Source organism: Comamonas nitrativorans (assembly GCF_042654765.1).
Classification (GTDB): domain Bacteria; phylum Pseudomonadota; class Gammaproteobacteria; order Burkholderiales; family Burkholderiaceae_C; genus Comamonas; species Comamonas nitrativorans.
In genome coordinates, this window is sequence record NZ_JBHSEW010000003.1 from 1 (window position 1) to 115,343 (window position 115,343).

General features: G+C 65.0%; 90 protein-coding genes, 1 tRNA gene and 3 pseudogenes (1 of these 94 running past the window's edge). 47 read left to right on the forward strand and 47 right to left on the reverse strand.

Annotated features, from left to right (window positions below; genetic code table 11):
- Together ACFO3A_RS04415 and ACFO3A_RS04420 are read left to right on the forward strand one after the other, a co-directional pair.
- On the forward strand, positions 1-362 hold a 362-nt coding region (locus ACFO3A_RS04415; protein ID WP_377724345.1), incomplete at its 5' end, for a porin.
- Positions 363-395: 33 nt separating this feature from the next.
- Positions 396-1,178 (forward strand): 1,6-dihydroxycyclohexa-2,4-diene-1-carboxylate dehydrogenase, encoded by a 783-nt coding sequence (locus ACFO3A_RS04420; protein WP_377724346.1) that lies wholly within the window; start codon positions 396-398, stop codon positions 1,176-1,178.
- 282 nt (positions 1,179-1,460) lie between these two features.
- Here ACFO3A_RS04420 and recQ read toward each other — a convergent pair whose 3' ends face one another.
- Complete coding sequence (gene recQ, locus ACFO3A_RS04425; protein WP_377724347.1) at positions 1,461-3,332, reverse strand: DNA helicase RecQ; 1,872 nt, start codon at positions 3,330-3,332, stop codon at positions 1,461-1,463.
- Between the two features lie 141 nt (positions 3,333-3,473).
- On the opposite strand from recQ, the gene ACFO3A_RS04430 reads away from it, so the two are divergent.
- On the forward strand, positions 3,474-4,028 hold the full coding sequence (locus ACFO3A_RS04430; protein WP_377724348.1) for an acyloxyacyl hydrolase: 555 nt from the start codon (positions 3,474-3,476) through the stop codon (positions 4,026-4,028).
- Positions 4,029-4,198: 170 nt separating this feature from the next.
- On the opposite strand, the gene ACFO3A_RS04435 is transcribed toward ACFO3A_RS04430, so the two are convergent.
- A tRNA-Thr gene (locus ACFO3A_RS04435) sits at positions 4,199-4,273 on the reverse strand.
- Positions 4,274-4,418: 145 nt separating this feature from the next.
- On the opposite strand from ACFO3A_RS04435, the gene serA reads away from it, so the two are divergent.
- From serA to ACFO3A_RS04465, 6 genes are all read left to right on the forward strand, one after another.
- Entirely contained in the window at positions 4,419-5,648 is a 1,230-nt protein-coding gene (gene serA, locus ACFO3A_RS04440) for a phosphoglycerate dehydrogenase (protein WP_377724349.1), read from the forward strand.
- Between the two features lie 20 nt (positions 5,649-5,668).
- Entirely contained in the window at positions 5,669-6,997 is a 1,329-nt protein-coding gene (locus tag ACFO3A_RS04445; protein WP_377724350.1) for a hypothetical protein, read from the forward strand.
- 211 nt (positions 6,998-7,208) lie between these two features.
- Positions 7,209-9,581, forward strand: coding sequence for a TonB-dependent hemoglobin/transferrin/lactoferrin family receptor (locus ACFO3A_RS04450; protein ID WP_377724352.1), 2,373 nt, complete (start codon positions 7,209-7,211; stop codon positions 9,579-9,581).
- A 96-nt stretch (positions 9,582-9,677) separates the two neighbouring features.
- On the forward strand, positions 9,678-13,715 hold the full coding sequence (gene cobN / locus ACFO3A_RS04455; RefSeq protein WP_377724354.1) for a cobaltochelatase subunit CobN: 4,038 nt from the start codon (positions 9,678-9,680) through the stop codon (positions 13,713-13,715).
- 105 nt (positions 13,716-13,820) lie between these two features.
- Positions 13,821-14,390 (forward strand): MotA/TolQ/ExbB proton channel family protein, encoded by a 570-nt coding sequence (locus ACFO3A_RS04460; RefSeq protein ID WP_377724356.1) that lies wholly within the window; start codon positions 13,821-13,823, stop codon positions 14,388-14,390.
- On the forward strand, positions 14,387-14,695 hold the full coding sequence (locus tag ACFO3A_RS04465; RefSeq protein ID WP_377724358.1) for a DUF2149 domain-containing protein: 309 nt from the start codon (positions 14,387-14,389) through the stop codon (positions 14,693-14,695). Before ACFO3A_RS04460 ends, ACFO3A_RS04465 begins: the two co-directional genes overlap by 4 nt.
- Before the next feature lie 53 nt (positions 14,696-14,748).
- Here ACFO3A_RS04465 and ACFO3A_RS04470 read toward each other — a convergent pair whose 3' ends face one another.
- From ACFO3A_RS04470 to ACFO3A_RS04480, 3 genes are read right to left on the reverse strand one after another with little or no spacing between them, the layout of a single operon-like run.
- Positions 14,749-15,462 (reverse strand): ABC transporter ATP-binding protein, encoded by a 714-nt coding sequence (locus tag ACFO3A_RS04470; RefSeq protein ID WP_377724359.1) that lies wholly within the window; start codon positions 15,460-15,462, stop codon positions 14,749-14,751.
- A complete protein-coding gene (locus ACFO3A_RS04475) occupies positions 15,455-16,657 on the reverse strand; it encodes an ABC transporter permease (RefSeq protein WP_377724361.1) in 1,203 nt (400 codons plus the stop codon). Before ACFO3A_RS04475 ends, ACFO3A_RS04470 begins: the two co-directional genes overlap by 8 nt.
- Before the next feature lie 12 nt (positions 16,658-16,669).
- A complete protein-coding gene (locus ACFO3A_RS04480) occupies positions 16,670-17,851 on the reverse strand; it encodes an efflux RND transporter periplasmic adaptor subunit (protein WP_377724362.1) in 1,182 nt (393 codons plus the stop codon).
- Positions 17,852-18,075: 224 nt separating this feature from the next.
- On the opposite strand from ACFO3A_RS04480, the pseudogene ACFO3A_RS04485 reads away from it, so the two are divergent.
- From ACFO3A_RS04485 to ACFO3A_RS04495, 3 genes and pseudogenes are all read left to right on the forward strand, one after another.
- Positions 18,076-18,387: pseudogene (locus tag ACFO3A_RS04485) on the forward strand (DUF4172 domain-containing protein); the annotation flags it as partial.
- A gap of 137 nt (positions 18,388-18,524) precedes the next feature.
- Positions 18,525-18,884, forward strand: a complete 360-nt coding sequence (locus tag ACFO3A_RS04490; protein WP_377724363.1) for a hypothetical protein — start codon at positions 18,525-18,527, stop codon at positions 18,882-18,884.
- Positions 18,885-18,899: 15 nt separating this feature from the next.
- Complete coding sequence (locus tag ACFO3A_RS04495) at positions 18,900-19,586, forward strand: VRR-NUC domain-containing protein (RefSeq protein WP_377724364.1); 687 nt, start codon at positions 18,900-18,902, stop codon at positions 19,584-19,586.
- Positions 19,587-19,751: 165 nt separating this feature from the next.
- On the opposite strand, the gene ACFO3A_RS04500 is transcribed toward ACFO3A_RS04495, so the two are convergent.
- Positions 19,752-20,294 (reverse strand): PadR family transcriptional regulator, encoded by a 543-nt coding sequence (locus ACFO3A_RS04500; RefSeq protein ID WP_377724365.1) that lies wholly within the window; start codon positions 20,292-20,294, stop codon positions 19,752-19,754.
- A 125-nt stretch (positions 20,295-20,419) separates the two neighbouring features.
- Here ACFO3A_RS04500 and ACFO3A_RS04505 point away from each other — a divergent pair.
- Together ACFO3A_RS04505 and ACFO3A_RS04510 are read left to right on the forward strand one after the other, a co-directional pair.
- A pseudogene (locus tag ACFO3A_RS04505) lies at positions 20,420-22,465 on the forward strand (oxidoreductase); the annotation flags it as partial.
- Between the two features lie 114 nt (positions 22,466-22,579).
- Positions 22,580-23,377 (forward strand): annotated as a pseudogene (locus tag ACFO3A_RS04510) (crotonase/enoyl-CoA hydratase family protein); the annotation flags it as partial.
- 198 nt (positions 23,378-23,575) lie between these two features.
- Here ACFO3A_RS04510 and ACFO3A_RS04515 read toward each other — a convergent pair.
- Positions 23,576-25,072 carry a YifB family Mg chelatase-like AAA ATPase gene (locus ACFO3A_RS04515; protein WP_377724366.1) on the reverse strand — a complete coding sequence of 499 codons (1,497 nt, stop codon included), beginning with the start codon at positions 25,070-25,072 and terminating at the stop codon, positions 23,576-23,578.
- Positions 25,073-25,236: 164 nt separating this feature from the next.
- On the opposite strand from ACFO3A_RS04515, the gene glcE reads away from it, so the two are divergent.
- The 3 genes from glcE to ACFO3A_RS04530 all read left to right on the forward strand — a co-directional run bounded on the left by glcE (position 25,237) and on the right by ACFO3A_RS04530 (position 28,482).
- Positions 25,237-26,337 carry a glycolate oxidase subunit GlcE gene (glcE, locus tag ACFO3A_RS04520; protein ID WP_377724367.1) on the forward strand — a complete coding sequence of 367 codons (1,101 nt, stop codon included), beginning with the start codon at positions 25,237-25,239 and terminating at the stop codon, positions 26,335-26,337.
- 24 nt (positions 26,338-26,361) lie between these two features.
- Positions 26,362-27,618, forward strand: coding sequence for a glycolate oxidase subunit GlcF (gene glcF / locus ACFO3A_RS04525; protein WP_377724369.1), 1,257 nt, complete (start codon positions 26,362-26,364; stop codon positions 27,616-27,618).
- A 144-nt stretch (positions 27,619-27,762) separates the two neighbouring features.
- Positions 27,763-28,482, forward strand: a complete 720-nt coding sequence (locus ACFO3A_RS04530; protein WP_377724371.1) for a ferredoxin--NADP reductase — start codon at positions 27,763-27,765, stop codon at positions 28,480-28,482.
- A gap of 94 nt (positions 28,483-28,576) precedes the next feature.
- On the opposite strand, the gene mrdA is transcribed toward ACFO3A_RS04530, so the two are convergent.
- The 4 genes from mrdA to ACFO3A_RS04550 are packed head-to-tail and all read right to left on the reverse strand — an operon-like array spanning position 28,577 to position 33,221.
- The gene (gene mrdA / locus ACFO3A_RS04535) at positions 28,577-30,646 is read right to left on the reverse strand and encodes a penicillin-binding protein 2 (protein WP_377724372.1); all 2,070 of its coding nucleotides are present in this window, start codon (positions 30,644-30,646) and stop codon (positions 28,577-28,579) included.
- Positions 30,647-30,661: 15 nt separating this feature from the next.
- Positions 30,662-31,180, reverse strand: coding sequence for a rod shape-determining protein MreD (gene mreD / locus ACFO3A_RS04540; protein WP_377724374.1), 519 nt, complete (start codon positions 31,178-31,180; stop codon positions 30,662-30,664).
- Complete coding sequence (mreC, locus tag ACFO3A_RS04545) at positions 31,177-32,178, reverse strand: rod shape-determining protein MreC (protein WP_377724375.1); 1,002 nt, start codon at positions 32,176-32,178, stop codon at positions 31,177-31,179. The genes mreD and mreC overlap by 4 nt, the downstream gene beginning before the upstream one ends.
- Positions 32,175-33,221 carry a rod shape-determining protein gene (locus ACFO3A_RS04550; protein ID WP_377724376.1) on the reverse strand — a complete coding sequence of 349 codons (1,047 nt, stop codon included), beginning with the start codon at positions 33,219-33,221 and terminating at the stop codon, positions 32,175-32,177. The genes mreC and ACFO3A_RS04550 overlap by 4 nt, the downstream gene beginning before the upstream one ends.
- 228 nt (positions 33,222-33,449) lie before the next feature.
- Here ACFO3A_RS04550 and gatC point away from each other — a divergent pair, with 228 nt between their 5' ends.
- The 4 genes from gatC to ACFO3A_RS04570 all read left to right on the forward strand — a co-directional run bounded on the left by gatC (position 33,450) and on the right by ACFO3A_RS04570 (position 38,047).
- Positions 33,450-33,749 (forward strand): Asp-tRNA(Asn)/Glu-tRNA(Gln) amidotransferase subunit GatC, encoded by a 300-nt coding sequence (gatC, locus tag ACFO3A_RS04555; protein ID WP_377724378.1) that lies wholly within the window; start codon positions 33,450-33,452, stop codon positions 33,747-33,749.
- Positions 33,750-33,768: 19 nt separating this feature from the next.
- Positions 33,769-35,262, forward strand: a complete 1,494-nt coding sequence (gene gatA / locus ACFO3A_RS04560; RefSeq protein WP_377724379.1) for an Asp-tRNA(Asn)/Glu-tRNA(Gln) amidotransferase subunit GatA — start codon at positions 33,769-33,771, stop codon at positions 35,260-35,262.
- Positions 35,263-35,364: 102 nt separating this feature from the next.
- The gene (gene gatB, locus ACFO3A_RS04565) at positions 35,365-36,813 is read left to right on the forward strand and encodes an Asp-tRNA(Asn)/Glu-tRNA(Gln) amidotransferase subunit GatB (protein ID WP_377724380.1); all 1,449 of its coding nucleotides are present in this window, start codon (positions 35,365-35,367) and stop codon (positions 36,811-36,813) included.
- 88 nt (positions 36,814-36,901) lie between these two features.
- Positions 36,902-38,047 (forward strand): GGDEF domain-containing protein, encoded by a 1,146-nt coding sequence (locus ACFO3A_RS04570; protein ID WP_377724382.1) that lies wholly within the window; start codon positions 36,902-36,904, stop codon positions 38,045-38,047.
- A gap of 33 nt (positions 38,048-38,080) precedes the next feature.
- Here the strand turns inward: ACFO3A_RS04570 and ACFO3A_RS04575 are convergent, their stop codons facing one another.
- On the reverse strand, positions 38,081-41,197 hold the full coding sequence (locus ACFO3A_RS04575; protein WP_377724384.1) for a bifunctional diguanylate cyclase/phosphodiesterase: 3,117 nt from the start codon (positions 41,195-41,197) through the stop codon (positions 38,081-38,083).
- A 195-nt stretch (positions 41,198-41,392) separates the two neighbouring features.
- On the opposite strand from ACFO3A_RS04575, the gene ACFO3A_RS04580 reads away from it, so the two are divergent.
- The 7 genes from ACFO3A_RS04580 (at position 41,393) to ACFO3A_RS04610 (ending at position 53,629) form a co-directional block, all read left to right on the forward strand.
- Positions 41,393-42,079, forward strand: coding sequence for a ProQ/FINO family protein (locus ACFO3A_RS04580; protein ID WP_377724385.1), 687 nt, complete (start codon positions 41,393-41,395; stop codon positions 42,077-42,079).
- Between the two features lie 65 nt (positions 42,080-42,144).
- Positions 42,145-42,855, forward strand: a complete 711-nt coding sequence (locus ACFO3A_RS04585; protein ID WP_377724386.1) for an MOSC domain-containing protein — start codon at positions 42,145-42,147, stop codon at positions 42,853-42,855.
- A gap of 4 nt (positions 42,856-42,859) precedes the next feature.
- Positions 42,860-46,396: an exodeoxyribonuclease V subunit gamma gene (gene recC, locus ACFO3A_RS04590; protein ID WP_377724387.1), complete on the forward strand. Its 3,537-nt coding sequence runs from the start codon at positions 42,860-42,862 to the stop codon at positions 46,394-46,396.
- Positions 46,389-50,093 (forward strand): exodeoxyribonuclease V subunit beta, encoded by a 3,705-nt coding sequence (gene recB / locus ACFO3A_RS04595; RefSeq protein WP_377724388.1) that lies wholly within the window; start codon positions 46,389-46,391, stop codon positions 50,091-50,093. Before recC ends, recB begins: the two co-directional genes overlap by 8 nt.
- Positions 50,090-52,144 carry an exodeoxyribonuclease V subunit alpha gene (gene recD / locus ACFO3A_RS04600; RefSeq protein ID WP_377724390.1) on the forward strand — a complete coding sequence of 685 codons (2,055 nt, stop codon included), beginning with the start codon at positions 50,090-50,092 and terminating at the stop codon, positions 52,142-52,144. Before recB ends, recD begins: the two co-directional genes overlap by 4 nt.
- A gap of 131 nt (positions 52,145-52,275) precedes the next feature.
- On the forward strand, positions 52,276-52,788 hold the full coding sequence (locus ACFO3A_RS04605) for a copper chaperone PCu(A)C (RefSeq protein ID WP_377724391.1): 513 nt from the start codon (positions 52,276-52,278) through the stop codon (positions 52,786-52,788).
- A gap of 40 nt (positions 52,789-52,828) precedes the next feature.
- On the forward strand, positions 52,829-53,629 hold the full coding sequence (locus ACFO3A_RS04610) for a PhaM family polyhydroxyalkanoate granule multifunctional regulatory protein (protein WP_377724393.1): 801 nt from the start codon (positions 52,829-52,831) through the stop codon (positions 53,627-53,629).
- A 77-nt stretch (positions 53,630-53,706) separates the two neighbouring features.
- Here the strand turns inward: ACFO3A_RS04610 and ACFO3A_RS04615 are convergent, their stop codons facing one another.
- From ACFO3A_RS04615 to tgt, 3 genes are read right to left on the reverse strand one after another with little or no spacing between them, the layout of a single operon-like run.
- Positions 53,707-54,135 carry a PAS domain-containing protein gene (locus ACFO3A_RS04615; RefSeq protein WP_377724395.1) on the reverse strand — a complete coding sequence of 143 codons (429 nt, stop codon included), beginning with the start codon at positions 54,133-54,135 and terminating at the stop codon, positions 53,707-53,709.
- A 39-nt stretch (positions 54,136-54,174) separates the two neighbouring features.
- Positions 54,175-55,608: a GGDEF domain-containing protein gene (locus ACFO3A_RS04620; protein ID WP_377724397.1), complete on the reverse strand. Its 1,434-nt coding sequence runs from the start codon at positions 55,606-55,608 to the stop codon at positions 54,175-54,177.
- A 36-nt stretch (positions 55,609-55,644) separates the two neighbouring features.
- Positions 55,645-56,817: a tRNA guanosine(34) transglycosylase Tgt gene (gene tgt / locus ACFO3A_RS04625; RefSeq protein WP_377724399.1), complete on the reverse strand. Its 1,173-nt coding sequence runs from the start codon at positions 56,815-56,817 to the stop codon at positions 55,645-55,647.
- A gap of 26 nt (positions 56,818-56,843) precedes the next feature.
- Here tgt and ACFO3A_RS04630 point away from each other — a divergent pair, with 26 nt between their 5' ends.
- Positions 56,844-57,383, forward strand: a complete 540-nt coding sequence (locus tag ACFO3A_RS04630) for a universal stress protein (RefSeq protein WP_377724400.1) — start codon at positions 56,844-56,846, stop codon at positions 57,381-57,383.
- Positions 57,384-57,507: 124 nt separating this feature from the next.
- Here the strand turns inward: ACFO3A_RS04630 and ACFO3A_RS04635 are convergent, their stop codons facing one another.
- On the reverse strand, positions 57,508-58,812 hold the full coding sequence (locus tag ACFO3A_RS04635) for a sensor histidine kinase (RefSeq protein WP_377724401.1): 1,305 nt from the start codon (positions 58,810-58,812) through the stop codon (positions 57,508-57,510).
- Positions 58,796-59,500: a response regulator transcription factor gene (locus ACFO3A_RS04640; RefSeq protein ID WP_377724402.1), complete on the reverse strand. Its 705-nt coding sequence runs from the start codon at positions 59,498-59,500 to the stop codon at positions 58,796-58,798. Before ACFO3A_RS04640 ends, ACFO3A_RS04635 begins: the two co-directional genes overlap by 17 nt.
- Positions 59,501-59,617: 117 nt before the next feature.
- Between ACFO3A_RS04640 and ACFO3A_RS04645 the strand changes: the two genes are divergently transcribed.
- From ACFO3A_RS04645 to ACFO3A_RS04660, 4 genes are all read left to right on the forward strand, one after another.
- Positions 59,618-59,959: a DUF3649 domain-containing protein gene (locus tag ACFO3A_RS04645; RefSeq protein ID WP_377724403.1), complete on the forward strand. Its 342-nt coding sequence runs from the start codon at positions 59,618-59,620 to the stop codon at positions 59,957-59,959.
- Entirely contained in the window at positions 59,956-61,650 is a 1,695-nt protein-coding gene (locus ACFO3A_RS04650; RefSeq protein ID WP_377724404.1) for a PepSY-associated TM helix domain-containing protein, read from the forward strand. The genes ACFO3A_RS04645 and ACFO3A_RS04650 overlap by 4 nt, the downstream gene beginning before the upstream one ends.
- On the forward strand, positions 61,647-61,982 hold the full coding sequence (locus ACFO3A_RS04655) for a DUF3325 family protein (protein ID WP_377724406.1): 336 nt from the start codon (positions 61,647-61,649) through the stop codon (positions 61,980-61,982). Before ACFO3A_RS04650 ends, ACFO3A_RS04655 begins: the two co-directional genes overlap by 4 nt.
- Positions 61,983-62,095: 113 nt before the next feature.
- A complete protein-coding gene (locus ACFO3A_RS04660) occupies positions 62,096-64,093 on the forward strand; it encodes a TonB-dependent receptor domain-containing protein (protein ID WP_377724408.1) in 1,998 nt (665 codons plus the stop codon).
- A 161-nt stretch (positions 64,094-64,254) separates the two neighbouring features.
- On the opposite strand, the gene ACFO3A_RS04665 is transcribed toward ACFO3A_RS04660, so the two are convergent.
- The gene (locus ACFO3A_RS04665; protein WP_377724409.1) at positions 64,255-65,259 is read right to left on the reverse strand and encodes a porin; all 1,005 of its coding nucleotides are present in this window, start codon (positions 65,257-65,259) and stop codon (positions 64,255-64,257) included.
- A gap of 467 nt (positions 65,260-65,726) precedes the next feature.
- On the opposite strand from ACFO3A_RS04665, the gene ACFO3A_RS04670 reads away from it, so the two are divergent.
- On the forward strand, positions 65,727-66,035 hold the full coding sequence (locus ACFO3A_RS04670) for a DUF485 domain-containing protein (RefSeq protein ID WP_377724410.1): 309 nt from the start codon (positions 65,727-65,729) through the stop codon (positions 66,033-66,035).
- 8 nt (positions 66,036-66,043) lie between these two features.
- Positions 66,044-67,771: a cation acetate symporter gene (locus tag ACFO3A_RS04675; protein ID WP_377724412.1), complete on the forward strand. Its 1,728-nt coding sequence runs from the start codon at positions 66,044-66,046 to the stop codon at positions 67,769-67,771.
- Between the two features lie 125 nt (positions 67,772-67,896).
- Here the strand turns inward: ACFO3A_RS04675 and ACFO3A_RS04680 are convergent, their stop codons facing one another.
- The 8 genes from ACFO3A_RS04680 to ACFO3A_RS04715 form a co-directional block, all read right to left on the reverse strand.
- Complete coding sequence (locus ACFO3A_RS04680; RefSeq protein WP_377724414.1) at positions 67,897-68,721, reverse strand: alpha/beta hydrolase; 825 nt, start codon at positions 68,719-68,721, stop codon at positions 67,897-67,899.
- Positions 68,722-69,329: 608 nt separating this feature from the next.
- Complete coding sequence (locus ACFO3A_RS04685; RefSeq protein WP_377724416.1) at positions 69,330-69,983, reverse strand: 3'-5' exonuclease; 654 nt, start codon at positions 69,981-69,983, stop codon at positions 69,330-69,332.
- Positions 69,980-71,803, reverse strand: coding sequence for a putative nucleotidyltransferase substrate binding domain-containing protein (locus ACFO3A_RS04690; protein ID WP_377724681.1), 1,824 nt, complete (start codon positions 71,801-71,803; stop codon positions 69,980-69,982). The genes ACFO3A_RS04685 and ACFO3A_RS04690 overlap by 4 nt, the downstream gene beginning before the upstream one ends.
- A 76-nt stretch (positions 71,804-71,879) precedes the next feature.
- A complete protein-coding gene (locus tag ACFO3A_RS04695) occupies positions 71,880-73,898 on the reverse strand; it encodes a methyl-accepting chemotaxis protein (RefSeq protein ID WP_377724417.1) in 2,019 nt (672 codons plus the stop codon).
- Between the two features lie 107 nt (positions 73,899-74,005).
- The gene (locus ACFO3A_RS04700) at positions 74,006-74,914 is read right to left on the reverse strand and encodes a hydroxymethylglutaryl-CoA lyase (RefSeq protein WP_377724419.1); all 909 of its coding nucleotides are present in this window, start codon (positions 74,912-74,914) and stop codon (positions 74,006-74,008) included.
- Between the two features lie 32 nt (positions 74,915-74,946).
- Positions 74,947-76,956, reverse strand: coding sequence for an acetyl/propionyl/methylcrotonyl-CoA carboxylase subunit alpha (locus tag ACFO3A_RS04705; RefSeq protein WP_377724420.1), 2,010 nt, complete (start codon positions 76,954-76,956; stop codon positions 74,947-74,949).
- Between the two features lie 76 nt (positions 76,957-77,032).
- On the reverse strand, positions 77,033-77,815 hold the full coding sequence (locus ACFO3A_RS04710; RefSeq protein WP_377724421.1) for an enoyl-CoA hydratase/isomerase family protein: 783 nt from the start codon (positions 77,813-77,815) through the stop codon (positions 77,033-77,035).
- Positions 77,816-77,845: 30 nt separating this feature from the next.
- A complete protein-coding gene (locus ACFO3A_RS04715) occupies positions 77,846-79,447 on the reverse strand; it encodes a carboxyl transferase domain-containing protein (RefSeq protein WP_377724423.1) in 1,602 nt (533 codons plus the stop codon).
- 89 nt (positions 79,448-79,536) lie between these two features.
- Here ACFO3A_RS04715 and ACFO3A_RS04720 point away from each other — a divergent pair, with 89 nt between their 5' ends.
- Positions 79,537-81,264: a Na+/H+ antiporter gene (locus ACFO3A_RS04720; RefSeq protein ID WP_377724424.1), complete on the forward strand. Its 1,728-nt coding sequence runs from the start codon at positions 79,537-79,539 to the stop codon at positions 81,262-81,264.
- 38 nt (positions 81,265-81,302) lie between these two features.
- Here ACFO3A_RS04720 and ACFO3A_RS04725 read toward each other — a convergent pair whose 3' ends face one another.
- Entirely contained in the window at positions 81,303-83,021 is a 1,719-nt protein-coding gene (locus ACFO3A_RS04725; RefSeq protein ID WP_377724426.1) for an AMP-binding protein, read from the reverse strand.
- Between the two features lie 126 nt (positions 83,022-83,147).
- Here ACFO3A_RS04725 and ACFO3A_RS04730 point away from each other — a divergent pair, with 126 nt between their 5' ends.
- Positions 83,148-84,233, forward strand: a complete 1,086-nt coding sequence (locus ACFO3A_RS04730; protein WP_377724428.1) for an AraC family transcriptional regulator — start codon at positions 83,148-83,150, stop codon at positions 84,231-84,233.
- A gap of 12 nt (positions 84,234-84,245) precedes the next feature.
- Here the strand turns inward: ACFO3A_RS04730 and ACFO3A_RS04735 are convergent, their stop codons facing one another.
- From ACFO3A_RS04735 to ubiM, 7 genes are all read right to left on the reverse strand, one after another.
- Positions 84,246-85,487 (reverse strand): ATP-binding protein, encoded by a 1,242-nt coding sequence (locus tag ACFO3A_RS04735; protein WP_377724429.1) that lies wholly within the window; start codon positions 85,485-85,487, stop codon positions 84,246-84,248.
- Between the two features lie 12 nt (positions 85,488-85,499).
- A complete protein-coding gene (locus tag ACFO3A_RS04740) occupies positions 85,500-86,219 on the reverse strand; it encodes a response regulator (RefSeq protein WP_377724430.1) in 720 nt (239 codons plus the stop codon).
- A 118-nt stretch (positions 86,220-86,337) separates the two neighbouring features.
- Positions 86,338-87,114, reverse strand: coding sequence for a type 1 glutamine amidotransferase (locus ACFO3A_RS04745; protein ID WP_377724432.1), 777 nt, complete (start codon positions 87,112-87,114; stop codon positions 86,338-86,340).
- Positions 87,080-87,892, reverse strand: a complete 813-nt coding sequence (locus ACFO3A_RS04750; protein WP_377724434.1) for a formate/nitrite transporter family protein — start codon at positions 87,890-87,892, stop codon at positions 87,080-87,082. The genes ACFO3A_RS04745 and ACFO3A_RS04750 overlap by 35 nt, the downstream gene beginning before the upstream one ends.
- A gap of 52 nt (positions 87,893-87,944) precedes the next feature.
- Positions 87,945-88,343: a nitrite reductase small subunit NirD gene (nirD, locus tag ACFO3A_RS04755; protein WP_377724437.1), complete on the reverse strand. Its 399-nt coding sequence runs from the start codon at positions 88,341-88,343 to the stop codon at positions 87,945-87,947.
- A 64-nt stretch (positions 88,344-88,407) separates the two neighbouring features.
- Complete coding sequence (nirB, locus tag ACFO3A_RS04760; protein WP_377724439.1) at positions 88,408-90,879, reverse strand: nitrite reductase large subunit NirB; 2,472 nt, start codon at positions 90,877-90,879, stop codon at positions 88,408-88,410.
- A 539-nt stretch (positions 90,880-91,418) separates the two neighbouring features.
- Complete coding sequence (ubiM, locus tag ACFO3A_RS04765; protein WP_377724441.1) at positions 91,419-92,687, reverse strand: 5-demethoxyubiquinol-8 5-hydroxylase UbiM; 1,269 nt, start codon at positions 92,685-92,687, stop codon at positions 91,419-91,421.
- 355 nt (positions 92,688-93,042) lie between these two features.
- Between ubiM and minC the strand changes: the two genes are divergently transcribed.
- From minC to minE, 3 genes are read left to right on the forward strand one after another with little or no spacing between them, the layout of a single operon-like run.
- Positions 93,043-93,807: a septum site-determining protein MinC gene (gene minC, locus ACFO3A_RS04770; protein WP_377724443.1), complete on the forward strand. Its 765-nt coding sequence runs from the start codon at positions 93,043-93,045 to the stop codon at positions 93,805-93,807.
- A gap of 37 nt (positions 93,808-93,844) precedes the next feature.
- Positions 93,845-94,657: a septum site-determining protein MinD gene (gene minD, locus ACFO3A_RS04775; RefSeq protein WP_377724445.1), complete on the forward strand. Its 813-nt coding sequence runs from the start codon at positions 93,845-93,847 to the stop codon at positions 94,655-94,657.
- Positions 94,658-94,663: 6 nt separating this feature from the next.
- Positions 94,664-94,933 carry a cell division topological specificity factor MinE gene (gene minE / locus ACFO3A_RS04780; protein WP_377724447.1) on the forward strand — a complete coding sequence of 90 codons (270 nt, stop codon included), beginning with the start codon at positions 94,664-94,666 and terminating at the stop codon, positions 94,931-94,933.
- Here the strand turns inward: minE and ACFO3A_RS04785 are convergent.
- Entirely contained in the window at positions 94,930-95,451 is a 522-nt protein-coding gene (locus ACFO3A_RS04785) for a flavin reductase family protein (RefSeq protein ID WP_377724449.1), read from the reverse strand. The two genes, minE and ACFO3A_RS04785, sit on opposite strands and share 4 nt — an antisense overlap.
- Positions 95,452-95,654: 203 nt before the next feature.
- Here ACFO3A_RS04785 and azu point away from each other — a divergent pair, with 203 nt between their 5' ends.
- Complete coding sequence (gene azu / locus ACFO3A_RS04790; RefSeq protein WP_377724451.1) at positions 95,655-96,110, forward strand: azurin; 456 nt, start codon at positions 95,655-95,657, stop codon at positions 96,108-96,110.
- Between the two features lie 106 nt (positions 96,111-96,216).
- Positions 96,217-96,855 carry an MBL fold metallo-hydrolase gene (locus ACFO3A_RS04795; protein WP_377724452.1) on the forward strand — a complete coding sequence of 213 codons (639 nt, stop codon included), beginning with the start codon at positions 96,217-96,219 and terminating at the stop codon, positions 96,853-96,855.
- Between the two features lie 5 nt (positions 96,856-96,860).
- Here the strand turns inward: ACFO3A_RS04795 and ACFO3A_RS04800 are convergent, their stop codons facing one another.
- The 9 genes from ACFO3A_RS04800 to mnmG form a co-directional block, all read right to left on the reverse strand.
- On the reverse strand, positions 96,861-98,489 hold the full coding sequence (locus ACFO3A_RS04800; protein WP_377724454.1) for a peptide chain release factor 3: 1,629 nt from the start codon (positions 98,487-98,489) through the stop codon (positions 96,861-96,863).
- A 90-nt stretch (positions 98,490-98,579) separates the two neighbouring features.
- Positions 98,580-99,821, reverse strand: coding sequence for an MFS transporter (locus tag ACFO3A_RS04805; protein ID WP_377724456.1), 1,242 nt, complete (start codon positions 99,819-99,821; stop codon positions 98,580-98,582).
- A 46-nt stretch (positions 99,822-99,867) separates the two neighbouring features.
- The gene (locus ACFO3A_RS04810; RefSeq protein WP_377724457.1) at positions 99,868-100,725 is read right to left on the reverse strand and encodes a class I SAM-dependent methyltransferase; all 858 of its coding nucleotides are present in this window, start codon (positions 100,723-100,725) and stop codon (positions 99,868-99,870) included.
- A gap of 4 nt (positions 100,726-100,729) precedes the next feature.
- On the reverse strand, positions 100,730-101,653 hold the full coding sequence (locus tag ACFO3A_RS04815; RefSeq protein ID WP_377724459.1) for a ParB/RepB/Spo0J family partition protein: 924 nt from the start codon (positions 101,651-101,653) through the stop codon (positions 100,730-100,732).
- On the reverse strand, positions 101,634-102,206 hold the full coding sequence (locus tag ACFO3A_RS04820; protein WP_377724461.1) for an RBBP9/YdeN family alpha/beta hydrolase: 573 nt from the start codon (positions 102,204-102,206) through the stop codon (positions 101,634-101,636). The genes ACFO3A_RS04815 and ACFO3A_RS04820 overlap by 20 nt, the downstream gene beginning before the upstream one ends.
- Before the next feature lie 89 nt (positions 102,207-102,295).
- Positions 102,296-103,066, reverse strand: a complete 771-nt coding sequence (locus ACFO3A_RS04825; RefSeq protein WP_377724463.1) for a ParA family protein — start codon at positions 103,064-103,066, stop codon at positions 102,296-102,298.
- Between the two features lie 13 nt (positions 103,067-103,079).
- Positions 103,080-103,691 carry a LysE family translocator gene (locus tag ACFO3A_RS04830; protein ID WP_377724466.1) on the reverse strand — a complete coding sequence of 204 codons (612 nt, stop codon included), beginning with the start codon at positions 103,689-103,691 and terminating at the stop codon, positions 103,080-103,082.
- Between the two features lie 98 nt (positions 103,692-103,789).
- The gene (rsmG, locus tag ACFO3A_RS04835) at positions 103,790-104,452 is read right to left on the reverse strand and encodes a 16S rRNA (guanine(527)-N(7))-methyltransferase RsmG (RefSeq protein ID WP_377724468.1); all 663 of its coding nucleotides are present in this window, start codon (positions 104,450-104,452) and stop codon (positions 103,790-103,792) included.
- The gene (gene mnmG / locus ACFO3A_RS04840; protein ID WP_377724470.1) at positions 104,449-106,410 is read right to left on the reverse strand and encodes a tRNA uridine-5-carboxymethylaminomethyl(34) synthesis enzyme MnmG; all 1,962 of its coding nucleotides are present in this window, start codon (positions 106,408-106,410) and stop codon (positions 104,449-104,451) included. Before mnmG ends, rsmG begins: the two co-directional genes overlap by 4 nt.
- A gap of 233 nt (positions 106,411-106,643) precedes the next feature.
- Between mnmG and gstA the strand changes: the two genes are divergently transcribed.
- The gene (gene gstA, locus ACFO3A_RS04845; RefSeq protein ID WP_377724472.1) at positions 106,644-107,249 is read left to right on the forward strand and encodes a glutathione transferase GstA; all 606 of its coding nucleotides are present in this window, start codon (positions 106,644-106,646) and stop codon (positions 107,247-107,249) included.
- Between the two features lie 55 nt (positions 107,250-107,304).
- Here gstA and ACFO3A_RS04850 read toward each other — a convergent pair whose 3' ends face one another.
- Positions 107,305-108,918: a methyl-accepting chemotaxis protein gene (locus tag ACFO3A_RS04850; protein WP_377724474.1), complete on the reverse strand. Its 1,614-nt coding sequence runs from the start codon at positions 108,916-108,918 to the stop codon at positions 107,305-107,307.
- Positions 108,919-109,094: 176 nt separating this feature from the next.
- Here ACFO3A_RS04850 and ACFO3A_RS04855 point away from each other — a divergent pair, with 176 nt between their 5' ends.
- Together ACFO3A_RS04855 and cueR are read left to right on the forward strand one after the other, a co-directional pair.
- A complete protein-coding gene (locus ACFO3A_RS04855) occupies positions 109,095-109,292 on the forward strand; it encodes a heavy-metal-associated domain-containing protein (protein WP_377724476.1) in 198 nt (65 codons plus the stop codon).
- Positions 109,285-109,704, forward strand: coding sequence for a Cu(I)-responsive transcriptional regulator (gene cueR / locus ACFO3A_RS04860; protein ID WP_377724478.1), 420 nt, complete (start codon positions 109,285-109,287; stop codon positions 109,702-109,704). The genes ACFO3A_RS04855 and cueR overlap by 8 nt, the downstream gene beginning before the upstream one ends.
- A 135-nt stretch (positions 109,705-109,839) precedes the next feature.
- On the opposite strand, the gene ACFO3A_RS04865 is transcribed toward cueR, so the two are convergent.
- Positions 109,840-110,844 carry a recombination-associated protein RdgC gene (locus ACFO3A_RS04865; RefSeq protein WP_377724480.1) on the reverse strand — a complete coding sequence of 335 codons (1,005 nt, stop codon included), beginning with the start codon at positions 110,842-110,844 and terminating at the stop codon, positions 109,840-109,842.
- A 226-nt stretch (positions 110,845-111,070) separates the two neighbouring features.
- On the opposite strand from ACFO3A_RS04865, the gene ACFO3A_RS04870 reads away from it, so the two are divergent.
- Complete coding sequence (locus ACFO3A_RS04870) at positions 111,071-111,571, forward strand: Spy/CpxP family protein refolding chaperone (protein WP_377724482.1); 501 nt, start codon at positions 111,071-111,073, stop codon at positions 111,569-111,571.
- A gap of 817 nt (positions 111,572-112,388) precedes the next feature.
- Here ACFO3A_RS04870 and dinG read toward each other — a convergent pair.
- Positions 112,389-114,557, reverse strand: coding sequence for an ATP-dependent DNA helicase DinG (dinG, locus tag ACFO3A_RS04875; protein WP_377724484.1), 2,169 nt, complete (start codon positions 114,555-114,557; stop codon positions 112,389-112,391).
- A gap of 521 nt (positions 114,558-115,078) precedes the next feature.
- Here dinG and ACFO3A_RS04880 point away from each other — a divergent pair.
- Positions 115,079-115,343 carry the 5' portion of an undecaprenyl-diphosphate phosphatase gene (locus ACFO3A_RS04880; RefSeq protein WP_377724486.1) on the forward strand. The gene runs 572 nt beyond the window's last position, so only the first 265 of its 837 coding nucleotides appear in the window; it begins with the start codon at positions 115,079-115,081; its stop codon lies beyond the right edge, outside the window.

Consider the following 115,343-nt stretch of genomic DNA (forward strand, 5'->3'; position numbering starts at 1 on the left):
TGGGCAAGACCAAGCTGGCCGCCAACTACATGCAGCGCAGGAACGAAGCCGCCGTCCAGGCCCAACGCAAAAGCACCCTGTGGTCGCTGGGCGTGTCCCACCCCCTGACCACCGCCGTGACGCTGGAGGCCCAGTACTACGACTTCGATTACAAAAACAGCGCCGACGGTGCCCAGATGCTGGTACTGCGCGGCACCTATGCCTTCTCCAGGCGCACGGCCGCCTACACCACGGTGGGCTTCATGCGCAACGATGGCAAGGCCCGGTTCTCGCCCTCGGTGGGTGCCAGCAACACGGCCCTGGCGCCCCTGGCCGGACGCAATCAAACCGGCCTGATGGTCGGTTTGCGCCACGCGTTTTGAGAACCTGTTCAGACCCTTTCTTCCGGAGCAACCATGAGCAACCGTTTCAAGAAAAAAGTAGCCGTCATCACCGGTGCCGCCCAAGGCATCGGCAAGCGCGTGGCCGAAAAAATGGCCAAGGAAAAAGGCACCCTGGTGCTGGTGGACCGTTCGGAACTGGTTCACGACGTGGCCAAGGAAATCACCAGCACCACCAAGATGGAGGTGCTCAGCCTGACTGCCGATCTGGAAAAGTTTGCCGAATGCCAGCGCGTCATGGATGCCGCCGTGGAAAAGTTGGGGCGCATCGACATCCTCATCAACAACGTGGGCGGCACCATCTGGACCAAGCCCTTCGAGCACTACGCCGAGGCCGAGATCGAGGCCGAAGTGCGCCGCTCACTCTTTCCCACGCTGTGGTGCTGCCGCGCCGCCATCACGCATATGCTGGCCAACGGCAAGGGCAGCATCGTCAATGTCTCGTCGATCGCCACGCGCGGCGTCAACCGCGTGCCCTACGGCGCGGCCAAAGGGGGTGTCAATGCCCTGACCGCCTGCCTGGCCTTTGAAAACGGCGAGCGTGGCATCCGCGTCAACGCCACCGCCCCCGGTGCCACCGAAGCACCCCCACGCCTGATCCCGCGCAACACCGCCCAGCCCAGCGAGCAGGAAAAAACCTGGTACCAGCAGATCTACACCCAGTCGGTCGATAGCAGCCTGATGAAGCGCTACGGCACGCTGGACGAACAGGCCGACCCCATCCTGTTCCTGGCCTCGGACGATGCCGCCTACATCACCGGCACCGTGCTGCCGGTGGGCGGTGGCGACCAGGGCTAAGAACCTGTTCACGATCTCCACGCGGGTGTGCCGTCGCGACCTCGGGCGCTCTGCGTCGTTGCAAATCCTCGCCATAGCACCGCTATGGCTGCGGTCTGCGCCTAGCAGATCATCCCGATCCGCTTCCCGCACCCCTTCGCGCCGAGATCGTGAACAGGTTCTAAGTAGCGCAGCAGCAGATCGTCGTCGCTCTTAATAAGAGAGCTTTTTACGCTCATTGAAAAAGGGTTTCATGCACTTTAGTACCTGAAACCCTTTTTGCATGATCGGGTACAGCTATCTTTATAGCTTGATACCGGACTGGATCACACGCAGCACTTCCGCCCCATAGGCTTCGAGCTTTTTCGCGCCGATGCCGCTGATGCCTTGCAAGGCTTGCAGCGATGGCGGGTTCTGCTCGGCAATGGCCGCCAGCGTGGCGTCGTGGAAGATGACGTAGGCGGGCAGGTCGTGCGCCTTGGCCACTTCGCTGCGCCAGGCTTTGAGGTTGATGAAGCGGGCCTGCGCATCCGGCCCCAGGTCTTGCGCGGCGACGTTGGCCGGCGTGCCCTTGGGGCGGCGCGTGCGGGCGGCGGCCACGCTTTCGCGCAGCAGCACCTGCATCTGGCCTTGCAGCACGGCGCGGGAGGCGTCGGTCAGCACCAGCGTGTCGAACACATGGCCGCTGTTGTCGCTGGTGACTTTGTGCAGGCCCAGCGCCCCGGTAGCCAGCAACTGGCGCATCACGGCCCGCAGTTGCGCCTCGGAGTACTGCGCCCCGACGCCGAAGGTGGACAGCCCATCGTGCCCGTACTGGCGCACCTTGTCCGAATCCTTGCCGCGCAGCACGTCCATGATGTGGCCCGCGCCAAAGGTCAAGGCGCTTTTCTGATGCACACGGTAGATGGTGGAGAGCAGTTTGCGGGCCGCATCCGTGCCGTCCCACACCGCCGGAGGCTGCAGGCAGTTGTCGCAATTGCCGCAGGGGCCGCTGGCCTCGCCGAAGTAGGCCAGCAGGCGCTGGCGGCGGCAGTCGGTGGCTTCGGCCAGGGTGAGCAGGGCGTCCAGCTTGCCGCGCAGCACGATCTTGAAGGCTTCCTCGGCCTCGCCCTCGTCGATCATGCGGCGCTGGTTCACCACGTCGGACAGGCCGTAGGCCATCCACGCCTGCGCAGGCAGGCCGTCGCGCCCGGCACGGCCCGTTTCCTGGTAGTAGCTTTCGATGTTTTTCGGCATGTCGACGTGGGCGACGAAGCGCACGTCCGGCTTGTCGATGCCCATGCCGAAGGCGATGGTGGCCACCATGACCACGCCTTCTTCGCGCAGAAAGCGGTGCTGGTTGCCAGCCCGCACGTCCGGCGGCAATCCGGCGTGGTACGGCAGGGCGTGGATGCCTTCGCGTTGCAGCTTCTCGGCCAGCTCCTCCACGCGGCGGCGCGACTGGGCGTAGACCACCCCGGCATCGCCCGCGTGTTCGTGCTGGATGAAGCGCAGCAGTTGCGCAAAGGCGTCCTTCTTCTCGACGATGCGGTAGCGGATGTTGGGCCGGTCAAAGCTGCTGATGAACTGCTGGGCGTTCTGCAGGTGCAGGCCCTGCACCATGTCGGCGCGGGTCAGGTCGTCGGCGGTGGCGGTCAGCGCCAGGCGCGGCACGCCCGCGTAGCGCTCGTGCAGCAGGGCCAGCTGGCGGTATTCGGGGCGGAAGTCGTGGCCCCACTGGCTGACGCAGTGCGCCTCGTCGATGGCAAACAGCGCCAGTTGCCCCTGGGCGTACAAGGCGTCCAGCAGGCCCAGAAAGCGCGGCGTGACCAGCCGCTCCGGCGCGACGTAGAGCAGGGTGATCTGCCCGCTTTGCAAGCGCCATTCCACCTCCTGCGCCTGCTCGTAACCCAGGGACGAGTTGAGGAAGGCCGCCTCCACCCCCGCCTCGTGCAGCGCCCCCACCTGGTCGTGCATCAGCGCGATCAGCGGCGAGACGACGATGGTGCAGCCGTGCCCCTGTTGCTGACGCACGATGGCCGGAATCTGGTAGCACAGGCTTTTGCCCCCGCCCGTGGGCATCAGCACCAGCGCATCGCCCCCGGCAGTGACGTGTTCGACGATGGCCTGCTGCGGCCCGCGAAAACTGTCGTAGCCAAAAACTTCTTGTAGAACGGAGCGAGGGGTGGGGGACAAAAGACATCCTTTGCGGGAGACGGTCCGCGTTTATCTTGGGCGTGAGGGGGAGCGTAGGGGGTATATTTTCCCCCTGGATGAAGTTCTCCGGCGCCAGTCAGCCGTCCGGTCAAAACAAGAAAGCAAGAAAGGAAAACAGCCATGCACAAAAAACACTATTTATTGGCGCTTGCTCTATGCACGGCATGCCCGTGGAGTTTCGCGCAAAACCCGCCGGATCGGGACAGCCGCAGCCTCTATCTGCAAGCCGGGGTGGCCAACCACAGCGCCCACAGCACCACCGTCGGGGTGACCCTGCCGTGGAACGGGTCGTATGCCCTGGGCAGCGGGGCCGTTACCGGGCAGTGGGACGTGTCGCTGGGTTATGTCTCCGCACGTCCGCAGAACCAGGGCCGGCGCGGCCTGACGGCCCTGGGCGGCGGCATCAACCTGCGCTGGCGGGCCCGCCAGGGCGCATCGCCCTGGTTCGTCGAAGCGGGCACCGGCGTGGTGCTGCACAGCCGCCATTACGCCAGCGACGACAAGTATTTCAGCACCCGCTACAACTTCTCCTCGCACCTGGGCATCGGGCGCAATTTCGGCCCCCAGGGCCGCCACGCGCTGGCGCTGCGCGTGCAGCACGTTTCCAACGCCGGGCTGAAAAAACCCAATCCGGGGGACAACTTCCTGCTGGTACGGTATTCGGTGGGGTTCTGAAAAGAGAGCTGTTTTCGCTTATTCTTATTGGATTTCAGATAGTTTCTCACCTGAAATCCTTTATATACCAGCGGTAACAGCTACCATAATTAACTATTTAGATTGCTGGAACCGGAACGCACAACAAAAAACCCGCTGGCCTGAAAAGGCAGCGGGTTTTTAACGGTGTGTGGTGCCCATGGGCAGGATCGAACTGCCGACCTCTCCCTTACCAAGGGAGTGCTCTACCACTGAGCCACATGGGCGAAACCCGCGATTCTATACCAGATTGGCGCACTGGTGTTAGTACTTGGCCTAGGCCATACTTGCCACCCCGATCTGGCGCATGGCGGCGGTGGCGGCGGCAGGAATCCGCTGTAATAGTAAAAGCTAACTTCTGGACGTATCTTTATGGCAAAAACCTCGCTGGACAAATCGAAAATCAAGATTCTGCTGTTCGAAGGCATTCACGAATCGGCAGTGCAGACCTTCAAGAATGCAGGCTACAGCAACGTGGAGCTGCTGGCGCACGCGCTGGAAGGCGATGAACTGAAACAGAAAATCGCCGACGTGCATTTTGTCGGCGTGCGCTCGCGCACCCGGCTCACGCGCGAAGTGCTGGACGCGGCAAACAAGCTGGTCGGCATCGGGTGCTTCTGCATCGGCACCAACCAGGTCGATCTGGTGGCGGCGCAGGAAAAAGGCATCGTCGTCTTCAACGCACCGTATTCCAACACCCGTTCGGTGGCCGAGCTGGTGCTGGCCGAAGCCATCCTGCTGCTGCGCGGCATTCCGCAGAAGAACGCCGTCGCCCACCGGGGCGGGTGGCTCAAATCCGCCGACAACGCCTTTGAAATCCGCGGCAAGACGCTGGGCATCGTCGGCTACGGCTCGATCGGCACCCAGCTGTCGGTGCTGGCCGAAGGGCTGGGGATGCACGTCATTTTTCACGACGTGGTGGCCAAGCTGCCCCTGGGCAATGCCCACCAGGCAGCATCGCTGGAAGACCTGCTTTCGCGCAGCGACATCGTCACCCTGCATGTGCCGGAGCTGCCCTCCACCCAATGGATGATGGGGGAAAAGGAATTTGCCGCGATGAAGCCCGGCAGCATCTTCATCAATGCCGCCCGGGGCACCGTGGTGGTGATCGACGAGCTGGTGAAAACGCTGAAAAGCGGCAAGCTGCTCGGCGCGGCGGTGGATGTGTTTCCGGTCGAACCCAAGGGCAACAAGGATGAATTCATCTCCCCCCTGCGCGGGCTGGACAACGTCATCCTGACGCCGCACATCGGCGGCTCGACCATGGAGGCGCAGGCCAACATCGGCCTGGAAGTGGCCGACAAGCTGGTGCGCTACAGCGACAACGGCACCACCATTTCGGCGGTGAATTTCCCCGAAGTGGCGCTGCCCGAACACCCCGGCCAGAACCGCATCCTGCACGTCCACCACAACGTGCCGGGCGTGCTGTCGGCCATCAACCAGGTGTTTGCCGAGAACGGCATCAACGTGGCGGGCCAGTACCTGCGCACCCACGAAAAACTCGGTTACGTCGTGATCGACCTGGAACCCGGCTCTTCCGCCCTGGCGCTGGAGAAGCTGGCGCAAATCCCGGGCACGGTACGCTGCCGGGTGCTGTTCTGAACAAGGTGTGACGCATTGCTGTGAGCGACATTCTTCCGCCCAGCAATCCAGCGGCCACGGGGGCGCAGCCCGTGGCCGCTGCCGTTTCCGGCCCCGGCCCGGCCAATGCCGGGGCTGGCAGTGCATCGGCAACCACGGCTGGCTCCGCCGCCACCACGGGCGCAAACGCCAGTTTTTCTGCACAAGCCCAGGCCCAGGGGGCCGTCCGTCCGGAGTCCGCACCGCCCGCCAATGCCGCAGCAGCAGTAGCCCCAGCTGCGCCCGCCAGCCAGGTGGCCCAAGCCGCCCAGGTGGCCGTGGCCGCTGCCCAGGCGGCGCTGGCCAGTTCGGTCAATCTTTCGCCCCAGGCCCAGCAGGCCGTGCGGGTCGAGGCTTTCACCCAACTGGTCGCGCAACTGGTGCAGCAGATCGGGGGCACCCAGCTTGCCGCGACGGCCTGGCCCGCCAATGGCGTGCCGCCGGCGGTGCTGGCGCTGCTCTCCGGTCTGGTGCAGCAGGGCACTGCCGGGCAGGCGCTGCCGCAGCAATTGGTCAGCGCCCAAGCCTGGCCACAGAATCTGCTCCAGGCCGTGCTGCAACAGGCGGGCCAGACCGCCAGTCCATCCGCCCTGGCCGCATCGGGCAACGCGCCTGCGGGGGCGACAAGGCCGGCGGCCATCCCGATTCCCGCGTTGCAGAACTGGTTGGTATTGCAGGGCAGCATCCAGGCCCAGGACGGCACCCGGGGCATGAGTCTGACGTTGAAAGTCCCCGCTGCCTGGGCACAGGCCCAGGCAGCCCTGGGGGCTGCGCTGCCGGGTGCAGGGGACAGGGCCGCTGCCGGTGCAGGCTCTGCCATGGCGCTGGGCTTTGCGGCAACCCCGAGCGGCACGGGAATCGGCGGGGCGCTGCCGGGGCTGCAACTGGCCTTTGCGGGCAGTGTCCAGCAGCTCGCCAGCACCGCCTTCGGACTGGTGTTGCAGCCGCAGGCGCTGCCCGGAACGCCCCAGTCCATGCAGGCCCAACTGCAAATGCTGCGCACCAGCGCCATCCTGCAACTGGAATTGCAGCCCCTGCCCACCCAGGCGGCACAACAAGCCGTGCAGGCCGTTGCCGCCTACACCCCGGCCCAGCTGCTGCCGCAGGAATGGCAAGCCTGGCTGCAAGGCCGTGCCACCGACCCCTGGGTGCAGATGGCCCAGTTGCACGCCAGCGGCCAGCAGCCGCGCCAGCACCAACATGCCGGAGAACAGGCCGGCCTGTGCGTGGTGGAAGGCTGCCAGTACCTGGGCCGTGCCGTCTGCGCCCAACCGTTTTGCGCAGAGATGAACTACCTGTGGTCGGTCGCCAGGGCGCAGAGCCGCATCTAGACCCCATCCATTGATCGCTGGTATGGCACCCCGTTAGGCGCAGCGCGTCTGTGCACCCGGAAAGTTCTACGAAAACAAGTAAAGTTGAGTAAAGATAAGAATATAAATGAAAACAATACTCATTTATATTGCTAATATTTGTTCCGGCCTTCTTTCGAACCTGCGCAATGGCGGTTGCTGCTGTTGTGCGTCACCTTTTCCCAGATAAAGTATGGACAGACACCAAAGCACCGCGGGCAAGTTGCTGCCGCGCACCGTGGATGGCTCCCCCTTGATGATGACGGCCGTGGCATTGCTTGCCGCGACCGCGTTTGCAGCACCGGCACTGGCACAAACCGTTGACCAGCCAGCAGAATCACAGCAGCAGGTCATCACCTTGCCCCAGGTGGAAGTGCGTGATACGGCAGAAAAAAAGGAAGCGGGCACCACCATCGTCATCAGCGGCCCCGAACTGGAGCAGGCTGGCTCCATTGCCGACATCGTGCGCTACCAGCCGCTGGTGTCCGCACCGGGTACGGCCTCGGGCGCTACGCGGGGGCGCAGCAATTTCGAGCGGGGCGGCACCACGGGCTACAACATCCGGGGTATCGAGGGCAACCGCGTAGGCATGGATGTCGATGGTGTGGAAATGCCCGATGCCACCACGCGCCCCTATGCCAGCCGTGCGGGCACGAATACCTTTGGCGTGGGCCGGGACTTCATGGACCCCGAGATGTATGCCCTGGTGGGCATCGACTCGGGGACGACCACGGCCAAACGGGCGGCAGGCGGGATTGGCGGGGCGGTGAGCTTTCGCACCAAGTCCGCATCGGACTTTTTGCGCAACGGCAAAACTTCGTACTTCGACGGCAAGCTCGGCTACGACGGCACCGATCGCTCCTGGCACAAGGCCGTCACTGCCGCCGGGCGCAGCGGTGATTGGGATGGGCTGATCACGTATTCCCGCCGCGACGGCCATGAAGGCCGCAATAACAGCGACACCGTGGACAGCGCCCCGGAAAAATGGCATTCCAATGCCCTGCTGCTCAAAGGCGGGCTGCGGGTCAATGCAGAAAATTACCTGCAACTGGCCGTGGATATTTATAGCCGCCGCAATGAAAATGCATTCTTTGGCTGGGATGCGAACGACGTGAATATCACGGAAAGCTCCGAGCAAGCCAACAAGACCGACCGCCGCACCGTGCAACTCAGTCACCTGTGGACCCCGGGCTGGGTGGATTCGCTGGATACGCGCGTGTATTTTCAGGAAACCGATACGCGTGACGATACCGACACCACGACCCTGGCCACCGGGGCGGTCAAGCACAATATGTCGCAAAACAAAACGCGGACTGTCGGCTTTTCCTCCGCAGGCTCCAAGCATATTGACCGCCATTTGCTGAGTTTCGGGGTGAATTTTTCCCAGCAGCGGGTGGAAAGGCCGTGGAGCGTCATCGATGGCGGTGCCAAGATCATGAAACCGCAGCCTGACAGCACTACTGCCAAGTACGGTGCGTTCTTCCAGGACGATATCGGCTTTGAAGTGGCGGGCCGCGCCTTGACGGTGACACCGGGACTGCGGGTGGATACCTCGCGCAGCAAACCGCGTGATATGGAAGGCTTTGTCAGCGGGCGTTTGTCGTCATCCCAGGCCGAGGAAGTTTATGCAGGCACGATGAGCAATACCATCGTCAGCCCCAGCCTGAGTGTGGCCTATGCCCTGCGCCCGCAGTTCTTTGCCTATGCCCAATACAAACGCAGTGGCCGCGCTCCCGGGCCGGGTGAGGTGTATGGCTCGTGGAATATGGATGGCGGGGTGGATGGCAGCCCTGCCGGGCCGGCCTTGCTGGGCAACAAGGATTTGAAACCCGAGAAAAGCGATGCGCTGGAGCTGGGCCTGAAAGGGTCGCCGACCCCAGGGGTGACGCTGAATACCTCGATGTTCTACACCCGCTACCAGGACTTCATCGGCTTTACCCGTTACACCCGGGCCTTGCATCCGGATATGTTTGTGGGCATTCCCTCGCACCGCAGCCAGATTTACCGTGCCGAAAACCGCGACGAAGCCACCATTTACGGTTTTGAACTGTTCTCGCGCCTGGAGCATGGCACCTGGACACCTGCCCTGAAAGGGCTGTATTCCACCTGGGGCGTGGGTATCAGCCGGGGCCACTCCATTTCCAACTACGCGGGGGACAAAAAGACACCGCTGGAAACCGTGCTGCCGCGCAAGGCGGTGATCGGTGTCGGGTATGACGCCCCGCAGAAGCAATGGGGCTTTAACCTGGTTGGGACTTTTGTCGCGGGTAAACAGGCCAAGGAAACCAATCGTGAAAGCTATACCAATGCAGGGACAGCCCTGACCGAATCTGCGGTAGAGCGCTTCCGCGTGCCAGGGTATGGAATTTTTGATCTGTCCACCTACTGGCGCATCAATAAAAATATTCGCCTGAATGCCGGTGTTTACAACCTCACCGATAAGCGCTACTGGGATTATTCAAGCGCCAGACGACTGCAACCCTCCGTGCCGCGTGATCAGCGGGACATGGAGCTGTTGACCAGTGCCGGGCGTACCGCCTTTGTCAGTATGCACATTGCTTTTTAATGATTGAAAAATCAAAAAAGCCCTGCTAGCCATGCAGGGCTTTCTTGGCAACGTAAGAGTTATATGCTTTTCTCTATCAAAAGACTGCTGGCTTTCATGCTGGCATTATTTCTGGGTTCTGTCAGCGCCCTGGCCTATGCAGAGCCGCTGTTGTTCTTGACCAATAGCACCAGTTCATCACGCGGTAAATTCGTCGCCTTGGATAAGATTGCCCAATCCCACGGGGTAGATACCGAGGTCATGTACTTCAACGATCTGCCCAAAGAACTGGACGCAGCGCTGTTTAAAAAATACAGCGTCATTTGGGTCGATAGCTTTATTCCCGGCCCTGGCCGCAAACAGCTCGACCAGGCGTTTGAAAAAGCCGGCGTACCCGTTGGTTTTGTGTCCACCGAAGGGAAACCACGCGGCATCCACATGCCGGAAGATATTTTGCAACGCCTGAATTTGTATTACGCCAACGGGGGGCAGGAAAACTTCAATGGTTTCTTTGCCACCGTGGCCGCCTGGCGTGCAGGTAAGCCGTGGAACAAAATTGCTGCGCCCAAAGTATTCCCAAAATCAGGTTTTTACCATCCGGACGCACCGAATAAATTCTTTGCCAATGCGGCAGATTATTCGCGCTGGCAAAAGTCTGCGGATAAAAAGAAGAAAACCGCTGTAGATAAAAAACGTCCCACCCGGATTGGTATTGCTTTTTATGACCAGAACGTCGGCTCCATGCAAGCGGGGCTGCTCGATGGTCTGATTCGCGGCGTGGAACAGGCTGGCGGCGTGCCCATGGCGTTCTATTACCCCTTCATGAATGGCGATGAAGATGTGCTGTCTTCATTGCTGACGGATAAAGACGGCAAGCCGGTGGTGGATGTGATCATCAGCACCCGCGTCATGCCCCAGCCCGATGGCGCGAAAAAATCGTTTGAGAAATTGGGGATTCCCGTCACCCAGGCCATTCCCTATACGGGCGGCGGGGACGAAAAAGCCTGGCGGGAAGACCAGCAGGGCATTCCCATGACCAACATCCCCTTCTATCTGGCCCTGCCGGAATTTGCCGGGGTGACGGATATTCAAGTCGCTGCTGCCGTGGATGCCGAAACCGGCAACCTCACGCCGATCAAGCCGCAGCTCAACTCCGTGGTGGCCAAGGCCATGAATCTGGCAAAGCTGCAACAGCTGAAAAACGCCGACAAGCATGTGACGGTGTTTTTCTGGAACTACCCCGGCGGCGAGAAAAGCCTGGGCGCATCCTTCCTGAACGTGCCCGAAAGCCTGGTGTCCATGATGGCTGCCATGCAAAAAGCAGGCTATGACGTGCAAGTGCCCGAGCAGGATGCCATGCTGGCCCAGGTACAGGCCCTGTTGGCCCCCTACTACCGCGACGGCAAGCTGCAGGGTCTGCTGGACGATGGTCTGGCCGAGAAATTCCCCGTCAAGACCTACAAGGACTGGCTGCAAACCCTGCCGGAGCCGGTGCAGAAGAAAATCAACGACCAGTGGGGCGATCCGGAAAAATCCTCCATGGTCGTCCATGCCGATGGTCAGGCCTGGTTTGTCATGCCGCGCGTGCTGCTGGGCAAGGTCGCCATCCTGCCGCAAGCGCCGCGTGGCGAAAAAATCGACGGGCAGGAAGCCGCGCGTTACCACTCGGTGGATGCTGCGCCCTCGCACTTCTACCTGGCCGAATACCTGTGGGCACGCACCCAGCACCCCTCCGACGCCATCATCCACCTGGGCACGCACGGCACCCAGGAATGGCTGCCGGGCAAGGAGCGCGGCCTGGCCGTCGATCAGGACTACCCCTTCCTGCTGCTGGGCGACGTGCCCATCATCTACCCCTACATCATCGACAACATTGGCGAAGCCGTGCATGCCCGCCGCCGGGGCCGCGCCGTCATCATCAGCCACCAGACGCCGCCCTTCCGCCCGGCGGGTTTGCACACCAAAGTCACTGAAACCCACAACCTGCTGCACGACTGGTTCGGGCAGATGGAAGGGCGCGTCAAGGAGCAGATCGAAAAAGACCTGATTGCCACGGTCACTGCCGAGAACATTGAAAAAGACATGGGCTGGCGCAAGGAGGACATTGCACCCAACTTCGCCAAGTTTGCCGATGAACTGCATGTCCACCTGCACGACCTCGCCACGATGGCGCAGCCCCTGGGCCTGCACGCCATGGGCCGGGCGCCCAAGGAGTTCCACCGCGTCTCCACCGTGCTGATGATGCTGGGCGAAGAGTTCTGGCATGCCGCCGGTGGCCTGCAGGAAGATTTGCAGCACGATCACGACCATGCACATGACCATGCGAAGGGTGACGATGACCACCCCGGCAAAGTCAATGACATCCTGCTGATCGACTACGAAAAGCTGGAAGACTCCGCCCCCTACAGGCTGCTGCGCGATGCCTTGGTGGAAGGCAAAACGCCGAAAAAAGCCAGCCCTGCGCTGCAGGAGCAATTGGCCCAGGCCCGCCAGTGGTACGAAAACATCGGGGCGCAGTTCGAGCTGCCCAACCTGCTGGCTGCGCTGGATGGCCGCTACATCGAAACGTCCTATGGCGGCGACCCCATCCGCAACCCGGATGGCTACCCCACGGGCCGCAATATGTATGGCTTTGACCCCACCCGCATCCCGACGGAACAGGCGTGGAAGGCGGGCAAGCAGGCCGCCGACGAGCTGCTGGCCGAACACCAGTCGCAAGCCGGCAAATTCCCGCAGAAACTGGCGTTTTCGCTGTGGTCCACGGAAACCATGCGCCAGCAAGGCGTGCTGGAAGCGCAGGCACTGTGGCTGATGGGCGTGGAACCGGTCTGGGGCCAGGGCGGGCGCATTGTCGATGTGCGCCTGATCGACCGCAAAACCCTGGGCCGCCCGCGTGTGGACGTGGTGCTGTCTGTCACCGGCCTGTACCGCGATCACTTCCCCAACACCATGAAGCATCTGGCCCGCGCCGTGCAACTGGCCAGCGGTGCTGTCGATGAAAAAGACAACGCCGTGGCCGCGAACACGCAACGCATCCAGGCGCAGTTCAAGCGGGACGGCGTGGAGGACAAGGCCGCCCAGGATGCTGCGCAAACGCGCATCTTCACCTCGGCCTCGGGCACCTACGGCACGGGCCTGACGGGCGCGGCCATGGCCACCGATAGCTGGGACAGCATCGAGGAAGGCGACCAGAAGCTGGCCGACCTGTACCTGGGCACCATGCAGTACGCCTACGGCCCTGATGAATCCACCTGGGGACAGCCGGGCGTGGCCGGGGCCAAGGACGTCAATCTGTATGCCCAGCACCTGAGCGGGACGGAAGGCGCCGTGCTGGCCCGATCCTCCAACCTGTACGGCGTGCTGACGACCGACCACCCGTTTGAATTCCTGGGCGGCATCGGACTGGCGGTGCGCAGACTCGACGGCAAGATGCCGGAGCTGTACATCTCCGACCTGCGCAAAGGCGGCGCAGGCCGTATCGAGGGTACAGCCAAATTCCTGTCCAAAGAGCTGGCAACGCGCCAGTTCCACCCTGGCTACATCAAGGCCATCATGGCCGAGGGCTACTCCGGTACCCTGGAAGTGGTCAACGTCACCAACAACCTGTGGGGCTGGAATGCCGTGGCGCGGGAAATGGTGCGTGACGACCAATGGGAGACGATGGTCGATGTCTACGTGCGCGACAAATTCGACCTGGGCTTGCAGGAGTGGTTTGAGAAAGAAAACCCCCATGCCCTGGCCCAAGCGATGGAACGCATGCTGGAAGCCGCCCGCAAAGGCTATTGGGATGCCAAGCCCGAGACGGTGGAGCTGCTGAAAGAGCGTTACCGCGAAATGGCCACCCAATTCGACGTGCGCAGCGACAACAAACGCTTCCTGCAATACGTGGCCGATGGCCTGCCTGCCGAGGCCGAGTTTGCCCAGCATGTGGCCGAGCAACTCCAGCCCCCCGAAGCCGCACCGCCCGCCGAGCAAGCCCCCAGCGAGCCTGCCCAGGACGTGGAAGGCATGAAGCTGGAGAAGCAGGAAAACGAAGTGGGCCAGGTGCTGGTCGACTACAGCCCGTGGATCATTTTTGCAGCCCTGCTGCTGGTGCTGGGCGTGGGGGCCGCACGCCAGGCCAAACGCCAGCGCATGCCCTTGTTCCGGCGGTAAGCATGTTCCGGGAAAGTCCTGCCGTGCTGATGGCAAGACTTCCCCGGCCCCGCGACTGCCCCCTCTTCCCCCTCTTTTTCTATTGCAACCTGACGGAGTATTTCCATGAGTTCCACCCTTGAAAGCCTGATGTACCAGATCGGGCAGATTTTTCTGATCCCCACCCTGGTCATCATTGCCGCCCTGTTCCTGTATTCCCTGTACGCCCTGGGCGTGTTCGCCATCGCGTGGTTCCAGCGGCGCAAATGCAATCTGGACAAAGGCATTGCCGACCTGCGTTGCTGCGACGTGCTGCGCTGGGCCGCAGCCCACCCGGATGCGGATGCCGATGCCCGCGATGTCGCCGCCCACCGGATGCTGGAAGCGCCGCGTATCGTGGCCCGCATCTCGCCCATGATGGGGCTGGTAGCCACCATGATCCCGATGGGCCCGGCCCTGCGTGGCCTGTCGGACGGCAATTTGATGGCGATGTCGGGCAGCCTGTCGGTCGCGTTCTCTGCCGTGATCGTGGCCCTGATTACCGCTTCCATCATGTTCTGGGTGGCATCGGTGCGCCAGCGCTGGCTGGCCGAAGAAATTGCGTGGCTGCAAGCCGGTGGACAGACCGCCGCAGCCGAGGCCCAGCAGGTGGTGCAGCAGGCTGCCAAACAGCCTGTGGCGGAGCTGGCAGCATGAAGTTTCTGCAATCCCAGGGGGTGGAAGACCCTATCCTGTCGGTCGTGAACCTGATCGACATCTTCCTCGTCATCATCGCCGCTCTGCTGCTGGGCATGGCCAGCAATCCCTTGATCCAGGCCATGATGCGCAACGACGTCACGGTGGTGGTCGATGCTGGGCAGCCGTCGATGGAGATGATCGTCAAAAAGGGCGACGAGATCGAGCGCTTCAAATCCAGCGGCCAGACCGGGCAGGGCGAAGGCGTGAAGGCCGGCGTGGCCTACCGCCTGCAGGATGGCAGCGTGATTTACGTGCCGGAATAAAACTTGCCGCCTGGCCTCTCAAGCAGCCCCGCACTCTCCTGCGGGGCTGTTTTTTATGGCAATGAGGGGGCGCCGCCATCCGCTATGCGCCCATCCACCAGATGGATGGTGCGCTCGCACTGCTGGGCGATGCGTTCGTCGTGCGTCACCATCAAGACGGCACAGCCCAGTTCCTGCTGAAAGCGGCGGAACAGGGCAAACACCTCGGCGGCGGAATGGCTGTCCAGGTTGCCGGTGGGTTCGTCCGCCAGCACCAGGGCGGGCTGCGTGACCAGGGCGCGGGCCACGGCCACGCGCTGCTGCTGGCCGCCGGAAAGCTGGTCGGGCCGGTGTCCGGCAAACCGCTCCAGCCCCACCTGGGCCAGCAGGTGCCGGGCAAATTCGGTTTGCTCCCGCGCGGGTTTGCCACCGGCCAGCATCAACGGCATCAGCACGTTTTCCAGCGCGGTAAAGGCGGTGATCAGGTGGTGGAACTGGAACACGAAGCCAATGCTGTGCCCGCGCAATGCCGTGCGCTGGGCATCGTCCATGCGGTGGGTGGGCTGGCCCAGCACGTACAGCGCCCCGGCAGTGGGTGTGTCCAGCAGGCCGATCAAATTCAGCAGCGTACTTTTGCCGGAGCCGGAGCTGCCCACCAGTGCAGCAAAATCCTGGCGCTGCAGGCACAGATGCAGGTCGTGCAGCACCTGCACTTCGGTAGGTTTGCCCCGGTTGTAGTGTTTGCACAGGCCTTCCAGGCGCAAGACTTCCTGGCCGCGCTCAGACATAGCGAATGGCCTCCACCGGGTTGAGCGCAGCGGCGCGGCGGGCGGGGATGGCGGCGGATAGCACCCCGGTCAAGGTCGCCAGCAGTGTGGCCATCAAGGGCAGCCACAAGTCCACGGGAATAGAGAACAAATTGGCCGCAAAGGTGTTGAAAATGGCCACCAGCCCGTAGCTGCTCAGGCTCCCCAGCAAAGCACCCAGCAGGCCCAGGATAGCCCCTTGCAGCAAAAACACCCGCCGCATCTGCTGCCTGCTGGCCCCCATGGCCCGCAGGATGCCGATTTCGCGCGTGCGCTGCACCACGCTGACGGCCAGCACGCTGGCAATGCCCAGCGACACGCTCAAGGCCACGAACAGCCCCACCATGCGGGTGGACAGGCGCTGCGATTGCAGGGCGTTCATCAACTGGGTGTTGGTTTCTATCCAGCTTTGCACTTTCAGGCCCGTCAGGCGGTGGATGCGGGTGGCAATGGTTTGGGCTTCGAACAGGTCGTGCAGTCGAATCTCCAAGCTGCTGGCCGCGCCCGATAGCTGCAACAGTGACTGCACCTGCTGCATGTTCAGATACACGTAGCGGGCATCCAGCTCGCGCACGCCCATTTGGAAAATTCCGACGATGCTGACCACCCGCTCACTGCCCTGGCCCGCATCCAGGCGCAGCTTGTCGCCCACGCGCAGGCCCAGGTCGGCGGCCAGTTGGTTGCCGATCAAGGCATCGTCCGCGTGCAGCCGAACCTGCCCGTGCAGAAGGGCGCTTTCCAAGTCCACCATGCGCCGGTAGCGCAGCAGGTCAATCCCCAGCAGCGTGACGGAGACCGATGCCTGCCCCCTGCGGGCAAAGGCCGGCCCGGCAATCAGCGGCGAGACGATATCCAGCTCGGGCATGGCCTCCAGCATGTCCTGCACCTGCTGCCAGTTGTTGATGGAGCGCAGGCGCTGGGCGCGTTGATCCTCCAGCAGCAATTGCACGCTGCCTGCGGGCGGCGGCAGGACGATGTTGCGCTCCTGCGGTGGCTCCACCCTGATGTGCGCCTGCATGCCCAGGGTGCGCTGGATGATGTTGTTCTGCAAGCCATTGACCAGGGCCGTAAGGAACACCAGCACCGCCACACCCACGGCGATGCCGACCAGGATCAGCAGACTTTGCGTCTTGCCTTCGCGCAAGAACCGGGTGGCAATCTGCCATTCAGTCCACATGGCAGCCCCGCGCTATGGTGCCCAGGGCAGTTTTTGCGCCTGCACCTGCACGCGCTGGCCCGGTGTCAGTGCAGCCTGCCCATCGGCCAACACCCAGTCGCCCGGCTGCACGCCTTGCAGCACCTGGGTTTGTGCCAGCCCGCGCAGGCCCAGGTGCAACGTGCGGCGCTGGATGCGGCCATCCTCCACCACCCACGCCTGGGGCGTGCCCTGCCCCAGCCCGGCGATGGCATCGTTGGGAATGGCGATGGCCTGCTCCTGCTGCCCGGTCTGGATATTCACGGAAATCGTCATGTCCTGGCGCAGAAATTCGGGCACGGGCGCAACCGTCAGGCGCACGTCCACCGTGCCGCGCTGGGGGTCGATGCGCGGGGCAATAAAGCTGACCTGCGCGGTAAAGGGCTGGTGCGGGTAGGCATCGGCAATGCAGGTGGCAGGCTGCCCCAGGGCCAAGGTTTCCAGGTTTTTCTCGTCCAGGGCGACCAGCACCTCGGTATCTTCTGCGCGGGCCATGTCAAACAGCACCTGACCGGCTTGCACCACATCGCCCGGTTCGGCGTTGCGCGTCAATATGGTGCCGGCCATTTCGGCGCGGATGATGGTTTTGTCCAGCGCCGCCTGGGCGCTGGCCACGCGGGCCAGGGCCAGGGCTTCCTGGGGCTGGCCGGATTGCAGGCTGCGGGCCTGGAGCTGCGCCTGTTCCATGGCAATGCGGGCCTGGTTTTCGGCCTGGGCGGCTTGCTCCAACTCCTCATGGGCAATGGCCTGCTGGGCCACCAGGGCGGTGCGGCGCTGTAATTCGCGTTGGGCCTGCTGCCACTGGGTTCGGGCCTGTTGCCAGGCCTTGTGCGCCTGGGGGCGGGTGGAGTGTTGCAGCTCTGCCAGGGCGGCGCGGGCCTGGCGCAGCTCGGCCTCTTGCACATCGGATTGCAGCACGGCCAGCACGTCACCAGGGCGCACCTGATCGCCTTCGCGCACGCGCCGCTCGCGCACGATGCCGGTGATGCTGCTCCCCACCTGCGCCCGCGATACGGCACTGACCCGGCCCGTAGCCACCACGGTTTGCACCAGGGGTTGCACGGCCACTTCGTAAGCAGGCAGCACCGGCCCGCGCATTTTTTGCACCACCGCGTCAGCGAACAGCACGGCGGCTGCGCCCACGGCCAGCGTTATCACAACAGTGCGGCGGCGCATTACGGGGCGCTCCAGGGAGAAAAGCACATGGCCGGAAAGAGGGAGGGAGGAAGGAAAGAAATGTGGTTGAGTATCGTTCTCAACAACCAAGCGCCGAAGTATAGGGGGCTTTGCAGCAGCGCCCAGAGCAACAGGGGCGCGATGCGGCGAATGGCGACGGCAATCACCGCAATATATGCGGAGATTAGAGGGTGGATGCGGTGATTGCACCTCGGCGTGAGATCACCCTGCACCGCGCCGTCGATCAGGCACAGCACCAGTTGGACGCGGTACTGACCAAAGCACGCTTGTGGCAACACTGGGCAGCGCTGCCGCTCAATGCGCGGCAGGTGAAATTGCTGAACAAACTGCTCGATGGCTTTGACGGCAAGCTCACCAGCAGCAAATGGACGGTCATTGCCAAATGTTCGCCCGATACCGCCCTATGCGACATCAACGACCTGCTGGCACGGGGCGTGCTGGTAAAGGCAGAGGGTGGTGGGCGCAGTACCAGCTATGTTTTGAGGGATGTTGCGTACCACCGTGGATTTATTTAGGAATTCTTAGTTTGGGCCAGACGAAAAGTATCGTGGTGCTTTTCTGTGCGTCGTGTAACATGTTGCTGTTTTTCCGACGGCAGCGAAAATAAGTAGCTGTCATCTAATTTGAGCTATTTATAAACTTGGAGAATTGAATGTCACAAAAACAATTTGAATGGGATGCGTTTTTTTCCAAATGCAGCTTTAGCGAAATTAACAGATTATCTCCTGAGTTTAGTTCTCGTCGCCGCCCTTCAATTTACAGTCCAGATGGGAAGTTATTTTATATTTCATCTCAGGATAATGATGTTGAAACGGACAACGAAAAACAGTTACGTGCAATGCTTATTGATGTACGTGCTTCATATATTTCAGCCAGTCACCCCGATAAAGGCAATAAAAATAAAGCCTATATCGCACGCATAGATTTTTTGGAGATTTGCCGTCTACTAGCTTCTCTTACTGATGATCCAACTGAATTTTCAGATCCCGATAATCTTCTTGAAGTAATTTAGGCCGGAGGTTTTTTTGTGAAAAAAAGCTCATTACGACACACTGCCGAAAAATTCGAAATTCCATACATCGATATCTCGTTGAGTAGAGAAGCTAAAATAAATAGCTGGATCAGCCCTATAGATTGCCGAGCAGTGCGTGTTGAAGATGCTGTATTAGACAGTTTTAAGCTTAATGGCTGGCGTGGTTATAGTGGAGAAGGCGGGCTTATTTTGAATCTCATTAAAGCCATGTCATTTGAACAAATAGCCCCTAGAAATCGATCAACTTGCATTGAAGCTCTCTATGCTCAGAATGTGGCGTTTGATGAAGATAGGTTCTCTCCCGAAGAATTGTTAAATAATGTCGCAAAAGCAGATGCAAGGACAATAGAGAGAAATTTTGATTTAATGGCCTCTAGAGAAAATATATCATATAAGCTTGACTATTTTCCTGGACTAGAGCGCTGGATGTTCATTGAATTATTCAAGGTGACTGGTAATGAATTAATTTACAATATTGCAAGCAAATTTATTCAAGCACCATATGAATATCGACGCGGCTGGCCCGATTTAACGATATGGAGAGATAATGAGCTTAAATTTGTGGAAGTAAAGGCACCGAGAGATAAATTACAAAACAGCCAAAAGGTGATTATTAAAAATTTTGCGAAGCCATTTGGTTTAAATTTTGTTTTGGCAGGTGTAATAGAAACTAATGCCTAACGATTACATCCACTCAAGCAACAAAAGCGCCACTCGTTTCTTATTTTGCTTTTTGCTACTGCTGATATGAAACGCTAGAAATTAAAAGAATAGCTTGTACCGCTGCATTTACCTTGTTTTCATATGAAAAAGCATATGAAATTCAATGAATACATGCGCTACCAGCTACGTATTCTGATCTCCCAGTAGCACCAACATCTCCCGCCCCCAGGCAATTTGCGCCTGCTCGTACAACATGCCCCGTTTCAAGATCAGGTGCTGGATGGCCTGGGCGCGGGGCAGGGGCTGGCCGGGGGGGAAGTCCTGCGCCTCGATGCGCTGGTAGTGCGCCAGTTGGGCCTGGTGCAAGGCCAGGTGGCGCTCCAGTTCGGGCACCAGGTCGATTTCGTCCAGCACGGCATCGGCGCGTAGTTTGACGGTGAAGGCATCGCGCAGGTCCATGGGGGCGGTGGGTTCCAGTGCCCAGCGGGCCAGTTCCTGGCGGCCTGCAGGTAGTACGCGGTAGTGTTTTTTGCGGGTTTTGCCGGCATCGGGCGGCACGAAGGCGGCAATCCAGCCTGCGGCTTCCATGCGGGCCAGTTCGCGGTAAATCTGCTGGTGGGTGGCGTGCCAGAAGTAGCCGATGGATTTGTCGAAGCGCCGCGCCAGGTCGTAGCCGGAGGTGGCTTTTTCAAGCAGGGAGGTCAGCACGGCGTGGGGCAGGGACATGGCGGGCAAGTCTAGCCAGGGGCGCATGACTATGCAACCCGTTGCATAGTTAAAAGAACGCCCGTACACTTTTATGCAACCGGTTGCATAGATAGCCGGGCTTGCTGTCCAAGGAGCTTTCCCCCATGACCACCCTCCCCCCAAATTCCCCCGCCACCCCCTACCCCCACCTGCTGGCCCCGCTCGACCTGGGCTTTACCACGTTGAAAAACCGCGTTCTCATGGGTTCCATGCACGTCGGGCTGGAAGAAGCGCCCAACGGCTTCGAACGCATGGCCGCGTTTTACGCCGAACGCGCACGCGGCGGGGTGGGGCTGATCGTCACCGGCGGCATTGCGCCCAACGCGGCCGGGCGGCCCATGCCCGGCGGCGCGGCCATGACCACGCAGGCCGAGGCGGACAAGCACAAGATCGTCACCCAGGCGGTCCACGACGCGGGCGGCAAGATTTGTATGCAGATCCTGCACTTTGGCCGCTACGCCTACCACCCGGAACTGGTGGCGCCCAGCAGTTTGAAAGCGCCGATCAGCCCCTTCAGCCCCCAGGCACTGACCGATGAACAGGTGCGCCAGACCATCAAGGACTACGCCAACGCCGCCGCCCTGGCGCAAAGCGCGGGCTACGACGGGGTGGAGATCATGGGTTCCGAGGGCTACCTGATCAACGAATTCATCGCCGCGCAAACCAACCAGCGCGACGACGCCTGGGGCGGCAGCTACGCAAACCGCATCCGCTTCCCGCTGGAAATTGTGCGGCGCACGCGCGAGCGGGTGGGGGCCCACTTCATCCTCATCTTCCGCCTGTCGATGCTCGATCTGGTGGCGGGCGGTTCGACGCAGGAGGAAGTGGTGCAACTGGCCCAGGCGCTGGAGGCGGCGGGCGTGACCATCCTCAACACCGGCATCGGCTGGCACGAGGCCCGCATCCCCACCATCGCCACCAAGGTGCCGCGTGCGGCATTTGCCTGGGTGACGGAGCAGTTGAAGGGCAAGGTCGGTATTCCGCTGGTCGCCACCAACCGCATCAACACGCCGGAGGTGGCCGAGAACGTGCTGGCCAGCGGCCAGGCCGACATGGTCAGCATGGCCCGCCCCTTCCTGGCCGACCCGGAGTTTGTGAACAAGGCCGCGCAGGGCCGGGCGCAGGACATCAACACCTGCATCGCCTGCAACCAGGCGTGCCTGGACCATACCTTCGGCGGCAAGATCACCTCGTGTCTGGTGAACCCCCGCGCCTGCCACGAAACCATTCTGGTGCCCCAGCCGTTGCCGAAAAAAGAGCGCGTGGCCGTGGTCGGCGCCGGCCCGGCGGGTCTGGCCTTTGCCACCGAGGCGGCAGCCCGCGGGCTGGACGTAACGCTGTTCGATGCGGCCTGTGCCATCGGCGGCCAGTTCAACGTCGCCAAGCAGATTCCCGGCAAAGAGGAGTTTCATGAAACCCTGCGCTACTTTGGCGAGCGGCTGAAGCAGACGGGCGTAACGGTGCAACTGGGTCGGCGCGTCAGCGCCGACGACTTGGTGCAGGCCGGTTTCCAGCAGGTGGTGCTGGCTACCGGCATTGCCCCGCGTCTGCCGGAGATCGACGGCATCACCCACCCCAAGGTGCTGGGCTACCTGGACGTGCTGCGCGACAAAAAGCCCGTGGGCGAGAAAGTGGCCGTCATCGGCGCGGGCGGCATCGGTTTCGACGTGTCGGAATACCTGCTGCACGAAGGTGAAAGCGCCAGCCTGAACCCCGCCCGGTTCTTTGCCGAATGGGGCGTGGACACCACCGGCAGCGCACGCGGCGGGGTGCTGCCCGGCCACATCGGGCCGGTGCCGCGCCACATCTGGCTGCTGCAACGCAAGACCAGCAAGGTGGGCGACGGCCTGGGCAAGACCACCGGCTGGATTCACCGCACCGGCCTGAAAAACCGGGGCGTGCGCATGGTGGCCGGGGTGCAGTACCGCAAGATCGACGATGCGGGCCTGCACATCACCGTCGAGGGCCAGGAACAGACCCTGCCGGTCGATAACGTCATCATCTGCGCAGGGCAAGACCCGAACCGCGAACTGCAAGCAGCGCTCCAGGCGCAGGGCGTGACCGTCCACCTGATCGGCGGTGCGGACAAGGCGACCGAGCTGGATGCCAAACGCGCCATCCGCCAGGGCACCGAGCTGGGCCTGCGCCTGGGCGGGGCGGTGGATAGCACAAAAACAGAAGCTGCTGGTGCTCAGCAAATCAGCGTTTCAGCATCAAAAGTATCTAAAAACCAATCAACATCAGCGCTACCAGATATGAAAACTGTAAGCATCACCCTGCAAGACCACATTGCCACCATCGCCCTGAACCGCCCGGACAAGGCCAACGCCATGAATCTGGACATGTGGCAGGAAATCCGCCAGGCGTTCGAGTGGGTGGACGCCACCCCCGAAGCCCGCGTGGCCGTGTTGCAGGGCGAGGGCAAATACTTCACCGCCGGGATCGATCTGCAAATGATGCTGGGCCTGCAATCGCACATTGCCGACGATTGCGAAGGCCGGATGCGCGAGAAGCTGCGCCGCCTCATCCTCGATCTGCAAGACACCCTGACCAGCCTGGAGCGCTGCCGCAAACCCGTGCTGGCCGCGATTCACGGCGGCTGCATCGGCGGCGGCATCGACCTGATTGCCTGCGCCGACATGCGCTACGCCAGCAGCGACGCCAGCTTCACGATCAAGGAAATCGACATCGGCATGGTGGCCGACGTGGGCACGCTGCAACGCCTGCCCAAGCTGATCGGCCAGGGCATCACGCGCGAACTGGCCTACACGGGCCGCGTGTTCGGGGCGCAGGAGGCGCAGCAGATCGGCCTGGTGAACCGCGTGTTCGACACGCGCGAGCAACTCTGCGCCGGGGTGCGCGAGATCGCCGCCAGCATTGCGGCCAAGTCACCGCTGTCGATTCGCGGCAGCAAGGAAATGCTGAACTACGCCCGCGACCACAGCGTGGCCGACGGCCTGAACTACGTCGCCACCTGGAACGCTGCCATGCTGCAAAGCGACGACCTGATGGCCGCGATGATGGCGAGCATGGCCAAGCAGACGCCGGAGTTCAAGGACTGAAGCCGATCGGCTGTTGAACGGCCCTGTTAGAACGTATTTACGATCTCGGCGCGAAGGGGTGCGGGAAGCGGATCGGGATGATCTGCCAGGCGCAAACCGCAGCCATAGCGGTGCTATGGCGAGGATTTGCAACGACGCAGAACGCCCGAGGCCGCGACTGCACACCCGCGCGGAGATCGTAAACACGTTCTTAGAAGCCTATTGCGCCAGCACGCGCCGGTACTGCATGGCCTCGGCCACGTGGGCGCTGGCGATGGCGGCGCTGCCGTCCAGGTCGGCAATGGTGCGGGCCACGCGCAGGGCGCGGTGCGTGGCGCGGGCCGACCAGCCCAGGCGTTCGGCGGCCTTGTGCAGCAGGGTCTGCGCGGCGGGGTCGAAATCCAGCGCGTCCAACTGGCTGCTGCGCAGGTGCTGGTTGGGCGTGCCCTGGCGTTGCAGGGCGCGGTCGCGGGCCTGCACCACGCGCTGGCGGATGGCGGCGCTGGCCTCGCCGGGCGGGGTGTGCAGCAGCTCCTGCACCGGCAGGGCGGGAACGTGGACGTGCAGGTCGATGCGGTCGAGCAGCGGGCCGCTCAACTTGCCCTGGTAGCGGGCGATTTGCTGCGGGGTGCAGCGGCAGGGCCGCTGGGCGCTGCCGTGAAAGCCGCAGGGGCAGGGGTTCATCGCCGCCAGCAACTGGAAGCGGGCCGGGAACTGGCTGCTCAGGGCCGCGCGGGCAATGGTGATGTGGCCGTTTTCCAGGGGCTCGCGCAGGGCTTCGAGGGCGCTGCGGGCAAATTCGGGAAATTCGTCCAGAAACAGCACGCCGTGGTGCGCCAGCGAAATCGCCCCGGGCCGGGGCGGCGAGCCGCCGCCGACCAGGGCGACGGCGCTGGCCGTATGGTGCGGGGCGCTGGTGGGGCGCCGGCCCCAGTGCAGGGGGTCGAAGCGCCCGGCCAGGCTGGCGACGGCGGCGCTTTCCAGCGCTTCCTGCTCGGTCATGGCGGGCAACAGGCTGGCAAAGCGCTGCGCCAGCATGGATTTGCCCGCGCCCGGCGGGCCGACCAGCAGCACGCCGTGCCCGCCCGCTGCGGCAATCTCCAGCGCCCGCTTGGCCTGCACCTGGCCCTTTACCTCGGCCAGATCGGGGCCGCTGGCCGATGCCGCCAGCGGCTGGGGCAGGATGCGCTGCCAGCCCTCGGCGGCGGGCTGGCCCAGCAGATGCGCCACCACGTCGAGCAAATGCGCCGCGCCGAACACCTGCGCCGTGGGGGCCAGGGCGGCCTCGCGGGCGCTGTCCAGCGGCAGCACCAGGCGGCTGTCACCGGTATGCAGGCTGCTGACCAGCCCGCCGCGCACCGGGCGCAGGGCGCCGGACAGGGACAGCTCCCCGGCAAACTCCCAGCCGTGCAGCGCCTGGGCCGGAATCTGGCCGCTGGCCGCCAGAATGCCCAGGGCGATGGGCAGGTCGAAGCGGCCCGAGTCCTTGGGCAAGTCCGCCGGGGCCAGATTGACGGTGATGCGCTTGTTGGTCGGAAACTCCAGCCCGCTGTTGCCGATGGCGCAGCGCACGCGCTCGCGGGCCTCTTTCACCTCGACATCGGCCAGCCCGACCAGGGTCAGGCTGGGCAGGCCGTTGGCCAGATGCACTTCGACGGTGACAGCCGGGGCTTGCAGGCCCAGCAGGGCGCGGCTTTGAACGCAGGCAAGGGTCATAAACGCCTTTGAAAACGGGGGAAAGCCGCCAATCTAGGCCGCCTCCCCGGGCCTGCCAAGGGGATTGGCCCGGATAACGCGGCATGGCCGGGGCGTGCCCCTTCATGGCAGGCATTCAAAAAATTCAAGCCGGTGCCCAGGCCCGACGGCTACCATCCTTCGCCATGGATACCGCTTTGCAACACCTTCTGGAGCGCGTACGCGCCGCTGCTGCCGATGCCACCCCCTTGCGCCTGTGCGGCGGGGGCAGCAAGGATTTTCATGGTCTGGCCCCCGAGGGCACGCCGCTGGAGCTGCGCCCGCTGCGCGGCATCATCAGCTACGAGCCGACGGAGCTGGTCGTCACCGCCCGCGCCGGCACGCCGCTGCTGGAGCTGGAAGCCGCCCTGGCCGAAGCCGGGCAGGCCCTGGCCTTCGAGCCGCCGCACTTTGCGCAGGCGGGCCGCCAGGCCACCGTCGGCGGCATGGTGGCGGCGGGCTGGTCGGGCCCGGCGCGGGCCAGCGTCGGCGCGGTGCGCGACTTTGTGCTGGGCGTGGAAATCATCAACGGCCAGGGCGAGCTGCTGCGCTACGGCGGGCAGGTGATGAAAAACGTGGCCGGTTACGACGTCTCGCGCCTGATGGCGGGCAGCTGGGGCACGCTGGGCGTGATCACCGAAGTGAGCCTGAAAGTGCTGCCCCAGGCCCCGGCGCAGGCCACCCTGGTCTTTGACCTGGACGAGCAGCAGGCGCTGGACGCCCTGAACCGCTGGGGCGGCCAGCCCCTGCCGCTGAACGCCAGTTGCTGGACGCAGGGCCAGCTGTGGCTGCGCCTGCGCGGCGCCCAGGCGGCGGTGCAGGCCGCGTGCCAGAAGCTGGGCGGCGAGCGCCTGCCCGACGACCAGGCCGACGCCCTGTGGCACAGCCTGCGCGAGCAGCAGCACCCCTGGTTTGCCGGGCGCGGCGATGCCGATGCGCTCTGGCGCCTGTCCGTGCCGCAAACGGCGGCCCCGCTGCCCCTGCCCGCCGGGGTGGCGGCGCCGCTGACCGAATGGCACGGTGCCCAGCGCTGGGTGCAGGCACCCCGGGCCATGGCCAAGGCGATTGCCGCAGCAGCGCAGGCCGCAGGCGGCAGCGCCACCATTTTCAGAGCTGCTGGCGCTGGTGAAATAAGCAATTGGCCTATCTTTGATCCGCAAAGTGCCAGTCTGCAAGCGGTACACGCTCAATTAAAAAGAGCATTCGACCCGCACGGCATCTTCAACCCGGGCCGCACCGGCCTTTGACATTCAGGAAAGGAACGGCACCCCATGCAAACCCATCTGGCCCCTGAATTTCAAGGCACCCCCGACGGCATCGAGGCCGAAGCCATTCTGCGCAAATGCGTGCATTGCGGCTTCTGCACCGCCACCTGCCCCACCTACCAGACCCTGGGCGACGAGCTGGACGGCCCGCGCGGGCGCATCTACCTGATCAAGCAGGTCATGGAAGGCACCGCGCCGACCCGCGCCACGCAACTGCACCTGGACCGCTGCCTGACCTGCCTGAACTGCGAATCCACCTGCCCCAGCGGCGTGCAGTATGGCCGCCTGATCGACATCGGCCGCAAGGTGGTCGATGCCAAGGTGCAGCGCCCCCTGGGCGAACGCCTGCAGCGCTGGGCGCTGAAGGAGGGCATCACCTCCCCCCTGTTCGCCCCGGCCATGAAGCTGGGCCAGGCCGTGCGCAGCCTGCTGCCCGCCAGCATCCGCGCCAAGGTGCCGGCCAAGAGCGAACACGGCACCTGGCCGGCCCGCGAACATGGGCGCAAGGTGCTGCTGCTGGCCGGCTGCGTGCAGCCGGCCATGCTGCCCAACATCAACTACGCCACCGCCCGGGTGCTGGACGCCGTGGGCATCCAGACCGTGGTGATCGACCAGGCCGTGTGCTGCGGCGCGGTGAAATTCCACCTGAACGACCAGGAAGGCGGCAAGGACCAGATGCGGGCCAACATCGACGCCTGGTGGCCTGCGGTGGAAGCGGGCGAGGTCGAAGCCATCGTCAGCAACGCCAGCGGCTGCGGCGTGATGATCAAGGACTACGGCCACGCCCTGCGCCTGGACGCGCAGTACGCCGAAAAAGCCGCCCGCATCAGCGCCCTGGCCCGCGATCTGGCGCAACTGCTGCCCGACATGCTGCCGGAGCTGATCGAAAAACTCGCCGGCCAGGCCCGGCTGCCCCGGGCCGCCATGGCCTACCACCCGCCCTGCACCCTGCAGCACGGGCAAAAGCTCAAGGGCGTGGTCGAAAGCCAGCTTGCCCAGCTGGGCTTCACGCTGAAAACCTCGCGCACCGAAGCGCACCTGTGCTGCGGCTCGGCCGGGACGTACTCCATCCTGCAGGCCGACCTTTCCAAGCAACTGCGCAGCCGCAAGCTCGGCGCCCTGGGCGAAGCGTTTACCGACGACAGCCCGCCAGCGGCCATCCTGTCGGCCAACATCGGCTGCATCACCCACCTGCAGGCGGGCACCAGCATCCCGGTGCGGCACTGGGTCGAGGTGCTGGACGAGGCGCTGCAGACGACCTGACCCGGCTTCGCCCTGGCCCGCGCCACCAGCGGCCAGGGCGGACAACCTTACTGGCGACGGCGTTTAACCGCGCCCCCTGGGGGCGGGCACGGCAATCTCGGGCAGGATGGTTGCGCTTCATTCGCAACCCGGCAAAGGAGACTTATGACCATCCCCGTCCAATTGCTGCGCTCCGTCCCTGTCGCCCAGGGCACCACCGCTTTTCATTTCAGCAAACCCGCAGGCTTCGGCTTCAAGCCCGGCCAGGCGTGCGACCTGATCCTGCCGGGGCAGGCACAAAACAACGGCGCCGATACCCGCCATGCCTTTTCCATCGTCAGCGCCCCGCATGAGGACGAACTGGTCTTTGCCACCCGGATGCGCGACAGCCCCTTCAAACGCGCCCTGGCCCAACTCCAGCCCGGCACGACGATGGAGCTGGACGGCCCCTTCGGTTCGCTGACGCTGCACAAAAAGGCCGAACGCGCCGCCGTCTTCATCGCCGGGGGCATCGGCATCACCCCCTTCATGAGCATGGTGCGCCACGCCGCCCACAGCCACAGCACCCAGCCCCTGGTGCTGCTGTATTCCAACCGCCGGCCCGAGGATGCGGCCTTCCTGACCGAGCTGCAGGCGCTGGCCGCCGCCCATGCGCCCTTGCGGCTGATCGCCACCATGACCGACATGGCGCATGCCACCCAGCCCTGGGACGGGGCCACCGGCGCGATCGACAGCGCCTTGCTGCAAAAAATCGCCAACGGGTTGGACGCCCCGATCTTCTACGTCTCCGGCCCGCCGCCCATGGTCGCTGCCCTGCGCGACACCCTGGAAGCCACGGGCATCGACGAGGACGATGTGCGCAGCGAGGAGTTCTACGGTTACTGACACCCTCCACGGCGGGAACCGCCTGAACGTGGCCTTCCGCACCCTGGTGGGCGACGGCAGGCGAGGCTGACGCAGCGCCCGTCTTGGGCCTGCCTCAGTCCTCTTCCTCGCCCTCGGGTTCGGAGGACGGCTCCACGGTCGGCTCGGGCTGGCCGGTCTGGGGCGGCACCCACGGCAGCTCGCGCGGCGTCAGGTCGGGGATGGCGATGCGTTCGTAATCGCCCTGCAGGTCGGCAGCACGGCGCGGCGTGCCGATGGGGGCGCCGGCCTTGCCCTGGCGGACGGCGGCCAGGTCCTGCTCGCTGGGGTAGCGGCCCAGCAGCCAGTAATCGAACACGCGCCGGGCAATCGGCGTGGCGGCCGCGGCGCCGAAACCGGCGTTTTCCACGATCACCGCCAGGGCGATTTCCGGGTTCTCCGCCGGCGCGTAGGCCATGTAGAGCGAATGGTCGCGCTGGCGCTCGGCCAGTTTCGCGGCGTTGTAGCGTTCCTTCTGGCCGATGGTGACGGCCTGGGCCGTGCCGGTCTTGCCCGCCGAGGTATAGGCCGCTCCGGCAAACACGCCGCGCGAGGTGCCCTCGGTGGTCACGGCCTGGACGGCCTCGCGCACGGCCTGGACGTTGGCGGGCTTGTAGCCCAGGGACACCCCCGGCGGCTGCGGCAAGCTCTGGTAGTGCCGCGTGACGGCATCGACCATGCCCAGGCCCAGGTGCGGCCGGTGCTGGATGCCGCTATTGGCCAGCATGGCCGTGGCATAGGCGATCTGCAGCATGGTGAAGTGGTTGTAGCCCTGGCCGATGCCCAGCGAAATGGTTTCGCCCGCATACCAGCGCTTCTGCTCCGGGCGCTTGTACGTGTCGCGCTTCCACTGCATGCTGGGCAGCACGCCCTGCGCCTCGCCTTCCAGGTCGATGCCCGTGCGCCGGCCAAAGCCCATGGGCAAGAGGTAGTCGTGAATCATGTCCACACCCATGTCGTTGGCCAGCATGTAGTAGTAGACGTTGGACGATTTGACGATCGAGCGGCGCAGATTGGTCGGCCCGTTGGGGTGGCCGGAGCGGAAGGTGTGGCCGCCAAACGTCCAGCTGCCGTTGTCCTGGATGATGGTGTCGACCTTGCGCTTGCCCGACTCCAGCCCGGCCAGCCCCATGAAGGGCTTGTAGGTCGAACCCGGCGGGTAGGTGCCGCGCAGCGCCCGGTTCAGCAAGGGCCGGTCGATCGAGGTGTTCAGCAGGTCCCAGTTCTCCTGGTCGATGCCGCCGATGAACAGGTTGATGTCGTAGCCCGGCTTGCTGACCATGGCCAGCACCTCGCCATTGCGCGGATCAATGGCGACCAGGGCGCCCCGGCGCTCGCCGAACAGGTCTTCCGTCAGTTTCTGCAGACCGATGTCCAGGCTCAGCACCAGGGTGTTGCCGGGCGTGGCGGCGCGGCTGCTCAGGCGGCGCACGGCAAAGCCGCCTGCCGTGGTTTCCAGCTGCTCCCAGCCGGTCTGGCCGTGCAGCTCGCGCTCGTAATACTGCTCGATGCCCAGCTTGCCGATGACTTCGGTGCCCCGGTAGTTGGCGGCGTCGTCCGAGTCGTCGATCGCCTCCTGCTCCTTGGCATTGATGCGGCCGATGTAGCCGATCACGTGCCCGGCCACTTCGCCCAGGGGGTAGGAACGAAACAGCCGCGCCTTCACGTCCACACCGGGAAAGCGCCAGCGCTGCGCAGTGAAGCGGGCCACCTCCTCGTCGCTCAGGCGGATGCGCAGGGGGATGGATTCAAAGCTCTTGCTGTCGGCCATCAGGCGCTTGAACTGGCGCCGGTCGCGGGCGCTAATCGGGATCAGCTCGGCCACGGCGTCGATGGTCGCTTCCAGGTCTTCCACCTTGGAGCGGGTGATCTCCAGCGTGTACGCCGAGTAGTTGGTGGCCAGCAAAACGCCGTTGCGATCGACGATGCGCCCCCGGTTGGGCACGATGGGCACGACGGCGGTGCGGTTGCTCTCGGCCCGCTGGGCAAACGCCTCGTGGCGCTGCACCTGCAGCACGTACAGGCGGTAGGCCAACAGGCCGAACAGCAGCAGCACGACCAGCGCCAGGACGCCCACCCGCAGGCGGAACCCCTGCTCCTGCGCCTGGGTGTAGAGGCTGCGAAAGCTCAACCGGCCATGCGTCACGCTGCAGCTTCCATCCTAGAGGGGCCGTTCGTCGTCATGGACGAGCGCCCGGCGCTGCGGGGCCAGCAGCACGGCAATGGCCAGCGGCCACAGCAGCCCTTCAAGCAACGGCGCCAAAGCCAGCCAGAAGCCCGGAAAGATGCCGCCGGCCGCCATGCGGATGAGCATTTGCAGGGCGTGCGCCAGGAAGAACACCGGCAGCATCTGCAATCCCTGCGCCCAGCCGGAGAACCACAGCAGGCGCCGGCTGTTAGTCTGGGTGATGAACATCACCAGCACGTAGACCAGCGCGTGCTGGCCCAGCAGCGCCGTATGCTGCACGTCCATCAGCAGCCCCAGGACAAAGGCCCAGCCCATGCCCATGCGCTGCGGCTGATGCACGCCCCAGAAGGCCAGCACCAGCAGCAGGATGTCGGGCATCCAGATCCAGTTGCTGGTGGGCAGCAGATTCACCACCAGGGCCAGGAACAGCGTCAGCCCGATGAACCAGGGGTTGGCCGGCAGCAGCAGTTGTTCGCCACGCGGCATGATCATGGCGCACCCTCCGATACCGGGGCCATCGGCGCCGGGCGGCGCCGGGCGGATTTGTCTTCCCGCGCCTTTTTCTGCGCTGCGGCGTTGGCCGTGGTCAGCACCGTCAGCTCCTGCGGGGCCGGCAGTTCGGCGGCCAGCACTTCGTTGCGTGGCGTCAGCACCAGAACATGGCGGGCACCTTCCATCCGGGCCAGAGGCTGGCTGTCGATGCGCAGGAAGGCGGTGGCGCCCTGGCGCTCGACCACCGTGATCGTGGCCACCGGCAGGTCTGGCGGATAGATGCCATCCAGGCCGCTGGTCACCAGCGTGTCGCCAGGCTGGATGTCGCTGTCGCTGGGCATGTAGCGCAGCTCCAGCATGTCCGGGGCCAGATTCGAGGACAGGCCGTACATCACGCCGCGCACTCCGGTGCGGGTCACCTGCACGGGGATGGCCTGGTCACGATCGACCAGCAGGCGCACCTCGCTGGTAAAAGGCTGCACCCGCACCACCTGCCCGAGCACGCCCTGGGCGTCCATCACCGGGCTGCCCGGCAGGATGCCCGCGACCTGGCCCTTGTCCAGAATCACCCGGCGCGAATAGCTGTCCGGCGATTCGTACACCACCTGCGCCGCCTGGGCCGGCAGGGGCAGGCGCTCGCGCAGGCCCAGCAGGGCCCGCAATTCCCGGTTTTCCTGCCCCAGCAGCTCTGCCTGATGGGCCTGCAGGCTCATGGCGGTGATTTGCTCTTCGGCCCGATGGGCGGCGCTTTGGGCGGTTTCCAGCTTTTCCAGGTAATCGGCCGCATCGCTGAGCAGGCGCAGCGGCTGCAACAGCGCCTGCTGCACCGGATAAAGCACCGTGGCCAGGGCCTGGCGCAGCGGGGCGATCAGGTGCAGCCGCGCATCGGCCAGCATCAGCACCAGGGACAGAATGCAAAAAACCGCCAGTTGCGCTGGAGCGGGAAGGCGGTTTTTGAACAGCGAAGGTGCATCCCTCTCCAGGGTGCGCAGGCTCATGGCTCGCTGGTGAAGATGCTGCCTTGGCGGTCGAGGTGGTCCAGCGCCATGCCGCAGCCGCGCACCACGCACGACAGGGGGTCTTCGGCCACCAGCACCGGCAGGCCGGTTTCTTCGGACAGCAGGCGATCCAGATCGCGCAGCAGGGCGCCGCCGCCGGTCAGCATCATGCCGCGCTCGGCAATGTCGGCGCCCAGCTCGGGCGGGGTCTGCTCCAGCGCGTTCTTCACGGCGCTGACGATCTGGTTGAGCGGCTCGTTCAGGGCTTCCAGCACTTCGTTGCTGGAGATGGTGAAGCTGCGCGGCACGCCTTCGGAGAGGTTGCGCCCGCGCACCTCGATCTCCTTGACCTCGTTGCCGGGGAAGGCGCTGCCGATTTCCTTCTTGATGAGTTCGGCGGTGGGCTCGCCGATCAACATGCCGTAGTTGCGGCGGATGTAGCTGATGATGCTTTCGTCGAACTTGTCGCCGCCCACGCGCACGCTGCCCTTGTAGACCATGCCGCCCAGGGAGATGACGCCCACTTCGGTGGTGCCGCCGCCGATGTCCACGACCATCGAGCCGGAGGCTTCCGACACCGGCAGGCCCGCGCCGATGCCGGCCGCCATGGGCTCCTCGATCAGGTAGACGCCGGCGGCGCCGGCCGCCTCGGCGGCGTCCTTGATGGCGCGGCGCTCGACCTGGGTGGAGCCGCAGGGCACGCAGATGATGATGCGCGGGCTGGGCGCCATCACGTTGCGCGGATGCACCATCTTGATGAACTGCTTGATCATCTGCTCGGTGATGACGAAGTCGGCGATCACGCCGTCCTTCATGGGGCGGATGGCCTCGATGTTGCCGGGCACCTTGCCCAGCATGGCCTTGGCTTCGCGGCCCACGGCCTGGATGACCTTCTTGCCGTGCGGGCCGCCTTCGTGGCGGATGGCCACGACCGAAGGCTCATTCAGAACCACGCCCTTGTCGCGGGCAAAAATCAGGGTGTTGGCGGTGCCAAGATCGATCGCCAGATCGGTCGAGAAGTACCGGCGGAAAGCTCCGAACATTCAAAAATCCTTTGCGGCACGGCACGCGCTTCGGCTTGCCATCGCCGGGGTCTAACGGGGAAAAAAGAGGGGGATGGGGTGTTTTTTGCGCTTTTGCGCACACCGAGAAGGGGCTTTTCGCGCAAAGGAAAGATAATACCGCATTGCCTGTGAATAACCCCAGGTTCCTGGCATTGGCCTTCACACTTTTACGTCCGGTTGCTGGCCGGTTTTCTCTCGGATTGCACGATGGCACTTACTTCCCAAGACATTGACCGCATTGCCAATCTGGCACGGCTGGAACTTTCCCCCGAAAAAAGCGAGCGGATGCGCACCCAGTTGAACGATTTTTTCGGCATGGTGGCGCAGATGCAGGCCGTCGACACCAGCGGCATCGAGCCCCTGACCCACCCGGTGGCCGTGCTGCAGGACGTGCAGTTGCGCCTGCAGGACGACGTGGTCACAGAAACCAACCAGCGCGAGGCCTACCTGCGCAACGCCCCGGCAGCCGAGCAGGGGCTGTTCCTGGTTCCCAAAGTCATTGAATAACTGTCTGCCGGTTCGTTTTATGAGTACCCAAGATTTGCATCACCTCAGCATCGCGGCCCTGGCCGCGCAGATCCGCAACCGCCAGACCAGCGCCACCGAAGTGGCCCAGCACTTCCTGGCGCGAACCAGGGCCCAACAGGCGCTGGGCGCGTTTCTGGCCGTCGATGAAGACGTCACCCTGGCCCAGGCCCGGGCGCAGGACGCGGCCATTGCCGACGGCAGCGCAGGCCCGCTGGCGGGCGTGCCCATCGGGCACAAGGACGTGTTCGTCACGCGCGACTTTCCCACCACCGCCTCCAGCCGGATGCTGGCGGGCTACCGCTCGCCGTTCGACGCCACCGTCGTCACCCGGCTGGCCGATGCGGGCTGCGTCACCCTGGGAAAACTGAGCTGCGACGAGTTTGCGATGGGCAACGGCAACGAAAGCGCCGCCATCGCCCCCGTGGGCATGGACGCCCCGGCCCCGGTGCGCAACCCCTGGGACACGGGCCGCGTGCCCGGCGGCTCCTCGGGCGGCAGCGCCGCCGCCGTGGCCGCCCGCATGGTGGCTGCGGCCACGGGGACGGACACGGGCGGCTCGATCCGCCAGCCCGCCAGCTTCTGCGGCATTACCGGCATCAAGCCCACCTATGGCCGCGCCAGCCGTTACGGGATGATTGCCTACGCCTCCAGCCTGGACCAGGCCGGGCCGATGGCCCACAGCGCCGAGGACTGCGCCCTGCTGCTGTCGGTGATGTGCGGGCCGGACGTGCAGCGCGATTCGACCAGCCTGGACGTGCCTGCCGAAAACTTCACCCGCCAGCTGGGCGACAGCATCGAGGGGCTGCGCATCGGCGTGCCCGCCGAGTTCTTTGCCGACGGGCTGGCCGACGACGTGCGCAGCGCCGTGGATGCCGCGCTGAAGGAATACGAAAAACTCGGCGCCCGACTGGTGCCGGTGCAGTTGCCGCGCACGCAACTGTCGGTGCCTGCCTACTACATCATCAGCCCGGCCGAGGCCAGCTCCAACCTGTCGCGCTTCGACGGCGTGCGCTACGGCCACCGGACGGCCCAGCCCGCCGATTTGCAGGATTTGTACAAAAAGTCCCGCGCCGAAGGCTTTGGCGACGAGGTGCAGCGGCGCATCATGATCGGCGCCTACGTGCTGTCGGAAGGCTATTACGACGCCTATTACCTGCAGGCGCAGAAAATCCGCCGCCTGATCGCCAACGATTTCCAGGCCGCCTTCCAGCAGTGCGACGTGATCGCCGGGCCGGTGGCCCCCAGCGTGGCGTGGCAGCTGGGCGACAAGGCCGACCCGCTGGCCAGCTATCTGGCCGACGTGTTCACCCTGCCCGCCTCGCTGGCCGGGCTGCCGGCCATGAGCCTGCCGGCCGGTACCGGCGCGGGCGGCCTGCCGGTGGGCCTGCAACTGATCGGCAACTATTTGCAGGAGGGGCGGCTGCTGAACGTGGCGCACCGCTTGCAGCAGGTGACGGACTTCCACCGCGCCAGCCCGGCCAACATTGAATAATTCAGTAGCTACTTCCGCTGGAATTCAAACGATTTCAGATATGAAACCATCTGAAATCTCTGCATAGCAAGCGGAAACAGCTCTCTTTTTAAAGTAGAACCCATGACTGCCCCCCTGATTCACGGTTACGAAGTCGTCATCGGCTTTGAAACCCACGCCCAGTTGGCCACGGCCAGCAAGATTTTCAGCCGCACCAGCACCGCCTTCGGCGCGGAGCCGAACACCCAGGCCAGCGCCGTCTGCCTGGCCCTGCCCGGCACGCTGCCGGTGATGAACAAGAAGGCGGTGGAATGCGCCATCCAACTCGGGCTGGCGCTGGGTTCGCACATCGCACCGCGCAGCATTTTTGCCCGCAAGAATTACTTCTACCCCGACCTGCCCAAGGGCTACCAGATCAGCCAGTTCGAGATTCCCGTGGTGCAGGGCGGCGAGGTCAGCTTCTACCTGGGCGACGAGAAGAAAACCGTGCGCCTGGTACGTGCCCACCTGGAAGAAGACGCGGGCAAATCGGTGCATGACCTGTTCCCCGCCGAATCGGGCATCGACCTGAACCGCGCGGGCACGCCGCTGCTGGAGATCGTGACCGAGCCGGACATCCGCTCCAGCGCGGAGGCCGTGGCCTACGCCAAGGAGCTGCACAAGATCGTCACCTGGATCGGCATCTGCGACGGCAACATGCAGGAAGGGTCGTTCCGCTGCGACGCCAACGTCTCGGTGCGGAGGCCCGGCCAGCCGCTGGGCACGCGCCGCGAGATCAAGAACCTGAACTCGTTTCGCAACATGCAGCAGGCCATCGACTACGAAATCCGCTGGCAGATCGAACAGATCGAGGACGGCCACACCATTCAGCAGGCCACCGTGCTGTTCAACCCCGACACGGGCGAAACCCGCGCCATGCGCACCAAGGAAGACGCGGCCGACTACCGCTACTTCCCCGACCCCGACCTGCCGCCGCTGGTCATCGCCCCCGAATGGGTGGAACAGGTCAAGGCCGCCATGCCCGAACTGCCGCGTGCCCAGGCCGAGCGCTTCGTGCAGCAATACGGCCTGCCCGAGTACGACGCCACCACGCTGACGCAATCGCAGGCCATGGCCGCCTACTTCGAAGACACGGCCCAAGCCTGCGGCCAGCCCAAGCTGGCCAGCAACTGGGTGATGGGCGAAATCTCGCGCCGCCTGAACGCCGAGGAAATCGGCATGGACGCGGTGAAGGTCGGCAGCGCCCAGCTGGGGCAGTTGATCGCCCGCATCCAGGACAACACCATCAGCAACAACGCCGCCAAACAGGTATTCGAGGCCCTGTGGGCCGGCGAAGGCCAGGACGTGGATGCCGTCATCGAGGCCAAGGGCCTGAAACAGATGAACGACACCGGCGCCCTGGAGGCCATCATCGACGCGGTGATCGCCGCCAACCCGGCCAACGTCGAGCAGTACCGCGCAGGCAAGGACAAGGCCTTCAACGCCCTGGTCGGCCAGGTGATGAAGGCCAGCAAGGGCAAGGCCAACCCGGGGCAGGTAAACACGCTGCTCAAGACAAAACTGGGCGGCTAAACTGGCTCGCCCAGCCTGAACAACGCGGCCCCTTGCCGGGATTCCGAGGCCCACGCGGCAGGAATCCGGGGGCGCAGGAATTTTGCAGATGGACGCTGTTGCAAGCCTTTATTTCTCTCTGATCGTCCCTGTCTGTCTGTGGTTGCTGGCGCTGGTTTGCGCCGGTGTCTGGTGGGGCATGGGCCGCCCGGCGTATCTGCCGTGGTACGCCTGCGCTTCGTTTTTCGGCGGTATCGGGCTGGCGGCGCAGACCGTCATACCAGCTGCGGACTACGCGCCGATGGCCCCTTTTCTGTCCCCGTCCTACACCCTGGCGATCATCGGACTGACCTGGGCCCTGGCCCTGCGCCTGAAGATCGTCATGAGCTGGCGCTGGACGCTGGTGGTCGGCCTGCTCATCGAATTGCTGATCGTCTATTTCTCCTGGGGACGCGAAAGCCTGTCCGCCCGCCTGGTCGTGATGGCCCTGGGGCTGTCCGCACTGCTGCTGCAACTGCTGCCCGGGCTGCTGCGGCTGCGCTGGCGGGCGCTGTCCTTCGTGGATCGGGGGCTGGTCTGCGGTTATGGCGTGTATACCCTGTTCGTCATCGTGCGGCCCGTGCTGCTGTTCAGCGACCCGGAGAGTTTCGGCCAGCCATTTGCCCTGGGGGTGTCGCTGATCTGGCTGATCACGCTGTACGGCTCGATCATCATGGGCATCGGCTTCACCGGCTTTTTCCTGGCTGCCGCCGGGCTGGATTCGGTGCAGCAGCTGCGCAACGAGCGTGACCAGGACCCGCTCACCGGCCTGCTCAACCGCCGCGCCCTGCTGGCGCCGTGGCCCGAGCTGGCCACCTCGGGCGCAGTGATCGCCCTGTGCGATCTGGATCACTTCAAGCGCATCAACGATACCTGGGGCCATCCCACGGGCGATGCCGTGCTGCAAACCCTGGCAGCCCTGCTCACCGCCAACGTGCGCCCCAGCGACCGGGTGGGCCGCTACGGCGGGGAGGAGTTTGTCCTGGTACTGCACGGCGTGACGCTGACGGCGGCCATCTCCCGCCTGGAGTTCGTGCGCACCCAGATGGAACACACCACGTGGCCGACCTTGCCGCCCGGCACCTCGGTCACGTTGAGCCTGGGCGCCGTGGAACTGCGCCCGCAGGAGACGCTGGAAGAGGCCATCGCCCGCGCCGACGTGCAGCTGTACGCCGCCAAGCAGGGCGGGCGCAACCGCCTGTGCTGGCAGGAGTGAGCCGCCCCATGCGCCGCCCCATGAATCACCCCGTCACGCAGCCGCGTTGAACTGCACCACCCAGTCGGCAAGCTCTGCCGCCGGCAACGGCCGGCTGAAGAAATACCCCTGCCAGGTATTGCAGCCGTAGCCTTGCAGAAAGTCGCGCTGGGCGGCAGTCTCCACCCCTTCGGCGATCACGCTCAGGCCCAGGCTGGTGCCCAGGGCCACCACGGTGCGGGCAATGGCCGCATCGTTGGCATCGGTCAGCACGTCGCGCACGAAGCCCTGGTCGATCTTGAGCTGGTCCAGCGGCAGGCGCTTCAGGTAGGCCAGCGAGGAATAGCCGGTACCGAAATCGTCCAGCGAGAAGGCGATGCCGTGGCGCTTGAGCTGGAGCATCTTGTCGATGGTGTCCTCCACGTCCTGGAGCAGCAGGCTTTCGGTCAGCTCCAGCTCCAGGTAGCGCGGGTCGGCCCCGGTCTGGGCGACGGCACCGAGTACCCGCTGCACGAAATCGGGCTGGTGGAACTGCCGGGGACTGACGTTGATGGCAATGCTCAAGCCCGCCAGCAGCGGCACCTTGCTCCAGGCCGCCAGCTGGGCGCAGGCGGTGTGCAGCACCCAGTTGCCCAGGGCCAGAATCTGCCCGCTGTCCTCGGCCAGCGGGATGAACAGCGCGGGAGACACCAGGCCGCGCTCGGGGTGGCGCCAGCGCAGCAGGGCTTCGCAGCCGATGACCTTGCGGGCATGCACCTGGGGCTGGTAGAACAGTTCGAAGTGGCCTTGCTCCAGGCTGGTGCGCATCTGCGCTTCCAGTTGCACGCGCTCCTGCATGGCGGTGTGCATGTTGGGCGAATAGAACTGCAAAGTGTCGCGCCCGGCGGTCTTGGCCTGGTACATGGCCAGATCGGCACGCTTGAGCAGTTCCTCGGCGGTCAGCTCCTGGCCCAGGAACAAGGCGATGCCGATGCTGGCCGTGGTGTGGTGCGGTTCGCCGTGCAGCAGGAAGGGGGCGCGGAACACTTCCAGGATGCGCTGGCCGGTCTGCTCGACCAGGGAGACGGCCTCGCCGGGGTGGCGGGACAGGTTTTCCAGCAGGACGACGAATTCATCATCGCCGTGGCGGGCCACGGTGTGGCGCTCGTGGGTGCTGCTGCGCAGGCGTTCGGCCACCTGCTGGAGCAGGGCGTCCCCGCTCTCATGGCCCTTGACTTCGTTGACGGTCTTGAAGTGGTCGATGTCCAGCATCAGCACCGCGCCATAGATGCGCTGCTCGGCGCTGCGGGCCAGCGTGTGCTGCAGGGTGATGAGCAGCTGGCGGCGGTTGGGCAGGCGGGTCAGGGCGTCGTAGTACTCCAGGTAGGTGATTTTTTCTTCGGCGGCCCGGCGCTGGGTCAGATCCTGGAGCACCACCAGCTGCCCGTTGCCCAGCTGCACGCCGGAGATTTCCAGGATGCGTTCCTTGCCCTCCCCGTCAGTGATGCGGTATTCCCCGGGCGGGATCAGTCCATCGCCGGCGCGGGCCTGCGCGGCCAGGCGCTCCCAGTCCTGGCGCACCTGTTCGCGCACGGCCGGGTCGGGGTAGGCTTTTTCCCACCAGGTGGCCAGGTCGGGCATCGTTGCCGCGTCGTAGCCGGTGACGATGGTGTAGTACGGGTTCAGGTAGCTGATGGTGCCGTCTTCCTGCGTCCAGCTCACGCCGACGGGCAGATGGCGCAGGATGTTGCGCTGCTGTTCTTCGCGGTCGCGCAGGGCTTCCTGCATCTGCCGCCGCTCGGTAATGTCCTGGATGACGGCCAGGTGGTAGGTGGGCGCCTGCCCGAGGGTCCACATGGGGGAGATGTTCACCTCGACCCAGACGGGGCGGCCGTTTTTGTGCAGCATCCGCTGCTCCAGGTGGTACTCCCGGATTTCGCCGACCAGCAGCCGCTGGTGCTGCTGGAGCGCAACGGACAGGTCTTCCGGCTCCAGCAGCTCCTGGAAGGTTTTGTCGTGCAGTTGCGCCTCGGAATAGCCCAGGATATGGGCGTAACGCTGGTTGATGCGCAGCAGGTGCCCGGACCGGGCATCGGTCAGGGCCATGCCCACGGTGGCCTGGTTGAAGACGGCCAGGAAGTTCGCTTCGCTGACGGCCAGGGCCACCGTATGACGGGACAGCGTCCAGCCGACCAGGACGCCCACCAGCACGGCGGCCAATGCGCCGCCCACGGCAATCCACCAGGGCAGCAACTGCTCGGCATAGGAGAGCATGGCGCGGCTGGGCACGAATTCCAGCCGCCAATACCGGTCATGCACCTGCACGATGCGCACCTGGGGTGCCAGGTGCCGCGCCTGCTGGGCCGAGGCAAAGTTGCTCGACTGGCCGACCAGCAGGGCGGGGGTCTGCGGGGGCGCAACCTGCGTGCCGATGTCGCGGATCTGCACGGCCACACCCCGGAAAAAGCCCAGTTGCTCCAGGCTCTCCAGCATCGCCGATACGTCCACCGAGGTACCGACCGACCCCAGAAACTCCCGCTCATCGGGATGGCTCCAGGGCTGTTCCGTTTCCAGGAACACCGGCAGGCGCAGCAGGAAGCCCTCCGTTCCCTGTTTGAGAGTGAAAGGGGCGGACATCGTTGCCTGGCCGCTGGTCCGCCCGGCCAGCAGGGCCGTCAGATTGTTGGGCTGGGTGGCCAGGTCCAGGCCCCAGACGCTTTCGTTCCGGTCCAGCGGCCACAGGTACTCCAGCAGGAAGTATTCGTCGCGCACGGTGGTGGGCATGTCCGGCAGCACCAGCCCGGTGCGCACGGCCTGCTCCTGCATCCGCTGGACATAGTCGGGCAACGCCTGCCGGGGCACCCGGCGGACAAAGGACAGGGAGCGGATCTCTGCGTAGTTTTGCGAGACGTTGTGTACCGCCGCCACCTGGTGGAACTGGTCGAAGCGCAGGTAGGGGTTGATGAGGAACAGGTCGCGCAATCCGGCAGTGACTTCGGTGTAGGCCGTGATGCGGTGGGACAGCGCGTCGGTGGAGGAGCGCACCTCTTCGGTAAAGCGCACTTCGGCCAGGGCAGCGTCGGCAGAGCGTTGCTGCTCCACCAGGCCATAGGTCAGCCCCCACCCTGCCAGCACGACGACCGCGCCGATAAACCAATGACCATGTTTGCGCCAAAAAGCGGTAGGCTTCATCAGGAGTGTCCTTTCCAAACGCGCCGCCAAGGACTGCGGATACACAGGCTAGCGACTTTCGTCATCGGAAGGGAAGGGGCAAAACCCGTGCGCAGCCGCCCTGGTTCACACTGATTTGGATTTGGCTGCATCCCCGGCCCAATGCTGGCATCATCGCGGGTTTGGTTTTTTCCTCGCAGCCCTGGCTGCCCGCCCATGACTGATACCACTGCTGCGGCCCCCGCCCCCGATTCCGCTCCCACCACTGATTCCACGCCCCAGCCCTCGCGCCGTGCCCCCCACCCGGTGCTGGTGCAGCTCGGACAGCTTTACCCGGCACTGTTCGGCGCCACGGTGCAACCGCTCAAGCGCGGGATTTTTCAAGACCTGCTGACCGCACACGGCGAGGTGCTGGACAAGGCGCAGCTCAAAGTTGCCATGGCCATCCACACCCGTTCCACCCGCTACCTGCAGGCCGTGGCCAGCGGTGCCGCACGGCATGACCTGCAAGGCAACGCCGTGGAGGCGATGGCCCCCGAGCACGTGCTGCACGCCGTGCTGGAAGTGTTCAAGCGCCGCAAGCCGCGCCCCGGCGAAACCGTCGAGCAGCAGCAACAGCGCCTGCAACGGCGCATTGCGCAAATCTTCACCGACAGCGGCCTGACCCGCGAAGCCCTGCTGGAACGCGCCAACATCAAGGAGCCGACGGCCCTGGCCACGCTGACCGCCGCCCTGGACTACGCCGCCGAGCAGGACGCCCGCGCCGAAGCCGTGCAACGCGCCTTTGCCGCCAGCGGCGCGGCCAGCCCCGCCGCCTTTGCCCAGATGTACGGGATGCACCCCAAGGCCGTCGAGCGCCAGCTGGCCCGCGCTGCACAGCTGCAAGCCTTGCGCAGCGCCTGACGGTCGGCGGCGGCACCCAGGCGGTGTATGGTTCGGGGCTCTGTGCGCTTTACCGACCCTGCCTTATGTCCCCCACCGTTCTCGGCACCCTGCATACCGTTTTACGTGGCCGTGCCCAACCCTATGCCCGGCTGGATGGCCGCCCCGGCGGCCCCAGCGCCATCGACAAGCAACCCGTGCCCGGCCCGGTGCCCGTGGCCGAACTGGGGCTGGAGGGCGACGAGCAGGGCGACCGCAAAGTCCACGGCGGGCCGGACAAGGCCATCCACCACTACCCTTGGGAACATTACGCCGCCTGGCGCGGCGAGCTGGGCGACCTGCCCGTGCTGCGCCAGCCCGGGGCGTTCGGCGAGAATTTTTCCACCACCGGCATCACCGAGGCCACGCTGTGCTGGGGCGATCGGGTGCGCGTCGGCACCTGCCTGCTGGAGCTGGCGCAAACCCGCCAGCCGTGCTGGAAGCTGAACACCCGCTTCGGCCAGGCCACCATGGCGCGGCAGGTGCAGACCACCGGACGCACCGGCTGGTACTGGCGCGTGCTGGAGCCGGGCAGCGTGCAGGCGGGCGATGCCATTGCCCTGGTTGACCGCCCCCACCCCGACTGGCCACTGACCCGCGTGTTGCAGGTGCTGTACCACCAGTGCCTGGACGGCGCGGCGCTGCGCGAACTGGCCGAACTGGCGCTGCCGCCCTCCTGGCAGCGCCTGGTGCAGACGCGGCTGGAGCGCCACCAGGTCGAGGACTGGGCCAGGCGTTTGGACGGGGCGCAGGACTAGCCCCATGTCATCGCCCCTCACCCCCGGCCTGCTGGCCCTGCACAGCAACTGCGCCGAAACCCTGGCGCAGGCGCTGATCGACTGGGGCCGCGCCCACCCCCTGGGGCCGCTGGAGCAGGAAGTGGTGCTGGTGCAAAGCAACGGCACTGCCGAGTGGTTCAAGATGCTGCAAGCGCAGCGCCAGGGCATCTGCGCCGCCACGCGGGTGGAGCTGCCCGCACGGTTCCTGTGGCGCAGCTGGCGGCAGATTCTGGGGCCGCAGCGCGTGCCCAGCGTCTCGCCGCTGGACGAACTGCCCATGACCTGGCGGCTGATGCGCCTGCTGCCCACCTGCCTGGAACTGCCCGCCTTTGCCCCGATTGCCCGCTTTCTGCGCGACGACCAGCCCCAGCGCCTGCTGCAACTGGCCGGCCGGCTGGCCGACCTGTTCGACCAGTATCAGGTTTACCGCAGCGACTGGCTGCTGGCCTGGGAGGCCGGGCATGACCACCTGCCGGGCCTGCCCGGCCAGACTGACCGCCCCCTGCCCGAAGGCCAGGAATGGCAGCCGCAGCTGTGGCGGGCCGTGCTGGCCGACCTGACGGCACAGGAGCGCGGCGTCACCCGCCCGGCCCTGCGCCAGCAGGTGCTGGACACCTTGCGCAGCGCCGAAGCAGGCAGCCTGCCGATTGCCCGGCGCGTACTGCTGCTGGGGCTGACCCAGGTGCCGCTGGAGATGCTGGAGTTCCTCGCCGCCCTGTCGCGCCACAGCCAGGTGATCCTGGCCGTGCCCAACCCCTGCCGCTATCACTGGGCCGATGCCATCGACGGGCGCGAACTGCTGCGCCAGCAGCGCCGCCGCCATCCCGACCGGCAGCACGATCTGGCCGCCATCCCGCTGGAAGCCATGCACGCCCACGCGCACCCGCTGCTCATGGCCTGGGGGCGGCAAAGCCGCGACTATGTGCGCCTGCTGGATGAATTTGAGAGCGCTTCCCGATTGAAGGAAGCCATTTTCAAGGTGGATTTATATGATGAATCCCCTGCTGACCAGGGGAGCCTGCTAGAACAAGTGCAGCGCAGCATCCGCGACCTGCTGCCGCTGGCCGAACACCCGCGCAATACCCGGCCAGGGCACTGCATCCCCGTGGCCGACCAGTCCATCGTGCTGCACAGCGCCCACAGCCTGGTGCGCGAGCTGGAAGTGCTGCACGACCACCTGCTGACCCTGTTCGCCGCACCGGCATCGCCGGGCCGCGCCGCGCTGCAACCGCGCAACGTTATCGTCATGCTGCCGGACATTGCCGCGGCGGCCCCGGCCATCCGCGCCGTGTTCGGCCAGCACCGCCCGGGCGACCCGCGCCGCATCCCGTTTGCCATTGCCGATCTGGCCGCCCAGGCGCACAGCCCCCTGGTGGCCGCGCTGCACTGGCTGCTGCGCCTGCCGCAGGAGCGCTGCCGCCTGAGCGATCTGGCCAGCCTGCTGGACGTGCCCGCCCTGGCCGCCCGCTTCGGCCTGGCGGCGCACGACGCCCCGCAGCTGCGCCAGTGGATGGCGCAGGCCGGCATCCGCTGGGGGCTGGATGCCCGGCACCGCAACGCCCTGCACCTGGGCGCTTGCGGCGACACGAACAGCGCCTGGTTCGGCCTGCAGCGCATGTTGCTCGGCTACGCCAGCGGCGCCAGCCCCATTGCCCAGGACGGCCTGCCCGCCAGCGCCGACTGGCACGGCATCGCCCCCCTGGCCGACGTCGCCGGGCTGGATGCCGAACTGGCCGGCGTGCTGGCCGCCCTGCTCTCGCGCCTGCTGGACTGGTGGCAGGCGGCGCTGGAACCGGCCCCCCCCGAAGTCTGGGCGCAGCGCCTGCGCAGCCTGCTGGCCGACTGTTTTGCCGCGCAGGATGCGCTCGACCAGGCCGTGCTGCAAGGGCTGGAGCAAAGCCTGCAGGACTGGCTGCAAGCCTGCGAACACGCCCGCTTTGCCGCCCCCCTGCCGCTGCAGGCCGTGCAGACCGCCTGGCTGGAGGCCCTGCAAACGCCCGCCCTGGCCGAGCGCTTTCATGCCGGGGGCGTCACCTTCTGCACCCTGCAGCCCATGCGGGCGATTCCGTTCGAGGTGGTCTGCCTGCTCGGCATGAACGATGGCGACTACCCGCGCCGCGCCAGCAAGAACGGCTTCGACCTGATGCAGCAGCCCGGCCAGTACCGCCCCGGCGACCGCGCCCGGCGCGACCACGACCGCCAGCTGATGCTGGACGCCCTGCTCTCGGCGCGGCGCCAGCTTTACCTGAGCTGGGCCGGGCACAGCGTGCGTGACAACAGCCCGCAGCCGCCCTCGGTGCTGGTGGCGCAATTGCGCGACTACCTGTCTGCCGGCTGGCACGGCGAAATGGACGGCGACAGCAACGGCGACGTCGTCGCCCAGCGCAGCCATGCGCACCCGCTGCAACCCTTCAGCCGCCGCTATTTCGAGGCGGACAGCCCTCTCACCACCTACGCCCGCGAATGGCAGGCAGCCCACCAGACCCCGGCAGCCCCGGCGGACGCACCGCACCCGCCCGTGGCCCGGGAAGGCCAGCCCCTGACCCTGGCCGCACTGGCCCGCTTCATGCGCCACCCGGCCCGCAGCTTTTTGCGCCAGCAATGGCAGGTGGCCTTCGACCTGGGCGAAGACGCCGCGCCGGACGACGAATGCTTCACCCTGGCCGGGCTGGACGCCTATGCCCTGGTGGCGCAACTGCAGGACAGCATCGCCCCGCAGGCACAGACCGGCCCGTCTGCCGTGGAAAGCTTGCTCACGCGCCAGCTCACCCATCTGCAACACGCCGGGCAACTGCCCCTGGCGGGCCTGGGCGAACAGGAAAAAGCCGCCCTGCACGCCAGCACCCTGCGCAGCCTGCAGGCCTGGGGGCAACTGCAAAACCACTACGTCCACAGCGCCCCGCACCAGGCACTGCACTTTGCGCACCAGGGCGTGGTGCTGGACGACTGGCTCGACAACCTGCGCCGCAGCAGCACCGAATCCCCCCCCGTCGCCCTGCTGCTGGCCCCCGGCAAGCTGCTGCAAGGCGAGGGCGAAAAAGCCGCCGTGCGCCTGCACTCCCTGCTGCCCGTCTACCTGCGCAGCATGGCCGCAGCCGCCTGCGGCACGGCGCTGGCGCTGTGGGTCGTCGGGCGCGATACCTGTTTGCGCATCGCTCCCCAGGAGCAACCCAGCGCCACCGCCGCCCTGCAAGCCTGGCTGGCCGCGTGGCAGAACGGCCAAAGCCAGCCATTGCCGCTGCCGGTAAAAACCGCCCTGGCGCAGGTCACGGGGGCCAAACCCTCGCCCCGGGAAACCTACGAAGGCGGCTTTCACCACACGGGCGAAGCCGCCGAGCTGGAATGGGCCCGCTTCTTTCCCGACTTTGCCGCCCTCACCGACGATGGCCGCTTTGCCGCCTGGGCCGACACCCTGTACGCCCCGCTGGCCGCGTGGGGGGCGCAGTCGGTGGACATCGTGGCCTGGGAGCAACTGGACGCGGCCCTGCTCGCCGCCCCCACGGAGGCGCCCCATGCCTGAACCCCTGCAAAAACTGGAACCCGCCCGCTTCCCCCTGCACGGCAGCCGCCTGATCGAAGCCAGCGCGGGCACCGGCAAGACCTGGACGATTGCCGCGCTGTACGTGCGCCTGGTGCTGGGGCATGGCGCTGACGGCGGCGAAAGCGCAGCAAGCGCCTTCGCCCCGCAGGGCCGACCCCAGCCGTTGCAACCGGCCGAGATTCTGGTGATGACCTTCACCCGCGCCGCCACGCGCGAACTGAGCGAGCGCATCCGCGACCGGCTGGTCGAGGCGGTGGCGTGCTTTCGCGGGCAGGCGGCAGGCGACGATTTCCTGCAAACATTGCTGCTGGACTACCCCGACGCCCGCCAGCGCGAACAGGCCGCGTGGCGGCTGGAGCTGGCCGCGCAGGGCATGGACGATGCGGCCATCTTCACCATCGACGCCTGGTGCCAACGCGTGCTGCGCGAACACGCCCTGGACAGCGGCAGCCTGCTGGACGAAACCCTGGAAGCCGACGAGGCCCAGCGCCGCCACGAAGCCCTGCAGGACTACTGGCGGCAGCAGTGCTACCCGCTGGATGCCGACGGCCTGGCCCTGCTGCAAACGCAGTGGAAGGACTTTCCCGCCTTCGCCCAGGACATTCGTGCCCTGCCGCTGGAGGACATCGACCCGGCCCTGGGCGCAGGCGACCTGGGCACCCTGCTGCCGCAATGGCAGGCCGAGCAGGGCGCAGCCCTGGCCGCGCTGGCCCAGGGCTGGGCGCAGCAGGCCGATGACTACGAAATCTGGCTGGAAGGGCAGTGGGCCAACAACAAGAACGCCTGGGATGGCCGTCGGCTCCAGCGCGGCCATTGCCTGAAATGGCTGCAAACCTTGAAAGACTGGGCCGCCGTCCCCTTCCCCGATCTGGCCGGGGCCATGGCAACCGGGACCACCCGCCTGACACCCGCCGGACTGGACGAGGCCCGCAAGGGCGACGTGGCGGTCGATTACCCCCCCCAAGCCGCCGCCCTGGAGCAATTGCTGGCCGATTTGGCCGCCCTGCCCGCCACCGGCACCCGCCTGCGCCAGCACGCCGCCGCGCGGGTGCAGCAGCGCCTGCAATGGCTCAAAAGCCAGGCGGGCAGCTTCGGCTTTGCCGACATGCTCCAGCGCCTGGACGCGGCCCTGACCGGCCCCCAGGGCCCGGTGCTGCGCCAGCGCCTGCTGCAACAGTACCCGGTGGCGCTGCTGGACGAGTTTCAGGACACCTCGCCGCTGCAATACCGCCTGTTTGCCGGCATCTACCAGCCCGAACGCAACGCGGCGGACAGCGCCCTGCTGCTGATCGGCGACCCCAAGCAGTCGATCTACGGCTTTCGCGGGGCCGACATCTACAGCTATCTGCAAGCCCGCACGGCCACTGCGGGGCGGCACTACGTGCTGGACACCAACTACCGCTCCAGCACCGCCCTGGTCGCCGCCGTGAATCAGTGGTTCGCCCAGGCCGAACAGCGCCCCGGGCCGGGGGCGTTCCGCTTCCGGGAAGGCACGGCGGCCAACCCCCTGCCCTTCATCGCCGTGGCCGCCCAGGGCCGCAAGGAACGCTTGCAGGCCCACGGCCAGGACATGCCCGCCCTGCACCTGAACTGGCACGCCGCGCCCGAACCGGTCAGCGGCCACGATCTGCAAACCCTGTTCGCCCAGGCCTGCGCCGAGCAACTGGCCCAGTGGCTGAACGACCCGGCCCTGGGCTTTGTCCAACCTGGCCGCGACCCGCAGCGCCTGCGCCCCGGCGACGTGGCCATCCTGGTGCGCAACCGCAAGGAGGCCGCCGCCGTGCGCCGCCAGCTGGCGCGACGCCGGATTGCCTCGGTCTACCTGTCCGACCGCGAATCGGTCTTTGCCAGCGCCGAGGCGCAAGACCTGCTGTTCTGGCTCCAGGCCGTGGCCGAGCCGCTGAACACCCGGGCGCTGCGGGCCGCCTTTGCCACACGCCTGCTCGACCTGCCCCTGGCCGCCCTGCAGCAACTGGCGCAGGACGACACCCTGCTGGACGAACGCACCGAGCAGCTGCGCACCCTGCACCATATCTGGCAGCGCCAGGGCGTGCTGGCCATGCTGCGCTCCAGCCTGCACCTGCTGGACCTGCCCGCGCGGTGGCTGGCCCAGACGGGCGGCGAACGGCGCCTGACCAATGTGCTGCACCTGGGCGAACTGCTGCAACAGGCCAGCGCCGAGCTGGAAGGCGAGCAGGCGCTGATCCGCTGGCTGATGGCCGAAATCGCCCAGCCCGGCGGCGACGCCGAAGCGCAGACCGTGCGCCTGGAAAGCGATGCCGATCTGGTGCAGGTCATCACCATCCACAAAAGCAAGGGGCTGGAGTACCCGCTGGTCATGCTGCCCTTTGCCAGTGACTTCACGGCCAAGGAAAAACGCAACACCGCCTGGGTGCGCCGCCGCGACGGCAGCATTGCCCTGGAGGTGAGCGCCGACGATCTGGCCCAGGCCGAGGAAGAGCGCCTGCGCGAAGACCTGCGCCTGTTCTACGTCGCCGCCACCCGCGCCCGCCACCTGCTCTGGCTGGGCCTGGGGCCGTTGAAAAAAGGCAACGGCAAAGCCTGCCAAAACGAGCGCAGCGCCAGCGGCTACCTGCTGGCGGGCGATGCCGCACACACTCCCGCGCAGTGGCAAAACGCCTTGCAGGCATTCCAGGAATCTTGCCAAAACAGCCAGCTAACGCTTATCCAGCAAACGCCAGCAGCTACGCTTTTCGAGAGCCATGCCGCCGCCCCCGTGCTGCGCGAAGCGCCCCTCTACACCGGCCACTTCGACCGCAGCTGGGGCATTGCCAGTTTCTCCGCCCTGGTGCGCGACCTGGGGCAGGACACCACCGCGCAGGAGCCGCCTTCGCCGGACGAAGCCCTGCTGGCCCTGCGCCCCGCCGATGACGAACAGGCCGCCACCGCAGCCGGTACGCCGCTGCCGCCGCCCGCCGCCCGCGCCACGCCCGAAGCCGTCTGGCACCGCTTTCCCAAGGGGCCGCTGGTCGGCAACTTCCTGCACGACCAGTTGCAGTGGTGGGCAGACAACGGCTTTGCCCCCCTGACCGGCCCGCTGCACCAGGCGCTGCTGCGCCGCTGCGCCCGCGCCGGGTACCACCAGGGGCAGGCCGACGACGTGGCGCAATGGCTCGCCGCCCTGGCGCAGTACCCGCTGCCGGGGGCCGACGCCAGCCTGCCGCACCTCGCCACGGTGCTGACCGAAATGGAGTTCTGGCTACCGCTGGCCCCGCTTTCCAGCGCCGATGTGGACGCCCTGTGCCGCCAGCACCTGCTGCCCGGCCAGGAGCGCCCCGCGCTGGTGCCGCGCCAGCTGCACGGCATGGCCATGGGCTTTGCCGACCTGGTGTTTGCCCACGGCGGGCGCTACTGGGTGCTGGACTACAAGACCAACACCCTCGGCCCGGACGGCAGCGCCTACACCGCGCCGGCGCTGGCCGCCGCCATGCTGCACCACCGTTACGACGTGCAGGCCGCCCTCTACACCCTGGCCCTGCACCGCCTGCTGCGCGAGCGCCTGGGCGCGGCCTACGACCCGGCGCAGCACCTGGGCGGGGCGCTGTATTTCTTCGTGCGCGGGCTGGACGGCCAGGCCGTGCAGCACCTGCCCATCCCGCCCGCCCTGCTCGACGGGCTGGACGCCCTGATCACCGACGCCAAGGCCAGCGCATGAAGCACCACGATTCCCACACCCTCGACCTGTTTGCGCCGCAGGACGCCGCCCTGCCTCTGGCCGCGCAACTGCACGCCTGGCAGCAGGCGGGGCTGCTGCGCCAACTGGACGTGGCGTGGATGCAGTTCGTCCGCCAGCACGATGCCCACGCGCCGGACTGCGTGCTGCTGGCCAGCGCCCTGCTGGCACACATGGAAGGGCGCGGCCACAGCTGCCTGCCGCTGCCCGAACTGGTGCAGGCCCCGCACGCCCTGCTGGCCTGGGACAGCAGCACGCACGACGCGCTGACCGCCCAATGGCGGCAACTGCCCGCCCGGCTGGACGGCTGGCTGCACGCCCTGCAACGCAGCCCCCTGGTGCGCGTGGCCGGGCGCGACGCCGACCTGGGCCAGCCCATGGTGCTGACCGGCACTGCCGAGGCCAGCCCCGAGGCCAACGCCCACGCCGCACCCAGGCTGTATCTGCGCCGCTACTGGCATTACGAGCAGGCCGTGGCCCGGCACATCCTGCAACGCTGCGCGGTGGCGCAAACGCCCGATGCCGAAGGCATCCGCACCTGGCTGGAGCGCCTGTTCCCCACTTCACCCACTTCGCCCGCTCTGCCCGCCAGCGCTGGCGATACCGGCCACACCAGCGAACCCTGCGACTGGCAGAAGCTGGCCTGCGCCCTGGCCCTGCGCGGACGGCTGACGCTGATCACCGGCGGCCCCGGCACCGGCAAGACCTATACCGCCGCCCGCCTGCTGGCGCTGCTGTTTGCCACCGCCGCCCAGCCCGAGCAGTTGCGCGTGGCCCTGGCCGCGCCCACGGGCAAGGCCGCCGCCCGCCTGAAGCAGGCCATCGACCAGGCGCTGCTGGGCCTGCAGGGCAGCGTCGGCCAGGCGCTGGACATCGCCGCCCTGGTCGAACGCACCGGCGCGGCCCGCACGCTGCACAGCCTGCTCGGCCTGCAACCCGGCCAGGCCGGACAGCCCAAGCCGCTGGAGGTGGACGTGCTGATCGTCGACGAAGCCTCGATGGTGCATCTGGCCATGATGGCCACGCTGCTGCAGGCGCTGCCCGCCCAGGCCCGCCTGATCGTCCTGGGCGACAAAGACCAGCTCGCCTCCGTCGAAGCCGGGGCCGTGCTGGGCGACCTGTGCCGCGATGCCGAAGGCGGCCACTACCGCCCGGACACCGTGGCCTTCGCCCAGGCTGCCGCCGGACAGACCATCCCCGCCGCCCTGCACGACGGCGCGGGCAGCCGCCTGGCGCAATGCACCGTCATGCTGCGCCACAGCCGCCGCTTCGGCGGGCCGATCGGGCAGCTGGCCCAGGCCGTCAATCGCGGCGATGCGGCGGCGGCCCAGCAGGTGCTGCAAAGCTGCACCGACGGCAGCCTGGCCTACCACGGCGGCTGCCGCATCGAAGCCGTCTGGCGCATCGCCCTGGCCGCGCACCAGCCCAGCTACCGGGACTACCTGCACGCCTTGCAGCAGGGGCCGGGGGACGATCACACCGCCTGGGTGAAAAAAGTTTTGCAGACATTCGAGCGCTTTCGCCTGCTGTGCGCCGTGCGCGAGGGCGAATGGGGCGTGGCCGGCCTGAACACCGCCATCGAGCGCGAACTCGTCGCCCGCAAGGTGCTGAAAAAAGACGGCCCCTGGTATGCGGGCCGCCCCGTCATGGTCACGCGCAACGACGCCGCGCTGGGCGTGTTCAACGGCGACATCGGCATCGCCCTGCCCAGCCCCGAGGGCGCCTTGCGCGTCTATTTCCTCGACGGCGAACAACTGCGCAGCGTCGGCGTCGCGCGGCTGGCGCAGGTGGAAACGGCCTTCGCCATGACGGTGCATAAAAGCCAGGGCTCCGAATTTGCCCACGCCGCCCTGGTGCTGCCCGCCCGCAGCGGCGTCCTCCTCGGGCGCGAGCTGGTCTACACCGGCATCACCCGCGCCAAGGCCCAGTGCACGGTGGTGACCCAGCACCCCGCCGTACTGGCCCAGGCGCTGGCCCGGCCCACGCAGCGGCACAGCGGCTTGCTCGAATTTCTTGAAAAAGAGAGCTTGTAACGCTGGTATTTATTGATTTTCAGATAGTTTTATCTTTGAAATTCAATAAATACCAGCGGTAAAAGCTCCTGAAAAATAGCAGCCTACCTCTCTACAATGCGGGTTTTCCCCTCACGCAAAGGACTTCGCCCATGACCACGCTCCGCCCCTTGTTTGCCGCCGCAACCCTGCTGGCCGCCAGCTTCACCGCCTGGGCCGAGGCCCCCGTGCAGATCGACGCGCCCTGGGCGCGGGCCACCGTGGCCGGGCAGCAGGCCAGCGGCGCCTTCATGCGCCTGACCGCACACGAGCCGCTGCAACTGGTCGGCGTCACCACCCCCGTCGCCGCCGTGGCCGAAGTGCATGAAATGAAGATGGACGGCGACATGATGAAAATGCGGGCCATCCCCAGCCTGGCGCTGCCCGCCGGCCAGACCGTCGAACTCCAACCCGGCGGCTACCACCTGATGTTCATGCAGCTCAAGGCGCCGCTGGAAGCGGGCAGCACCATCCCCGTCACCCTGCAATTCAAGAACGCCCAGGGCCAGACCCTGGAGCAGCCCCTGCAAGTGCCCGTCAAGCCGCTGGCCCAGCCCGCCGGCGGCCACGCCATGCCGCAGCACGGCGCCCCGATGCAGCACAAAGCCGGTGGTATGCAGCATTGACTTGCATTAAGCTGCACGGATTGATCAGCAGGAGGCAGTTATGAGCGACGCAAAGGCTTTTGGCTTCGGCCAATTCATCCCCGGGTACGACTTTTTGCAGCAATTGAACAAGGCAGGCCAGGGCGCCGCGCTGCCGCCGTTCTCCAGCTGGGTCGCCCCCACCGTGAGCGTCGAGGAAATCGACAAGCGCATCGAAGAACTCAAGGCCGTGCAGTTCTGGCTGGAGCAAAACGGCAAGGCCCTGGCCGCCACCGTGCAGGCGCTGCAGGTGCAGAAAATGACGCTCTCCACCTTGAAGGGCATGAACGTCAACCTGCAGGACTTCGCCCAGGCCTTCGGCGCCGCCGCCCCTGCCGGCAACCTGTCCAACTGGCCCATGGGCGCAACGCAAAAAAGCGCCCCCGGCCAGGCCGAAGCGCCGAAGCCCCAGCCCGCCGCCGAAGCAGAAAAAGCGCCCGCCGCTGCCCCCCACCCCATGGCCGAACAGGCCCAGCAGTGGTGGGGAGCGCTGACCCAGCAGTTCCAGCAAATCGCCCACCAGGTACTGCAGGATCCGGCGCAGAAAAACGCCATGGCCCAGGCCGCCAGCATGGCCAGCGACTTCACCAAGGCCGCTGCGCAAACCGCCAGCGAAATGATGCGCCAGGCCGTCGATCAGGCCACCAGCGCCGCCACTGCCGCAAAGAAACCTGCGGCCAAAAAACCGGCCGCCCAACCCAAGGCCGCCGAAAAGCCTGTCGCAAAAACGGCGGCCAAAGCAACCACAACCCGCCGCGCCACGGCCCAGCCGACCGCCAAGGCGGCGGCGCCAAAAACAACCCGCAGCGCCAAAAAAGCCTAGAAGGCGTTCAACCCGTTACTCCCGCGAAGGCGGGAGCGGCGCGGCAATGACAGCGCAAAGATCGCCAGCACGTTCTTTCAGGACGTGCTGGCGTCGCCTTTCTGCGCCCCGGCCTGCCGCGCGGCCCGCTCGGCCAGATAGCGGGCGGTGGCATCCCGGGCCATGGCCACCGACCCCAGCACCTGGCCGCGCTCGTCTTTCACCACGGAAAAGCCCATGTCCACATACAGCTTGCGCCCGTCGGCGTGCAGGCTGCGCGTGGTGCGCACGGCGCCGGGGTGGCTGCAACGGCCCGTCTGCATGGCGCGGGCAAAACCCCGGTCATGGCCGTCACGCAGGTGCATGGGGATGATGAGGTGGACGTTCTGCCCCAGCGCCTGCGCGGCAGTAAAGCCGAACAAGGCCTCTGCCGCCGGATTCCAGGCACGGATCGTGCCGGCAGTGTCGATAAAAATCAGCGCATCGCCCACGTCGCGCACGATGTGCTCCCAAACAGTGACAGACATCACAGGCCCTTCCCTTCCCGACAAAAAGATGCCCCGGCACTAAGCATCTCCCACATACACCTGGACTTGATCCCGCCCGGCCGCCTTGGCCTGGTACAGCGCCTGATCGGCCCAGCCCAGATGCTTCTCCAGGGCGTTGGCACTGTCCCAGGCCGTAATGGCGGCAACGCCGATGCTGCACGAGACGCGAATGCACGCGCCCAGCTCCAGCTCCATCGGCTGCCGGACCAGTTGCGTGCACAGGCGCCGGGCCACCTGCCGGGCCTGCTCGGCGCCGGTGCGCGGCAGCAGTACGGCAAACTCTTCCCCGCCCATGCGCCCCAGCATGTCTTCAGGGCGCAGCAGGCGCTGGGCCAGCTGCACGAACTGCTGCAGCACCCGGTCGCCGTTGGCATGGCCGTACTGGTCGTTGATGCTTTTGAAGTGGTCCAGGTCCAGCATCAGCACCGCCATGGGCTGGCCTTCGTCGCGCATCCGGGCCAGGAGTTTCGTACCCCGCTCCAGCAGGGTACGGCGGCTCCAGGCGCCGGTGAGCATGTCGTGATCGACCCATTGGCGCAACTGCTGCAGCGCCTGCTGGCGCAGGGCATAGGTACAGGCCACGGTCAGCGGGGCCAGCGACAGCAGGGCAATGCCCAGGCGCAGGGAGGTGATCTCGGCAACATGGCCCAGGCCAAAGCCGAACGCTCCCAGGGAAATGCTGACCGTCTTCCACAGGCACACCACCAGGTTCAGCAGCACCGTGGGCCGCACCCCGTAAGCCATGGCGCACCAGACCATGGCGGGCACGGAAAAACCCAGCGAGCCAGGGCCGCCTACGGTCAGGGCAATGGTTTCGCTCAGAACCAGGGAAAGTATCGGCAGGACGTGGTAGGCGTCCATGGCTTTCCCCGGCAGCCACAGGCGCCAGCGCCAGGCATAGGGACGTGGCGCCGCCAGGAAGACGGGAATGAGCAGGATGAAGGCAGCAAACTCCGTCACCATCCAGGAGATGTAGGCCTGCGCCCAGGACAGGCCGAAAAAGTAATGGCCCAGCGGCCCGCCGAGCAGGGTGCTGACCCCGCCCGCCAGGCCGCAACCGATCAGAATGTCCAGAATGGCCCGCGACTGGCGCAGCTCCAGCACCGCCCGGGGACGGCGCACCAGGAACCACCAGCCGCCGAACACGCCCACTTCATTGGCCAGGGCGAACCCCAGCGACCACAGGGGGGAAGCCCCCGTCACCACGTCCGCCAGCACATAGGCCAGATACGCCAGCACCCAGGTGGAAGGCCGCCGCCCCCAGCGCGGATAGCGCACCAGCAGGCCCAGCAACACGGCATTGGCCGGCCAGAACGAAGCCAGATACCCCGCCGGGCGGGAGTAAATGCCCACCAGGGACAGCACCAGCACGCAGCCCACCACGAGCAACTGCCCCCGCCACAGCGGCTGCTGGTGCGGGGCCAGGATGGAGGCAGAAGCTGGAACGGGCATGATGCAAAAGCAGGGGTTTAGAACGTGTTTACGTTCTTACACCCCGCGTGCCCGATCGGTCTTGAACTGGGCGCGGAACGCGGCAAAGCGGCCCGCCTCCAGCGCATCGCGCACTTCCTGCATCAGGTTCAGGTAGTAGTGCAGGTTGTGGATGGTGGTCAGCATCGGCCCCAGCATTTCGCCGCAGCGGTCCAGATGGTGCAGGTAGGCACGGCTGAAGCCGCCGCGCCCGCCGTCCTGCCAGCTTATGCCTTCGACGCCTGCGCAGGCGTGGCAGGTGCAGGTCGGGTCCAGCGGCTGGTGGTCGGTTTTATGGCGGGCGTTGCGCAGCTTCAAATCGCCAAAGCGGGTGAACACCGTGCCGTTGCGGGCATTGCGCGTGGGCATGACGCAATCGAACATGTCCACGCCGCAGGCCACGCCTTCGACCAGGTCTTCCGGCGTGCCCACGCCCATCAGATAGCGCGGCTTGTGCGCAGGCAGGCGGTGCGGCGTGTGCGCCATGATTTGCAGCATCTCGTCCTTGGGCTCGCCCACGCTGACGCCGCCGATGGCGTAGCCGGGGAAGTCCATGGCCACCAGGGCATCCAGCGATTCCTGGCGCAGGTGCGGAAACATGCCGCCCTGCACGATGCCGAACAGGGCGTTGGGGTTGCCCAGGCGGTGAAATTCTTCCTGGCTGCGCCTGGCCCAGCGCAGGCTCATTTCCATGCTCTTGCGGGCCTCGGCCTCGGTGGTCAGGTGGCCGTTGGTTTCATACGGCGTGCATTCGTCCAGCTGCATGACGATGTCCGAATTCAGCACGGTCTGGATCTGCATGCTCACTTCGGGCGACATGAACAGCTTGTCGCCATTGACCGGGCTTTGGAAATGCACCCCCTGCTCGGTGATCTTGCGCATCGCCCCCAGGCTCCAGACCTGGAAACCGCCCGAGTCGGTCAGGATGGGCTTGTGCCACTGCTCGAACCCGTGCAGGCCGCCAAAGCTTTGCATGATGTCCAGCCCGGGTCGCATCCACAGGTGGAAGGTGTTGCCCAGAATGATCTGCGCCCCCATGTCGTGCAGGCTGCGCGGCAGCACGCCCTTGACGGTGCCGTAGGTGCCCACGGGCATGAAGATGGGGGTTTGCACGACGCCGTGGTTCAGCGTCAAGCGGCCACGGCGGGCGTGGCTGGCGGGGTCGGTGGTCAACAGGTCGAATTGCAGCATAGGGGCGCCATTCTCCCAGAAGCGCTGTGCCCAGTGCCGAACCGGCTGCCACGCTGGTCTATAGTCAGGCCAACAATTTTCATGAAAGGCACCCGATGGAAGACAACACCCTCACTCTGGCCATCGCCGTCGATGGCTCCGAAACCGCACTGCAAGCCGTGCGCCAGGGTATCGCCCTGGTGCAGGCAGGGTTGAACGCCGAAATCGTCCTGCTGCACGTGCAGGAACCGGCCTCGCTGCTGGAGCTGGCCACGCAGGATTCCGACCTGATCGCCGGGGCCGTCATCGACGCCGGGGAAGACCTCATGGCCACCGCCGCCGCGCTGCTGCAGGCGGCGCAACTGCCCTACCGCACCGAAATCGCCCTGGGCGAACCGGCGACGGTGCTGCTCGATCTGGCAGAAAACCTCAACGCCTGCATGATCATCCTGGGCGCACGGGGCGTGGGCACGCTGCGCCGGGCGCTGATGGGGTCGGTGTCGCAGGCCGTGCTCAACCGTGCCAGCCTGCCGGTGCTGATCGTCAAGCCGGAAGAAGAAAAAGAAGCTGATTCCGCCGATGAATAAACGGTTTCAGGCATTTTCATGTCTGAAATCCAATGCTTGACATCGCAAACAGCTCTTGTTTTTATAAACAAAAGGCCAAGGCGAAATCCCGATGCTGTTGCATCGGGATTTTTTTGCCTGGAGATCATGCCGCCCGCAAGCACAGCTCCACCGCGCATCCGGCGCTTGGCACAAAGCGGGCGTCCCCCCCGGCATTGCGCAAAATCTTTCTCGTGATGGCCAGCCCCAGGCCGGCGCCCTGGCTGCTTTGGCTGCCTTTTTGAAAGCGCGTGAACATCGACTCCTGCAACGCGCCCGGAATCCCCGGCCCCTGGTCTTCGATGCACAGGCAAACCCTGTCCGCCGATACGGACAGGAGAATCGAAACCGTCCCCTGGCCGTGGTACAGCGCGTTCTCCAGCACATTCCCTATCGCGGTGCGCAACAGGCTGGGTTCACCCTGGCAGCACACCGCGTCCACGATTTGCACTTGCAGCGCCCGGCCCCGGGCTTCGAACAAAGGCAGCATGGATGCCGCAATCTCGCGCACGGTGCGTGACAGCGGCGTCCTGGCCGAGGTGCCCTCACCCGCCCCGGTACTCCGGTCTTGCCGTGCCAGGAGCAGCAACTGCCCGGTTATCCGGCGCAGGCTGGCCATGTCGGCGTCGATGGCCTGCCAGTCGGGCGCAGCTTCTGCACGCGCTTTTTGCAAGCGCAGGTCCAGCACGGTCAGCGGCGTACGCAGTTCATGGGCCGCGTCGGCCACCAGACGCTTTTCGTTGGCCAGCGCCTGCGCCAGATTTTCCACGGCCATGTTCACGGCATCGGCCAGCGCCAGCATTTCGCGCGGCAGCCCGGCGGTGGGAATCGGCTGCACGTTCTGCGGCGATATGCCTTGTGCGAACCGCGCCGCCGCCTGAACGGGCCGCAGCGTCCAGCGCATCATCCCGTACATCAGCGCAAAGGCCAGCAACCCGATCGGAACCAGCATGGCCAGGCTTTGCATGAGCTTGGCCTGCAGCAACGCGCCGATGGCCTGGCGCTCCAGGCGATCGCGCTTGGCCACCATCAGGGTGGCACCATCCGCAAGATGCGCCGGCACGTTGATCACTTCGCCGCTGTAGGAGGGCCAGCGAAAGGGCCGCACCGGCATCTGGTCGGGGTGCGCCCGCAGGCGCCGCGGGCGTTTCAGGTCGTCCGAGAACCAAAGCACCTCCCCTGCGGGCGAATAGAGGGTGTAGGAGATTTCCCCGCCGAGGTACGTCCTGGGCAGGCCTGCCGGATCGCTCTGCATGGTGAAGCCTGCGGCAATTTCCCGGGCCTGGATGGCGACCACGGTGCGGCGCAAATAATCCGTCGTGTCGTACAGCGACAGCGCAAGTGCGCCCATGCCGGCGGCAAATGCCAGCGTCAGGCCGATCAGCGTGCGGCGCTCAAGACTGGTGTTCATCGTCGCGCCGGGCCTCCTCGGCAAGCACCAGCCGGTAGCCCAGCCCGCGCACGGTATCGATCAGCACGTTGGCACCGCCGTCACGCAGTTTGCGCCGCAGGCGTGAAATGAGGGCTTCGATTGCATTCAAGGTCACGCTTTCGCGCGTGGCGTAGAGATGCTCTTCCAGGCGTTCCTTGATCACGATGCGCGGCCATACGCGCAGCATTTCTTCGAGCAGCATCGCCTCGCGCCGTAGCAGGTCGATGGGATGCCCCTGCACGGTGGTCAGGCGCGAGGCGCTCTCGAACGCCACATTGCCCAGTTCGAGCCGGTTTTCGCGCATCCCGTGGGTGCGGCGCAGCACCGCACGCAGCCGCGCCTCGAACTCCGCCATGTCAAAGGGCTTGAGGACATAGTCGTCCGCGCCGCCGTTCAGCCCGGCGATACGGCAGTCCAGCGCGTCCCGTGCCGTCAGCACGATGCAGGGCATCTTGCGCGGCAGCTTCTGGCAAGCCGCCAGCACTGCCATGCCGTCCATGTCCGGCAGGCCAAGATCGAGTACCAGCGCATCGAAACCGGCCACCGCCATCGCGTCAAGCGCAGCCTGGCCGCTGGCAACGGCATCCACGGCAAAACCGGCCCGCTCCAAATGCGTACTCAGAAGCCCGCGCAGTTCCCGATGGTCTTCCACTACAAGCAGCTTCATCCGTCAGACACCGATCAGGAACTTGAATTAAAAAGAGAAGGATTCGTATTCTAATACTTGCCGTATGCGTGAAATCGTCGTTAAGAACGGCGCGGAAAAGATCCAAGGGAGGGAACCGTGAGTGGTAGTGAATTTGTATCGATAGGCCAGCCGTCCGCCCATCCGGGGCTGGCGCGTTATCGCGTTCAGGTGGCGTTGCGGGCCGTGGCTGCCGTGGGCGGCGGCTATGGGCTGGCGGCGGCAAGCGCGGCAGCTGGCGCCCTGGGATTTCAATCCCTTGGACTGGCGCGGCCAGATGCCACGCTGGCTGCAACCATGCTCTCGTTCATCGTCTATGCCATTGCCGCCATGTGGGCCTTCGGCTGCGCCAGTGCCGTGCGTGCCTGGGTGGGCATCGGACTGCCGGCACTGGCGCTGGCCCTGCTGGCAGGGCTGCTGACGTACGGAGGCCAGGCATGAGGGCCGATGGCAAGCCGGAAGGGCTGCGGCAATCCATGTCGTGGCTGCACACCTGGAGCAGCCTGCTGCTGGGATGGCTGCTGTATGTCGTGTTCTTCACGGGAACGCTGAGCTTTTTCCGTGACGAGATCGACGACTGGATGCGCCCCGAACTGCACCGCTCGGTCAGCAGTGCCGAAACCGCGCAGCGGGGCCTGGACGCCATGCAGAAAATCGCGCCGGATGCGACCACATGGACCCTGTCGCTGCCCAGTGCAAGGCAAACCGCCATCGAGGCATCGTGGCGCGATCCCGGCGCCGCCGCAGGCCGTGCCGGCACCCAGCGGGCCACGCTCGACGCAGGCACCGGAGAGCAGATCGAACACCGCGAAACACGCGGCGGCAGCTTTCTCTACCGCCTGCATTTCGAGCTGTACGCCATGCCACGCATCTGGGGCCGCTGGATCGTGGGCATTGCCACCATGCTGATGTTTGTCGCCATCCTCAGCGGCGTCATCACGCACAAGAAAATCTTCACGGATTTCTTCACCTTCCGCCCGCGCAAGGGGCAGCGCTCCTGGCTCGATGCGCATAACGCCACCGCCGTGCTGGCCCTGCCCTTTCATATCCTGATCACCTTCAGCGGCCTGCTGCTGTTGATGAACATGCTCATGCCCTGGGGCATCCAGGCCGCCTACAACGGCGATACCAGCGCATATTTCGCCGAAATGCGCGGCAACCGGCAACCGGGCGGTACCGGAACCCCGGACGGCAACGGCAGAAGGCCCGCAGAGCCCGGCGGGAATGCTTCGCTGGTAGCCATTGCGCCCCTGATGGCACAGGCACAGCAGCAATGGCCGCACCATGGTGTCGGCAGCATCACGGTGACCGCGCCCGGCACGCCGCAAGCGATGATCGAATTGCGCGAAGGCGGCGGCACCAGCCTGGTCCAGCGCGGCGCAGCTGCCACGCTGCGCTTCGATGGGGTCAGCGGTGCGCCGCGCCGTACCCCCGAAAACCAGGCGGTGTCCTGGCCACGCGCCACCAGCAACGTGTTCACCAGCCTGCACCTGGGCCGCTTTGCCGACCCTGCGATGCGCTGGCTGCTGTTCCTGAGCGGCGTCGTGGGAACGCTCATGGCCGCCACGGGCATGGTGCTGTGGGTTGTCAAACGCCTGCCCGAGCGCCGCAAGCTGGGCTACACCCCCAAAGGGCATCGCCTGGTGGAGGTGCTGAACATCGGCGCCATCGGGGGCCTTTCCGTGGCCACGGCGGCCTATTTCTGGTGCAACCGGCTGATTCCGGCAGAACTCGTCGGCCGTGGCGACTGGGAGATTCGGGGCTTCTTTGCGGTGTGGCTGCTGTGCCTGGTGCATCCGCTCCTGCGGGCGCCACGCACTGCCTGGCGCGAACAAATGACCGTGGCCGCCATCCTGTTTGCCCTGCTGCCGGTACTCAACCCCCTGACCGGTGGCGCGTCCATCGTGCAAAGCATGGCCCATGCGCAGTGGAGCATTGCCGGGTTCGACCTGATGATGCTGGCCCTGGCCATCGTCCACGGCACCATCGCCTGGTGGCTGACGAGGCAGCAGCCCGCCGTACAGCCCGGCGCGGCAAGAAGCCCCCGACAGAAGAAGGCCGGGGCACTTGCTGCGCAAGAGACGGCCCCCGGCATGACCGCCGCATCGATCGCCGTGGAGCAGACGACATGACCCTCTGGCCTGCACTGTTCGTCGCCTTCGCCGGGTTCGCCGCCCTTGCCGCCTGCATGGAGCGGCACCGCGATCCGTTCGGCACGCAAACGCTCACCTCCGGCCAGCTCCGGCTGTACCGGGCCGCCGGGCTCGTTCTGCTGGGCAGCTCGCTGCAGATGTGCCTAGCGCACGGCAGCACCTCCGTCGCCCTCTCTGCCTGGGTGGGCCTGCTGGCGTTTGCCGCACTGGCACTGGGCCTGCTCCTCACCTACGCCCCGCACAAAGCCCGGCCCGTGGCCTATGGCGCGGCGGCGCTGGGCTGGGGCTTCTGGGGATTCATCGCCCGCTGATCCGACCTGTTCACACAAACACGGGGCCGCAAGGCACCTCGGGCGCAGCCATGCCCGTTGCTTTGGCGGCATCACGCAAATACCCCTTTTTTTCAACTCGACAGGAGATTCCTATGGCTGCTCACACCAGAGCTGCAACCCGCCCATCGTCGCCGGGTACGCTGGTTCAATCCACGGTTCTTGCCCTTGCAGGCTGCGCCTCCATGCTGGCGCACGCGCAACAAAACAGTGCCCCCATCGCCACCACCCAGTTGCCGGACGTGGTCATCACCGCAACGGGGTTCGAGCAGTCGGTTGCCGAGGCACCCGCCTCCATCACCGTCATCCCCAAAGAGCAGCTGGAAGGCCGCCGCTACCGTGACGTGACCGATGCGCTGCAGGACATTCCCGGGCTGACCATCGAAGGCGGGGCGGGCGGCAAGATCGAATCCACGCAAATCTACATCCGGGGCCTGGGCGAGGATTACACCCTGTTCCTGGTGGACGGCAAGCCGCTGGGCACCTCCTCCCAGGCCTACTACAACGGTTTTGGCGGGGCGCAACAAACCGGGTGGCTGCCGCCGGTATCGGCCATCGAACGCATCGAAGTCATCCGTGGCCCGATGTCGTCGCTGTACGGCTCCAGCGCCCTGGGCGGCGTGATCAACATCATCACCAAGAAAGTGGCGTCCACCTGGAGCGGCAGCGTGACCATCGACGGCACCGTGCAGGAAAACTCCGAGGCCGGCAGCGAAAACCAGCAGCGCTTCTACCTGAGCGGCCCGATCGTCTCCGACCGGCTGGGCCTGACCGTCTACGGCTCGCGCTTCAAGCGCCACGAAGACCGCTTCACGGGCGGATATGCCGCCAAGGAAATGAACGACCTGACCGCCAAGCTGGCGTGGAAACTCTCCGACCACCAGACGCTGGGCCTGGAAGCCACGCACGGCGAGGGCGACAACCAGCGCACGGCCCGCACCGGCGCTGCCGGAGAGGTGCAGAACACGCGCGACTACCTGGCCCTGTCGCACGACCTGACCTGGGGCAACCGCTTTCGCACCACGTCCTTCCTGACACACGAGAAGGTCGAGATCGAGAACGGCAGCAACTACTCCGAATACCAGGCCAGCTTCTTCAACACCAAGACGGTGCTGCCCCTGGGCAACCACATGGTGACCGTGGGCGGCGAATACAAATCCGAAAAGACGAACCACGATGCCAGCCGCTTTCCCGGCTCGCGCAACGTCAATCTCTCGCGCTGGCAGATGGCGGCTTTTGTCGAGGACGAATACTTTCTGACGGAACGCCTGTCCGTCGTCGGCGGGCTGCGCTACGACCGCAACGAACACTACGGCAGCGAATTCATTCCCCGCCTGTACGGGGTCTACAGGCTGAACCCGGCCATCACGCTCAAAGGCGGCGTGAGCGGGGGCTACAAGGCCCCCACGCTCAAGCAGGCGGACGACAACATCGTCGAAATCGCCGCCCGTGGCGCGGCATGGGACATGGGCAACAAAGACCTCAAGCCGGAAAAAAGCACCAACTACGAACTGGGGGTGAACTGGGCCCCGGACCCCGGAACGAACGCCGGCATCACCGTCTACAAGACCGATTTCCGCAACAAGATCGGCAAGCAGACCATCTGCGAAAGCCCCACCACGGCGCCTGCCTGTGTCTATAACGGTGAAACCCGCGCACGCATCAACCAGTACGTGAACGTCAGCTCGGCCACCATCAACGGCCTGGAGGCTTCGTTCAGCAAGCGCATGGGTGCCTGGAAACTGAACACCTCGTACACCTTCACCGACAGCGAGATCAACACCGGCGCCGACCAGGGCAAACCCCTGAACAACCTGCCCAAGCACATGCTCACCCTGGGCGCAGACTGGTCGGCGAACAGCCAACTCAAGTTCTGGGGCAAGACCCGCTACAAGAGCAAAAGCATCGACAGCGGCACGGCACAGATCCCGGCCTACACCCTGGTGGACATTGGCGTGAACTACCAGGTGAACAAAAACGTGAGCCTGTTCGGCGGGCTGTACAACCTGCTGGACAAGTCCGTGAACACCGCAGACTACGGCAAGACGCTGGATGGTCGCCGCCTGTATGTGGGTGTGACGGCGGGGTTCTAATAAAAAACGGAGCTTCCACCGCTGATAAACAAAGGATTCGATAGGCTTATTGCCTTGAAATCCAATATAAATCAGCGCTGGAAGCTCTTATTTTTACAAATAAAAGACAAAAAAATCCCGATGCAGAAACATCGGGATTTTTCGTTGGGAGTCAGACCACTTTAGAAGTTGTGGCGGATACCCAGGGCGAAGGAGGAGAAGTCGTCGCCAGCAACGCCAGTACCGTATTCGGCAGCCTTTTTGTTGTTGATCTTGGTGTAGTAGGTGTAGACCTTGGTGCGCTTGCTCAGGTTGTAGTTGTAACCCAGCGTCCATTGCGTAGCAGCAGAGTCTTTACGCTTGCTCCAAGAATCGACATGACCGACGTTCACGTGGAATTCCGAAGCGTTCAGCACATACATGCCGGACAGACGGAAGTTGTTGCGATTCCCCAGCGTGAATTCATCGTTGTACTGGTAGTAAGCGCCGACCACGAACTGACCGAAGTTGTACAGCCCGCGCAATGCTGCCTGACGTGCCCCGGCGATCTGGCTATAGCCTGCGCCCAAGGCCAAGGGGCCGTTGTTGTAGTTGGCAGCCAGGTCGTAGCCGGTCTTGTTGCCAGCAGGAGTAGCGCTGGCCTTTTCGTGGAAGCTCACGGAAGCTTCGGCCCAGAAGTTGTTGAAGGTAGGCGTGCGGTAAGCAAGCTTGTTACCGGTGCCCAGGCCATAGTTGCCACCTTGAACAGCTTTACCGCGGCCCATCCAGACAGGGTCGATGTAAAACGCATCGGCCGAAGAACCGGTTTCGTGGTTGTGCATGCCGATGTAATCGGAAGTGGCGTAGTAGGACTCGGGGAAGAAGTTACCCAGGCGCACCATACCGAAGTTGCCCGACAGGTTCACTTCGCTTTGACGCCCGAAAGTCAGGGGGCCCGAACCGTCGTCCGAGTTGAAACCAGCTTCCAGCTGGAAACCGGCCTTCAGGCCGTTGCCCAGATCTTCCACGCCCTTGAAGCCGATGCGCGAGCTGTTGTTGAACATGCCGGTCTTGGATTCTTTACCGGCTTTCTGGTGTTCGATGGTGGTATTGACGCGGCCATAAATGGTCACGCTGCTTTGGGCCATGACAGCCGAAGTACCGCAAACGGCCACAGCGGCCAGCATCAGGCGGGAGAGTTTCGTCATATCCAGATCCTTGTGGGAAAAATAAAAAAGTTGCGCTCTGGCTTGTCTCCAGAGGAACGCAGTAGCGCAGGTAGGAAGATTTTAGGAGTGCGCCTGCGCAATCCGCCTTTTTTACGCAGGAAGTAGCCCTTTGTGTACCGAAAAACAACAGATTCACCAGGATGGCTTGTATGAAAGTGTGTAGAAAAACCGTCCCGAGCGACTTTTCCCCGATTTCGGCCACTTTTTCCTGCCCTGATTCGGCCCGTTGCGGGCCTGGAAAACAGGCAGCGGTCACGAAGATACGGTCAGCCTCGGGACAACCCTAGGCATTTGTTTTTCCATATGAAATTTCTAGTGAAAACCCTGGTGATTTTCTGGAAATTCAGTAAGCAAGCGGTCAGACCCGGTTTTCAGAATACATCCGTCCGCAGAGTCTCCAGACTTACGAAAAAGCTGACACCCACCACAACATAAGGAGGCAAACAATGAGTGACCCCATTGTTCAAAAAATCCAAAACCACCCAAAGTACCAGGAGCTGCGTGCCAAACGCGACCCCCTGGGGGTGACGCTCACCATCCTGATGCTGATCGTGTATTTCGGTTACATCGGTTTGATCGCATTTGACAAAGAACTGCTGGCAACGCCCATCGGCGCCGGCGTCACCACGCTGGGCATCCCGCTGGGCCTGGCGGTGATTCTGTTCACCATCGGCATCACGGTGTACTACGTGAACGTGGCGAACAAGAAGTTCGATGTCCTGACCGAAGAACTGCTCAAGGATGTGACCAAATGAAGCGTGCAATGAAAACTTTCGCCAGCCCCGTGCTGGCATTGGCTGCCCTGGCGGCCAGCCCGCTGGCCCTGGCCGCCGGCGGCGACGTGGGCCAGGCGGCCAAGCAACAGACGAACTGGATCGCCATCATCATGTTCGCCGTGTTCGTGGCGGCCACCCTGTACATCACCAAATGGGCAGCGGGCCGTACCAAATCCGCTGCCGACTTCTATACCGCCGGTGGCGGCATCACGGGCTTCCAGAACGGTCTGGCCATTGCGGGCGACTACATGTCCGCGGCCTCCTTCCTGGGGATTTCGGCTGCCGTGATGGTCAATGGCTACGACGGCCTGATCTACTCCATCGGCTTCCTGGTGGGCTGGCCCATCATCACCTTCCTGATGGCCGACCGCCTGCGCAACCTGGGCAAGTTCACCTTTGCCGACGTGGCCGGCTACCGCTTCCGCAACGGCCCCATCCGCGCCTTCGCTGCCTCGGGCACGCTGGTGGTGGTGGCCTTCTACCTGATTGCCCAGATGGTGGGCGCAGGCCAGCTGATCAAGCTGCTGTTCGGCCTGGAGTACTGGATGGCCGTGGTGCTGGTGGGCGTGCTGATGATGATCTACGTGGTGTTCGGCGGCATGACGGCCACGACCTGGGTGCAGATCATCAAGGCCGTGCTGCTGCTGTCGGGCGTGACCTTCATGGCCTTCATGGTGCTGTCCAAGTACGGCTTCAGCCCTGAAGCGCTGTTTGCCGACGGCGTGCGCGTGCGCACCGAGATCGCCGCCAACTCCGGCAAGACGCCCGAGGAAGCAGCCAAGGCCGGCCTGTCCATCATGGGCCCCGGCGGCTTCATCAAGGACCCCATCTCTGCCATCTCCTTCGGTATGGCGCTGATGTTCGGTACCGCTGGTCTGCCCCACATCCTGATGCGCTTCTTCACCGTGCCGAACGCGAAGGAAGCCCGTAAATCGGTGGGCTGGGCTTCGGTGTGGATCGGCTACTTCTACATCCTGATCTTCATCATCGGCTTCGGCGCGATCACCCTGGTGCTGACCAACCCCGAAATGGCCGATACCGCCAAGGGCGTGATTCTGGGCGGCGCAGGCACGGCCAACATGGCGGCGGTGCTGGTGGCCAAGAGCGTGGGCGGCGACGTGTTCTACGGCTTCATCTCGGCCGTGGCCTTCGCCACCATCCTGGCCGTGGTGGCCGGCCTGACCCTGTCGGGTGCATCGGCCGTGTCGCACGACCTGTACGCCACCGTACTGAAGGACGGCAAGGCCGACAGCGCCTCGGAACTGAAAGTCTCGCGTATCACCACCCTGACCCTGGGTGTGGTTGCCGTGATTCTGGGCATTGCCTTCGAGCGTCAGAACGTGGCCTTCATGGTGTCGCTGGCCTTCGCCATTGCCGCTTCGGCCAACTTCCCGGCACTGATCATGTCCATCCTGTGGAAGAACTGCACCACCCGCGGTGCGGTGATCGGCGGCTTCCTGGGCCTGATCTCCTCGGTGGGCCTGACCATCGTGTCGCCCTCGGTGTGGGAAGCGACCCTGGGCAACCCGGCCGGTTCGGCACTGTTCCCCTACTCCTCGCCCGCGCTGTTCTCCATGACGATCGGCTTCATCGGTGTGTGGTTCTTCTCCATCACCGACAACAGCGAACGCGCCAAGGTCGACCGCGCCGGCTTCCCGGCACAGCAAATCCGTTCGGAAACGGGTCTGGGCGCTTCGGGGGCTTCGGGCCACTAAGCAGCCGTTTTCCAAGGCAACCCCTTCCGGCCAGGCCCTGCGCCTGGGCTGGAAGGGCAAAACAAAACCGGGCTTTTGGCCCGGTTTTTTTATGCGCGATTCATGCCTTGGCCAACCTCAAACCGTCACGCCAGCCCGTCCAGCCACTGCCGCAGGCGGGCAAAGACGGGGGCGGCCAGTTCGGCGCTTTCGTTGAAAAGCTCGTGGTACAGCGCATCGAAACACTGTGCCTGGACGCAGGCAGGCGCAGCGGCTGCAAAGGCGCGGCTGCCTGTCGGGCTGACGAGGCGGTCATCCCCGGCCCACAACAGCAGGGTGGGCACCGTCCAATCCGCCGCCCGGGCCACGGTGGCCGGCCCGCCGGTGGCAATGAAGCGGGCCAGCCGGGCGCTGATGCGGTCATGGCACAGCGGGTCGGCCCGGTAGGCGCGGGGCACGGCGCTGTCGTGCGAAAGGTAACGCGCGTCCAGCCCGTTGCCCACGCGCAGGTTGGGCGCAATATGCGGCAGCGTGGCAACAAGGCACTGCTGTACGGCATTCAGACCCGCATCCAGCGCGGGGGAGGACAGCACCAGCGCCTCCACCGCCCGCAGGCGCAGCGCGACGAAACGGGCCGCCACCAAGCCGCCCATGCTGTGCCCCAGCAGAATCAGCGGCTGGCCCGCAGGCTGCCGGGCGCGGGTGGCATCGACCAGCGCGGCCAGATCGTCCAGCAGGCGCATCTCGGAAGTAAGTGCGCCGCGCGGCCCGTCGGACTGGCCGTGTCCATAGTGGTCGTAGCCGCGCACGGCGTAGCCCCAGGCGTTCAGCCGCTGGGCCAGCGCAGCGTGGCGGCCGGCGTGTTCGCCCAGCCCGTGGACGATCAGCACCGTGGCGCGTGCGGCCTGCGCCAACGGCCAGTCACGCACGGCCAGCTTGCTGCCATCGCTGGCGGTAAAAATGCTTTGCACTGCGCAGGATGTATCTGCGTCTTGCTGGTTCCTGTTCATCTGCCTGCCCCCATGCGATGCGAAAGATGCGGGCGGGAGGATAGCAGTCACCTTTGCGCAGGCGTGAATACGCTATGAATTAAGTTGCTGTTTCCGCTGACAACCAAAGGAATTTAAATATAAATGATATTGAAATCATTTATATATATGCGGCAACAGCTACTATTTTTTATTTATTGATGGTTTTCGGTGCTGCTGGCCGGGTCTCGCCCCGGCGGGCGACTCCCTTTCTTGCACGCGCAAGAAAGGAAGCAAAGAAAGCGCGTGGCGCGGCCTGTGCCGTGAAACTCGCTTCGCGCCGCTCTGCGGCGCTGCGCTCAGAACCTGTTCACGATCTCAGCGCGAAGGCGTGCGGGATGTGGATCGGGATGGGCTGCTAGGCGCAAACCGCAGCCATAGCGGTGCTATGGCGAGGATTTGCAACGACGCAGAGCGCCCGAGGCCACGACTGCACGCCCGCGTGGAGATCGTGAACAGGTTCTCAGACAGCCACGGCAGGCATGGATTGGTGAGGGTTTGCCTGACCGGGAGCTGCGCTTTCTCCTTTTGCTTTTTGTCTTTGCTTTTGGTTAAACCGCATCCGGCACCAGGTGCCGCAGCTTGACGAAGGCCATGGCAGCCATGACGGCGTCGTTCAGGGCGTCGTGCGCCTCGCGCTGGGGCAGGCCCAGATCGGCCAGCAGGGTGGTGAAGCGCAGGTCGATGTCCACATTGCCCTGCTGGTGGTGCGGCGGCAACTGGTGGAATTTGTAGTCGTGGTAGAGGGCCGAGACTTCGATGCGCCGCTGCGGCAGCCCCATGCCGAGGATGGGGGCGACGGCTCGGTTGAGCATGGCGACGTCAAATTCGAGGTAATAGCCGACCAGGGGGCGGCTGCCGATGAAGTGCAGCAACTGGCGCATGGCGGCGTCCAGCGGCAGGCCGTCCTGCAAGTCCTGCTGGCGCAGGCGGTGTACGCGCACACTGTCGGCGCTGACGGTTTTATCGGGACGGATGAGCAGCTCCAGCCGCTGGCTGGTGAGGATGCGGTCGCCGACGATGCGTACCGCGCCGACGGAGATGATCTGGTCGCTGCGGGTGTTCAGCCCGGTGGTTTCGCAGTCCAGCGCCACCCATTCGCCGGGCGGCGGCGGCTCCAGCAGGAAGGCGAAGTCCGGCGCTGCCAGCCGGCGCCGCAGCCACTGGCGGCGCCACTGCGCCCAACGGGTCTGCCCCCAGCTCATACCAGGTCCAGCCGCAGGCGCTGGTGCAGCACGGCCTTGAAGCGCTTGACCACGGCCAGGGTGTCCTTGAGCAGGTCGCGCTCCAGGCTGCTGAGTTTCATGGGATCGACCTTGCCGGTGATGGGGCGGTTGAGCGTCCATTCGTCCAGCCCGGCCTGCAGGCGCAGGCGCATGAGGAAGTGCAGGCTCTCCAGCAGCTCCTGGCCGAGTTTGGCGTCCAGCACCTGCTGGGCCACCAGGGCGTCCAGGCGCTCGGCGGTGCTGGCGGCGGCAATGCCCTGGGCCAGCGCCAGACTGCGCACGCCGTGGACGATGGGAAACAGCCCGGCCTTTTTCAGGTTGATCTGCTGCGCATCGTCGCGCCCGATCAGGCGGCCCCACCAGCTTGCCGGGGTGCCGAAGGCGTCCACCGCAGCGGCAAAGCGGGCCACCTGCACGTCGCTTTCCACCGTCATTTCACGCAGGCTGTCGCGCACCCTGGTCAGCAGGCTGGCGTCGCCGGCCACGGCCAGAGCATCGAGGAAGATGCCCAGATTCATCAGGTCGTCGCCCTCGGGCATGAGCAGCCAGCGCCGCACCCGTTGGGAGAACTCGGCCACCGTGCCGCGCCAGGCCGGGTTGTTCAGCATGATGCGGCCCGGGCATTCGGGGTAGCCGAAAGCGGCCAGCGCATCGGAAAACTGCTGGCAGATGCCGGCCAGATCGTCCGGCGGCGTGTAACCGTCGCGCAACAGCAGGCCGTTGTCCTGGTCGGTTTTCAAAAGCTGCTCGCCCCGGCCTTCGCTGCCCATGACGAACAGGCAGCTGTTGGCCAGCAGGTCGGCGGGAGCGATCATCTCCCAGGCACGCTCGAACAGGCGGGTGTTGAGCTGCTGCACCAGCCGCGTCATCAGGCCGATGCGCATCCCGCCCCGGTGCAGGGCGGCGATGAGCTGGGTAATCAGGGCGGCGGCGTGTTGCAGGTCGTCCAGGCTGTGCGCCTGCTCGATCTGCACGCCCACCAGGTGCGACTGGTTGGCGACAAAGCTGAACAGATCCAGCGCCCGCAGCAGCCCCTGCACCCGGCCCGCCTCGTCCACCACCACCAGGCGATGCACCCGCGAACGCAGCAGCACGGCCATGGCGTCGCCGATGGTGTCGCTGGCCTGCACCGTGACCACCGGGTAGGTGGCCAGCGCCCCGACGGGCAGCACATCCAGCGGGCGGCCATCCAGAATGGCGTGCTGCAGCGAGGTGGCGGTGAAGATACCCAGGGCGTCGGCGCCGCGTGCGGCATCTTCCACCAGCACGCTGGTGGTGCGCTGCGCCTTGAACACCTGCGCCACCTGCACGATGCTGGCGCTGGCCGGGACGGTGTGCGCCGGGCGCAGAAACGCCTGATCGACCCGCGCCAGCAGCAGCGACTGGGTTTCATGCTCCTCGGCCCGCTGGGCCAGGGCGCTCAATTTGTGCCCCAGGTCGGAAAACAGCAGGGCGCCGAAGGTGGCGTTGCGGGCAATCAGTTCCTGCACCGTGGCACGGGCCAGCTGGTAAACCAGCACTTCCTCCGCAGCGATGAAACGGCTGCTGGCCCGCCCGGCGATCAGACTGCGGCCATCGAAGCAGTCGTCCGGGCCGTAGGTGGCCTGCACTTCGTCGCCCTCCATCTGGGTGACGTAGCCCTTGATGATGACGAACAGATGCGTCGGCGCCGCCCCCATGTCCAGCACCACGGCATCGGGCTGGAAGTAGGCAATATCGACATTGCTGCGCACCAGGGACTGCTCGTCGGTGGACAGGCAGTCAAATGGCGAGGCGTTGAAATTGAAGGCATTGGGCATGGTGCGCATGATTCAACCGGGTCAGCCTTGCGCCACGCTTGCAGACCGTGGCGCCCGGGCTGGGGGGTTCCTGGATTCAGTGAAGCAATCCGGCAGCAGGGCGTGTGTCGCCCTCGGCCAGTTGGAAGACGGCCACCGTCTGCACCAGTCCGTCGGCCTGCTGGCGCAGGCCGGAGGCGGCGGCGGCCATCTCCTCGACCAGCGCGGCGTTCTGCTGGGTGGCATGGTCCATCTGCGCCACCGCTTCCCCGACCTGGGCAATGCCGCTGCTTTGCTCCTGGCTGGCATTGCTGATTTCGCGCACCAGTCCATTGGCCCGCTCGATTGCCTGCACCACCTGCTCGATGGTCGCCTTGGCGGTATCGACCTGGCTGACGCCCTGGGCCACCTGCGCCACGCTCGTCCCGATCAGGCCGCGGATTTCCTTGGCGGCTTCGGCGCTGCGCCCGGCCAGACTGCGCACTTCGCTGGCCACCACGGCAAAGCCCCGGCCCTGCTCGCCCGCACGGGCGGCCTCCACGGCAGCGTTCAGCGCCAGGATGTTGGTCTGAAAGGCAATGCCGTCGATCACGGCAATGATGTCGGCAATGCGGCCGCTGCTGGCGCGGATGTCGTGCATCGCCGCGACCACCTGGGCCACGGCGGCACCGCCCTGACCAGCCACGTTGGCGGCTTCCTGGGCCAGGCTGCTGGCCTGGCGGGCGTTGTCGGCGTTGTGCTGCACGGTGCTGCCGACTTCTTCCATGGACGCGGCGGTCTGCTCCAGGGCGCTGGCCTGCGATTCCGTGCGGCCCGACAAGTCCTGGTTGCCCAGGGCGATTTCCGCGCTGGCCGTGGCCACGCCGTGCGCCCCTTCGCGCACCTGCCGGACGACGCGCTGCAAGCCTTCCTGCATGTGCTGCAGGTGGTACATCAGGCTGAAGCTGTCGCCCGCCCGCACGGCAATGGCCTGGCTCAAGTCCCCTGCCGCCACCCGCTGGGCCAGCGCCACCGCCTCCCTGGGCTCCCCGCCCAGGGGGCGCAGCACCAGACGCTCCAGCCCCCAGGCCAGCACCACGCAGGTGACGGCGATGCTGACCAGGGCCAGGCCCAGCGCCAGCCATTGCAGGGAGCGCAAATCCTTCAGCACTTCCTGCGTCGGCACCACGGCAGCCAGGGCCCAGGTGGTATCGAGGCCCTCGAACCGGATGGGCACCTGCACGTACATGGCGGCCATGCCCAGCCGGGGGTCTTCGATCTGGGCCACGTAGGGCGTGCCGTCCCTGAGCGCCTGCTGCTGGGCGGCAAACTCTGCCGCATCCATGCCCAGGGCCGCGGCATCGGGCTTCTTGCCGACCCGGTCGGCATCGCGGTCGCCCACATAGGTGCCGGTCTGCGAGAAGAAGCTGGCATACCCACTGTCGTACAGCCGGATGGCCTGCACCTGCTGCTGCAAGTCGGCCAGACTGAGGTCGGTTCCCGCCACGCCCAGGAACTGCCCGCCCTGCACGATGGGGACGGCCAGCGAGGTCATCATCAGCTGCCGGCCCTGGAATTCGTAGACGTACGGCTCGACCAAGGTACTGGCCCGGCTGCTGCGGGCCTTGAGGTAATAGTCGCCCGTGCCGGCCTGCTCGTAATCCTCCAGCACATCCTGAACGGTGCTGCCGTTGGCGCCATTGCGGGAGAAGTAGGGCACGAACCGCCCGGTGCCATCGTGGTGGGCCGTGTCGGCAAAAGCCGCATCGTCATGGTCGAAGGCATCCGGCTCCCAGCCCGTCCATGTGCCATTGAGCTGCGGGTTCTGCGCCAGCACCGCACCCAGAATCGCCATCCCCAGGCTGCGCTTGTCGGCGCCCTCCATGTTTGTCTGCTGCAGCGAGTGCAGGGCCGAAGCCAGGGTCTGCGCCGTCGTGAATGCCTGGCGCAGCCCCTGGGCCGCAGCATCGCCGTTGCGCTCGGCCAGCGTCTGGGCGTAACGCAGCGCCGCTGTTTCTTCCAGCTGGGCCGTCTGCTGCATCAGAACGGCCAGGGTCAGCCCCAGGCCGGCCACCACGACACCCACCAGCATCCACAGCATCTGGGCACGCAGTGATAAGGAGCGGAAAGCCTGCATCGATGTTCTCCCTGGCTTCTATCTGTTACATACGCGACAATTATTGTTCTACGTTAAGCGTAACTGTCTCCGCTCAAAAAGAATATCCAACCGGCCCGGTACGGCGTTCACCCCGTTCGTTTGGCCAGCACTGCCCGCGCCACGCGCGAGCCGTTGGGGCGGCCCAGGTGTTCGCTGATGAACTGACCGGCGTCGATGAGCTTGTCCAGCGCAATCCCGGTATCGATGCCCATGCCGTTGAGCATGAACACCACGTCCTCGGTGGCGACATTGCCCGTCGCCCCCTTGGCATACGGGCAGCCCCCCAGGCCGGACACCGACGACTGGAAGTTCCACACCCCCATGGACACCGCCGCCAGGGTGTTGGACAGCGCCTGCCCGTAGGTATCGTGGAAGTGGCCGCTGACGTGGTCGATGTCGTAGTGCGTGAGCGCCGCCTCGATGGCGCGGCGCACCGCCAGCGGGGTGCCCACGCCGATGGTGTCGGCCACGTCCACGCGCTGCACGCCGATGCCCTTCATCAGCCCGGCCAGGTAGGCCACCTGCTGGGGGGCGATGTCGCCCTCGTACGGACAGCCCACGGTGCAGCTCATGGCCCCGCGCACGGCAATGCCGGCAGCCAGGGCCGCTTCCACCACGGGGGCAAAGCGCTCGATGCTCTCGGCGATGCTGCAGTTGATGTTTTTCTGGCTGAAGGCTTCGCTGGCCGCGCCGAACACCACGATTTCATCGGGGCGGGTGGCAACGGCGGCCTCGAAGCCTTTCAGGTTGGGCGTCAGCACCGAATAGCGCACATCGGCGCGGCGCTCGATGCCGGCCATGACCTCGGCGTTGTCGGCCATCTGCGGCACCCACTTGGGGCTGACGAAGCTGGTGACTTCGATCTCTTTCAGGCCAGCATCCTGCAGGCGCTGCACCAGCTCCACCTTGACGGCGGCGGGCACGGGCTGCTTTTCGTTTTGCAGCCCGTCACGCGGGCCGACGTCGATGATGCGCACTTGGCTGGGGTAGTTCATGGGGTGTCCTTTCGTCGCTTTTGCACCGGGGATCAGGCCGTCTTCAAACTCAGCAATTCGTCGCCCTCGGTCACCTGGTCGCCGGGGGCAAAGAGCAGCTCCAGCACCTCGCCATCGGCGGGGGCGGCCACGGTGTGTTCCATCTTCATGGCTTCCATCACGGCCAGGGGCTGGCCCTTGGTCACCTTGTCGCCTGCCTTGACGGCGAAGGACACCACCTTGCCGGGCATGGGGGCGGTCAGGCGCCCGCCTTCGCTGCCGCCCTGGCCGGCATGGGCCAGCACGTTCAGCTCGGTGATCTGGGTGGCGCCCCGGCGGGTGAACAGGTACTCGGTTTCGCCCAGGGCGTAGTCGAAAACGCGCTCGCGCAGGCTGCCGTAGCGCAGGTCCATGCTGCCGTCGCCGTTGAGCGTGGCCGCCAGGGGCTGGAAAGCACCTGTGCCCACTTGCAGTTGCAGGCCGTCGCGTGCGTAACGCAGGGTGGCGACCACCGGCTCGCCCTGGTATTGCAGGTCGATGCGGCGGGTGGCTGCGCCGTGGGAGTGAAACCCGTCGGTGCGGCTGAACGGGTCGGCATTCTGCTGGCCCTGCTCGGCCAGGACGGTCTGCGCCACGGCAGCGGCCACGGCCAGTTCCAGGCCGATCTTGTCCTGCTGGAACAGCACGTCGCGTTCGCGCTCGATCAGGGCGGTGTCCAGTTGCGCCCGGGCAAAGGCGTTGCTGGCCAGCACATGGCGCAGGAACTGCACGTTGGTGGCGAGGCCCACGATGTGCGTCTGCGCCAGCGCGGCGTCCAGCCGGGCCAGGGCCTGTTCGCGGTCATCGCCGTGGACGATGAGCTTGGCGATCATGCTGTCGTAGAAGGGGCTGATGGCATCGCCCTCGCGCACGCCGTCGTCAAAGCGGATGTCGCTGCGGGCAAAGGCGCTGTGCGCGGGCTTGCGGTAGGTGTGCAGGGTGCCGGTGGCGGGCAGGAACTGGTTGTCCGGGTTCTCGGCGCAGATGCGGGCCTCGATGGCGTGGCCGATGATTTTCAGCTCGTCCTGGCGCTTGGGCAGGGGCTGGCCGGCAGCCACGCGCAACTGCCACTCCACCAGGTCTTCGCCGGTAATGGCTTCGGTGACGGGGTGCTCCACTTGCAGGCGGGTATTCATTTCCATGAAGTAGAACTTCATCTGCTCGGGATGCTCGTAGCCGCCGGGCTGCTCGACGATGAACTCCACCGTGCCCGCGCCGACGTAGCCCACGGCCTGGGCGGCGGCCACGGCGGCCTCGCCCATCTGGCGGCGCAGGGCTTCGGTCATGCCGGGGGCCGGGGCTTCTTCCAGCACCTTCTGGTGGCGGCGCTGCACCGAGCAGTCGCGCTCGAACAGGTAGACGCAGTTGCCGTGGCTGTCGCCGAACACCTGGATTTCGATGTGGCGCGGGCGCAGCACGTATTTTTCGACCAGCACGGCGTCGTTGCCGAAGCTGTTGATGGCTTCGCGCTGGCACGAGGCCAGGGCGGCAGCGAAGTCCTCGCTCTTTTCCACCAGCCGCATCCCCTTGCCGCCGCCGCCTGCGCTGGCCTTGATCAGCACGGGGTAGCCGATGGCGTCGGCCTCGCGTTGCAGCAGGGCGGGGTCCTGGTCTTCGCCCTGGTAGCCGGGCACCAGGGGCACGCCGGCGGTGGCCATCAGGCGCTTGGATTCGGCTTTCAGGCCCATGGCCAGAATGGCGCTGGCCGGCGGGCCGATGAACACCAGACCCGCAGCAGCGCAGGCGTTGGCAAAGTCTTCGTTCTCCGACAGAAAGCCGTAGCCGGGGTGGATGGCCTGCGCCCCCGTGGCCTGGGCGGCGTCGATGATGCGCTGCCATTGCAGGTAGCTGTCCTTGGGGGCGCTGCCGCCGATGTGGATGGCCTCGTCGCAGGCGGCGACGTGCTTGGCGTTGGCATCGGCGTCGGAATACACCGCCACGGTCTGCACGCCCAGGCGGCGGGCGGTGGCGGCAACGCGGCAGGCGATTTCACCGCGATTAGCGATCAGGATTTTTTTAAACATACACGACTCAAAACTTTCAGTGTTTTCGGCCTTTAGCCCTTATGTGGCAAGCGCTAGCAGCTATTTATTTAAAGAATCAACCCAGCCAGTTCGGCTTGCGCTTGTTCAAAAAGGCTTGCACGCCTTCCTTGCCTTCGGCGCTGGCGCGGATGTCGGCAATCGATTCGACGGTGCGGGCCACCAGCTCGGCGTTGATGTCGCGCCCGGCCACGTCGTCCACCAGCCGCTTGCAGGCCCGCACGGCGGCGGGGCCGGCCGAGAGCAGGTGCTTGAGCAGGCCATCGACGGCGCTGTCCAGATCGTCGGAGGCCACCGCCTGATGCACGAAGCCGATGCGCAGCGCCTCGGCCGCGTCGAAGCGCTCGCCCGTCAGAAAGTAGCGCTGCCCGGCGCGGGTGCCCATGGCCCGCAGCACGTAGGGGGCGATGGTGGCGGGGATCAGGCCGATCTTCACTTCCGACAGGCAGAAGTACGCCGTATCGACGGCCACCGCCATGTCGCAGGCAGCCACCAGCCCCATGCCCCCGGCATACACGTCGCCCTGCACGCGGGCGATGGTGGGGTGCGGGCAGGTGGCGATGGTGTGCAGCATGGCGGCCAGCTTGCCCGCGTCGGCCAGGTTTTCCTCGCGGGTGTAGTCGGCCATGGCCCGCATCCAGTTGAGGTTGGCCCCGGCGCAGAAGGCCGGGCCTTCGGCGGCCAGCACCACGGCGCGGACATCTTCGCGCTGGCCGACTTCGGCAAACGCGGCGGTGATTTCGGCAATCACCACGTCGCTGAAAGCGTTGCGGATTTCCGGCTGGCTCAGGGTCAGGGTGGCAACACCGGCATTCACGGAAACGATGATGGAACGGGTCATGGTTCTGCTCCTTTTCTTCAACGTGGACGGTTACATACGGAAGACGCCGAACTTGGTGTCCCCGATGGGCGCATTGCGCGTGGCCGACAGGCCCAGCGCCAGCACGCGGCGCGTGTCGGCGGGGTCGATCACGCCATCGTCCCACAGGCGGGCGCTGGCGTAATAGGGGTGGCCCTGTTCTTCGTACTGCTGGCGGATGGGGGCCTTGAAGGCTTCTTCTTCCTCGGCGCTCCAGGCGCCGCCCTTGCCTTCGATGCCGTCGCGCTTGACGGTGGCCAGCACGCTGGCGGCCTGCTCGCCGCCCATGACGGAAATCCGCGCGTTGGGCCACATCCACAAAAAGCGCGGGCTGTAGGCGCGGCCGCACATGCCGTAGTTGCCCGCGCCAAAGCTGCCACCGATGATGATGGTGAACTTCGGCACGCTGGCCGTGGCCACCGCCGTCACCAGCTTGGCGCCGTGGCGGGCGATGCCTTCGTTCTCGTACTTGCGGCCCACCATGAAGCCGGTGATGTTCTGCAGGAACACCAGCGGAATCTTGCGCTGGCAGCACAGCTCGATGAAGTGCGCCCCCTTCTGCGCCGATTCGCTGAACAAAATGCCGTTGTTGGCGATGATGCCCACCTGCATCCCCTCGACACGGGCAAAGCCGCAGACCAGGGTGGCGCCGAAGCGGGCCTTGAACTCGTCGAACCGGCTGCCGTCGACCAGGCGGATGATGATCTCGCGCACGTCAAACGGCTTGCGCGTATCGGTGGGAATCACGCCGTACAGCTCTTTTGCTTCATAAAGAGGAGCTTCCGGCGCTGAATCACCGGGGTTTTCAGCCTTGTTCTTATTCAGATTGCCCACAGACTGGCGGGCAAGCGCTATAGCATGCAGATCGTTCTCGGCCAGATGGTCGGCCACGCCGGACAGGCGGGTATGCACGTCGCCGCCGCCCAGGTCTTCCGCCGTGACGACCTCGCCCGTAGCAGCCTTGACCAGCGGCGGGCCGCCCAGAAAGATGGTGCCCTGGTTTTTCACGATGATGGATTCGTCGCTCATCGCCGGGACATACGCGCCGCCCGCCGTGCAGCTGCCCATGACCACGGCGATCTGCGCAATGCCCTGGGCGCTCATGTTCGCCTGGTTGAAGAAGATGCGGCCAAAGTGGTCGCGGTCGGGGAACACGTCGTCCTGGTTGGGCAGGTTGGCCCCGCCGGAATCGACCAGGTAGATGCACGGCAGCTGGTTTTGCTGGGCGATTTCCTGCGCTCGCAAATGTTTTTTCACCGTCATGGGGTAGTAGGTGCCGCCCTTCACCGTGGCGTCGTTGCAGACGACCATGCAGTCCACCCCGGCCACGCGGCCGATCCCGGCGATCAACCCCGCGCCGGGTGCTGCGTTGTTGTACATGTTCAGCGCCGCCAGCGGGGCGATTTCCAGAAACGGCGTGCCCGGGTCGAGCAATTGCTGCACCCGGTCGCGGGGCAGCAGCTTGCCCCGGCCCAGATGCTTGGCGCGGGCCGCTTCGCCGCCGCCCTGGGCGATTTTTTCGCACTGCGTGCGCAGGTCATCGACCAGCGCCTGCATCGCGGCGGCGTTGGCCTGAAAATCCGCCGAGCGCGGGTTGAGCTTGCTGGTCGTCATACGGAACCTCCTTGGGAAGAAAATAATTTTTCGCAAATTTGCGCTGCGCCAGCGGAAAAACCGCCTTGCGCAGCGCTAACAATTAAGCCATGCACACTGTCGAAACCGTCTTGTTGGTACTGATGCTGGGGGCCCTGACCGGCATTGCCGCCCGTTACGTAAGGGCCATTCCCCTGCCCCTGATTCAAATCGCCCTGGGGGCGCTGATTGCCTGGCCGCAGGACGGGCTGCACATCGCCTTCGACCCGGAGCTGTTCCTGCTGCTGTTCATCCCGCCGCTGCTGTTTGCCGACGGCTGGCGCATCCCCAAGCGCGAATTTTTTGCCCTGGCCAAACCGATTCTGCTGCTGGCCTTCGGCCTGGTGTTCTTTACGGTACTGGGCCTGGGCTATCTGATCCACTGGATGATTCCCAGCATTCCCCTGACCGTGGCCTTCGCCCTGGCCGCCGTGGTATCGCCCACCGATGCGGTGGCCGTGTCGGCCATTTCGCGCAACCTGGGCATGCCCAGCAAGACCATGCACCTGCTGGAGGGCGAATCGCTGCTGAACGATGCCTCGGGCCTGGTGGCGCTGAAATTTGCCGTGGCAGCCACGCTGACCGCCGGTTCGTTTTCGTGGGAAAGCGCCGCCAAGGACTTCACCTGGATGGCCGTAGGCGGCCTGGGCCTGGGCACGCTGATGGGCTGGGGCTTCAGCCGGGCACGCGACATGGTCACGCGCCGCGTGGGCGACGTGGCCGCCACGCAGATGGTGCTGCTGCTGATCCTGCTGCCCTTTGCCGCCTACATCGGCGGGGAATACATCGGCGTCTCGGGCATCCTGTCGGCGGTGGCCGCCGGGATCGCCACCAATTTTGCCGATCTGGACCGCAGCAACTTCATCTCCGAACGTCTGCAGACCGAGGGCACCTGGAGCATGGTGGAAGCGGCCTTCAACGGCGCCATCTTCCTGCTGCTGGGGTTGCAACTGCCCTCCATCATCGGCGAGACGCTGCGCGGCGCGGCGCACCGCGATGCCTGGCTGCTGCTGGGCTACGTGGCCGCCATCTCCTGCGCCCTGCTGGCGCTGCGCTGGATCTGGCTGATGCTGGGCGTGCGCGGCTCGCTGCACAAGGCGCACCGCCAGGGGCGCATGGAAGAACGCCCCAGCCCGCTGCTGACCCTGGCGACCACGGTGGCCGGCATTCGCGGCGCCGTGACGCTGGCCGCCGCCCTGTCGATTCCCACCCACCTGGCCAACGGCCGCGCATTCCCCGAGCGCAATCTGCTCATCTTCCTGGCCACGGGCACGATCTTGTTCACCCTGGTGCTGGGCAGCGTGCTGCTGCCGCTGCTGCTGCGCCGGATGCCCCCCGTGGAAGACGCCCAGGCCCAGCACGAGGAGCGCCAGGCCCGCACCGCCGCCTGCCAGGCAGCCATTGCCAGCCTGGCCCTGACCGAAGACGAGGCCCAGCAGCACAACGCCCAGTGGCTGGCCCAGCACCAGGAGGTGGCCGGGCGCATCACCCAGGAGTACCGCAACCGCATCCAGATGCTGGACGAGAGCGGCATTGCCAGCACCCCCGAAGCGCAAAGCGACGCCCCCGAAGTGGTGCATGAGCGGCGCCTGCGCTACCTGCGCGAGGTCGAGCTGCGCCTGCGCTGCATCCAGATCGAACGCAATGCCCTGTACGCCGAGCGCCAGGCGCACCGCATCAACGACGAGCTGCTGCGCTCCATGGTCAGCGAGCTGGACATGGCCGAAGTCTCGCTGCGCAAGCGCCTGACGGTGGCGCGGCGGGCCGCCGGCCTGCCGTCCCTGAACGACGGGCACTGAGCATCGGTTCACGCCGGGCAGCGCGGCAGCGGGCATGGTCATGCGGTCTGCTGCGGCTGCAGGTGCAGCTGCTCCATCATGGTTTCGCGGATCTTGAATTTCTGGATCTTGCCCGTGACCGTCATCGGGAAGGCCTCGACAAAGCAGATGTAGCGCGGCACCTTGTAGTGGGCGATCTGGCCCTTGCAGAAGGCGCGGATGTCGTCCTCGGTCACGCTCTGGCCGGGCTTGGCGATGATCCAGGCGCACAGCTCCTCGCCGTAGCGGCTGTCGGGCACGCCCACCACCTGCACGTCCTGCACCTGGGGGTGGCGGTACAGAAATTCCTCGATCTCGCGCGGGTAGAGGTTCTCGCCGCCACGGATCACCATGTCCTTGATGCGCCCGACGATGTTCACATAGCCTTCGCTGTCCATCACGGCCAGATCGCCGGTGTGCATGAAGCCTTCGTCGTCGATCGCTTCGCGCGTTTTTTCCGCATCGCCCCAATAGCCGTGCATCACGGAATAGCCCTTGGTGCATAGCTCCCCGGTCACGCCGGGGGGCACGATGGCCCCGGTTTCGGGGTCGACGATCTTCACCTCCAGGTGCGGCTGCACCAGACCGACGGTGGAGACGCGCTTGTCCAGCGGCGTATCGGTGGAGCTTTGGCAGCTCACGGGGCTGGTTTCGGTCATGCCGTAGGCGATGGTCACTTCGGTCATGTGCATGTCGGCCTGCACGCGCTTCATCACCTCGATCGGGCAGGGGCTGCCGGCCATGATGCCGGTGCGCAGGGTGGACAGGTCGAACTCGGCAAAGCGCGGGTGGTCCAGCTCGGCAATGAACATGGTCGGCACGCCGTGCAGGCCGGTGCATTTTTCGGCCTGCACCGTCTCCAGCACGGCGAGCGGGTCGAAGCCGTCGTTGGGATAAACGATGGTGCTGCCGTGGGTGAAGCAGGCCAGATTGCCCAGCACCATGCCGAAGCAGTGGTACAGCGGCACGGGGATGCACAGGCGGTCGGCGGCGGTGAGTTTCATGCACTCGCCGATGAAAAAGCCGTTGTTCAGAATGTTGCGGTGCGTCAGCGTCGCACCCTTCGGGAAGCCCGTGGTGCCGCTGGTGAACTGGATGTTGATCGGGTCGGTGTTCTTCAGCGTCGCCGCCACGGCATCGACCTGCGGGTCGTCGGCCTGGCCCCTGGCCATCCAGTCGGAAAAGCGCAGCATCCCGGGCTGGTTCTCCCCTTCCCCGGCCACGTCGATCCACACCACGGTGCGCAGGCTGGGCAGGCGCTTGGCGGCCAGCATGCCGGGCATGCAGCGGCCCAGTTCCGGGGCCAGTTCGCGCAACATGCCCAGGTAGTCGCTGGTCTTGAACTGCGCCATGGTCACCAGCGCCTTGCAGCCGACCTTGTTCAGGGCGTATTCCACCTCGGCGGTGCGGTAAGCCGGGTTGATGTTCACCAGCACGATGCCGACCTGCGCCGTGGCCAGCTGCATCAGCACCCATTCGGCATTGTTGTGCGACCAGATGCCCACCCGGTCGCCCTTTTCCAGACCCGATTGCAACAAGGCGCTGGCCAGCTGGCGCACCGCCTTGTGCAGACCGGCATAGGTGTAGCGCAAGCCCTGGTGGCGGCTGATCAGGGCCTCGCGCTCGCCCTGGCGGCGGGCCATGTCGGCGAAAAAATCGCCGATCGTCGCTTCGATCAGCGGGGTATCGGTCGCGCCACGGGCATGGCTGGCGGTCAAGGGGGCAAACGGGGCAGGCACGGCAGTTCTCCTGGTTTTCTGCGGCGGACGGCACGGCAGCCCGGTGCCTTCCGCATGGTGTGATGGCCCAGAATACGGGTAAGCCCCGCGCAGATGGGGCCAGCAAGGTTGCAATAATTGCCACCTATGGAAGTCCCTTACGCGCCCCCTGCACGGCCCACCGCCCCGGTTCCTGCGGCCCACGTCGTCCCTGCCGGGCTGGGCGCCCCCCACCCTGCACTGACACCGATGGCCTTTGTCCAGGCCGTGGTGCAGGCCTACCAGCAGCGCGGGCTATCGCCTGCCAGCGCCCTGGCAGCGGCACAAATTGCGCCAACTGCGGTGCAGCACCGCCATGCCCGCATCACCGCGCTGCAAATGGAGCTGCTGTGCGCCCACGCCATGCGCGAGCTGGACGACGAGGCCCTGGGCTGGTTCTCCCGCCGCCTGCCTTGGGGCAGCTATGGCATGCTGGCCCGTGCCAGCATCAGCAGCCCCAACCTGGGGCTGGCCATGGCCCGCTGGTGCCGCCACCACAACCTGCTGACCGAGGACATCGAGCTGCACCTGCGCCACGACGCCCAGGTGGCCCGCATCGAGCTGCACACGCTGCGCCCGCTGGGGCCGATGCAGGAGTTCTGCCTGCTGTCGGTGCTGCGCAATCTGCACGGACTGGCCTGCTGGTGGGTCGATCACCCGATTCCCTTGCTGCAGGCCAGCTTCCCCTTTCCCGCACCGGCCCATGCGGCGGTGTACGAAGTGCTGTTTCAGGCACCGGTGGTGTTTGCCGCGCCCGTGGCCAGCCTGAGCTTTGCCGCCGCCTGGCTGACCACCCCGCTGGTGCGCGACGAGGCGGCCCTGACCACCATGCTGCAGCGGGCGCTGCCCATCCAGGTGCGGCCCTACCGCCCCAGCCAAAGCCTGGTGCAGCGCGTGCGCCAGGCGCTGGCCGCGCACCCCTATTGCGGGCATACGGCAGAAAGCCTGGCCGAGTTGCTGCACCTGGCCCCGCGCAGCCTGCACCGGCAATTGCAGCAGGCCGGCACGTCGCTCCAGCAATTAAAAGATGAAGTGCGCCGGCAAAAGGCCTGCGCCCTGCTGCTGCGCACGGACATGCCGCTCAAGCGCATTGCCCAGGCCTGCGGCTTTGCCAGCGAAAAAAGCTTTGGCCGCGCCTTTGTCCACTGGCTGGGGATGCCGCCACAGCAGTTCCGCGCGGCGCAACGGCCCTAGCCGCCAGCGACCTTAATCCCGCTTGTCCAGCGGCAAACGCAGCTCGAAGCAGGCACCGGGCGCCCCGTCGCTGCGACCCAGGCAACGCACGCTGCCGCCGTGGCGCTGGGCAATGGAGCGCACCAGCGCCAGCCCCAGGCCGACGCCGCCGCTGCGCTCGCTGGCGCCGGGCAGGCGGTAGAACTTTTCAAAGATGCGTTCGCGCTGTTCGGGCGGCACGCCGGGGCCGTGGTCCTGCACGCGCACGATGGCCTGCTGGCCTTCCCGGGCCAGCTCCAGAGCGATGCTGCCGTGGCTGTAGCGCTTGGCGTTTTCCAGCAGGTTGCGCACGGCGCGGCGCAGCAGCTTGGCGATGCCGGGCACTTCCAGCGCGGTGGCGTGCAGCAGCAGTTCGGCATCGACGCGGGCGCATTCCTCGGCGGCCAGGCCGATCAGGTCGACGGCCTCGCTGCTGCCCACGTCCACGTCCGGCTGCTCCAGGCGACTGGCCAGCAGGATTTCATCGACCAGTTGGTCCAGTTCGGCAATGTTGCGCCGGATTTCCTGCTGGGCGCTGCGCTGTTCGGGCGCATCGCCCATCAGCTCCAGCCCCATGCGGATGCGGGCCAGCGGGGAGCGCAGTTCGTGCGAGGCGTTGGCCAGCAGGCTCTGGTGCGATTGCACCAGGGTCTGGATGCGCTCGGCGGCGGCGTTGAACTGGCGGGCCAGATCGGCCACTTCGTCCTGGCCCTGGGTGGGCACGCGCACGGCCAGATTGCCTTCGCCGAACTGCTGCACGCTGCGTTGCAGGTTTTCCAGCCGCTTGAGCAGGCGCCGGATGATGGGGAACACGGCCAGCGCCACGGCCAGCCCGACCAGCCCCAGCAGCCACAGGAAGCCGAACGGCGGACGCAGCCAGTAGCTGATGTCCAGGGGGCTGGGCGGCGGCGGCGGGCGGCCCCGGTGGGGGGACATCTCCAGCAGGTAGCTGCGCCCGTCGTCCCCGGCAATGGCAAAGCGCAGGCTGTCGCCGTTTTCCGGCCCCCGGCGGCGCTGGCGTTCAAAGCCGCCTTGCAGCACGACAGTTCCGGCAGCATCCGTCACGGTCAGTTCACGGGCCAGGGTGCCCTGGACGGTGTTGCGGGCTTCATGCTCCTGCGCCATTTTCCAGGCCAGGCCGACCAGCAGGGTCAGCACGGCGACGCCGCCGACCACGGCCAGCCAGATGCGCAGGTACAAACGCCGGGCGAAGGGCCGGGCAAAGGCTTGGAACATGGCGCGGCCCCCTCAGTCCTGCTGCTTGGCGAACACGTAGCCGACACCGCGCACGGTGAGGATGCGCTTGGGGTTCTTCGGGTCGGCCTCGATCGCAGCGCGGATGCGGCCCATGTGCACGTCGATGCTGCGGTCGAAGGCCTCCAGCTCGCGCCCGCGCACCACTTCCATGATCTGGTCGCGCGTCAGCACCCGCCCGGCCCGCTCGGCCAGGGCGACGAGCAGGTCGAACTGGTAGCTGGTCATCTCCGCCGGCTGCCCGTCCACCGTCACCGTCCGGGCGTCGCGGTCGATTTCCAGGCTGCCGAAGCGCAACACCTGGTGCGCGGCTTGCGCCACCACGGCCCCGCGCCCGTGGCGGCGCAGGATGGCGCGGATGCGGGCCAGCAGCTCGCGCGGCTCGAAGGGTTTGGGCAGGTAGTCGTCGGCGCCCATTTCCAGGCCGACGACGCGGTCCATCGGGTCGCCCTTGGCAGTCAACATCAGCACCGGCACCTGGGCAGCCGCGCCGGGCAAAGCCCGCAGGCGGCGGCACACTTCCAGCCCGTCCAGGTCGGGCAGCATCAAGTCCAGAATCACCAGGTCGGGCAGCGGGGCGTGTTGCAGTTGTTGCAGGCCGCTGGCCGCGTCCGGGCAGTGCGCCACCTGCAGGCCGTTGTTGCCCAGGTAGGTGACGACCATGTCGGCCAGACGGTGGTCGTCCTCGATCATTAACAGTTGCTGCGTACTCATGCCGGGCAGTGTAGGGGGCGCAGTTGTCTGTTGTGTAAAGCGGCGGGGTTGCTACTGATAAAGGTGCTGTTTCCGCTTTTCAACAAACGATTTCAGATATGAAAGATGCTGAAATCGTTTATTTACCAGTGGAAAAAGCTTCTGTTTTTGATGTGCTGCGCGTCAGGTAGCGCAGCAGTTGATCCATCAGGGCATACAGCTCTTCGTAGCGGCCCGGGGGACGGGCCTGCAATGCCTGCGCGGTCTGGATGAAGGGCGATGGCACCAGTTCGCCGTGGCAGTGGGCGAGCATGGCGGCCACGCTGTCGGGCGTGGTTTCCAGGTGGAATTGCAGGCCGATGGCCCGCTGGCCGATCTGGAAGGCCTGGTGCGGGCAGGCCGCGCTGCGGGCCAGGTGGATGGCCCCGTCCGGCAGGTCGAAGGTTTCGCCATGCCAGTGAAAGACCTCTGCCGTGGCCGGAAAGGCAAAGCCGCTGCCCTGCGGCGCACAGCCCTGGATGGGGAACCAGCCGATCTCCTTGTGCTGCGCCGGGTAGACCCGGGCGCCCAGGGCCGCCGCCATGAGCTGCGCCCCCAGGCAGATGCCCAGCACGGCCTTGCCGCTGCGGATGGCCTTGCGCAGCAGGCGCTTTTCCGGGCGCAGCCAGGGCAGCGCGGCCTCGTCGTTGGCGCTCATGGGGCCGCCCAGGACGATCAGCACGTCGAAGGCGCTGACCGGCGGCAGGACGGCCCCGGCCTCGAACAGCCGGGTTGTCGTCACTACCTCCTGCCGGGCGGTCAGCCAGGCGGCGATGCTGCCCGGCCCTTCAAACGGCACATGCTGCAAAACGTGTACGCGCATGGGATGCAGCCCCCGCATCTCAGCCAATGGCCCGCTGCGGCGCGGTGCGGGCATGGGTGGTGTAGAGCGTCAGGCCGGTGAATGCCAGCCCGCCGACGATGTTGCCCAGCACCACGGGGATTTCGTTCCAGAGGAAGTAATCCATGATGGAGAAGTTGCCGCCCAGCATCAGCCCCGAGGGAAACAGGAACATGTTCACCACCGAATGCTCGAAGCCCATGGCAAAGAACAGCATGATCGGCATCCACATGGCGATGACCTTGCCGCTGACGGTGGTGGAGATCATTGCGCCGACCACGCCGGTGGACACCATCCAGTTGCACAGCACGCCGCGCAGGAAGATGGTGGCCCAGCCCATCAGCCCGTATTCGGCATAGCCCAGGGTGCGGGCCTCGCCGATGTGGCCGATCTTCTGCCCGATCTCGCCTGGCGGCACGGAAAAGCCGTAGGTGAAGATGAAGGCCATCATCCCCGCCACGGTCAGCGCCCCCAGAAAGTTGCCGACGAACACCAGAGCCCAGTTGCGCAGAATGCCGCGCACGGTGACGCCGGGGCGCTTGTCCAGCAGCGCCAGCGGGGTGAGCATGAACACGCCGGTGAGCAGGTCGAAGCCCAGCAGGTAGAGCATGCACACCCCCACGGGAAAGAGCAGCGCCCCGATCAGCGCCGAGCCGCTCATCACGCTGGCGCTGACGGCAAACACCGCCGCCAGCGCCAGGATGGCCCCGGCCATGAAGGCGCGGATCAGGGTGTCGCGGGTGGACATGTGAATCTTGGCTTCGCCGGTATCGACCATCTTGGTGACAAATTCGGCGGGAGAGAGGTAGGCCATGGGAATGCTCCTGCAAGGGTGGGAAATCAGGGGAAAGCGAAGAAAGAGGCCATCAATGCGTGGCAGGCGCCGTCCGCTGCGTCGGGCCGGCCAGCGGGCGGGTCTGCGTCAGCGCGTGCGCGGTCAGTTCGGCGGCATCCAGGTAGACGGCGCCGTCCTGCACCTGCACACGGAAGGTCGGGGTGCTGCCCTCATCCGGGGCCTGGGCCTGGCCGTCGGCCAGGCCGATCGTCCAGTTGTGCAGCGGGCAGGCGACCTTGTCGCCAAACACCATGCCTTGCGACAGCGGGCCGCCCTTGTAGGGGCTGTAGTCCAGCAGGGCGTAGACGGCATCCGCAGCGGTGCGGAACAGCGCCACCTCCAGCCCCTGGGGCCGGGCCACGCGGCGGGCGCCCTGGCGCGGAATGTCGTCCACCTGGCAGATGTAGTGCCAATGCGTTGGGGATGTCATGGGTATGCCTTTCATAGCTGCCAGCGCCGATCTGCACTGCGCTGGCGGGTGTTTTTGCAGTGAATCAAACGGCAGGCGCCGTGGCCGGTTCGGCGGGGACGATGGGGATGAACTGCCGCGCATCGACCCGCGCCTTGTCGCCCTCGAACCAAGGGTCGGGCTCGCCCTCCAGCGCCGCTTGCAGCCGTGCCCACAGTGCCTGGCGGTTGGCGGCGTCTTCCAGCACTTTCTGTTTGACGTGTTCCAGCCCGACGCGGGCCACGTAGTGCGTGGTGCGCTCCAGGTACCAGCCTTCCTCGCGGTAGAGCTGGAGGAAGGCGCCGCTGATCTCCAGCACCTCCTCGGCGGTTTTCACCTTGGTGAAGAACTGCGCCACCTCGGTCTTGATGCCGCCGTTGCCGGCGATGTGGATTTCCCAGCCGGAATCGACGCCGATGATGCCCACGTCCTTGATGCCGCTTTCCGCGCAGTTGCGCGGGCAGCCGCTGACCGCCAGCTTGACCTTGTGCGGCGCGTACATGCGCCACAGCGCCCGCTCCAGATCGCGCCCCAACTGGCTGCTGTCCTGCGTGCCGAAGCGGCACCACTCGCTGCCCACGCACGTCTTGACGGTGCGCAGGCTCTTGCCGTAGGCGTGGCCGCACGGCATGCCGATGTCGCGCCACACGCCGGGCAGGTCTTCCTTCTTCACGCCCAGCAGGTCGATGCGCTGGCCGCCCGTCACCTTCACGCCGGGGATCTGGTATTTGTCCACCACGTCGGCAATGCGGCGCAGCTCGTCGGCATTCGTCTCGCCGCCCCACATGCGCGGCACCACGCTGTAGGTCCCGTCCTTCTGGATGTTGGCGTGGCTGCGCTCGTTGATGGCGCGGCTTTGCGGGTCGTCCAGCGCTTCCTTGGGCCACGTGCTGATCAGGTAGTAGTTGATCGCCGGGCGGCAACCGGGGCAACCGTCGGGCGTCTGCCACTCCATGAAGGCAAAGACTTCTTCCTTGCTGATGAGGCGGTGGGTGCGGATGGCATCGCGCACCGCCTGGTGGCCGTGTTCGGTGCAGGCGCACACCGGCTTGGCCGTGGTGTTGGCCGCATACGCGCCGCCGACGGTGGCCATCAAAAGCTGCTCCACCAGCCCGGTACACGAGCCGCAACTGGCGCTGGCCTTGGTGTGCTTGCGCACCTCGTCGATGGTGAACAGGCCCTTTTCCTTGATGGCCTTGCAGATGGTGCCCTTGGTCACGCCGTTGCAGCCGCAGACCTCGGCATCGTCGGGCATGGCGGCGGCCTGGTTCTGTCCGGCGTGGCCGCCTTCGCCGATGTTGCTTTGGCCCAGCAGGAGGGCGCTGCGCAGCTCGGCCACGCTGCGGCCCTCGCGCAGCAACTGGAAGTACCAACTGCCATCGACGGTGTTGCCGTACAGGCAGGCACCGACCAGCTTGTCGTCCTTCAGCACCAGCTTCTTGTACTGCCCCGCGCCGGGGTCGCTCATGACGATTTCCTCGGTGCCCGCGCCGCCCATGAAGTCGCCCGCCGAGAACAGGTCGATGCCCGTCACCTTCAGCTTGGTCGAGGTCTGCGACCCCAGGTAGCGGCCAATGCCGAACTCCGCCAGGTGGTTGGCCGCCACCCGCCCCTGCTCGAACAGCGGGGCCACCAGCCCGTAGGCAATGCCCCGGTGCGCGGCGCACTCGCCCACGGCGTAGATACGCGGGTCGGTCGTGGTCTGCATGGTGTCGCCCACGACGATGCCCCGATTGACGTGCAGGCGCATGGCTTCGGCCAGGGCGGTGTTGGGGCGGATGCCCACGGTCATCACCACCAGATCGGCCGGGATTTCGCTGCCGTCCTTGAAGCGCACCGACTGCACCCGACCATCGTCGCCGCCCAGCAGTTCCTGGGTTTGCGCGGCCATCAGAAAGTCCATCCCGCGCTCCTGCAAAGCCTTTTGCAGCATCTGCCCGGCCACGGGGTCAAGCTGGCGCTCCATCAGCCATTCATTGGCATGCACCACGCTGACCTGCATGCCGCGTTTCATCAGGCCGTTGGCCGCCTCCAGCCCCAGCAGGCCGCCGCCGATGACCACGGCGTGCCGGTAGTGCGCGGCGGCGTCGATCATGGCCTGCGTGTCGGCAATGTCGCGGTAGGCCAGCACGCCGTCCAGCTCCCTGCCCGGAATCGGCAGCATGAAGGGGTTGGAGCCGGTGGCCAGAATCAGCCGGTCGTAAGGCACGCTGACCGCCTCGCCCGTGCTGCGCACCGCATGCACGGTGCGCCGGGCGCGGTTCACCTCGGTCACGGTGCAGCCCGCGTGCAGGGTGATGCCATGCTCGGCATACCATGCCCAGTCGTTCAGGACGATCTGTTCCAGCGTCTGCTCCCCCGCCAGCACGGGCGAAAGCAGGATGCGGTTGTAGTTGGGATGCGGCTCCGCGCCGAAGATGGTGATCTCGTACAGATCGGGGGCAATCTTCAGCAGCTCTTCGAGCGTGCGCACCCCCGCCATGCCATTGCCCACCATCACCAGTTGCATTTTGTTCATAGCGCCCTCTTGCAGTGTTCATCAACGGCCCAACAGGCCACGAACACAACAAAGCAACAACCATGCCAATGCAAAAACCGGCGTGCCGCCCCCTGTCAAAGCAAGGGGCGGTACCAAGATTCACGCCATCTTTTAGTGCGAACCATGCTGCAACGCACCAAAACAGCCAGGCTTTCAACGCTTGCGCAGCAAGCAAGAAAGCCCAGGGCGCGAAGTCGCGCCCTTCAAGGCACAGCGCATCCGTCAAGGCGCGGCCCCAATAACCGGCAAGCCGCATCCCGTCTGACTCGCCGTGGCTGTCCGAGCGGAGCGCCCAAAGGGCGCGAAGCGAGTTCCACGGCGGGTATTCAAGCTGCGCAGCACGCCTTCTTTGCCTCCTTTCTTGCGCGTGCAAGAAAGGAGGTCGCCCGCCGGGGCGAGACCCGGCCAGCAGAACCAAAAAAATAGCTACTCCCGCAAATAAACAAACGATTTCAAAAACAAAACACCAATAAATCGTTCACCCACCAGCGGAAACAGCTATCAATTAAATAAAAACATCACCCAAAAAACGGTGGCCGAGGCAATTGCTCCCGCAAAATCCCCCACGGACTGCGCCCACTCAACTGCGCCACGATGGCCGCCTTCAACGGCGGCAAATGCTGCGCCCCCTGCAACACGATCTGGCGCAACAGCCGGGGCGCCGGGCGCGGATCGGTAAACAGCTTGACCACGGTGTTCGTCCCCTGGAACAGCGGCCAGGCGTGCCGGTGCTGGCTGCGGCCATAGGCGGCCAGCACGCCCTCGTGCCCCCAGTCCTGCCCGGCGTGGTAGGCATGGGCAATGGCGCTGCTCAAGCGCTCCACCCCGGACAGGCCCAGGTTGAAGCCGTGCGCCGTCACCGGGTGCATCCCCACCGCCGCATCGCCCAGCAAGGCAAAGCGCGGCCCGCTGAACTGGCGGGCATAGGTCGCCACCAGCGGGTAATGGTGGCGCTGGCCGACCAGCTCCATCTCGCCCAGGCGGTTCTGGAAATGCGCCTGCACCTGGGCGGCGAAATCGGCCTCGTCCAGCTGCATCAGGCGGGCAATGTCCGGGCTGTCGCTGGTCACCACCGCCGAACACAGCAAATCGCCCGTGGCCGGGTCGGGCTGCAACGGCAGGATGGCCAGGGTGCGGTCGTAGCCGAAGCACTCGTGCGCCACGTCGTCATGCGCAACGGTGTGGCGCATCCGGCAGACGATGACGCTGCGGCCAAAGTCGGTCATCTGCGCCCCCACGCCCAACATGCGGCGCACGGCGGAAAAGCGGCTGTCCGCCGCCACCACCAGCGGCGCGGCCAGCGGCGGCGCATCCACGCGCACGCCGTTGTCCTGCACCTGGTAATGCACCTGGGCACGATCGCCCAGGCGCTGCACCTGCGTCACGGTGGCCCCGGTAATCAGGTGGATGGCGGCGTGGCCCTGCGCCTCCTCCCACGCCGTGCGGCGCAGGGCGCAATTGGGCACGATGCGCCCGAGCGCCTCCATGTCCTGGCCCACCGTATCGATGTCCAGTGTCGGGCGGACGCCCACCGGCCCGTCATGCACCACCGCCTGGCGGATGAAGCCCTGCTCATGCGGCAGCAGGCGCTGCCAGGTGCCCAGGCGCTGCAAAGTCTGCACGCTGGGATGGGTCAGGGCGATTTCCCGGCCATCCGGGGCCGGATGGGCCAAAACCGCCTGCGGCTGCTGCTCCAGCACCGTGGCATGCAAACCGGCCTGGGCCAAAGCCAGCGCCAGCGACAAACCCGCAGGCCCGGCGCCCACGATCAAAACATCGGTATCCATAGAAGAAGGCGTAATCAAAAGTAAAAGTCGGACAGTCAACGCAGGCCATTGTCCCCGCTTCTGCCACGCACACGGGCGCAACGCCGCAAACCACCCTGCTGCCCTTGCAGCAGTTACGGACATGCAAGGGATGCTCTGCACGCATCACGCAGCCCAGTGGGCACTGCGGATCGGGATGGGCTGCAAGGCGCCAACCGCAGCCATGGCGGTGCTATGGCGAGGATGTGCAACGCCGCAGACCGCCCGAGGCCGCAGAGGCCCACGGCGCGATGATGCGTGCAGAGCATCCCAAGGTACACTCGCCGCTGGTGTGCCTTTCTCCTCCCTTGCCTTTTCCCTGCCTTTTCATTGAGCTATGGCCGTTGATTCCAAGAGCGCTGTCCGCGCCAGCTTTGACCTGAAAAGCGCCGAATTGCCGGTACTGGCAGTAGCGTTGCGCAGCACCGATGTGGCAACCGTGGTTGCCGACCTGGCCCGGCGCCTGGCCGACGACCCGGATTTCTTCGACAACGACCCGGTTCTCATCGACCTGCAGCATGTGCAGGACAGCCCCGAGGCCATCGACTTCCCCTGCCTGCTGGCCGCCCTGCGCAGCCACCGCACCCGTCCGGTGGCCGTGCGCGGCGGCTCCCCCGCACAAATGGATGCGGCCCACGAGGCCGGCCTGGTCCCCGCCCCCGACGCCACCCTGGCCCGCCCCAAGGAGCGCGAGGTGGTACGCGAAGTGGAAGTGGTGCGCGAAGTAGAGGTCATCCGCGAAGTGCCGGTGGACGTCGTGCGCCCGACCGTGGTGGTGGACAAGCCGCTGCGCTCCGGCCAGCAGGTCTACGCCAAGGGGGCCGATCTGGTCGTCCTGTCCATGGTCAGCTTTGGCGCCGAGGTGATTGCCGACGGCAACGTCCACATCTACGCCCCCCTGCGGGGCCGGGCCGTGGCCGGCGCCCGGGGCGACACGGCCGCCCGCATCTTCACCACCTGCATGCAGCCGCAATTGCTGTCGATCGCCGGCAACTACCGCGCCCTGGAAACCGATCTGCCTGCCGACGTGGCCGGAAAACCGGCCCAGGCCCGCCTGGAGGGGGACCGGCTCATCATCGAACCCCTGGCATCCCTGACCTGATTCCCCTGCTTTCAAGACCCCTAGGAACCCTGCTCTCATGGCCAAAATCATCGTAATTACCTCCGGCAAAGGCGGTGTCGGCAAAACGACCACCAGCGCCAGCATTGCCGCTGGCCTGGCACTGTCCGGTCACAAAACCGTGGTGATCGACTTCGACGTCGGGCTGCGCAACCTCGACCTCATCATGGGCTGCGAACGCCGCGTGGTCTACGACCTGATCAACGTCATCCAGGGCGAGGCCAACCTGAACCAGGCCCTCATCAAGGACAAGCAGTGCGACAACCTGTTCATCCTGGCCGCATCGCAAACGCGCGACAAGGACGCCCTGACCGACGAGGGCGTGAAAAAGGTGCTGGACGATCTGGCCGCCATGGAATTTGACTTCATCCTCTGCGACTCCCCCGCCGGGATCGAGAGCGGCGCCCTGCTGGCCATGCGCTACGCCGACGAGGCACTGGTCACGACCAACCCGGAAGTCTCCTCGGTGCGCGACTCCGACCGCATTCTGGGCATGCTCAGTTCCAAGACCGAAAAGGCCCGCAACGGCGGCAGCGTCAAGGAACACCTGCTCATCACCCGCTACAACCCGGCCCGGGTGGAGGAAGGGCAGATGCTCTCGATCCAGGACGTCGAAGACATCCTGCGCATCCCGCTGGTCGGCGTGATTCCCGAATCGGAAATCGTGCTGCAGGCCTCCAACCAGGGCATCCCGGTGATTCACATGCCGGATGCCGATGCTGCCCAGGCCTACCAGGACGTCGTCGCCCGCCTGCTTGGCGAGGAGCGCCCGATGCGGTTCACCGAAGCCGTCAAGCCGGGCTTTTTCAAACGAATTTTTGGTGGGAGGTAAACCAGCATGTCGATCCTTTCCATGCTGCTGGGCGAAAAGAAAAAGTCTGCCGCCATCGCCAAGGAGCGCCTGCAAATCATCCTGGCCCGCGAGTGCGTGGACGGCAGCAGCGCCCCGGACTACCTGCCCGCACTGCAGCGCGAGCTGATGGCGGTGGTGTCGAAATACGTCGCCATCAACCCGCAGGACATCAAGGTGAACTTCGAGCGCCAGGACAACCTGGAAGTGCTGGAAGTAAAGGTGGAGCTGCCGGAGACTCCGGCCTCCTCCCGCTAACCCTCAACCCCCGGGGACTGAGGCGCCAGGCGCCGCCCCAGTTGCCCCGCGTGGTACAGCAGCGGCTCGCCGCCCAGGCGCTGGCAGCGCAGCACCTCGCCCACCATGATGAGGTGGTCGCCCCCCGCATAGCGGTGGCGCAGGGCACATTCGAACACGGCCACCGCTCCCTGGATGATGGGCACCCCCTCGGCGTTGGGCTGCCAGTCCACCTGGGCAAAACGGTCTCCGTCCCTGGCGGCAAAACGCCGGGCCAGCGCCTCCTGCTCCAGCGCCAGCACATGCACCGCGTAGTGCTGGCAGCGCAGGAACACGGGATACAAGCTGGTGGCCTGCCCCAGGCTCCACAGCACCAGGGGCGGGGTGAGCGAGACGGCATTGAACGAGCTGACCGTCATGCCGGCTGGTGCGCCTTGCGCATTGGTGGTGGTCACGATCGTCACGCCAGTGGCGAACTGCCCCAGGGCGTCGCGCAATTGACGCTCGGTAAATACGGCGGGGGGGGCAGAAGATGTCACAGGCGCAGCGCTTTCATGGGGAAACCGTGGATTATCCATGGGAACCGCAGATCAGAAAAAAGCTTGCAAGTCGCTGACGTACATCAAAAACACTACTGACAAAATACTCTTTGCAGCACGCCGCGAAGCCTTGCGCGAGGACTCGGAAAATACCCCGCAGGTGCAGAGAGCCCTTTGCACCGCTTGCCTTAAAGGATGACCCGATGCACAAAATTTTCATTACGCTGGCGCTTGCTGCCACTGCGGCGATTGCTGCGCCAGCCATGGCTGCCGACAACTGTGCCACCACGATCGAAGCCAACGACATGATGCAGTTCAACGTCAAGCACGTGGACGTGCCCAAGGCGTGCAAGAACTTCGCCATCACCCTGAAGCATGTCGGCAAGATGCCCAAAGCTGCGATGGGCCACAACGTGGTGGTCAGCAATACAGCGGATGTGACCGCCGTGGCCACCGACGGTGCCAAGGCCGGCCCTGCGGCCGACTACGTGAAAGCCAATGACGCCCGCGTGCTGGCGCACACCAAAGTGATTGGCAGCGGCGAAAGCGCCACCGTGCAGCTGGACGTGAGCAAGCTCAAGGCCGACGGCAAGTACAGCTACTTCTGCTCCTTCCCTGGCCACTTCTCGGTCATGCAAGGCACGCTGGCATTGAAATAATCGCCATCTTTGCCACCAAAACCGGGCCACCAGCCTCCGCTGGTGGCTTTTTTTCGGCCCAGATTTGGTAACGTCGCCGCTTTACCGTTTTTCCTTCCCCCCCGCCATGCTTCACTACCGCACCCTGCCCGTCACGGCCTTTCAACAAAACTGCTCCATCGTCTGGTGCGACCAGACCCGGCAGGCCGCCGTGATCGACCCCGGCGGCGATATCGAAAACATCCGGGCGCTGGCCCAGTCCCTGGGCCTGGACATCCGCGCCATCTGGCTCACCCACGCGCATATCGACCACGCCGGCGGGGCCGCCAGTCTGAGCGAGCAGCTGGACGTGCCCATCATCGGCCCGCACCGGGGCGACCAGTTCTGGATTGATGGCCTGCCCCAGCAAAGCCTGATGTTCGGCTTTCCCCCGGCAGGCACCTTCATCCCCACGCGCTGGCTCGAAGACCGGGACACGGTGCAGATTGGCGAAGAAACCCTGCATGTGCGCCACACCCCCGGGCATACCCCGGGGCATGTGGTGTTTCATGCGCCGCAAATCCAGCGCTGCTTTGTCGGCGATGTGCTGTTTGCCGGCAGCATCGGGCGCACCGATTTCCCCCAGGGCAACCACCAGCAGCTCATCGACAGCATCACCCAGCGGCTGTGGCCCATGGGCAATGACACCGTCTTCATTCCCGGGCATGGGCCGGAAAGCAGCTTTGGCCAGGAGCGCCTGACCAATCCCTTTGTCGGCAATACCTAAGGCCGTCAGCCGTTGGCCTGCAGCTCCAGCCCGGCGTGTTCGCGCAGCGGGTGAAAATGGATTTTCGGGAAACGCTCCTGCGCCAGCCGCACGTCGTAAGGGCTGGTGCAGAGGAAGGCCAGGGTATTGGCCGCATCGTGCGCCAGGCGCAGCGGGTAGGCGGCTTCAAACTGGCGCAGTTCCTGCGGCGTGTCGGCCGTAATCCAGCGGGCACCGGTGTACTGGCAGCCTTCCAGGCGGATGTCGCAGTCGTACTCGGTTTTCAGGCGGTGCTGCACCACTTCGAACTGCAATTGGCCGACCGCCCCCAGCAGCATGTTGCCACCCGCATCGGGCTTGAACACCTGGATGGCCCCCTCCTCGCCCAGCTCCATCAGCCCCTGCTGCAATTGCTTGGAGCGCAAAGGATTTTTCAGCACCACGGTCATGAACATCTCGGGTGCAAAGAACGGCAAGCCGGTGAATTGCAGGTTCGGCCCGTCGGTAATGCTGTCGCCCAACTGCACGCCGCCGTGGATGGTGAAACCGATGATGTCGCCCGCAAAGGCCTCGTCCACCGCCTCGCGGCGCTGGCTCATGAAGGTGACGACGCTGGTCGGGCGCAGCTCCTTGCCGGTGCGCTGCACCTTCATCTTCATGCCCGGCGTGTATTTGCCGCTGGCCACGCGCACGAAGGCGATGCGGTCGCGGTGGTTGGCGTCCATGTTGGCCTGCACCTTGAAGACCACGCCGGCAAAGCCCTTGTCCTCGGGGCGGATGGTGACTTCCTGGCGCTGGCGGTTCACTTCCTGGTAAGCCAGGCGCGTGCCCGGCGACGGCGACATGTCCACCACGGCGTTCAGCACTTCCTGCACACCGAAGTTGTTCACGCCCGAGCCGAAGAACACCGGGGTGAGCTTGGCGGCCAGAAACTGCTCGTGGCTCCACTCGGCCGACGCGCCCACGGCCAGTTCCATGCTCTCCAGCGCATCGTCGAAGGCTTTGCCGAAGCGCTGGCGCAGCCTGTCGGCTTCGGCCAGGGGAATGACTTCGAAGTCTTCCGGGCGCTTTTCGCTGCCGGCCTGGAACACCGTCATGCTCTGCGTGCGCAGGTCGATGATGCCGCCGAAGGTCTTGCCCTGGCCCACCGGCCAGGTGATGGGGCAGCAGGGCATGCCCAGCTCGCGTTCCACCTCGTCGAGGATGTCCAGCGGGTCGCGCACCTCGCGGTCCATCTTGTTCACGAAGGTGATGATGGGCGTATCGCGCTGGCGGCAGACCTCGATCAGGCGGCGCGTCTGCGTTTCCACGCCGTTGGCGGCGTCGATCACCATCAGCGCCGAATCCACTGCCGTCAGCACGCGGTAGGTGTCTTCCGAGAAGTCCTTGTGGCCGGGCGTGTCCAGCAGGTTGATGACGTGGTCGCGGTAGCTCATCTGCATCACGCTGGAGGCCACCGAGATACCGCGCTGCTTCTCGATTTCCATCCAGTCCGAGGTCGCGTGGCGGCTGGCCTTGCGGCCCTTGACCGCCCCGGCGATCTGGATCGCACCGGAGAACAGCAGCAGCTTTTCCGTCAGCGTGGTTTTACCGGCGTCCGGGTGGGAAATGATGGCAAAGGTGCGGCGCCGCCGCGTTTCTGGAGCGTAAGACACAGTGCTGGAGAAAGTAAGAAACAAAAAGACAAAGACAGGCCCGGGTCTCCCCGGGCCTGCAACATTCGCTCGATTGTAAAAGCCAGATGTTTATGCCGCTTGCACCCGCCGCCGATGCACATTGGAGCCGACCGCCCCCGCCGCCAGCACGCTGACCGCCAGTGCAATCCCGGCCCCGTAGAAAACCCAATGGGGCTGCTGCCGGTCCATCATCCAGCCAAAAATCGGCGCCGCCAGGCTAAAGCCCAGGTCCAGCCCCGAATACACCGTGCCATACACCCGGCCCGTGGCCCCGGGCGGCGCAGCCTGCTTGATCAGCATGTCACGCGAGGGGCCGGCCAGCCCCTGCCCAAACCCCGCCGCCGCGCCGACGGCCAAGGCCACCGCGCCGGGCAGCCAGCCCGTTCCCGCCAGGGCCAATAACGCCCCGGACAGCAGCAGGAACACGGTAATCACCCGCTCCAGGCGCTGCACCCGCGCGGCCAGAAAACCGCCGCCCACCATGCCGACGGCGCTGCACAGCATGAAGCCGGTGACCATCCACGAGGTGACGGTCAAATCCAGCTGCGGGTAGATGCTGCTCAATGCCGGGCTGGAAAAGCTTTGCACCGCACTCAGGCCAGCCGTGGTGAAGAAGAAAAAGGCAAAACACAGCCATACGGCCGGCAGGGCCAGAAAGGCAAAAGGGTTTTGCTCCTGCGCATGGGCCGAAGCGGTGGCAGCCACGGTTTTTGCCCCCGGCTGGCACGCTTGCCGATCATCCAGCCAGCGGCGCTGATGCACCACGATGGCCAGGATCAGCAGGGCCAGCACGGCCCCGCTCAGGCAGGCGATGCGCCAGGAACCCGTCCAGCTGGTAATCCCCGCCATGAACACCGGGGCCGCTGCCCAGCCCAGGTTGCCCGAGATGCCATGCACCGAAAAGGCGTGCCCCATGTTCTTCGGGGAAACACGCTTGTTCAAAATCGTGAAATCCACCGGGTGAAAGGGCGCATTGCCTAGGCCCGCACAAAACGCCGCCGCCACCAGCATGGCGTAATTCTGCGCACTGGCGGCAATCAGTCCGGCCAGAGCAAAGCAGGCCAGGGCCGCAAACATGATGGGCCGGGCGCCCACCTTGTCCACCAGGAAACCCGAAAGCATCTGCCCCACCCCCGAGACCACAAAGAACACCGACACCACGCTGCCCAGCTCGACATAGCTATAGCCAAAATCGGCCATCAGCCAGGGAAACAGCGGCGGCAGCAGCAGGTGGAAGAAGTGGGATGACCCGTGGGCCAGGCCGACCAGGCCAATGGTGCGGGCGTCCTGCCCAAGAGAAGTGGTTGTCATCCCTGCATCTTAAGAACGCCACAGGATGCCCTGCCATCGCAGGGTTTCACGTGGAACGTCGTCGTCCGCCAGGGCGGCGCCTGGGGGCATACAGACGCTCCCCCCGCACGATCACCCCCTCGGGGGTCACGGCAGCGGCATGGCCGGCGGCTTCATCGGCTTGCACCCCGTCATGATCGACCGCCGCAATCGGGCACCGGTAGGCATAGACGCTGCGGCCATCGGCCAGCTGGGCGGTGTGGGTGGCGGCAATTTCGTCGGGCAGGGGGAAGTTCAGGCTGACCAGCCAGGCGCCATCGGGCATTTCCGCCAGCGATTTGACGGCGGCGCGGCTCATGCTCTCGGGCCGCTGGAACAGGTAGACCAGGTGGTAGCGCCCCCAGTCGGTCACCCACATATTGCCCTGGCGCACCCTGGCCCAGGGGCAGCGCAGGGCGCAGGCCCAGCGCAAGACCCAGCTGCGTTCCACGCCCTGCACCCGGGCCTGGGGCCAGGCCTGGCGCAGGGCACGCAAACCTGCGCCCAGGCCGCAACCGGCGTCCAGCACCGGGGCGCCGGGGGGCAGGTCGATCCGGTCGGCCAGCCCTTGCAAGGCGCCGGCGGGCGTCGGGAAAATCGGCGCATCGCGCCAGGCATTCAAGGGGTAGACCAGAAGCAAAGCGCCCAGCAGCAGCAACCAGCCCCAGCCGGGCAAGCTGCCCGCCGCCAGCACGGCATAGGACAGGGGAAAGCCCGCCGCAATCATGCCGCGCCGCCACCACGTCGGCCCCCACAGGCTGGCCAGCAGGCTGCCCCCCGTAGCCAGCAGCACGGCAGCGAACACGGGCAAAAACGATCGTCCCCCCAGGAACAGCAGCCACGCCAGCGCCCAAACGCACAGCGCAGGCAGGGGCCAGGGCGGCATCGGTTTAGCCACGCGAACCGCGCAGCCGCTCGATCAGGCCGTTGAGGGCATCGAGGGAGCCGAACTGAATCGCCAGCTCGCCCGTCTGCTCGCTCTTGCCGTGGCGTTGGCTGCGTTTTTTCAGGCGCACTTCCACCTGCGCCATGAGCAGGTCGGACAGCTCTTCTTCCACGCGCAGCACATCGCCGGTTTTGCCCACTGCGCTGCGGGCGGTGCCGGACGGGGCATCGCCCTCCCCGGCGGCGACTTTTTTCACCAGACTTTCGGTCTCGCGCACGGACAGCTTGCGGGCCGCCACCTGGTTGGCGGTGGTGATTTGCTCGGCCTTGTCCAGACCGAGCAGCGCCCGGGCATGGCCCATGTCGATGTCGCCGGCCATCAGCATGGTTTGCACCGGCTCGGCCAGTTGCAGCAGGCGCAGCAGGTTGCTGGCCGCCGAACGGCTGCGGCCCACGGCGGCAGCGGCCTGTTCGTGGGTGTGGCCGAACTCCTGCACCAGGCGTTGCAGGCCTTGGGCTTCTTCCAGCGGGTTGAGGTTTTCGCGCTGGATGTTTTCGATCAGGGCCATCGCAGCCGCAGCTTCGTCCGGCACGTCACGCACCAGCACGGGCACCTCGGTCAGCCCCGCCAGGGTGGCGGCGCGGAAGCGCCGCTCGCCCGCGATGATTTCGTACTGCCCCGCCTGGGCGCCCCGGGTCAGCCTGCGCACCAGGATGGGCTGCATGATGCCCTGGGCCTGGATGCTGGCGGCCAGCTCGTACAGGGCGCCCTCGTCCATGCGCGTGCGCGGCTGGTACTGGCCGGGCACCAGGGCGCTCAGGGCCAGGGTGGAGGGCGTGTCGGCGCTGGCCTGGCCCCCTTCCGCGACTTTGGGGCCGAGCAGCGCTTCCAGGCCACGGCCCAGGCCTTTAGGTTTTGTGGTTGCCATCGGGGAAATCCTTTAACAATTCTTCCAATAAAGCATGGCCTGCGGGCCAGTCGCCCAGGCCGCTGGCGCTGTTGATGTGGCCGACGGCCCCGGCATCCACCCAGGCTGCGCCCCAGTCGGCGGCCAGTTGCCGGGCGCGTTCGGCGCGGCAATACGGGTCGTTCTGGCTACCGACCAGGGTGGCGCGAAACGGCAGGCGCTGGCGGGCGATGGGCGCCCAGCCGGGCAGCTGCTGGCGCAGATCGTCCTGCTCGACATCGCCCGGCGCCACCAGCAGGGCCGCCTGCACTTTGGCCACCGTGCTGCGCGGGGCATGATCGGCCCACCAGGCCGTCAGGATGCAGCCCAGGCTGTGCGCCACCAGCACCACGGGGGCGGGGGCGGCCAGCACGGCTTCCTGCAACTGCACCGTCCAGTCGCCACGCAGGGGGCGCTGCCAATCGTGCTGGGCAACGCGAGTGTAGCCATGGCGCTGTTCCCAGCGGGTTTGCCAGTGGTCGGCACCGGAGTTTTGCCAGCCGGGGAGGATAAGAACAGCATTCTCTTTTTTCATAGCTACTACCGCTTTCTATACAACAATTTCAAGACAAAACAATTATGAAATCCTTATGAATAAAGCGGAACAAGCTACTGAATTATTAGTTACATCGCCTTGATGCGCTGCACCATTTCCTGGGCAAATTCAACGAATGCCTTGCTGCCCTTGGCCGAGGGGTCGAACACCACGCCCGGCAGCCCGTAGCTGGGCGCTTCGGCCAAGCGCACGTTGCGCGGGATGACGGCGTTGAACACCTTGTCGCCGAAGTGTTCCTTGAGCTGGTCGCTGACCTGCTGCTGCAAGGTGGTGCGCGGGTCGAACATGACGCGCAGCAGGCCGATGATCTGCAAATCGGGGTTCATGTTGGCGTGAACCTGCTTGATGGTATTGACCAGATCGGTCAACCCTTCCAGCGCAAAGTATTCGCACTGCATCGGCACGATCACCCCATGCGCGGCGCACAGGCCGTTCAGGGTGAGCATGGACAGGCTGGGCGGGCAGTCGACCAGCACAAAATCAAAATCGCCCGCCACGGCGTGCAAGGCGGCTTTCAGGCGCTCGGTGCGCCGCTCCAGCGTGACCAGTTCGATCTCGGCGCCGCTCAACTCCCGGTTGGCCCCGAGTACGGAAAAACCGCATGGCTCGGAATGCACTGCCGCCTCGGTCACGCTGGCCGATTCCAGCAGCACGTCGTAGACGCTCAAGGCCAGCGCCCGCTTGTCCACCCCGGCGCCCATGGTGGCGTTGCCCTGGGGGTCGAGGTCCACCAGCAGCACCCGCTGGCCGATTTTTGCCAGGCCAGCGGCCAGATTCACAGCGGTGGTGGTCTTGCCGACGCCGCCTTTTTGATTCGCGATACAAAAAATCTTGGCCATTGAATCTTCTCTTTTAGTGGGTGGCCAGCTTGAAGCCAAAACCGATCAAAAACACACCGGCTGTTTTTTGCAGCCACTTCCCGACCATGGGGTTGGAACGCAAGCGCTTTGCCAGCACCGCCGTCAGCGTCACCATGACGACGCTGTAAACCAAAGTGATGGCCGCCACCGTTGCCGCCATCACGCCGAAAGTGACCACGCCCTGGTGCCTTGCCGGGTCGACGAACATGGGGAAAAAGGCCATGTAGAACACGATGGCCTTGGGATTCATCGCGGTGATGAGGGCGCCTTGCCGAAAATAGTGGCGCGGCTGAATCTCGATGGCGGGGGCATCGCCGGGCTTGGCCGTCAGCAGTTGGTAGCCCAGCCAGGCCAGATAGGCCGCGCCCACCCATTGCACCGCATGGAATGCGGCCGGATACGCGGCCAGCAGCGCTGCCACACCGGCGACGGCCAGCCATATCAATCCCTGGTCTGCCGCCATCACCCCCAGGCAGCACGCCAGACCGGCCCGCCAGCCACCCTTGCCGGTCGAGGTGATCAAGGCCAGATTGCCCGGCCCGGGGATCAGCAAAAAGACGGTAACGGCAGCGATAAAAGCACCGTAATCCGAGATGCCAAACATTCAAACCCCCGTGCGATAAAAACGTGGAGTTTATGCGAGGGCCATCGCCAGTGCATACCGCCGCACAGATGCCGCGTATCACCGTGTATCACCACATATCAAACCAGCGCCCGCATCCAGACCACGCAACGCTCCACATCCAGGCCCGGAACCTGCAACGGTTCCACGTGAAACACCTGCACATCCGCAGGCAGGGCCAGCATTTCCTCGTCGGGACGCCGGCCCTTCATGGCAAACCAGATGCCGCCTTCCGCCAACGCATTGCGTGACCACGTCGTGAAGTCCACCAGCGAGGCAAAGGCACGGCAACTGATGACCGGGTAGGAAGTTTTCAGGTTTTCCACCCGGTTGTGGATGCCATGCAGATTGGGCAGGCGCAGCGATGCAGCCACCTGCTGGATGAACGCGGCCTTCTTGCCCACGGTATCCACGCAGTTCACGTCGATCTGCGGGCAGCAGATGGCAAACACCACCCCAGGCAGGCCGCCGCCCGAGCCCACGTCCAGCAGGGGAAGGCGTGCGCCCTCCGCTACCGGCAGGGTCTGCACATGGCGCAGCAGGGCCGGGACGGCCGCCAGACTGTCGAGCAGGTGGTGGGTCAGCATCTCCTGCGGGTCACGCACCGATGTCAGGTTGTAGACCTTGTTCCACTTCTGGAGCAGGTCGAGGAAGGCCAGCAAGGCATCCACCTGCGCCGGAAGCAGGTCCAGCTTCAGTGCGGCAATGCCGGCCTCCAGTTGCGCACGCAATCCTTCGCTCATGCGGCGGCCTCTTGGGAAGCCGCAAAGCCCTTGAAGCCGCCTTTTTTCAGGTGAATCATCAGCAGCGACACCGCCGCCGGGGTCACGCCGGAAATGCGCGAGGCCTGGCCCAGGGTTTCAGGCCGGTGCTTTTGCAGTTTTTGCCGCACTTCGATCGACAGCGCCGCCACCTGCATGTAATCCAGATCGGCGGGCAAGCGCAGGTTCTCATAGTGTGCAGCGCGTTGCACTTCTTCCTTCTGGCGGTCGATGTAGCCGGAATACTTGGCGGCAATTTCCACCTGTTCCACCACGGCGTCGTGGGCGTCGCCCAAGGTTTCACGTGAAACATCGGCGCTGGCGTATTTGCCGCCATCCATGCCCAGCAGGCTGGCGTAATCCACCCCGGGGCGGCGCAGCAGGTCAAACAGGTTGTATTCGTGGTCGATGCCTTTGCCCAGCACCCGTTCCGCTTCGCTCTGCGGCAGGATGCGCGGGTTCACCCAGGTGGCTTTCAGCCGCTCTGTTTCACGTGAAACCGCATCGCGCTTGCGGTTGAACGCATCCCATTGCGCGTCATCGACCACGCCCAGTGCACGCCCGACTTCGGTCAGGCGCATGTCGGCGTTGTCCTCGCGCAGTTGCAGGCGGAACTCTGCCCGGCTGGTGAACATGCGGTAGGGTTCGGTCACGCCTTTGGTAATCAGGTCGTCGATCAGCACGCCCAGGTAGGCTTCATCCCGACCCGGCAACCACGGCCCCTGGCCGCGCACCTGCAACCCGGCGTTGATCCCGGCAAACAGGCCTTGCGCTGCCGCCTCTTCATATCCCGTGGTGCCGTTGATCTGACCGGCAAAAAACAGTCCTTGAATCTGGCGCGTTTCAAAACTGCTTTTCAGGGCACGCGGGTCGAAGTAGTCGTATTCGATCGCGTAGCCGGGACGCAGGATGTGGGCGTTCTCCAGCCCCTTCATCGAGCGCACCAGCGCGTACTGAATATCGAACGGTAGGCTGGTCGAAATACCGTTGGGGTAATACTCGTGGGTGGTCAAGCCCTCGGGTTCCAGAAAAATCTGGTGGCTGTCCTTGTCGGCAAAGCGGTTGATCTTGTCTTCCACGCTGGGGCAGTAACGCGGCCCCACGCCTTCGATCTTGCCGGTGAACATGGGGCTGCGGTCAAAGCCGCTGCGGATGATGTCGTGCGTGCGCTGATTGGTGTGCGTGACCCAGCAGGGCACTTGCCGGGGATGCAGGCTGGCATGGCCCCGGAAGCTGAATACGGGCAGCACCCCTTCATTGACGCCGCCGGGCATCCCGTCGCCGGGCTGCTCGGTGCATTGGCTGAAGTCGATGCTGCGCCCGTCGATGCGCGGCGGCGTGCCGGTTTTCAGGCGGCCCTGGGGCAATTGCAGCTCTTTCAGGCGGGCCGACAGGCTCATCGACGGCGGATCGCCCGCCCGGCCACCGGCATGGTTGCGCAGGCCGACGTGGATTTTTCCATCCAGGAAGGTACCCACCGTCAGCACCACGGCCCGGGCGCGGAACTGGATGCCGATCTGCGTCACGGCGCCAACGACACGTTCGCCCTCGACCATCAAATCGTCCACCGCCTGCTGGAACAGCCACAGGTTGGGCTGATTTTCCAGCATCTCGCGGATCGCCGCCTTGTACAAAATCCGGTCGGCCTGGGCGCGGGTGGCCCGTACCGCCGGGCCTTTGGAGCTGTTCAGAATGCGGAACTGAATCCCCCCCCGGTCGGTCGCCAGGGCCATGGCACCGCCCATGGCGTCGACCTCCTTGACCAGATGGCCTTTGCCGATCCCCCCGATCGAGGGGTTGCAGCTCATCTGCCCGAGGGTTTCGATATTGTGGGTCAGCAGCAGGGTCTTGCAGCCCATGCGGGCAGCGGCCAGGGCGGCCTCGGTACCAGCGTGGCCACCACCGACCACGATGACGTCAAATTCTTGGGGGTACAGCATTGTTCAAACTCCAAAGCGGGGCCGCGTTGTACTGCACGGCCCCGTTGCGCCGGGTGATAGAAAAGACAAAGGCACGGAACGTCGTGCAGGCGCAAGGCAAGCCGACGATTTTCCCATTCTTTTGCGTTTTTTGTCTTGAATACGGCCTTGCCCAAAGCACTACGATGGCCGGTTCATCAACCACTTTTAGGGATGCTCTGCGTGATTCGCGCAGAAGCATCCTTAGCCTTGCCATGAAGCTTTACTACAGCCCCGGAGCCTGCTCCCTGTCGCCCCACATCGTTGCCTGCGAAGCCGGTCTGCCGTGCGAAACCATCCTGGCCAGCACCAAAACCCACAAGCTGGCCGACGGCACCGATTTCTACACCATCAATCCCCTGGGCTACGTACCGTTCCTGGTGCTGGACGATGGGCAAACCCTGCGCGAAGGCCCGGTCATCGCGCAGTACCTGGCCGACCAGGTGCCGGAAAAAGGCTTGATCGGCCCCGTCGGCAGCATGGAACGCTACCGCGCCCTGGAATGGCTCAACTTCATCGGCACCGAGCTGCACAAGGGCTTCTCACCGTTGTTTGTACCCGGCACCCCGGAAGACTTCAAACCCGTCGTCAAGCAGCGCCTGCTGCAACGCTTCACCTGGGTGGATGAACAACTGGCGGGCAAGGACTATCTGCTGGGCGATAAATTCAGCGTGGCCGATGCGTATTTGTTCACCGTCTCGAACTGGGGCAAATTTGTGGGGGTGGATTTATCCCGGTTTGCCAACCTCCAGGCCTATGCCGCCCGTGTCGCAGCCCGCCCTGGCGTGCAAGCTGCGCTGAAGGCAGAGGGTTTGCTGTAAAGACCGCTTTTCTCTGCAATAAAAAAAGGTTCCACGTGGAACCTTTTTTTATGGATTACCCGAGGAGGTAATGGCTTGCCTGCCGCCCCGGATTGACCGCCGCTCCCGCCACCAATTTGAATTGGCCCACCACGCTGGCCAGGCGCTGGGCCTGGTCGTTGAGGGATTGGGCCGCCGCCGCCGATTGCTCGACCAGGGCGGCATTTTGCTGGGTCATCTGGTCGATATGGCCCACGGCCTGATTCACCTCGGCAATGCCCGTCGATTGCTCGTTCGCCGTCGAGGTAATGTCACGAATGATGCTGACCACCCGCTCGATGCCGTTGACGATGCCCTCCATGGTCGTGCCTGCGTCCTGCGCATTGCGCACCCCGCCATCCACGGCAGCCACGCTGGAGCCGATGAGTTTCTTGATTTCATTGGCAGCCTCGGCACTGCGGTGCGCCAGCGAACGCACTTCGCCCGCCACCACGGCAAAGCCACGGCCTTGCTCCCCGGCGCGGGCTGCTTCCACGGCAGCATTCAACGCCAGGATATTGGTCTGGAAGGCAATCGAGTCGATCAGCCCGATGATGTCGCCAATCCGGCGGCTGGAGTTGGCGATCTCCTGCATGCTGGTGACCGCCTCCTGCACGACCACCCCGCCCTGCCCCGCCGTCTGCGCCGCCGATGCGGCCAACTGATTGGCCTGCCCGGCGGAATCCGCCGTCTGCTGGACCGTACCGGTCAATTGCTCCAGCGACGCCACCGTTTGCTGCAAATTGCTGGCGGTTTGTTCGGTACGCAATGAAAGATCGGCATTGCCGCTGGCGATTTCCTGGCTGGCCAGGGCAATGCTGTTGCTGGCCGACTGCAACTGGCCGACCATATGGCCCAGGTTGTTCTGCATGTCCTGCAGGTCGCGCTGCAAGTCGGCAATTTCGTCCTTGCCCCGGCTGTCGAGCTGCTGGGTCAGGTCTCCCTGCGCAATCGCCTTGGCCAGTTTCTGCGCCTGCCCCAGAGGGCGGCAAATGGCCAGCATGTTCAGCCAGGTCAACGGCCCGACGATCAGCAAGGCCAGCAGCACCGAAGCCAGAAACAGCCACTTGGCCTGCTCGGTCACGCCGTCCCCCCGCTCCTGCAGCGCTTGCGCCTGCTGTTGCAGCAGGGTGTGCAGGCGCTGCATGTCCTGGTGGGCAGCCAGCAGATGTTCATGGGGTTTGCGGGCATCTTCAAAGGTCTGCTCGACGCTGACGTAGGGATTGGCCTGCAGACTCTCCACCAAAGGGGCAAAGCCCGCAGCGTAGGCTTGCATCGATCGGGCGAGTTTTTCAACATCCTGCTGCTGCAGGCCGTCAATGCCTTGCTGGTACTGCGTCAGCGCCTCCTGAAACGATCGCACGCGCTTGGTCCAATCGGCATACGGTGTGTCCAGGATTCCCCCTTTGGAAAAGGTGATCAGAATCTCTTTTTCGTCCAGCTCAATCGCATTGAATCGGTCCTGCAATTGCTGCAGCTGCTGGTTCTGCCCCCACGGCCCCTGGATGAAGTCGTGGTGCAAATCGTAGATGCGCAACATGCTCCACATGCCGACGCCCCCCAGCAACCCCAGGAGGAGCAAAACCACAGCAATTGCGCTTTGCATCCGAAACCGGATGGTAAACCTGCGCATCAGGGTCAATACGTTCATAAAATCATCCTCTTTGCTGATCTATCGGCATCAAAAGTGCGTCCCTGAAAGGCCCATGCCAGGGCATCATTTTCTGCTATTTGTGAAAAATTGTTGCAAACAATCTCTTGACCTTGACATGATGCAAAGGATCAAGATAACCCGCCTTTTGTAGTACTTTTTCAGGAGAAATTTTCATGGAACATGTTTTCAGCGTCACCGGCATGACCTGCGGCCACTGCGAACGCGCCGTACAGCAGGCACTGCTGGCCGTCGATGCCCAGGCCCAGGTGCAGATCGACCGCCCGGCCAACCGGGTCGTCGTGAAGTCGGACAGCGCCAGCCGCGAAGCCCTGGCCGCCGCCATCGCCGAAGAAGGCTATACCGTTGCCTGACAGCGCCGCCTGGCCCGTCCCGATCGGCACGGCAGCGTCCCGGGCCGGCGTCTCGGCCCGCATGGTGCGCCACTACGAAGCCCTGGGACTGCTGCCCGCCGTGGCCCGTACCGACAGCGGCTACCGCCAATACACGGCCAGCGACGTGCATACCCTGCGCTTCATCCGCCGCTGCCGGGACCTGGGTTTCTCGATGGAAGAAATCCGCCTGCTGCTGACCCTGTGGCGCGACAAACACCGCACCAGCGCCCAGGTCAAACGCATCGCCCAGACGCACATCGCCCAGCTCAACGAACGCATTGCCGCCATGCAAGCCATGCAGCGCAGCCTGCAGGCGCTGGTGTCCTGCTGCAAGGGCGACGAGCGGCCCGATTGCCCGATCCTGGACGATCTGGCCGCGCCGCCGCCATAGGATGAGTAGATTCTTGAAGCGTGTTATAAAAAATAGCTGCTACCGCTGAATACAAGCCGTTTTCAAAATAAAAACAATCTGAAAATCAACTAATACCAGCGGAAACAGCTCTCTTTTTAGATAGTAAACACGTTCTTAGAACGGCGCCGCCTCGGGATCGGTGTCCGCCGGGGCCTGCGCCGGGCCGGTGACGGTGCCTTTGCCGCCCCCAGCCCGGCGTTGCGGCGCGGACATTTCCGGCGCAGCTTGCGGCTGCGGCGTGCGGCCTTCCCCGCCCAGGGCGGCCAGCAAGTCGGGCACCAGCAGGCTCAATTCCCCAGTGGCAATGGCCACGTCGGCATCGAAACCGCTTTCCGTGGCCTCGTCCTGCGCGGCTTCCTGAAAAACGATTTTCTTCAGTTGCAGCGCCTCGGTCAGCGTGAAGCTGACGCGCCCCTGCCAGGTCAGCGCCAACTGGCTGGGCAGCTTGCCCTGCTCGATATGCACGCGCACCTCGTCGATGTCCAGCGGGTGGCGGGTATAGCGCACCACCGCCTTGCTGCCATCGCCAGCCTTGAGTTCGCAGGCCTGGTCGATCGCCAATTCCGGTGGCGCTTCCTGGGTCAAAAGCCATTGCGCCATCGCTGCCTGCGGGCTGATCTGCGTGTCCAGCAAAGCCACCGCGAATCCCGAAAGCTGTTCCACCAGACTGCTGACCACGGCATCGGCCTTGGTCTGGGCACTGGCGTCGATCACCAGCAAATGCGCCTGCGGGTCGATCCACACCCACAGTCCGCTTTGCTTGGTAAACGCTTGCGGCAGCAAATCCAGACGGGCTTCTTCCTTCAGATCGCGCTGCTCTTTTTTCCCCGGTTTGCGCCCCGACTCGCGCTCGATGGCCGCGCACTTTTCCTGCACCCGCTGCTGCACCACGCTGGCGGGGAGCAGCTTGCTCTCGCTGTGGTAGCGCAAAAGCCACTGCCCGCCCACGCTCTCGACCAGAGCGCCATGCGCCTGACCCCGTGCCGGCACCCAGCCGGCGGAAACCTCCTGCGTTGCCGAGCAAGGGCTGAACAACGCTTTTTGCAAAGCCTGCTCTACCTGCTCCAGGCTGGCCTGCCACTGCGGGGCGATACGGTACATCACCATGTTTTTAAACATGTTGCATCTTTCCATTAAAAAATAAAGAGAGCTGTTAGCGCTTTCTACACAAGGGTTTTATGCCATTTTCTCTATTAAATTGGCAGCACTTCGCGCTACTTTACACAACAGCAGCAAAGCCACACCGAAGGCTTACACAGGATGCGCACACTGGCGGCCATGCACTGCAGGAGTTGAAAAAAGTTTTCCTGCAGCCCATCCCGCTTTCTCCTGAAAGGAAACTTCCATGCAACGCACTTCCCTGCTCCGTTTGGCCACCATTGCCAGTTTCAGCGGCCTTCTGGCCAGCGCCGCCATGGCCCAGGACGCTCCGCCGCCCCCCTCGCCGGCACCGATGCACCGCGTACAGCAGCACGACCGCCATCTGCAGGACAAGACCCAGTACCTGCAACAAAGGCAGGCGCAACGCTGGGAGCGCATGAAAAATCTTTTACAGCTCCAACCCCAGCAGCAGGCCGCGTGGGATGCCTACGTTGCCGCCATGCAGCCGCCCGTTCCCACCCCGCCCCAGGCCGATGCCAAACACCCCAAGGACATGACGACCCTGGAACGGCTGGATTGGAAGGCACAAATGCGTAAAACCCACCAGAAAAACGCCGACCAGCGCGACCAGGCGACCCGCAAGTTCTACACCAGCCTCAATCCCCAACAACAAAAGGCCTTCGACAGCCTGCACCAGGATGGCAAACGCATGATGCGCAAGCACCATGCACATCCAAAAATGTAACAACGGCTGCCTCCAGCACCGCTTTGAACAGGCCTACGGGCCTGTTTTTTTATGCAAAATTTCTGCCACGCCTGTGCATAAGCCTGTGTGGAAAGAAGCGCGTAAAGTCAATTTATCCACACAGCGGCAGGCAACTTTCAAGTTACCCCCATCGGGCATCCGGCTTGTCACCGGGCTGGCCCACATACTTTGGTGCCGGACAAGGCATTGAAATGGAAAGAAATTTTTCATCTATCCACAGAAGATGCCGAACTCTATTACTCTTACTATTTTAAAAAATTAATATTAAGAGATAGCAATGGCAATCCAAAAAAATGGAACCCCCTCCATTTTTTCATCATTTCGTTCACTGTCCGTCAGGCGGGCATGGAGAAAACTGTCCACATACTGATTTCAATGGACTATTCTGTTATTTATCAATAACTTATCTTCAAAAACAGCGCAAAAACCGCTGGGGAAAATTTGTGAATAAGATCATGCTTATCCACAGAATGGATGGAAAAACCAAAACTATTCAGGAAGCATCCATGTGCCATGCAGGGCACTCTCCCCACCGTGATGGATAAAAAACAGCGTTGAAAAATAAAGAGAAAACCACTTGTCCACAGAAAGGACGGGCTTACTACTATTACCTACTAATCTTTTAAAAAAGATAAAGAAGACATCCAAAAAAACACATGGCGGCGCACAGAAACATAGGGAAGTTGGCAGCCAGAAGTAAAAAACAAATTGTGCATAAGAGATTGAAATTTTCTTTTCAACCCATTGATTCTCAAAGCATTAACCAGCAGATGAAAATTTTTCTTCACAGCCAGATTCAGTGTGCAACCTGTGGAAAACGCTGCTGGAAGACAAACTCCGGCAGGCTTTTCTGGATCTGCTGGCCGTAACTGGTCACGCATAGCCGCCGGTCATAGCAATACACCCGGGCATGGTCGTGTTCGGTGCGAATGGCCCGTCCAACCCACTGGGCCAGGCGAATGGCGGTGGCCGGCACGACCAGATCGTTGAAGGGATTGCGCCCGCTGCTGCGCAGCCATTCGGCACGGGCCTCGCCCACCGGGTCATCGGGCGGGGCAAAGGGCAGTTTGGTGATGAACAGCGCGGCGCACAGGGCGCCGGGCAGGTCCAACCCTTCGCCAAAGGACTGCATTCCGAAAATGATCGACGCCTGCCCGTTCTCCACCCGGGTCTGATGGGTGGCCAGCAAGGTGGCCCGGGGCATGGTGTTTTGCACCAGTACCTGGCTGCGCAGGGCGCCGGGCAGGGCATCCACAGCCTGGCGCATCTGCTCGCGGGATGTGAATAACACCAGGGCCCCGGCATCTACCTGGGCTAGGTCGTGCAGCAGGGTGCGCACCATTTCCTCGGTGAACGGCCCGGCATGTTTCGGGTCGGCCTGGGTATGGTGGGCCAGCAGCACGCCTTGCTCGGCATAGTTGAAGGGGCTGGCCACGGCCAGCGTGGTCAGCCCCGGAAATTCGTGCAGGCCCGCTTCGCGCAGAAAAAAGTCGAAACTGCCGCAGCTGGCCAGCGTGGCCGAGGTCAGTACGGCCCCGCGCACCTGGCTCCACAGGTGCTGGCGCAAGGTGCTGCCCGGCAGGATGGGGCTGGCGTGCGCCTGCAGGGCAATCCATTCGCCGTCCATCTCCAGGGTGAACCATTTGGCCGCCGGGGCAGCCTGCGGCGTGCCGGCTTGCAGCAGCAGCTCGGTGGTGGCGTAGACCGCCTCCAGGCGGGGCGCCAGGCTGCCCAACTGGGCGTACAGGGCGGCCAGGCGCGGGGCTTCGTCCGGGCTGTCCTTGATGGTGCTGCGCAGCGCCTTGGCAATGGCACGCAGCACCTCCAGCAGGCCGGCGCCATGCCCCTGGATGGCCTCCAGAGGCGGCAGGAGCGCTTCGGGCAGCATTCCCCTGGGGACACGGGCGCTGGCCGGGCCAAAGCGGGCCTCGGGGCTTTTGAGCGTTTCGCCGTACTGCGCCATCACCGCCTGGGCCAGTTGCCCCATCTGCTGGCGCAGGCCGCTGCTGTGACCGGGGATGTCGGCAATCTCCCCGACCTCCAGCAACTGGCCGATGCGCAGCGCCCGGCTGGCGAGCTTGTCCAGCCATTGCAGACGGGACAAATCCATGCTGCAGGCAAACTGCGCCAGGGCGGTGGCCGGCAGATGGTGGGCCTCGTCCAGCACCAGCAGGCAGTTGTCCAGCTCGGGTAGCAGGCGGGCACCCAGGGAGGACAGCAGCAGATCGTGATTGACGACGATGACCTGCGCAGCCACCAGTTCCTTGCGCCGGGCGTAGTAGCTGCAGCTTTGAAAGGCCGGGCAGTGCCGCCCGGTGCAGGAGCTGCCCTCGGCGGCCACCGGGGCCCAGGCTTCGGGGGCCGGGGGCGTCTCCAGGCTGTCGCGGTCGCCGTCCCAGCGGCCTTTGGTCAGCGCCTCGGCCATGCTGGCGTAGAACTGCTGCTGGGCCTGGCGTTCGGCCTGCCCGGCGGGTTTGGCGGGCAAGGTTTCCGCAAATAAATCATCGGCTTCTTCGGCGTACAGATCGGCCGAGCCGACCAGCCGGTCGAGCTTGAGCTGGCAGACAAAGCGGCCGCGCCCCTTGGCCAGGACGTAGCGAAACGGCTGCCCCAGGTGCTGCGCCAGCGCGGGCAGGTCTTTGTTCACCAATTGCTCTTGCAGCGCCACGGTGGCGGTGGAGATGACCACCCGGGTGCCGCGCTGCAATGCCATGGCAATGGCCGGGGCGCTGTAGGCCAGGGATTTGCCCACCCCCGTGCCGGCCTGGATGACGGCAATCGCCGGGACGATGGCGGCGGCGCCTTCCCCCGGCTCGGCCTCCTTGCCCAGGGGGGCAATGGCAAAAGTCCGGGCCACTTGGGCGGCCATTTCCCGCTGCCCGGCCCGGGGACGCAGCTGGGGCTGGGCGGCGACGACGTCATCGAAGGCCTGAAGGGCGTGTGCGGCCCATGCGGAGGTGCTCATAAACAGGAGGAAAAGGGCAAAAGCCGTGGCAGCCTGCCGAATTTATAAAAATTGCGACAGCAAAAGAGAAGGAACCGGATAAGGAATTTTATGGATTTCTGGTTCGGTGGAAATTTTGCTGCCGAACAGCCCTTCGGAAGACTTGTTTCCCGAGTGTGTATAAATCGGGGAAAGCATGGTCTAAGTTGTTTTTAAGGAATGATGAAAAATTTTTATCAACAGCCTGTGCGAAAGTGTGAAACCTGCCGCAGCGCAGGAAAAATTTTTACCACTGCCTTCTCCGAAACGGAGGCGGAAAAATACCTCAGTTCAATAAAATAAATTACAAAATAAAAGAAATTTAAAACGTTATTTTTTACTTTTGTAATTTTTATGCGGTGTGCAATGCCTGGAAGCTACCCTGGCAATCCTGACCGTCAGGGGGTCGTGTCGGGCATCGCTACACTAGCGCCCGCCCTGGGCGGCGGCCGTGCCGTGCCCCACGGCGGCCGGTGTTTGTTTCGCTTGAAAGGCGCTTTGTCATGTATGCCTCGTTTGGCTGGGTCGATGCTCTGGTTCTGGGACTGGTGCAGGGCCTGACGGAATTTCTCCCCATCTCCTCCAGCGCCCACTTGCGCATCCTGGGGCCGTTGCTGCCCGGGGGCGGCGATCCGGGCGCGGCGTTTACGGCGATCACCCAGCTGGGTACCGAACTGGCGGTGCTGATCTATTTCCGCCGCGACGTGGTGCGGATGCTGCTGGCCTGGTGGCACAGCCTGCCGCGCCTGGGACGCCAGCCCCTGGGCG

Bases quoted from the DNA above. Each gene is read 5' to 3' on its own strand.
- serA (WP_377724349.1), top strand. From the start codon at position 4,419: ATGGCAAAAACCTCGCTGGACAAATCGAAAATCAAGATTCTGCTGTTC.
- ACFO3A_RS04825 (WP_377724463.1), bottom strand. From the start codon at position 103,066: ATGGCCAAGATTTTTTGTATCGCGAATCAAAAAGGCGGCGTCGGCAAG.
- ACFO3A_RS04830 (WP_377724466.1), bottom strand. From the start codon at position 103,691: ATGTTTGGCATCTCGGATTACGGTGCTTTTATCGCTGCCGTTACCGTC.
- ACFO3A_RS04460 (WP_377724356.1), top strand. From the start codon at position 13,821: ATGAGTTCCACCCTTGAAAGCCTGATGTACCAGATCGGGCAGATTTTT.
- ACFO3A_RS04450 (WP_377724352.1), top strand. From the start codon at position 7,209: ATGGACAGACACCAAAGCACCGCGGGCAAGTTGCTGCCGCGCACCGTG.
- rsmG (WP_377724468.1), bottom strand. From the start codon at position 104,452: ATGAGCGAAGGATTGCGTGCGCAACTGGAGGCCGGCATTGCCGCACTG.
- ACFO3A_RS04420 (WP_377724346.1), top strand. From the start codon at position 396: ATGAGCAACCGTTTCAAGAAAAAAGTAGCCGTCATCACCGGTGCCGCC.
- ACFO3A_RS04810 (WP_377724457.1), bottom strand. From the start codon at position 100,725: ATGCCGCCCTGGCCCCTGCCTGCGCTGTGCGTTTGGGCGCTGGCGTGG.
- ACFO3A_RS04475 (WP_377724361.1), bottom strand. From the start codon at position 16,657: ATGTGGACTGAATGGCAGATTGCCACCCGGTTCTTGCGCGAAGGCAAG.
- recD (WP_377724390.1), top strand. From the start codon at position 50,090: ATGAAGCACCACGATTCCCACACCCTCGACCTGTTTGCGCCGCAGGAC.
- ACFO3A_RS04575 (WP_377724384.1), bottom strand. From the start codon at position 41,197: ATGAAGCCTACCGCTTTTTGGCGCAAACATGGTCATTGGTTTATCGGC.
- glcE (WP_377724367.1), top strand. From the start codon at position 25,237: ATGGATACCGCTTTGCAACACCTTCTGGAGCGCGTACGCGCCGCTGCT.
- ACFO3A_RS04660 (WP_377724408.1), top strand. From the start codon at position 62,096: ATGGCTGCTCACACCAGAGCTGCAACCCGCCCATCGTCGCCGGGTACG.
- dinG (WP_377724484.1), bottom strand. From the start codon at position 114,557: ATGAGCACCTCCGCATGGGCCGCACACGCCCTTCAGGCCTTCGATGAC.
- ACFO3A_RS04580 (WP_377724385.1), top strand. From the start codon at position 41,393: ATGACTGATACCACTGCTGCGGCCCCCGCCCCCGATTCCGCTCCCACC.
- gstA (WP_377724472.1), top strand. From the start codon at position 106,644: ATGAAGCTTTACTACAGCCCCGGAGCCTGCTCCCTGTCGCCCCACATC.
- ACFO3A_RS04665 (WP_377724409.1), bottom strand. From the start codon at position 65,259: ATGACGAAACTCTCCCGCCTGATGCTGGCCGCTGTGGCCGTTTGCGGT.
- mreD (WP_377724374.1), bottom strand. From the start codon at position 31,180: ATGATCATGCCGCGTGGCGAACAACTGCTGCTGCCGGCCAACCCCTGG.
- ACFO3A_RS04730 (WP_377724428.1), top strand. From the start codon at position 83,148: ATGGAAGTCCCTTACGCGCCCCCTGCACGGCCCACCGCCCCGGTTCCT.
- ACFO3A_RS04745 (WP_377724432.1), bottom strand. From the start codon at position 87,114: ATGCCCGCACCGCGCCGCAGCGGGCCATTGGCTGAGATGCGGGGGCTG.
- ACFO3A_RS04550 (WP_377724376.1), bottom strand. From the start codon at position 33,221: ATGTTCGGAGCTTTCCGCCGGTACTTCTCGACCGATCTGGCGATCGAT.
- ACFO3A_RS04820 (WP_377724461.1), bottom strand. From the start codon at position 102,206: ATGAAAAAAGAGAATGCTGTTCTTATCCTCCCCGGCTGGCAAAACTCC.
- ACFO3A_RS04610 (WP_377724393.1), top strand. From the start codon at position 52,829: ATGAGCGACGCAAAGGCTTTTGGCTTCGGCCAATTCATCCCCGGGTAC.
- glcF (WP_377724369.1), top strand. From the start codon at position 26,362: ATGCAAACCCATCTGGCCCCTGAATTTCAAGGCACCCCCGACGGCATC.
- ACFO3A_RS04500 (WP_377724365.1), bottom strand. From the start codon at position 20,294: ATGTCCCTGCCCCACGCCGTGCTGACCTCCCTGCTTGAAAAAGCCACC.
- ACFO3A_RS04690 (WP_377724681.1), bottom strand. From the start codon at position 71,803: ATGCCCAATGCCTTCAATTTCAACGCCTCGCCATTTGACTGCCTGTCC.
- minE (WP_377724447.1), top strand. From the start codon at position 94,664: ATGTCGATCCTTTCCATGCTGCTGGGCGAAAAGAAAAAGTCTGCCGCC.
- ubiM (WP_377724441.1), bottom strand. From the start codon at position 92,687: ATGGATACCGATGTTTTGATCGTGGGCGCCGGGCCTGCGGGTTTGTCG.
- ACFO3A_RS04855 (WP_377724476.1), top strand. From the start codon at position 109,095: ATGGAACATGTTTTCAGCGTCACCGGCATGACCTGCGGCCACTGCGAA.
- gatA (WP_377724379.1), top strand. From the start codon at position 33,769: ATGAGTACCCAAGATTTGCATCACCTCAGCATCGCGGCCCTGGCCGCG.
- ACFO3A_RS04640 (WP_377724402.1), bottom strand. From the start codon at position 59,500: ATGAAGCTGCTTGTAGTGGAAGACCATCGGGAACTGCGCGGGCTTCTG.
- gatB (WP_377724380.1), top strand. From the start codon at position 35,365: ATGACTGCCCCCCTGATTCACGGTTACGAAGTCGTCATCGGCTTTGAA.
- ACFO3A_RS04655 (WP_377724406.1), top strand. From the start codon at position 61,647: ATGACCCTCTGGCCTGCACTGTTCGTCGCCTTCGCCGGGTTCGCCGCC.
- tgt (WP_377724399.1), bottom strand. From the start codon at position 56,817: ATGCTGCAATTCGACCTGTTGACCACCGACCCCGCCAGCCACGCCCGC.
- ACFO3A_RS04735 (WP_377724429.1), bottom strand. From the start codon at position 85,487: ATGTTCCAAGCCTTTGCCCGGCCCTTCGCCCGGCGTTTGTACCTGCGC.
- ACFO3A_RS04710 (WP_377724421.1), bottom strand. From the start codon at position 77,815: ATGACCCGTTCCATCATCGTTTCCGTGAATGCCGGTGTTGCCACCCTG.
- ACFO3A_RS04490 (WP_377724363.1), top strand. From the start codon at position 18,525: ATGTCACAAAAACAATTTGAATGGGATGCGTTTTTTTCCAAATGCAGC.
- ACFO3A_RS04740 (WP_377724430.1), bottom strand. From the start codon at position 86,219: ATGAGTACGCAGCAACTGTTAATGATCGAGGACGACCACCGTCTGGCC.
- recB (WP_377724388.1), top strand. From the start codon at position 46,389: ATGCCTGAACCCCTGCAAAAACTGGAACCCGCCCGCTTCCCCCTGCAC.
- recC (WP_377724387.1), top strand. From the start codon at position 42,860: ATGTCATCGCCCCTCACCCCCGGCCTGCTGGCCCTGCACAGCAACTGC.
- ACFO3A_RS04430 (WP_377724348.1), top strand. From the start codon at position 3,474: ATGCACAAAAAACACTATTTATTGGCGCTTGCTCTATGCACGGCATGC.
- ACFO3A_RS04635 (WP_377724401.1), bottom strand. From the start codon at position 58,812: ATGAACACCAGTCTTGAGCGCCGCACGCTGATCGGCCTGACGCTGGCA.
- ACFO3A_RS04570 (WP_377724382.1), top strand. From the start codon at position 36,902: ATGGACGCTGTTGCAAGCCTTTATTTCTCTCTGATCGTCCCTGTCTGT.
- ACFO3A_RS04720 (WP_377724424.1), top strand. From the start codon at position 79,537: ATGCACACTGTCGAAACCGTCTTGTTGGTACTGATGCTGGGGGCCCTG.
- ACFO3A_RS04750 (WP_377724434.1), bottom strand. From the start codon at position 87,892: ATGGCCTACCTCTCTCCCGCCGAATTTGTCACCAAGATGGTCGATACC.
- ACFO3A_RS04685 (WP_377724416.1), bottom strand. From the start codon at position 69,983: ATGAGCTGGGGGCAGACCCGTTGGGCGCAGTGGCGCCGCCAGTGGCTG.
- minC (WP_377724443.1), top strand. From the start codon at position 93,043: ATGGCCGTTGATTCCAAGAGCGCTGTCCGCGCCAGCTTTGACCTGAAA.
- ACFO3A_RS04870 (WP_377724482.1), top strand. From the start codon at position 111,071: ATGCAACGCACTTCCCTGCTCCGTTTGGCCACCATTGCCAGTTTCAGC.
- gatC (WP_377724378.1), top strand. From the start codon at position 33,450: ATGGCACTTACTTCCCAAGACATTGACCGCATTGCCAATCTGGCACGG.
- mreC (WP_377724375.1), bottom strand. From the start codon at position 32,178: ATGAGCCTGCGCACCCTGGAGAGGGATGCACCTTCGCTGTTCAAAAAC.
- ACFO3A_RS04865 (WP_377724480.1), bottom strand. From the start codon at position 110,844: ATGTTTAAAAACATGGTGATGTACCGTATCGCCCCGCAGTGGCAGGCC.
- ACFO3A_RS04705 (WP_377724420.1), bottom strand. From the start codon at position 76,956: ATGTTTAAAAAAATCCTGATCGCTAATCGCGGTGAAATCGCCTGCCGC.
- ACFO3A_RS04620 (WP_377724397.1), bottom strand. From the start codon at position 55,608: ATGCCCGTTCCAGCTTCTGCCTCCATCCTGGCCCCGCACCAGCAGCCG.
- ACFO3A_RS04670 (WP_377724410.1), top strand. From the start codon at position 65,727: ATGAGTGACCCCATTGTTCAAAAAATCCAAAACCACCCAAAGTACCAG.
- ACFO3A_RS04715 (WP_377724423.1), bottom strand. From the start codon at position 79,447: ATGACGACCAGCAAGCTCAACCCGCGCTCGGCGGATTTTCAGGCCAAC.
- ACFO3A_RS04465 (WP_377724358.1), top strand. From the start codon at position 14,387: ATGAAGTTTCTGCAATCCCAGGGGGTGGAAGACCCTATCCTGTCGGTC.
- ACFO3A_RS04650 (WP_377724404.1), top strand. From the start codon at position 59,956: ATGAGGGCCGATGGCAAGCCGGAAGGGCTGCGGCAATCCATGTCGTGG.
- minD (WP_377724445.1), top strand. From the start codon at position 93,845: ATGGCCAAAATCATCGTAATTACCTCCGGCAAAGGCGGTGTCGGCAAA.
- ACFO3A_RS04515 (WP_377724366.1), bottom strand. From the start codon at position 25,072: ATGACCCTTGCCTGCGTTCAAAGCCGCGCCCTGCTGGGCCTGCAAGCC.
- azu (WP_377724451.1), top strand. From the start codon at position 95,655: ATGCACAAAATTTTCATTACGCTGGCGCTTGCTGCCACTGCGGCGATT.
- ACFO3A_RS04695 (WP_377724417.1), bottom strand. From the start codon at position 73,898: ATGCAGGCTTTCCGCTCCTTATCACTGCGTGCCCAGATGCTGTGGATG.
- ACFO3A_RS04850 (WP_377724474.1), bottom strand. From the start codon at position 108,918: ATGAACGTATTGACCCTGATGCGCAGGTTTACCATCCGGTTTCGGATG.
- ACFO3A_RS04585 (WP_377724386.1), top strand. From the start codon at position 42,145: ATGTCCCCCACCGTTCTCGGCACCCTGCATACCGTTTTACGTGGCCGT.
- ACFO3A_RS04700 (WP_377724419.1), bottom strand. From the start codon at position 74,914: ATGAACTACCCCAGCCAAGTGCGCATCATCGACGTCGGCCCGCGTGAC.
- ACFO3A_RS04615 (WP_377724395.1), bottom strand. From the start codon at position 54,135: ATGTCTGTCACTGTTTGGGAGCACATCGTGCGCGACGTGGGCGATGCG.
- ACFO3A_RS04605 (WP_377724391.1), top strand. From the start codon at position 52,276: ATGACCACGCTCCGCCCCTTGTTTGCCGCCGCAACCCTGCTGGCCGCC.
- ACFO3A_RS04530 (WP_377724371.1), top strand. From the start codon at position 27,763: ATGACCATCCCCGTCCAATTGCTGCGCTCCGTCCCTGTCGCCCAGGGC.
- nirD (WP_377724437.1), bottom strand. From the start codon at position 88,343: ATGACATCCCCAACGCATTGGCACTACATCTGCCAGGTGGACGACATT.
- mnmG (WP_377724470.1), bottom strand. From the start codon at position 106,410: ATGCTGTACCCCCAAGAATTTGACGTCATCGTGGTCGGTGGTGGCCAC.
- ACFO3A_RS04480 (WP_377724362.1), bottom strand. From the start codon at position 17,851: ATGCGCCGCCGCACTGTTGTGATAACGCTGGCCGTGGGCGCAGCCGCC.
- ACFO3A_RS04795 (WP_377724452.1), top strand. From the start codon at position 96,217: ATGCTTCACTACCGCACCCTGCCCGTCACGGCCTTTCAACAAAACTGC.
- ACFO3A_RS04815 (WP_377724459.1), bottom strand. From the start codon at position 101,653: ATGGCAACCACAAAACCTAAAGGCCTGGGCCGTGGCCTGGAAGCGCTG.
- ACFO3A_RS04675 (WP_377724412.1), top strand. From the start codon at position 66,044: ATGAAAACTTTCGCCAGCCCCGTGCTGGCATTGGCTGCCCTGGCGGCC.
- cobN (WP_377724354.1), top strand. From the start codon at position 9,678: ATGCTGGCATTATTTCTGGGTTCTGTCAGCGCCCTGGCCTATGCAGAG.
- ACFO3A_RS04805 (WP_377724456.1), bottom strand. From the start codon at position 99,821: ATGACAACCACTTCTCTTGGGCAGGACGCCCGCACCATTGGCCTGGTC.
- ACFO3A_RS04470 (WP_377724359.1), bottom strand. From the start codon at position 15,462: ATGTCTGAGCGCGGCCAGGAAGTCTTGCGCCTGGAAGGCCTGTGCAAA.
- nirB (WP_377724439.1), bottom strand. From the start codon at position 90,879: ATGAACAAAATGCAACTGGTGATGGTGGGCAATGGCATGGCGGGGGTG.